Origin of the sequence: Actinomadura chokoriensis (genome assembly GCF_039529475.1) — a bacterium.
Taxonomy (GTDB): Bacteria; Actinomycetota; Actinomycetes; order Streptosporangiales; family Streptosporangiaceae; genus Spirillospora; species Spirillospora bangladeshensis.
This window is the reverse complement of sequence record NZ_BAAAMW010000007.1, coordinates 220,887-332,143: the sequence shown is the minus strand read 5'-3', so window position 1 is coordinate 332,143 and position 111,257 is coordinate 220,887. Positions and strand designations below refer to the sequence as shown.

106 protein-coding genes and 2 pseudogenes (2 of these 108 cut by a window edge) are annotated in these 111,257 nt (G+C 75.1%); 58 read left to right on the top strand and 50 right to left on the bottom strand.

Annotated features, from left to right (window positions below):
- The 5 genes from prcA to ABFX46_RS18560 form a co-directional block, all read left to right on the top strand.
- Positions 1 to 152, top strand: the final stretch of a protein-coding gene (gene prcA / locus ABFX46_RS18580) for a proteasome subunit alpha (RefSeq protein ID WP_346043718.1). Its footprint begins 613 nt before the window's first position; the window shows 152 of its 765 coding nt (coding positions 614-765); the start codon falls outside the window, past its left edge; its stop codon occupies positions 150 to 152.
- Between the two features lie 166 nt (positions 153 to 318).
- Complete coding sequence (gene pafA / locus ABFX46_RS18575; protein ID WP_346043656.1) at positions 319 to 1,677, top strand: Pup--protein ligase; 1,359 nt, start codon at positions 319 to 321, stop codon at positions 1,675 to 1,677.
- 134 nt (positions 1,678 to 1,811) lie between these two features.
- Positions 1,812 to 2,750 (top strand): FKBP-type peptidyl-prolyl cis-trans isomerase, encoded by a 939-nt coding sequence (locus ABFX46_RS18570; RefSeq protein WP_346043654.1) that lies wholly within the window; start codon positions 1,812 to 1,814, stop codon positions 2,748 to 2,750.
- A 45-nt stretch (positions 2,751 to 2,795) separates the two neighbouring features.
- Positions 2,796 to 3,443: a helix-turn-helix transcriptional regulator gene (locus ABFX46_RS18565; protein ID WP_346043652.1), complete on the top strand. Its 648-nt coding sequence runs from the start codon at positions 2,796 to 2,798 to the stop codon at positions 3,441 to 3,443.
- A gap of 33 nt (positions 3,444 to 3,476) precedes the next feature.
- The gene (locus ABFX46_RS18560) at positions 3,477 to 3,995 is read left to right on the top strand and encodes a DUF3291 domain-containing protein (protein WP_346043650.1); all 519 of its coding nucleotides are present in this window, start codon (positions 3,477 to 3,479) and stop codon (positions 3,993 to 3,995) included.
- On the opposite strand, the gene ABFX46_RS18555 is transcribed toward ABFX46_RS18560, so the two are convergent.
- Positions 3,992 to 5,074, bottom strand: a complete 1,083-nt coding sequence (locus ABFX46_RS18555; RefSeq protein ID WP_346043648.1) for a DUF3866 family protein — start codon at positions 5,072 to 5,074, stop codon at positions 3,992 to 3,994. The genes ABFX46_RS18560 and ABFX46_RS18555 overlap by 4 nt on opposite strands.
- Before the next feature lie 90 nt (positions 5,075 to 5,164).
- On the opposite strand from ABFX46_RS18555, the gene ABFX46_RS18550 reads away from it, so the two are divergent.
- From ABFX46_RS18550 to ABFX46_RS18525, 6 genes are all read left to right on the top strand, one after another.
- Positions 5,165 to 6,175, top strand: a complete 1,011-nt coding sequence (locus ABFX46_RS18550) for a helix-turn-helix transcriptional regulator (protein ID WP_346043647.1) — start codon at positions 5,165 to 5,167, stop codon at positions 6,173 to 6,175.
- A complete protein-coding gene (locus tag ABFX46_RS18545) occupies positions 6,172 to 7,164 on the top strand; it encodes a helix-turn-helix transcriptional regulator (protein ID WP_346043645.1) in 993 nt (330 codons plus the stop codon). The genes ABFX46_RS18550 and ABFX46_RS18545 overlap by 4 nt, the downstream gene beginning before the upstream one ends.
- 73 nt (positions 7,165 to 7,237) lie before the next feature.
- The gene (locus ABFX46_RS18540) at positions 7,238 to 7,456 is read left to right on the top strand and encodes a hypothetical protein (RefSeq protein ID WP_346043716.1); all 219 of its coding nucleotides are present in this window, start codon (positions 7,238 to 7,240) and stop codon (positions 7,454 to 7,456) included.
- 26 nt (positions 7,457 to 7,482) lie between these two features.
- Entirely contained in the window at positions 7,483 to 7,860 is a 378-nt protein-coding gene (gene tatA / locus ABFX46_RS18535; RefSeq protein WP_346043644.1) for a Sec-independent protein translocase subunit TatA, read from the top strand.
- Positions 7,861 to 7,911: 51 nt separating this feature from the next.
- Positions 7,912 to 8,775 (top strand): twin-arginine translocase subunit TatC, encoded by an 864-nt coding sequence (gene tatC, locus ABFX46_RS18530; RefSeq protein WP_346043642.1) that lies wholly within the window; start codon positions 7,912 to 7,914, stop codon positions 8,773 to 8,775.
- Between the two features lie 45 nt (positions 8,776 to 8,820).
- Positions 8,821 to 11,589: a DEAD/DEAH box helicase gene (locus ABFX46_RS18525; protein ID WP_346043640.1), complete on the top strand. Its 2,769-nt coding sequence runs from the start codon at positions 8,821 to 8,823 to the stop codon at positions 11,587 to 11,589.
- Between the two features lie 130 nt (positions 11,590 to 11,719).
- Here ABFX46_RS18525 and ABFX46_RS18520 read toward each other — a convergent pair whose 3' ends face one another.
- On the bottom strand, positions 11,720 to 12,574 hold the full coding sequence (locus tag ABFX46_RS18520; RefSeq protein ID WP_346043638.1) for an oxygenase MpaB family protein: 855 nt from the start codon (positions 12,572 to 12,574) through the stop codon (positions 11,720 to 11,722).
- 103 nt (positions 12,575 to 12,677) lie between these two features.
- The gene (locus tag ABFX46_RS18515; protein WP_346043637.1) at positions 12,678 to 13,550 is read right to left on the bottom strand and encodes an aldo/keto reductase; all 873 of its coding nucleotides are present in this window, start codon (positions 13,548 to 13,550) and stop codon (positions 12,678 to 12,680) included.
- A gap of 139 nt (positions 13,551 to 13,689) precedes the next feature.
- Between ABFX46_RS18515 and ABFX46_RS18510 the strand changes: the two genes are divergently transcribed.
- The 5 genes from ABFX46_RS18510 (at position 13,690) to ABFX46_RS18490 (ending at position 19,450) form a co-directional block, all read left to right on the top strand.
- Entirely contained in the window at positions 13,690 to 14,676 is a 987-nt protein-coding gene (locus ABFX46_RS18510) for an ABC transporter ATP-binding protein (protein WP_346043635.1), read from the top strand.
- The gene (locus tag ABFX46_RS18505; protein WP_346043633.1) at positions 14,673 to 15,512 is read left to right on the top strand and encodes an ABC transporter permease; all 840 of its coding nucleotides are present in this window, start codon (positions 14,673 to 14,675) and stop codon (positions 15,510 to 15,512) included. Before ABFX46_RS18510 ends, ABFX46_RS18505 begins: the two co-directional genes overlap by 4 nt.
- Positions 15,513 to 15,664: 152 nt before the next feature.
- On the top strand, positions 15,665 to 16,294 hold the full coding sequence (locus ABFX46_RS18500; RefSeq protein WP_346043632.1) for a TetR/AcrR family transcriptional regulator: 630 nt from the start codon (positions 15,665 to 15,667) through the stop codon (positions 16,292 to 16,294).
- Complete coding sequence (locus tag ABFX46_RS18495; RefSeq protein ID WP_346043630.1) at positions 16,275 to 17,060, top strand: ABC transporter ATP-binding protein; 786 nt, start codon at positions 16,275 to 16,277, stop codon at positions 17,058 to 17,060. The genes ABFX46_RS18500 and ABFX46_RS18495 overlap by 20 nt, the downstream gene beginning before the upstream one ends.
- Complete coding sequence (locus ABFX46_RS18490; RefSeq protein ID WP_346043628.1) at positions 17,057 to 19,450, top strand: FtsX-like permease family protein; 2,394 nt, start codon at positions 17,057 to 17,059, stop codon at positions 19,448 to 19,450. Before ABFX46_RS18495 ends, ABFX46_RS18490 begins: the two co-directional genes overlap by 4 nt.
- Before the next feature lie 70 nt (positions 19,451 to 19,520).
- Here the strand turns inward: ABFX46_RS18490 and ABFX46_RS18485 are convergent, their stop codons facing one another.
- Together ABFX46_RS18485 and ABFX46_RS18480 are read right to left on the bottom strand one after the other, a co-directional pair.
- Positions 19,521 to 20,255, bottom strand: a complete 735-nt coding sequence (locus tag ABFX46_RS18485) for an SRPBCC family protein (RefSeq protein ID WP_346043626.1) — start codon at positions 20,253 to 20,255, stop codon at positions 19,521 to 19,523.
- 18 nt (positions 20,256 to 20,273) lie between these two features.
- A complete protein-coding gene (locus ABFX46_RS18480; RefSeq protein WP_346043624.1) occupies positions 20,274 to 20,909 on the bottom strand; it encodes an ArsR/SmtB family transcription factor in 636 nt (211 codons plus the stop codon).
- Positions 20,910 to 21,004: 95 nt separating this feature from the next.
- Here ABFX46_RS18480 and ABFX46_RS18475 point away from each other — a divergent pair, with 95 nt between their 5' ends.
- From ABFX46_RS18475 to ABFX46_RS18460, 4 genes are all read left to right on the top strand, one after another.
- Positions 21,005 to 22,789 carry a glycoside hydrolase family 15 protein gene (locus tag ABFX46_RS18475; RefSeq protein ID WP_346043623.1) on the top strand — a complete coding sequence of 595 codons (1,785 nt, stop codon included), beginning with the start codon at positions 21,005 to 21,007 and terminating at the stop codon, positions 22,787 to 22,789.
- 28 nt (positions 22,790 to 22,817) lie between these two features.
- Entirely contained in the window at positions 22,818 to 25,874 is a 3,057-nt protein-coding gene (locus ABFX46_RS18470; protein WP_346043621.1) for an FAD-binding and (Fe-S)-binding domain-containing protein, read from the top strand.
- Positions 25,875 to 25,938: 64 nt separating this feature from the next.
- Positions 25,939 to 26,418, top strand: a complete 480-nt coding sequence (locus ABFX46_RS18465; RefSeq protein ID WP_346043619.1) for a MarR family winged helix-turn-helix transcriptional regulator — start codon at positions 25,939 to 25,941, stop codon at positions 26,416 to 26,418.
- Positions 26,419 to 26,511: 93 nt separating this feature from the next.
- The gene (locus ABFX46_RS18460) at positions 26,512 to 27,234 is read left to right on the top strand and encodes a DUF4142 domain-containing protein (RefSeq protein ID WP_346043618.1); all 723 of its coding nucleotides are present in this window, start codon (positions 26,512 to 26,514) and stop codon (positions 27,232 to 27,234) included.
- Between the two features lie 32 nt (positions 27,235 to 27,266).
- On the opposite strand, the gene ABFX46_RS18455 is transcribed toward ABFX46_RS18460, so the two are convergent.
- A complete protein-coding gene (locus ABFX46_RS18455) occupies positions 27,267 to 28,136 on the bottom strand; it encodes an NAD-dependent protein deacetylase (RefSeq protein ID WP_428831272.1) in 870 nt (289 codons plus the stop codon).
- A 191-nt stretch (positions 28,137 to 28,327) separates the two neighbouring features.
- Here ABFX46_RS18455 and ABFX46_RS18450 point away from each other — a divergent pair, with 191 nt between their 5' ends.
- The gene (locus ABFX46_RS18450; protein ID WP_346043616.1) at positions 28,328 to 29,626 is read left to right on the top strand and encodes a beta-ketoacyl-[acyl-carrier-protein] synthase family protein; all 1,299 of its coding nucleotides are present in this window, start codon (positions 28,328 to 28,330) and stop codon (positions 29,624 to 29,626) included.
- 6 nt (positions 29,627 to 29,632) lie between these two features.
- Here ABFX46_RS18450 and ABFX46_RS18445 read toward each other — a convergent pair whose 3' ends face one another.
- Positions 29,633 to 29,995, bottom strand: a complete 363-nt coding sequence (locus ABFX46_RS18445; protein WP_346043614.1) for a hypothetical protein — start codon at positions 29,993 to 29,995, stop codon at positions 29,633 to 29,635.
- A gap of 14 nt (positions 29,996 to 30,009) precedes the next feature.
- Entirely contained in the window at positions 30,010 to 31,023 is a 1,014-nt protein-coding gene (pgfA, locus tag ABFX46_RS18440) for a cell envelope lipid trafficking protein PgfA (RefSeq protein WP_346043612.1), read from the bottom strand.
- A gap of 166 nt (positions 31,024 to 31,189) precedes the next feature.
- Here pgfA and nirB point away from each other — a divergent pair, with 166 nt between their 5' ends.
- The 6 genes from nirB to ABFX46_RS18410 all read left to right on the top strand — a co-directional run bounded on the left by nirB (position 31,190) and on the right by ABFX46_RS18410 (position 37,458).
- Positions 31,190 to 33,703: a nitrite reductase large subunit NirB gene (nirB, locus tag ABFX46_RS18435; protein ID WP_346043611.1), complete on the top strand. Its 2,514-nt coding sequence runs from the start codon at positions 31,190 to 31,192 to the stop codon at positions 33,701 to 33,703.
- The gene (locus ABFX46_RS18430; RefSeq protein ID WP_346043609.1) at positions 33,700 to 35,166 is read left to right on the top strand and encodes an FAD-dependent oxidoreductase; all 1,467 of its coding nucleotides are present in this window, start codon (positions 33,700 to 33,702) and stop codon (positions 35,164 to 35,166) included. Before nirB ends, ABFX46_RS18430 begins: the two co-directional genes overlap by 4 nt.
- Positions 35,167 to 35,211: 45 nt before the next feature.
- On the top strand, positions 35,212 to 36,069 hold the full coding sequence (locus ABFX46_RS18425; RefSeq protein ID WP_346043608.1) for an amidohydrolase family protein: 858 nt from the start codon (positions 35,212 to 35,214) through the stop codon (positions 36,067 to 36,069).
- 50 nt (positions 36,070 to 36,119) lie between these two features.
- Complete coding sequence (locus ABFX46_RS18420) at positions 36,120 to 36,413, top strand: DUF2470 domain-containing protein (RefSeq protein ID WP_346043606.1); 294 nt, start codon at positions 36,120 to 36,122, stop codon at positions 36,411 to 36,413.
- A 55-nt stretch (positions 36,414 to 36,468) separates the two neighbouring features.
- On the top strand, positions 36,469 to 37,137 hold the full coding sequence (locus ABFX46_RS18415; protein WP_346043604.1) for a biliverdin-producing heme oxygenase: 669 nt from the start codon (positions 36,469 to 36,471) through the stop codon (positions 37,135 to 37,137).
- Positions 37,138 to 37,272: 135 nt separating this feature from the next.
- The gene (locus tag ABFX46_RS18410; protein ID WP_346043602.1) at positions 37,273 to 37,458 is read left to right on the top strand and encodes a hypothetical protein; all 186 of its coding nucleotides are present in this window, start codon (positions 37,273 to 37,275) and stop codon (positions 37,456 to 37,458) included.
- Here the strand turns inward: ABFX46_RS18410 and ABFX46_RS18405 are convergent, their stop codons facing one another.
- The 3 genes from ABFX46_RS18405 to ABFX46_RS18395 form a co-directional block, all read right to left on the bottom strand.
- Positions 37,459 to 38,877 (bottom strand): RNB domain-containing ribonuclease, encoded by a 1,419-nt coding sequence (locus ABFX46_RS18405; RefSeq protein WP_346043601.1) that lies wholly within the window; start codon positions 38,875 to 38,877, stop codon positions 37,459 to 37,461.
- Positions 38,878 to 38,919: 42 nt separating this feature from the next.
- Entirely contained in the window at positions 38,920 to 39,684 is a 765-nt protein-coding gene (locus tag ABFX46_RS18400) for a Crp/Fnr family transcriptional regulator (protein ID WP_346043599.1), read from the bottom strand.
- A 216-nt stretch (positions 39,685 to 39,900) separates the two neighbouring features.
- Positions 39,901 to 40,821, bottom strand: a complete 921-nt coding sequence (locus ABFX46_RS18395; protein ID WP_346043597.1) for a 5'-3' exonuclease — start codon at positions 40,819 to 40,821, stop codon at positions 39,901 to 39,903.
- 99 nt (positions 40,822 to 40,920) lie between these two features.
- Here ABFX46_RS18395 and ABFX46_RS18390 point away from each other — a divergent pair, with 99 nt between their 5' ends.
- From ABFX46_RS18390 to ABFX46_RS18370, 5 genes are all read left to right on the top strand, one after another.
- Positions 40,921 to 42,030: a M24 family metallopeptidase gene (locus ABFX46_RS18390; RefSeq protein ID WP_346043596.1), complete on the top strand. Its 1,110-nt coding sequence runs from the start codon at positions 40,921 to 40,923 to the stop codon at positions 42,028 to 42,030.
- A 283-nt stretch (positions 42,031 to 42,313) separates the two neighbouring features.
- The gene (locus ABFX46_RS18385; protein WP_346043594.1) at positions 42,314 to 43,543 is read left to right on the top strand and encodes an ABC transporter ATP-binding protein; all 1,230 of its coding nucleotides are present in this window, start codon (positions 42,314 to 42,316) and stop codon (positions 43,541 to 43,543) included.
- Positions 43,540 to 44,862, top strand: coding sequence for an ABC transporter substrate-binding protein (locus tag ABFX46_RS18380; RefSeq protein WP_163059530.1), 1,323 nt, complete (start codon positions 43,540 to 43,542; stop codon positions 44,860 to 44,862). Before ABFX46_RS18385 ends, ABFX46_RS18380 begins: the two co-directional genes overlap by 4 nt.
- Before the next feature lie 37 nt (positions 44,863 to 44,899).
- Positions 44,900 to 46,288 carry a carbohydrate ABC transporter permease gene (locus tag ABFX46_RS18375; RefSeq protein WP_346043592.1) on the top strand — a complete coding sequence of 463 codons (1,389 nt, stop codon included), beginning with the start codon at positions 44,900 to 44,902 and terminating at the stop codon, positions 46,286 to 46,288.
- Positions 46,285 to 47,220 (top strand): carbohydrate ABC transporter permease, encoded by a 936-nt coding sequence (locus ABFX46_RS18370; RefSeq protein ID WP_346043590.1) that lies wholly within the window; start codon positions 46,285 to 46,287, stop codon positions 47,218 to 47,220. The genes ABFX46_RS18375 and ABFX46_RS18370 overlap by 4 nt, the downstream gene beginning before the upstream one ends.
- Before the next feature lie 81 nt (positions 47,221 to 47,301).
- On the opposite strand, the gene ABFX46_RS18365 is transcribed toward ABFX46_RS18370, so the two are convergent.
- Positions 47,302 to 48,540, bottom strand: a complete 1,239-nt coding sequence (locus tag ABFX46_RS18365; RefSeq protein ID WP_346043588.1) for an ABC transporter ATP-binding protein — start codon at positions 48,538 to 48,540, stop codon at positions 47,302 to 47,304.
- A gap of 146 nt (positions 48,541 to 48,686) precedes the next feature.
- Here ABFX46_RS18365 and ABFX46_RS18360 point away from each other — a divergent pair, with 146 nt between their 5' ends.
- Both ABFX46_RS18360 and ABFX46_RS18355 read left to right on the top strand, forming a co-directional pair.
- Positions 48,687 to 49,703, top strand: a complete 1,017-nt coding sequence (locus ABFX46_RS18360) for a LacI family DNA-binding transcriptional regulator (protein ID WP_346043587.1) — start codon at positions 48,687 to 48,689, stop codon at positions 49,701 to 49,703.
- 98 nt (positions 49,704 to 49,801) lie between these two features.
- Positions 49,802 to 50,242, top strand: coding sequence for an Lrp/AsnC family transcriptional regulator (locus ABFX46_RS18355; protein WP_346043585.1), 441 nt, complete (start codon positions 49,802 to 49,804; stop codon positions 50,240 to 50,242).
- Here ABFX46_RS18355 and ABFX46_RS18350 read toward each other — a convergent pair.
- The 12 genes from ABFX46_RS18350 to ABFX46_RS18295 form a co-directional block, all read right to left on the bottom strand.
- Positions 50,239 to 51,147, bottom strand: a complete 909-nt coding sequence (locus ABFX46_RS18350) for a TIGR03619 family F420-dependent LLM class oxidoreductase (protein ID WP_346043583.1) — start codon at positions 51,145 to 51,147, stop codon at positions 50,239 to 50,241. The two genes, ABFX46_RS18355 and ABFX46_RS18350, sit on opposite strands and share 4 nt — an antisense overlap.
- A gap of 118 nt (positions 51,148 to 51,265) precedes the next feature.
- Positions 51,266 to 52,267 (bottom strand): N-acetylglucosamine kinase, encoded by a 1,002-nt coding sequence (locus tag ABFX46_RS18345; protein ID WP_346043581.1) that lies wholly within the window; start codon positions 52,265 to 52,267, stop codon positions 51,266 to 51,268.
- Entirely contained in the window at positions 52,267 to 53,538 is a 1,272-nt protein-coding gene (locus ABFX46_RS18340; protein ID WP_346043579.1) for a family 4 glycosyl hydrolase, read from the bottom strand. Before ABFX46_RS18340 ends, ABFX46_RS18345 begins: the two co-directional genes overlap by 1 nt.
- Entirely contained in the window at positions 53,535 to 54,365 is an 831-nt protein-coding gene (locus ABFX46_RS18335; protein ID WP_346043577.1) for a carbohydrate ABC transporter permease, read from the bottom strand. The genes ABFX46_RS18340 and ABFX46_RS18335 overlap by 4 nt, the downstream gene beginning before the upstream one ends.
- Positions 54,362 to 55,339 carry a carbohydrate ABC transporter permease gene (locus tag ABFX46_RS18330; protein WP_346043575.1) on the bottom strand — a complete coding sequence of 326 codons (978 nt, stop codon included), beginning with the start codon at positions 55,337 to 55,339 and terminating at the stop codon, positions 54,362 to 54,364. Before ABFX46_RS18330 ends, ABFX46_RS18335 begins: the two co-directional genes overlap by 4 nt.
- Positions 55,340 to 55,342: 3 nt before the next feature.
- The gene (locus ABFX46_RS18325) at positions 55,343 to 56,665 is read right to left on the bottom strand and encodes an ABC transporter substrate-binding protein (protein ID WP_346043574.1); all 1,323 of its coding nucleotides are present in this window, start codon (positions 56,663 to 56,665) and stop codon (positions 55,343 to 55,345) included.
- 48 nt (positions 56,666 to 56,713) lie between these two features.
- Positions 56,714 to 57,946: an ROK family transcriptional regulator gene (locus tag ABFX46_RS18320; RefSeq protein ID WP_346043572.1), complete on the bottom strand. Its 1,233-nt coding sequence runs from the start codon at positions 57,944 to 57,946 to the stop codon at positions 56,714 to 56,716.
- Between the two features lie 122 nt (positions 57,947 to 58,068).
- Entirely contained in the window at positions 58,069 to 58,608 is a 540-nt protein-coding gene (locus ABFX46_RS18315) for an FHA domain-containing protein (RefSeq protein WP_346043570.1), read from the bottom strand.
- A 124-nt stretch (positions 58,609 to 58,732) separates the two neighbouring features.
- Complete coding sequence (locus ABFX46_RS18310) at positions 58,733 to 59,938, bottom strand: acyl-CoA dehydrogenase family protein (RefSeq protein ID WP_346043569.1); 1,206 nt, start codon at positions 59,936 to 59,938, stop codon at positions 58,733 to 58,735.
- A 98-nt stretch (positions 59,939 to 60,036) separates the two neighbouring features.
- Positions 60,037 to 61,107, bottom strand: coding sequence for a DUF3616 domain-containing protein (locus ABFX46_RS18305; RefSeq protein ID WP_346043567.1), 1,071 nt, complete (start codon positions 61,105 to 61,107; stop codon positions 60,037 to 60,039).
- A 61-nt stretch (positions 61,108 to 61,168) separates the two neighbouring features.
- Complete coding sequence (locus tag ABFX46_RS18300) at positions 61,169 to 62,323, bottom strand: cytochrome P450 (protein WP_346043565.1); 1,155 nt, start codon at positions 62,321 to 62,323, stop codon at positions 61,169 to 61,171.
- A gap of 75 nt (positions 62,324 to 62,398) precedes the next feature.
- Complete coding sequence (locus ABFX46_RS18295; RefSeq protein ID WP_346043564.1) at positions 62,399 to 63,790, bottom strand: KamA family radical SAM protein; 1,392 nt, start codon at positions 63,788 to 63,790, stop codon at positions 62,399 to 62,401.
- A gap of 142 nt (positions 63,791 to 63,932) precedes the next feature.
- Between ABFX46_RS18295 and kdd the strand changes: the two genes are divergently transcribed.
- Together kdd and ABFX46_RS18285 are read left to right on the top strand one after the other, a co-directional pair.
- On the top strand, positions 63,933 to 64,988 hold the full coding sequence (gene kdd / locus ABFX46_RS18290) for an L-erythro-3,5-diaminohexanoate dehydrogenase (RefSeq protein ID WP_346043562.1): 1,056 nt from the start codon (positions 63,933 to 63,935) through the stop codon (positions 64,986 to 64,988).
- Positions 64,989 to 65,040: 52 nt separating this feature from the next.
- Positions 65,041 to 66,372 (top strand): DUF2252 domain-containing protein, encoded by a 1,332-nt coding sequence (locus tag ABFX46_RS18285; protein WP_346043561.1) that lies wholly within the window; start codon positions 65,041 to 65,043, stop codon positions 66,370 to 66,372.
- 35 nt (positions 66,373 to 66,407) lie between these two features.
- Here ABFX46_RS18285 and ABFX46_RS18280 read toward each other — a convergent pair whose 3' ends face one another.
- The gene (locus ABFX46_RS18280; RefSeq protein ID WP_346043559.1) at positions 66,408 to 68,000 is read right to left on the bottom strand and encodes a SpoIIE family protein phosphatase; all 1,593 of its coding nucleotides are present in this window, start codon (positions 67,998 to 68,000) and stop codon (positions 66,408 to 66,410) included.
- Between the two features lie 97 nt (positions 68,001 to 68,097).
- Here ABFX46_RS18280 and ABFX46_RS18275 point away from each other — a divergent pair, with 97 nt between their 5' ends.
- Positions 68,098 to 68,898 carry an SAM-dependent methyltransferase gene (locus ABFX46_RS18275; protein WP_346043557.1) on the top strand — a complete coding sequence of 267 codons (801 nt, stop codon included), beginning with the start codon at positions 68,098 to 68,100 and terminating at the stop codon, positions 68,896 to 68,898.
- A gap of 113 nt (positions 68,899 to 69,011) precedes the next feature.
- Here the strand turns inward: ABFX46_RS18275 and ABFX46_RS18270 are convergent, their stop codons facing one another.
- Complete coding sequence (locus tag ABFX46_RS18270; RefSeq protein ID WP_346043556.1) at positions 69,012 to 69,569, bottom strand: hypothetical protein; 558 nt, start codon at positions 69,567 to 69,569, stop codon at positions 69,012 to 69,014.
- Positions 69,570 to 69,571: 2 nt separating this feature from the next.
- Entirely contained in the window at positions 69,572 to 70,336 is a 765-nt protein-coding gene (locus ABFX46_RS18265) for a bestrophin-like domain (RefSeq protein ID WP_346043555.1), read from the bottom strand.
- A 273-nt stretch (positions 70,337 to 70,609) separates the two neighbouring features.
- On the opposite strand from ABFX46_RS18265, the gene kamD reads away from it, so the two are divergent.
- From kamD to ABFX46_RS18235, 6 genes are all read left to right on the top strand, one after another.
- Positions 70,610 to 72,229, top strand: a complete 1,620-nt coding sequence (kamD, locus tag ABFX46_RS18260; RefSeq protein WP_346043554.1) for a lysine 5,6-aminomutase subunit alpha — start codon at positions 70,610 to 70,612, stop codon at positions 72,227 to 72,229.
- Positions 72,226 to 73,080, top strand: a complete 855-nt coding sequence (kamE, locus tag ABFX46_RS18255) for a lysine 5,6-aminomutase subunit beta (RefSeq protein WP_346043553.1) — start codon at positions 72,226 to 72,228, stop codon at positions 73,078 to 73,080. Before kamD ends, kamE begins: the two co-directional genes overlap by 4 nt.
- Positions 73,073 to 73,483: a 3-aminobutyryl-CoA ammonia lyase gene (gene kal, locus ABFX46_RS18250; protein WP_346043551.1), complete on the top strand. Its 411-nt coding sequence runs from the start codon at positions 73,073 to 73,075 to the stop codon at positions 73,481 to 73,483. Before kamE ends, kal begins: the two co-directional genes overlap by 8 nt.
- Before the next feature lie 530 nt (positions 73,484 to 74,013).
- Positions 74,014 to 75,705, top strand: coding sequence for an apolipoprotein N-acyltransferase (gene lnt / locus ABFX46_RS18245; protein WP_346043549.1), 1,692 nt, complete (start codon positions 74,014 to 74,016; stop codon positions 75,703 to 75,705).
- 5 nt (positions 75,706 to 75,710) lie between these two features.
- Positions 75,711 to 76,457 carry a polyprenol monophosphomannose synthase gene (locus ABFX46_RS18240; RefSeq protein ID WP_346043547.1) on the top strand — a complete coding sequence of 249 codons (747 nt, stop codon included), beginning with the start codon at positions 75,711 to 75,713 and terminating at the stop codon, positions 76,455 to 76,457.
- Positions 76,458 to 76,559: 102 nt separating this feature from the next.
- Positions 76,560 to 77,087, top strand: coding sequence for an FxsA family protein (locus tag ABFX46_RS18235; protein ID WP_346043545.1), 528 nt, complete (start codon positions 76,560 to 76,562; stop codon positions 77,085 to 77,087).
- A gap of 43 nt (positions 77,088 to 77,130) precedes the next feature.
- Here ABFX46_RS18235 and ABFX46_RS18230 read toward each other — a convergent pair whose 3' ends face one another.
- Genes ABFX46_RS18230 through ABFX46_RS18220 form a run of 3 tightly spaced genes read right to left on the bottom strand, consistent with a single transcriptional unit; the run spans position 77,131 to position 80,293 of the window.
- On the bottom strand, positions 77,131 to 77,916 hold the full coding sequence (locus tag ABFX46_RS18230; RefSeq protein ID WP_346043543.1) for an ABC transporter permease subunit: 786 nt from the start codon (positions 77,914 to 77,916) through the stop codon (positions 77,131 to 77,133).
- Entirely contained in the window at positions 77,913 to 79,367 is a 1,455-nt protein-coding gene (locus ABFX46_RS18225; RefSeq protein WP_346043542.1) for a DUF1349 domain-containing protein, read from the bottom strand. Before ABFX46_RS18225 ends, ABFX46_RS18230 begins: the two co-directional genes overlap by 4 nt.
- Positions 79,364 to 80,293 carry an ABC transporter ATP-binding protein gene (locus ABFX46_RS18220; RefSeq protein WP_346043540.1) on the bottom strand — a complete coding sequence of 310 codons (930 nt, stop codon included), beginning with the start codon at positions 80,291 to 80,293 and terminating at the stop codon, positions 79,364 to 79,366. Before ABFX46_RS18220 ends, ABFX46_RS18225 begins: the two co-directional genes overlap by 4 nt.
- A 135-nt stretch (positions 80,294 to 80,428) precedes the next feature.
- Between ABFX46_RS18220 and ABFX46_RS18215 the strand changes: the two genes are divergently transcribed.
- The gene (locus tag ABFX46_RS18215; protein WP_346043538.1) at positions 80,429 to 81,427 is read left to right on the top strand and encodes a sensor histidine kinase; all 999 of its coding nucleotides are present in this window, start codon (positions 80,429 to 80,431) and stop codon (positions 81,425 to 81,427) included.
- On the top strand, positions 81,424 to 82,086 hold the full coding sequence (locus ABFX46_RS18210) for a response regulator (protein ID WP_346043537.1): 663 nt from the start codon (positions 81,424 to 81,426) through the stop codon (positions 82,084 to 82,086). The genes ABFX46_RS18215 and ABFX46_RS18210 overlap by 4 nt, the downstream gene beginning before the upstream one ends.
- A 69-nt stretch (positions 82,087 to 82,155) precedes the next feature.
- Here ABFX46_RS18210 and ABFX46_RS18205 read toward each other — a convergent pair whose 3' ends face one another.
- The 3 genes from ABFX46_RS18205 to ABFX46_RS18195 all read right to left on the bottom strand — a co-directional run bounded on the left by ABFX46_RS18205 (position 82,156) and on the right by ABFX46_RS18195 (position 83,886).
- On the bottom strand, positions 82,156 to 82,500 hold the full coding sequence (locus ABFX46_RS18205) for an RNA polymerase-binding protein RbpA (protein ID WP_067638127.1): 345 nt from the start codon (positions 82,498 to 82,500) through the stop codon (positions 82,156 to 82,158).
- Between the two features lie 145 nt (positions 82,501 to 82,645).
- Complete coding sequence (locus ABFX46_RS18200) at positions 82,646 to 83,248, bottom strand: ATP-dependent Clp protease proteolytic subunit (RefSeq protein ID WP_346043535.1); 603 nt, start codon at positions 83,246 to 83,248, stop codon at positions 82,646 to 82,648.
- The gene (locus ABFX46_RS18195) at positions 83,245 to 83,886 is read right to left on the bottom strand and encodes a ClpP family protease (protein WP_346043533.1); all 642 of its coding nucleotides are present in this window, start codon (positions 83,884 to 83,886) and stop codon (positions 83,245 to 83,247) included. The genes ABFX46_RS18200 and ABFX46_RS18195 overlap by 4 nt, the downstream gene beginning before the upstream one ends.
- Before the next feature lie 94 nt (positions 83,887 to 83,980).
- On the opposite strand from ABFX46_RS18195, the gene ABFX46_RS18190 reads away from it, so the two are divergent.
- Complete coding sequence (locus ABFX46_RS18190) at positions 83,981 to 84,268, top strand: type II toxin-antitoxin system Phd/YefM family antitoxin (protein WP_346043531.1); 288 nt, start codon at positions 83,981 to 83,983, stop codon at positions 84,266 to 84,268.
- A 105-nt stretch (positions 84,269 to 84,373) separates the two neighbouring features.
- On the opposite strand, the gene ABFX46_RS18185 is transcribed toward ABFX46_RS18190, so the two are convergent.
- The 3 genes from ABFX46_RS18185 to ABFX46_RS18175 are packed head-to-tail and all read right to left on the bottom strand — an operon-like array spanning position 84,374 to position 86,581.
- Complete coding sequence (locus ABFX46_RS18185) at positions 84,374 to 85,438, bottom strand: dipeptidase (protein WP_346043530.1); 1,065 nt, start codon at positions 85,436 to 85,438, stop codon at positions 84,374 to 84,376.
- A 35-nt stretch (positions 85,439 to 85,473) separates the two neighbouring features.
- On the bottom strand, positions 85,474 to 85,773 hold the full coding sequence (locus ABFX46_RS18180; protein WP_346043528.1) for a hypothetical protein: 300 nt from the start codon (positions 85,771 to 85,773) through the stop codon (positions 85,474 to 85,476).
- 10 nt (positions 85,774 to 85,783) lie between these two features.
- A complete protein-coding gene (locus ABFX46_RS18175) occupies positions 85,784 to 86,581 on the bottom strand; it encodes a glycerophosphodiester phosphodiesterase family protein (RefSeq protein ID WP_346043526.1) in 798 nt (265 codons plus the stop codon).
- Between the two features lie 104 nt (positions 86,582 to 86,685).
- Between ABFX46_RS18175 and ABFX46_RS18170 the strand changes: the two genes are divergently transcribed.
- The gene (locus ABFX46_RS18170) at positions 86,686 to 86,907 is read left to right on the top strand and encodes an EF-hand domain-containing protein (RefSeq protein ID WP_346043524.1); all 222 of its coding nucleotides are present in this window, start codon (positions 86,686 to 86,688) and stop codon (positions 86,905 to 86,907) included.
- Between the two features lie 6 nt (positions 86,908 to 86,913).
- Here the strand turns inward: ABFX46_RS18170 and ABFX46_RS18165 are convergent, their stop codons facing one another.
- The 8 genes from ABFX46_RS18165 to ABFX46_RS18130 form a co-directional block, all read right to left on the bottom strand.
- Positions 86,914 to 88,752 (bottom strand): MFS transporter, encoded by a 1,839-nt coding sequence (locus ABFX46_RS18165; protein WP_346043523.1) that lies wholly within the window; start codon positions 88,750 to 88,752, stop codon positions 86,914 to 86,916.
- A gap of 152 nt (positions 88,753 to 88,904) precedes the next feature.
- A complete protein-coding gene (locus tag ABFX46_RS18160) occupies positions 88,905 to 89,711 on the bottom strand; it encodes a rod shape-determining protein (protein WP_346043522.1) in 807 nt (268 codons plus the stop codon).
- Entirely contained in the window at positions 89,708 to 90,025 is a 318-nt protein-coding gene (locus ABFX46_RS18155; RefSeq protein WP_346043520.1) for a TraR/DksA family transcriptional regulator, read from the bottom strand. The genes ABFX46_RS18160 and ABFX46_RS18155 overlap by 4 nt, the downstream gene beginning before the upstream one ends.
- Positions 90,026 to 90,178: 153 nt before the next feature.
- Positions 90,179 to 90,748 (bottom strand): TrmH family RNA methyltransferase, encoded by a 570-nt coding sequence (locus ABFX46_RS18150; RefSeq protein WP_163064270.1) that lies wholly within the window; start codon positions 90,746 to 90,748, stop codon positions 90,179 to 90,181.
- Positions 90,745 to 91,359 (bottom strand): class I SAM-dependent methyltransferase, encoded by a 615-nt coding sequence (locus tag ABFX46_RS18145; protein WP_346043519.1) that lies wholly within the window; start codon positions 91,357 to 91,359, stop codon positions 90,745 to 90,747. Before ABFX46_RS18145 ends, ABFX46_RS18150 begins: the two co-directional genes overlap by 4 nt.
- An 87-nt stretch (positions 91,360 to 91,446) precedes the next feature.
- On the bottom strand, positions 91,447 to 92,394 hold the full coding sequence (locus tag ABFX46_RS18140) for a VWA domain-containing protein (protein WP_346043518.1): 948 nt from the start codon (positions 92,392 to 92,394) through the stop codon (positions 91,447 to 91,449).
- Positions 92,391 to 93,497 carry a DUF58 domain-containing protein gene (locus tag ABFX46_RS18135; RefSeq protein ID WP_346043517.1) on the bottom strand — a complete coding sequence of 369 codons (1,107 nt, stop codon included), beginning with the start codon at positions 93,495 to 93,497 and terminating at the stop codon, positions 92,391 to 92,393. Before ABFX46_RS18135 ends, ABFX46_RS18140 begins: the two co-directional genes overlap by 4 nt.
- The gene (locus ABFX46_RS18130) at positions 93,494 to 94,510 is read right to left on the bottom strand and encodes an AAA family ATPase (RefSeq protein ID WP_346043515.1); all 1,017 of its coding nucleotides are present in this window, start codon (positions 94,508 to 94,510) and stop codon (positions 93,494 to 93,496) included. Before ABFX46_RS18130 ends, ABFX46_RS18135 begins: the two co-directional genes overlap by 4 nt.
- A gap of 228 nt (positions 94,511 to 94,738) precedes the next feature.
- On the opposite strand from ABFX46_RS18130, the gene ABFX46_RS18125 reads away from it, so the two are divergent.
- Both ABFX46_RS18125 and ABFX46_RS18120 read left to right on the top strand, forming a co-directional pair.
- Positions 94,739 to 95,566 carry a hypothetical protein gene (locus ABFX46_RS18125; RefSeq protein WP_346043513.1) on the top strand — a complete coding sequence of 276 codons (828 nt, stop codon included), beginning with the start codon at positions 94,739 to 94,741 and terminating at the stop codon, positions 95,564 to 95,566.
- Between the two features lie 137 nt (positions 95,567 to 95,703).
- Positions 95,704 to 97,353, top strand: a complete 1,650-nt coding sequence (locus ABFX46_RS18120; RefSeq protein ID WP_346043512.1) for a DUF885 domain-containing protein — start codon at positions 95,704 to 95,706, stop codon at positions 97,351 to 97,353.
- Positions 97,354 to 97,366: 13 nt separating this feature from the next.
- Here the strand turns inward: ABFX46_RS18120 and ABFX46_RS18115 are convergent, their stop codons facing one another.
- From ABFX46_RS18115 to ABFX46_RS18105, 3 genes are all read right to left on the bottom strand, one after another.
- A complete protein-coding gene (locus ABFX46_RS18115) occupies positions 97,367 to 97,693 on the bottom strand; it encodes a hypothetical protein (RefSeq protein ID WP_346043510.1) in 327 nt (108 codons plus the stop codon).
- Between the two features lie 127 nt (positions 97,694 to 97,820).
- Positions 97,821 to 98,765: an alpha/beta hydrolase gene (locus tag ABFX46_RS18110; protein ID WP_346043508.1), complete on the bottom strand. Its 945-nt coding sequence runs from the start codon at positions 98,763 to 98,765 to the stop codon at positions 97,821 to 97,823.
- Between the two features lie 46 nt (positions 98,766 to 98,811).
- On the bottom strand, positions 98,812 to 99,954 hold the full coding sequence (locus ABFX46_RS18105) for an FAD-dependent monooxygenase (protein WP_346043506.1): 1,143 nt from the start codon (positions 99,952 to 99,954) through the stop codon (positions 98,812 to 98,814).
- A 72-nt stretch (positions 99,955 to 100,026) separates the two neighbouring features.
- Between ABFX46_RS18105 and ABFX46_RS18100 the strand changes: the two genes are divergently transcribed.
- Positions 100,027 to 100,608 (top strand): TetR/AcrR family transcriptional regulator, encoded by a 582-nt coding sequence (locus ABFX46_RS18100; protein ID WP_346043505.1) that lies wholly within the window; start codon positions 100,027 to 100,029, stop codon positions 100,606 to 100,608.
- 198 nt (positions 100,609 to 100,806) lie between these two features.
- The gene (locus ABFX46_RS18095; RefSeq protein WP_346043503.1) at positions 100,807 to 101,373 is read left to right on the top strand and encodes an RNA ligase 1 family protein; all 567 of its coding nucleotides are present in this window, start codon (positions 100,807 to 100,809) and stop codon (positions 101,371 to 101,373) included.
- A 65-nt stretch (positions 101,374 to 101,438) separates the two neighbouring features.
- On the opposite strand, the gene ABFX46_RS18090 is transcribed toward ABFX46_RS18095, so the two are convergent.
- Positions 101,439 to 102,206 (bottom strand): TetR/AcrR family transcriptional regulator, encoded by a 768-nt coding sequence (locus ABFX46_RS18090; protein WP_346043501.1) that lies wholly within the window; start codon positions 102,204 to 102,206, stop codon positions 101,439 to 101,441.
- Between the two features lie 99 nt (positions 102,207 to 102,305).
- Between ABFX46_RS18090 and ABFX46_RS18085 the strand changes: the two genes are divergently transcribed.
- Complete coding sequence (locus ABFX46_RS18085; protein WP_346043499.1) at positions 102,306 to 103,310, top strand: ATP-binding cassette domain-containing protein; 1,005 nt, start codon at positions 102,306 to 102,308, stop codon at positions 103,308 to 103,310.
- Positions 103,307 to 104,140, top strand: coding sequence for an ABC transporter permease (locus ABFX46_RS18080; protein ID WP_346043497.1), 834 nt, complete (start codon positions 103,307 to 103,309; stop codon positions 104,138 to 104,140). Before ABFX46_RS18085 ends, ABFX46_RS18080 begins: the two co-directional genes overlap by 4 nt.
- 45 nt (positions 104,141 to 104,185) lie before the next feature.
- Here ABFX46_RS18080 and ABFX46_RS18075 read toward each other — a convergent pair.
- Together ABFX46_RS18075 and rsgA are read right to left on the bottom strand one after the other, a co-directional pair.
- A pseudogene (locus ABFX46_RS18075) lies at positions 104,186 to 104,780 on the bottom strand (GNAT family N-acetyltransferase).
- A 5-nt stretch (positions 104,781 to 104,785) separates the two neighbouring features.
- Positions 104,786 to 105,892 carry a ribosome small subunit-dependent GTPase A gene (rsgA, locus tag ABFX46_RS18070; RefSeq protein WP_346043495.1) on the bottom strand — a complete coding sequence of 369 codons (1,107 nt, stop codon included), beginning with the start codon at positions 105,890 to 105,892 and terminating at the stop codon, positions 104,786 to 104,788.
- Between the two features lie 368 nt (positions 105,893 to 106,260).
- Between rsgA and ABFX46_RS18065 the strand changes: the two genes are divergently transcribed.
- From ABFX46_RS18065 to ABFX46_RS18045, 5 genes and pseudogenes are all read left to right on the top strand, one after another.
- Positions 106,261 to 107,637: a hypothetical protein gene (locus tag ABFX46_RS18065; protein WP_346043493.1), complete on the top strand. Its 1,377-nt coding sequence runs from the start codon at positions 106,261 to 106,263 to the stop codon at positions 107,635 to 107,637.
- A gap of 85 nt (positions 107,638 to 107,722) precedes the next feature.
- Positions 107,723 to 108,481, top strand: a complete 759-nt coding sequence (locus ABFX46_RS18060) for a response regulator transcription factor (protein ID WP_346043491.1) — start codon at positions 107,723 to 107,725, stop codon at positions 108,479 to 108,481.
- Entirely contained in the window at positions 108,478 to 109,959 is a 1,482-nt protein-coding gene (locus ABFX46_RS18055) for a sensor histidine kinase (protein WP_346043489.1), read from the top strand. Before ABFX46_RS18060 ends, ABFX46_RS18055 begins: the two co-directional genes overlap by 4 nt.
- A 63-nt stretch (positions 109,960 to 110,022) precedes the next feature.
- Positions 110,023 to 110,547, top strand: a pseudogene (locus ABFX46_RS18050) (glycosyltransferase); the annotation flags it as partial.
- Positions 110,548 to 110,854: 307 nt separating this feature from the next.
- Positions 110,855 to 111,257: the 5' portion of a GtrA family protein gene (locus ABFX46_RS18045; RefSeq protein ID WP_346043714.1), read on the top strand. Its footprint extends 62 nt past the window's final position; only the first 403 of its 465 coding nucleotides appear in the window; its start codon is at positions 110,855 to 110,857; the stop codon falls past the right edge of the window.

Sequence of the window (111,257 nt, the reverse complement as noted above, 5' to 3'; positions counted from 1 at the left end):
GCAACCGGGAGCACCGGCTGTTCAAGCGGCTGACGGCGGCGCGGATCGCGGATCTGCTGTCGGCGGCCGACGGCACCGCGGCGCCGGCTTCGGGGCCGGGTGCCGCGTCCGAGGGCTCCGCGGGTGCGGCGCCGGAGGCGGACGAGGACTGAGGCGCGGGCCGGTGCCGTGCGGGCGCCGGCCGGATGCGGGCCCGCCGGGGCGGGGCGGCTGCGGCCGCCTCCGCCGCGGCGGGCCCGTCGCGTGCGCGGGGGTCCGCGGGAAACGGTGGGGTCGAGAGACTGCCAAGTCGGGGCCCGGCCGCATAGGGTCTGGGTTGTGGACAGGCGCATCTTCGGGCTTGAGAACGAGTACGGCGTCACGTGTACGTTCCGCGGGCAGCGGCGGCTGTCACCGGACGAGGTGGCGCGCTATCTGTTCCGGAGGGTGGTGTCGTGGGGTCGTAGCAGCAACGTGTTCCTGCGCAACGGGGCGCGGCTCTATCTGGACGTGGGGAGTCACCCGGAGTACGCGACACCGGAGTGCGACTCGGTCGTCGACCTGGTGACGCATGACAAGGCGGGCGAGCGGATCCTGGAGGGTCTGCTGGTGGACGCCGAGCGGCGGCTCCGCGAGGAGGGCATCGCCGGCGACATCTATCTGTTCAAGAACAACACCGACTCGGCGGGCAACTCCTACGGCTGCCACGAGAACTACCTGGTGGGCCGGCACGGCGAGTTCGGCCGGCTGGCGGACGTGCTGATCCCGTACCTGGTCACGCGGCAGATCATCTGCGGCGCCGGCAAGGTGCTGCAGACGCCGCGCGGCGCGGTGTACTGCGTGTCGCAGCGGGCGGAGCACATCTGGGAGGGCGTGTCCTCGGCGACGACGCGGTCGCGCCCCATCATCAACACGCGGGACGAGCCGCACGCGGACGCCGAGCGGTTCCGGCGGCTGCACGTGATCGTCGGCGACTCGAACATGAGCGAGACCACGATGCTGCTGAAGGTCGGGGCGACCGACCTGGTGCTGCGGATGATCGAGGCCGGGGTGGTGATGCGCGACCTGACGCTGGAGAACCCGATCCGGGCGATCCGCGAGGTGAGCCACGACATGACGGGCCGGCGGAAGGTGCGGCTGGCCAACGGCCGCGAGGCGAGTTCGCTGGAGATCCAGAAGGAGTACTTCGGGAAGGCGCGCGACTTCGTGGACGCGCGCGGCGGCGACGCCACGGCGGAGCGGGTGCTGGAGCTGTGGGAGCGGACGCTGCGCGCCGTGGAGACGGGCGACCTGGACCTCGTCTCGCGCGAGATCGACTGGGTGACGAAGTACAAGCTCATCGAGCGGTACCGGCGGAAGTACGACCTGCCGCTGTCGTCGCCGCGGGTGGCGCAGCTGGACCTGACGTACCACGACGTCCACCGCGACCGGGGGCTGTACTACCTGCTGGAGAAGCGCGGCTCGGTCGACCGGGTGACCCGCGACCTGGACATCTTCGAGGCCAAGTCGGTGCCGCCGCAGACGACGCGGGCGCGGCTGCGCGGCGAGTTCATCCGGAAGGCGCAGGAGAAGCGGCGCGACTTCACGGTGGACTGGGTGCACCTGAAGCTGAACGACCAGGCGCAGCGGACGGTGCTGTGCAAGGACCCGTTCCGCTCGGTCGACGAGCGGGTCGACAAGCTGATCGCGGGCATGTAGCGGGGCCTCCGGCGGCGCGTGCCGCGGCGGCGGCCGCGACACGCGCGCCGGGCGCTACCGGCTGGTCACGCGCGGGGTAGGGTGAGCGCGCAGTAGCGGTCGTCACCCCTCGGCACCCCTCGGAGGACCCCCGTATGCGCCGCCGTTTCCGGTCGTTGTCCCTGGCCGTCGTGCTCGCCGCGCCGCTGGCGCTGTCGGCGGGGTGCTGGTGGGGCGGCGACGGCGTGGACGTGACGGTGCGGGGCGACTTCGGGAAGGTCCCGGAGGTGAAGTTCCCGAAGGGCGAGCCGGGTGACTCGCTGGCGGTGGAGACCCTCAAGGAGGGCAAGGGCGCGGCGGCCCGCAAGGGCGATCTGGTGGTGGCCGACTATGTGGGCTACCGCTGGAGCAAGGACGGGCGGAAGCTGCTGGCGAGCAGCTATGTGAAGGGGCAGCCGGGCGCGTTCCCGACCGGGCAGCTCGTGCCGGGGCTGGTGAAGGCGTTCGAGGGCGCGCGGGCGGGGTCGCGCGTGGTGGCGCGGATCCCCCCGGAGGACGGTTTCGGCACCGACGGCGATCCGAAGCACCAGGTGGGGGCGGACGACACGCTGGTGTACGTGCTGGACGTGCGGGCCGTGTACTCCAGGACGGCGGGCCCGCACGGGAAGCGGCAGGCGCCGCTGAACGACCCGCGGCTGCCGGCGGTGGCGGAGGCCCCGGCGGGCAGGGCCCCGGTGGTGACGGTGCCGCGGTCGGCGCCGCCGGCGAAGCTGCAGGTGCGGGCGCTGGTGCAGGGGGACGGCCCGGCGGTGCGCAAGGGGCAGCTGCTGGTGCTGCAGTACGCGGGGTACTTCTGGCGGAACGGGCAGGTCTTCGACGAGTCGTGGTCGAAGGCGGGCCCGCGCGCGGTGCCGATCGGGACCGGCCAGGTGATGAAGGGCTGGGACGAGGGCCTCGTCGGCCAGCGGGTGGGCAGCCGGATGCTGCTGGTGGTCCCGCCGTCGCTGGGCTACGGGAAGAAGGGGCTGGCGCAGGCCGGCATCAAGGGGGACGACACGCTCGTGTTCGTGGTCGACCTGCTCGGCGTGAACTGATCGCCGCGTTCTAAGCGGCACCCCCGTTGTTCTTAGAATGGCGGGGTGGAGGACATCGACGCGATCGCGCTGCTGCAGGATCCGGTGCGGCGGCGGCTGTACGAGTACGTGGCCGCGCGCGGCCGCGAGGTGGGGCGCAACGAGGCGGCGGAGGCGGCGGGCGTCGCGCGGACCCTCGCCGCGTTCCATCTGGACAAGCTGGTGGACGCGGGGCTCCTGGAGGCGGGCAGCCGGCGGCTGACGGGCCGGTCGGGGCCGGGTGCGGGGCGTCCGGCGAAGGTGTACCGGCGGTCGGCGGTGGAGCGGGCCGTGTCGGTGCCGGGGCGCGACTACCGGACGGCGGCGGGCCTGCTGGCCGAGGCGGCCGAGTCGGCGGGCCTGGACATGGAGCTGCAGGACGCGGCGCGCCGCCGCGGGCGAGCGCTGCGGGAGCGGCCCGGCGGCATCGGGGAGCTGGCGGAGGTGCTCGCCGAGCGCGGCTACGAGCCGGTCCGGGACGAGGAGGCCGGCGTCCTGCGCATGCGCAACTGCCCCTTCCACGCGGTGGCGGAGCAGTTCCCGCCGCTGGTGTGCGGGATGAACCTGGCGCTGCTGGAGGGGCTGACGGAGGGGTCGGCGGTGCGGGTGCGGATGGATCCGCGTCCGGGCTGGTGCTGCGTGGCGGCCGAACCTTCTAAAAACAACCAGGATTGACATAGAAGCGCGTCCCGTGGTGGGCTGGGGATCATGACCGAAGACGCCCGGTACCACCTCGCCCAGTTCAACGTCGCCACGCTCCGCCACCCCCTCGACGACCCGCGCACGGCGGACTTCGTCGCGCTCCTGGATCCGGTGAACGCGCTCGCCGACGCGGCGCCGGGCTTCGTGTGGCGGCTGGTGGAGGAGGGCCGGCCCGACGCCACCGGCATGCGCCCCGCCGGCGCGGACGTGATCGTCAACTACTCGGTGTGGGAGTCCGCGGAGGCGCTGTGGGACTTCGTCTACCGCAGCGCGCACCTCGGGACGATGCGGCGCCGCCGCGAGTGGTTCGACCGGCACGCGGAGGCGCACCTCGTCATGTGGTGGATCCCGGCGGGCCACGTCCCGACGGTGGAGGAGGCCCTGGATCGCCTCGCGCTGCTGCGCGCCGAGGGCCCGTCCCCGCGCGCGTTCACGTTCAGTTCGGCCTACACGGCCGAGGAGGCCGCCGCGGGGGAGACCGCCGGGGAGACCGCCGGCGCCGGGTCGGCGGCCCTGCGGAGCTAGCCGAGCAGCCCGGCGGTGTGGCGGCCGGCGGCCGCGGCGGTGAGGAAGTAGGCGAGGTCCGCGTCGAGGCGGCGGCCCATCGTGGACAGCCGGACCCCCCAGTCCTTCTCGGCGGCCCGCAGCGTCTCGTGCAGGCCGTCGACGGGGACGGGGACGAGCCGGTGCCGGTCGCCGAGCGGCGCGGCCTCGGCGGCGACGCGGGCGCCGAAGGGGCCGCCGAGCTCGGGGACGGGGATGTCGGCGGCGGCGAGCGCGACGCGGCCGTAGGCGGTGAGGCAGTGGTGGGAGACGCCGATGTGGCGCTCCCGCCGGTCGCCCTCGCTGACGCGCAGCGACCCGACGGGCCGCCCCCCGAGGACGGACGCCGCGTTCACGCCCTCCCCGGCCGCGACGCCGGAGAACCCCCACGCCGTCCCGGTCCCGAGGTTGCCGGGCCCCTGGGCGAGGATGACGGCGTCCGCGCCGAGGACGAGCCGCGCGGCCAGCAGCCCGGTGTGGACGGTGACGGCTTCGAGGTCGCCCCCGAACGCCTGCCCGACGGTGACGGTGGCGGCGAGGGCCCCGGCCTCCCTGAGCCGGGCGATGGACATGGAGAACCAGGACGGCAGCGCCCCGCCGTCCTGCATGACGTACACGACGCGGGCTGAGGGCCGGGCGGCCAGCAGCGCGGCCAGGATCGGCGGCAGCGCGGAGTGCAGGTCGGCGACGATGACGGGCATGCCGCCGAGCGAGTCGGCGTCGCGGAGCAGGTCGTGGTGGGGGGAGCCCTGCTCGTCGGCGCCGAGGACGGTGGCCTGCAGGGGCGTGTAGCGGGCCTTGACGAGGTGGCCCGGGCCGGCGGGGTCGGGAGGGAGCCGGTCGGGCACCGCGACGACCATCGCGTAGCCGCCCGTGCCGAGGCCCATCGCCAAGGCCGTAGTGTTGAGCAGGACGGTATCGCCCGGTTCGGGCCGTCCCACCAGGGCGGGATAGGCCAGCGCGCGGTGCGTGCCGTCGCCCCCGATCGAGACGTTCAGCTCGACCGCTCCCGGCCATTCGCGGCGGATGTCCTCAACTGTGCCTTTGCGCCATCGGATCACACCGGGAAACGGTAGCGTCCTGCACGACGGCTCGCGGGGACGACCGGCCCACCCGGGCGGGGGCTCACGGAGGAACGAGGTGGTGGCGGAGTGTCGCGGCGCAAGACCGAGCGCCTGCTGAATCTGGTGGTCTGCCTGCTCGCGACCCGGCGCTATCTGACGGCCGAGCAGATCCGCCGGGCGGTGCCCGGCTACCCGGACTCCGACGAGGCGTTCAAGCGCATGTTCGAGCGGGACAAGGAGGAGCTGCGCGAGCTCGGCGTCCCGCTGGAGGTGGGCAGCGACCTGCAGGGCGGCGGCGGTGAGGAGATCGGGTACCGGATCCCGCCGCAGGCCTACGAGCTGCCCGACATCCACCTGACGCCGGACGAGGCCGCGGTGCTGGGCCTCGCGGCGCGGGTATGGCAGCGGGCGAGCATGGCCGAGGCCGCGTCGGGGGCGCTGCTGAAGCTGCGCGCGGCGGGCGTGGAGACCGACGCGGCCCCCGCGGTGGGGATCGAGCCGCGGGTGAACACCCACGAGCCGGCGTTCGCCGCGCTGTGGGAGGCGGTGCGGGACGGCCGCCCGGTGGCGTTCGACTACCAGGGCATCGGGCGCACGTCGGTGGCGCGCCGGCACCTGGAGCCGTGGGGCGTGGTGAGCCGCCGCGGCCGCTGGTACGTGGTCGGGTTCGACCGCGACCGCGACGAGCAGCGGGTGTTCCGGCTGAGCCGCGTCGTCGGGGACGTCGCCGCCGACGGCCCGGCCGGGTCGGTGACGGTCCCGGACGGGGTGGACGTGCGGCGCATCGCGTTCGACTGGGGCGACCCGGTGAGCGAGCCGCGGCCGGCGACGGTGCGGCTGCGGCGCGGCGCCGCACAGGGCCCGCGGCGGTGGGCCCGCGACGTCCGCCCGGCCGAGGACGCGGGGTGGGACGGCGAGTGGGACGAGGCGGTCCTGACGTTCCGCGAGGCGGACCGGTTCGCGCCCTACCTGGCGCGGTTCGCCGACGACGTGGTGGTGCTCGACCCGCCGGATCTGCGGGAGGCGGTGATCCAGCACCTGAAGTCGGTGCTGGCGTCCACCGGCGGGCGGCCGGAGGAAGCGGGGGAGGCCCGATGAGCGGCAAGGCGGGGGCGACGACGTCCACCGACCGGCTGGGGCGGCTGCTGGCGCTCGTCCCGTACGTGGTGAACCGCGACTCGGTGCTGCTCGGCGAGGCCGCGGCGGCGTTCGGGGTGACCGAGAAGCAGCTGATCGACGACCTGAACCTGCTGTGGTGCGTGGAGCTGCGGGCGCCCGACCCGTACTGCCCGATCGACCTGTCCTACGAGGGCGGGGAGATCACGGTCGCGGAGGCGGAGTCGATCGCCCGGCCGCTGCGGCTGAAGGTGGACGAGGCGTCGGCGCTGCTGGTGGCGCTGCGGATGCTGGCGGGGATCCCCGACCTGGACGACCGCGACGCCCTCAGCCGGGTGATCGCGAAGCTGGAGAGCGCGGCGGGGGAGGCCGCGGCGGTGTCCAGCAAGGTCGCGGTGGAGGTGGACGCCTACGGCGGGACCGCCGACCCGGCCCGCACCGCGGTCGGCGTGCTGCGCGACGCCATCGCCGCGGGGCGCCGCGTGCACCTGACGTACTACGTGCCCGCGCGCGACGAGAACACCGAGCGGGACGTCGACCCGATGCGGCTGCTGGTCGTGGAGGGCAACACCTACCTGGAGGGGTGGTGCCGGCGGGCGGAGGCGGTGCGGCTGTTCAAGCTGGACCGGATCGCCGACCTGTCGGTGCTGGACGTCCCCGCGCAGGTGCCGGACGAGGCCGAGCCGATCGACGTGGACGCGGGCCTGTTCCGGCCGTCGCCGCAGGACGAGGCGGTGGCGCTGGAGCTGACGCCGCGCGGCCGGTGGGTGGCCGACTACTACCCGTGCGAGAGCGTGGAGGAGCTGGGGGAGGGGCGGCTGCGGGTCGTCCTGCGGACCCCGGACGCGCGCTGGATCCGGGGCCTGGCGCTGCGGCTCGGCGACCAGGGCCGCGTGGTGGCGCCCGAGGGCGTCGCCGCCGCGGTGCGGGAGGACGCGGCGCGGGCGCTGGCCCGCTACGGCATGGGCTGAGGGCGCGACCCGGCGGCGCGGGCCGGCGCGAGGGTGGGGCGCGGTGCCGCGGATCGGATAACGTGGCCGGGTGATGTGGGTCGCGGTGTCGGTGTCGCTGGGCTTCGCCGGCCTGGCCGTGCTCGCTTGGTGCGCCTTCAAGGTGTGGCTCGGCGTGCGGCGTTTCGGTCGTGAACTGGAGCGCACCAGGCGGAGGCTGGAGCCGAAACAGTCGGCGCTGCGCGATGAACTCTCCCGTACCGAGGACGCCCGTTCGTCACAAACGCCCGGTGAGGGCGTACGATCGGCCTGAGTGACATTCTGCTGAAGAGGACTGCCATGCCGAACATCGGGACTCCCGAACTGCTCATCATCCTGCTGGTCGTCGTGCTGATCTTCGGCTCGGCGAAGCTGCCGCAGCTCGCCCGGTCGCTGGGCAAGTCGGCGCGGATCCTCAAGGCCGAGACCAAGGGGCTGCGCGAGGACGACGACGACGCGCCCGCGGACCGGCCCGCGCAGGCGGCCGCCCCGGCGCAGGCCTCGGCGCAGCCGGAGGACCCGCGGGAGCGCGCGGCGCGGCTGCGCGAGGAGGCGGCGCGGCTGGACCGCGAGGCGGCGGCCGGCGAGGCCGGGCAGCGCCCGCGCGGCGCGATCGGGTCCGGTGAGCCGATCCAGGGCGTGCCGGTGTCGGACCCGGGCAAGCTCCGCCAGGGCTGAGCGGCCCGGCCGCCGACGATTCCCGCCGACCCCCGAGCCCGAATGCCGACGATGAAGCTGAGCAGGCACGACGCCGCCCCCGACGGCCGCATGCCCCTCATGGACCACCTCCGTGAGCTGCGGAACCGGTTGATCAAGGCGATCCTGGCCTTCGTGGTCGGCGCGATCGTCGGCTGGCTGCTGTTCGACCCCGTGTGGGACTTCCTGAAGCAGCCGTACTGCTCGCTGCCGCAGTCCCATGTGATCGACAAGGACCAGTGCTCCCTGTTCGTCAACGGGATCTTCTCCTCGTTCTTCCTGAAGCTGAAGATCGCCTGCATCATCGGCGCGGTGATCTCCGCCCCGGTGTGGCTGTACCAGCTGTGGGCGTTCGTCGCGCCGGGCCTGTACAGCCGCGAGCGGCGCTGGACGTATGTGTTCCTGGGCGCCGCGGTCCCGCTGTTCTTCGTCGGCACGGCGCTGGCCTACGTGACCGTCGACAAGGGCCTGGCGATCTTCCTCGGGTTCGTCGCCGACGACGTCAAACCGCTGATCACGGTCGACAGCTACCTCGGCTACGTGCTGACGATGCTGCTGGTGTTCGGGCTGACGTTCGAGCTCCCGCTGTTCGTGGTCGTCCTGAACCTGGCCGGGGTGCTCAGCTCCAAGCGGATCCGCCGCTTCCAGCGCATGATCCTTTTCGGCATCTTCGTGTTCTCGGCGGTCGCCACGCCGAGCGCCGACCCGTTCACGATGCTGGCGCTGGCGCTGCCGACCGTGCTGCTGTTCGAGGTCGCGGCGCTGCTGGCGTTCCTCAACGACCGCCGCCGTGCGCGCCGCCCCGACCCCTATGAGGGCCTGTCGGACGACGAGGCGTCCCCGCTCGACCTGGACGCGATCGACGCCGAGCTGGAGAAGGGCGACGCGGCCCGCTGACCGCGAATTGGGTATCGGGCCGGTCGAAACCGTAGGCTCGAAGGCATGACCACCCCCGACACGGCGTCGGCCGACCAGACTCCTGCCCAGCGGTACGCCGCCTACCGCAGGCGCACCGCCGGGAACGGCCCGGCCCTGCTGGACTTCCGCACCCTGTACGACTTCGAGCTGGACGCGTTCCAGCTGGAGGCGTGCCGGGCGCTGGAGGACGGCAGCGGCGTCCTGGTCGCCGCGCCCACCGGATCCGGGAAGACGGTGGTGGGGGAGTTCGCCGTCCACCTCGCCCTCACCGGCGGCGCCAAGTGCTTCTACACCACGCCGATCAAGGCGCTGTCGAACCAGAAGTACGCCGACCTCGTCCGCCGCTACGGGCCGGAGAAGGTGGGGCTGCTCACCGGCGACAACAGCGTGAACGGCGAGGCGCCGATCGTCGTGATGACGACCGAGGTGCTGCGGAACATGCTGTACGCGGGGTCGCAGACCCTCGCGGGCCTGGCGTTCGTGGTGATGGACGAGGTCCACTACCTCGCCGACCGGTTCCGCGGCGCGGTCTGGGAGGAGGTGATCATCCACGTCCCCGACTCGGTGCGGATCGTGGCGCTGTCGGCGACGGTGTCCAACGCCGAGGAGTTCGGCGAGTGGCTGCACGAGGTCCGCGGCGACACCGCCGTGATCGTGGACGAGCACCGCCCCGTCCCGCTGTTCCAGCACATGCTCGTCGGCACCCGCCTGTACGACCTGTTCGTCGACACCGGCAAGGGCAAGGACCGGCAGGCCCGGCTGAACCCGCAGCTGACCCGGATGGCGGTGGAGGAGGTCCGGCGCGCCAAGGTCAACCAGGGCCGCCGCACCGGCCGCCGCCGGGCGCCGCGCCCGCAGCGGTTCCGGCCCCCGGCCCGCCCGGACGTGATCGAGCGGCTGGAGCGCGCCGGGCTGCTCCCGGCGATCACGTTCATCTTCTCCCGCGCCGGCTGCGACGCGGCCGTCCTGCAGTGCCTGCACGCGGGGGTCCGGCTGACGTCCAAGGAGGAGTCGGAGGAGATCCGCGCGCACGCCGAGCTGCGCACCGCCGACATCGCGCCGGAGGACCTGCGGATCCTCGGGTTCGGCGACTTCCTGGAGGCGCTGCAGCGCGGCGTCGCCGCGCACCACGCCGGGATGCTGCCGACGTTCAAGGAGATCGTCGAGGAGCTGTTCACCCGCGGGCTGATCAAGGCGGTGTTCGCGACGGAGACGCTCGCGCTCGGCATCAACATGCCGGCCCGCACCGTGGTGATCGAGAAGCTCGACAAGTGGAACGGCGAGGCGCACGTCGACCTGACCCCCGGCGAGTACACGCAGCTGACGGGCCGCGCGGGACGGCGCGGCATCGACGTGGAGGGGCACGCCGTCGTGGTGTGGGGCCCGAGCGTGGAGCCGGCGTCGGTCGCCGGGCTCGCCGGCACCCGCACCTACCCGCTGAACTCCAGCTTCCGGCCGTCGTACAACATGGCGGTGAACCTGGTCGGCGCCGTCGGCGTCGAGCGGGCCCGGACGCTGCTGGAGGAGTCGTTCGCGCAGTTCCAGGCCGACCGGGCCGTGGTCGGGCTGGCCCGGCAGGTCCGCAAGAACGAGGAGGCGCTGGAGGGGTACGCCGAGGCGGCGCAGTGCCACCTCGGCGACTTCATGGAGTACGCGGCGATGCGGCGGCGGCTGTCGGAGCGGGAGGCGGAGCTGTCCCGGGAGCGGTCGTCGGCGCGCCGCGCGGAGGCCGCGAAGTCGCTGGAGCGGCTGCGGCCCGGCGACGTGGTGATCGTGCCGTCGGGGCGCCGCTCCGGGCTCGCCGTCGTCCTCGACCCGGGGGTGGGGCGGCGCTCGGACGGGCCGGCGCCGCTGGTGCTGACGGTCAACCGGTCGGTGCAGCGGCTGTCGATCCAGGACTTCCCGCGCGCCGTGGAGCCGGTCGACCGGATCCGGATCCCGAAGTCGTTCAGCCCCCGCAACCCGCAGGACCGCCGCGACCTGGCGTCCACGCTGCGCAACCGGGTGCCCGACGACGTCCGCGAGCGCAAGCGGTCCCGCGCCGACTCCGCCGCGGCCGAGGACGCCGAGATCACCCGGCTGCGCGCCGACCTGCGCCGCCACCCGGTGCACGGCTGCGACAAGCGCGAGGACCACGCCCGCTGGGCCGAGCGGTACCACCGCCTGGACCGGGAGACCGAGCAGCTGCGCCGCCGCGTCGAGGGCCGCTCCCAGGTGATCGCCCGCACCTTCGACCGGGTGTGCGCCGTCCTGCAGCAGCTCGGGTACCTCGACGGCGACTCCGTCACCGACGAGGGCCGCCGCCTCGGCCGCATCTACAACGAGCTCGACCTGCTGACCGCGGAGAGCCTGCGCGAGGGGCTGTGGGAGAAGCTCGGCCACGCCGAGCTGGCCGCGTGCGTGTCGGCGCTGGTGTACGAGTCGCGGCAGCCCGACGACGCGGCCCCGCCCCGCACCCCGGCCGGCGCCGCGCAGGACGCGCTCGCCGCGATGGTGCGGCTGTGGGGGGAGCTGGAGGCGGTCGAGCACGACAACCGGGTGTCGTTCCTGCGGGAGCCCGACCTCGGGTTCGCGTGGACGGCCTACCGGTGGGCGAAGGGCGACGACCTCGACGAGGTGCTGCTGGAGAGCGACCTGACCGCCGGCGACTTCGTCCGCGCGGTGAAGCAGCTGCTGGACCTGCTCGGCCAGGTCGCCGACGCGGCCCCGCCGAACAGCCACATCCGCAAGACCGCGCGCCGCGCGATGGACGCGATGCGCCGAGGCGTCGTCGCCTACAGCTCCGTAGGCTGACCGCCCCGCCATCACGAACGCCGACCGGCCCGCCCTTTTCGTTGATCTGCGGCGTGTTGTTGTTATGAGCGCGCTGAAAACAACAACACGCCGCAGATCAACGCATCCGGGGGCGGGGCGGCGGGGTGGGTCAGGGGTGGTCGGTGCGGCGGCGGGCGCGGCGCGCGGACAGGGTGCGGTCGACGCGGTGGGTCGCCAGCCGGACGAGGAGCGGCTGCGGCGGGCGCCGCAGGAACCGGGGCGTCACGCGGTGGCCGGCCGACGCGCTCCACAGCAGCAGCCCGGCGGCGCGGCGGCGGCCCGGCGTCCACTTCAGCCCGTACTCCTCGCGCAGTCGCTCGGGCAGCAGCGCGGCGGTGATCAGCCGGAACACGGCGAGGGCGGGGAACAGCGCGCGCAGCTTGCGCGGCCACAGGACGGCGTTCGCGACCTCGCGGCCCGCGTCGGTGACCTCCAGCCCGGCGAGGGTCTCGTCCATGTAGGCGCGGAACGCGGCCAGGTCGGGCGGCTGCGCCTCCAGCGGGCAGCCGAGGACCTCGGCGACGATGCGGGCCTGCCGGTAGTACTCCTCGGGGTCGGTGTCGCGGGGCCGCATCAGCGTCTCGTGGATGTACAGGGCCGAGTCGATGAGCGTGGCGTTGACCCACATCTGCAGGTCCGGGTCGTTGCCGGAGTAGCCCTCGCCGCGGACCATCGTGTGGATGCCGCGGACCTTCGCGGCGATCCGCGCGACCTGCTCCGGCGTCCCGAACGTGGTGACGAGGAGGAAGTCCAGGGTGCCGAACAGGCGGGCGAGGGGGCGGTCGGCGAAGTCGCTGTGCTCGGCGACGCCGCGGGCCACGCCCGGGTGGGCGAGCTGCATCAGCAGCGCCCGCCCGGCGGCGAGGCCGACGAGCGGCTCGGCGGCCAGCGTGCGCAGGACGTCGCGGTCGGCGAGCCGCTCCGCCGGCCGGTCGGGTGCGGGGATCGGGGGTGTGGCGGGCAAGGCGGGCCTCCCGGCGGTCGGATCCTCGCCCCCATCCTCGCGCAACTATTGACGGACGGTCAATAAGCCTTGGCCGCCCCCCGCGCGGCGGCGTCCGCGCGGGTCAGGAGCCGACGGCGGTCAGCGCGGCGACCTGCTCGGCGCTCAGCTCGACCCCGGCCGCGGCCGTGTTCTCCTCCAGATGCGCGACCGTGGACGTGCCCGGGATCGGCAGCACGACCGGGGAGCGCGCCAGCAGCCACGCCAGGCTGACCTGGGCGGGGGTGGCGCCCGTCGCGGCGGCGATCTCGTCGACCGGGCCGCCCGGCCGCGCCAGCTTGCCCGCCTTGATCGGGAACCAGGGGATGAAGCCGATGCCCTCGGCCGCGCAGTGGTCCAGGACGTCCTCGTAGTTGCGGTCGGCCAGGTTGTAGCGGTTCTGCACGGTGGCGATCGCGGTGACCCGGCGGGCCTCCTCGATCTCCTTCACCCCGACCTCCGACAGGCCGATCGAGGCGATCTTCCCCTCGTCGCGCAGGGCGGCCAGCTCCCCGACCTGGTCGGCGAGCGGGACCTGCGGGTCGACCCGGTGCAGCTGGAACAGCCCGATCCGCTCCACGCCGAGGCGCCGCAGCGCCATCTCGACCTGCTGGCGCAGGTAGGCGGGGCGGCCGAGCATGTGCCACGCGTCCGGCCCGGTCCGCACGAACCCGGCCTTGGTCCCGATCAGCAGCCCCTCCGGGTAGGGGTGCAGCGCCTCCCGGATGATCTCCTCGCTGACGAAGGGGCCGTAGGAGTCGGCGGTGTCGATGAAGTCCACGCCGAGCTCCACGGCGCGGCGCAGCACCCGGACCGCCTCCGCGCGGTCGCGGGGCGGGCCCCAGGTTCCCGGGCCGGTCAGCCGCATCGCGCCGTAGCCGAGGCGGTGGACGGTGTGCTCGCCGATGGTGAAGGTGCCGGAGGCGTGTGCCGGGAGGGCCGCTGAGGTGTCGGACATGCCGGCGATCCTACCGAGCGGGCCGTCCCCTACCCAGGTCGGAGGTGCCTCCTCAGCGGGGAGGAGCGGGGCACCGCGCCGGGCGCGCTAGTGTGATCACGATCACGGAGAACACGCCGACCGGCCCCGGGAAGTGCGCATGATCGAGGCGGAGAACCTCAGCAAACGCTACGGCGACAAGACCGCGGTGGACGACCTGTCGTTCACCGTCCTGCCCGGCCGGGTGACCGGGTTCCTCGGCCCGAACGGGGCCGGGAAGTCGACCACGATGCGGCTGCTGCTCGGCCTGGACCGGCCCGACCGCGGCGACGCCCGCATCCACGGCCGCCATTACCGCGACCTGACCGCCCCGCTGCGCGTCGTCGGCGCGCTGCTGGAGGCGCGGGCCGTGCACACCGGCCGGAGCGCCTACAACCACCTGCTGTGCCTGGCGCAGACGCAGGGCATCGGCAAGAAGCGCGTCGACGAGGTCGTCGACCTGGTCGGGCTCACCGGCCCCGCCCGCAAGCGGGCCGGCGGGTTCTCCCTCGGCATGGGCCAGCGGCTCGGCATCGCCGCCGCCCTGCTCGGCGACCCCTCGGTGCTGATCCTGGACGAGCCCGTCAACGGCCTCGACCCCGAGGGCATCGTGTGGATCCGCACCCTCATGCAGCGGCTCGCCGCCGAGGGCCGGACGGTGTTCGTCTCCAGCCATCTGATGAACGAGATGGCCGTCACCGCCGAGCACCTCATCGTCATCGGCCGCGGCCGGCTGATCGCCGACTGCTCCACCGAGGAGTTCATCGAGCGCAGCACCGAGAAGACGGTCACGGTGCGCAGTCCCGAGGCCGAGCGGCTGGCGGGCGTCGTCTCCGCCGAGGGCGGCAAGGTCGCCCCGGGCGGCGACGGCCTGATCACCGTCACCCACATGGAGGCGCCCCGGGTCGGCGAGCTGGCCGCCGCGGCGGGGATCGTCCTGCACGAGCTGACCCCGAGCCGCGGCTCCCTGGAGGCGGCGTTCATGGAACTGACCCGCGACAGCGTCGAGTACGGCACGGCCGCCGGCGCCGCGCCCGGCGCGGTCCCGGACGCCGTGCCCGGAGCCCTGCCCGGGCCCGTCCCGAGCCAGGAGGGGGACCCCCGATGACCGCGCCCACCACCGCCGCCGGGCCCGCCGCCGGCCCGCCCGAGTTCGCCCGCCCCGGCTTCGCCCGGCTGCTGCTGTCGGAGTGGACGAAGATCCGCACGGTCCGCTCCACGCTGTGGTCGCTGATCCTGCTGGTCGTCCTCGACCTCGGCTTCACCGCCCTGTTCGTCGGCCTGACGGTGTCGCAGTGGGACAACACCGACCCCGGCGACCGCGCGCAGGTCGCCGCCGACCCGGTCAGCTTCATCCTCGGCAGCGGGTTCTTCCTCAGCCAGCTGACCGTCTGCGTCCTCGGCGTGCTGGTGATCGCCTCGGAGTACTCCACCGGCATGATCCGCGCCAGCCTGCTCGCCGTGCCGCGCCGGCTGCCGATGCTGTGGGCCAAGGCCCTGGTGTTCGGGCTGGTCGTGCTGGTCCTCGGCGTCGCGGTGTCCTTCGCCTCGTTCTTCATCGGCGCGAGCCTCGTCGGCGACCGGATGGAGGTCTCCCTCGGCGACCCGGGCGTGCTGCGCGCGGTCATCGGCGGCGGCCTCTACCTGGCGATGCTCGGGCTGTTCGCGCTCGCGATCGGCGCGATCGTGCGGCACACCGCCGGCGGCATCACCGGCGTCATCGGGTTCGTGCTGGTGCTGGCGCCGCTCGCCATGCTGCTGCCCGGCAGCATCGGCGACCACGTCCACGCCTACCTGCCGTCCGAGGCGGGCACCCTGATCGCCAAGGCCCACCAGGGGCCGGACGACCTGCTGTCGCCCTGGCAGGGCTACGGCGTGTTCGCCCTCTGGACGGTCGCGCTCCTCGCCCTCGCCGCGTTCCTGCTCAAACGCCGGGACGCCTGAGCGACACCCGCCCCACGTCCCCGTGCCGGATCCCGGCACGGGGACGTTCGCGTTTCCGCACCCCTCCCACCTGCACTGTTGCAGGGTGCAAAGGTCGAGGCGTACTGTATTGGTCAGTTGCTTAAAGCAAGTGACCAAGAGGCGGGGGAGCGATGGCGGACGGCGCGGTGCCGACCCGGATCCGGCTGCTGGAGGCGGCCGTCGCGGTGATGGCCGAGGGCGGCTGGGCGGCGGTGACGTCGCGGGCGGTGGCCGAGCGGGCGCGGGCCAACAACGCGCTCGTGCACTACTACTTCGGGTCGGTGGACGCCCTGCGGCGGGCCGCGGTCATGCACGCGGTCGAGAAGGAGCTGGAAGGCCCCGTGGAGGCGATCCTGCGCGCCGGCGACGCCCTCACCGGCGTCGCCGACGCCGTCCGCGAGCTCGTGGACCGCGGCCCCGGCACCGCCGGGCAGCGGGTGATGGTCGAGGCGATGACGCACGGCCTCCGCGACGCCGAGCTGCGCGCCGAGACCGAGCGGCAGATCCGGATGTTCCGCGACCTGCTCGCCGCCCGCCTCGCCGAGAACCAGGCGGCGGGGCTGCTGCGCCCCGACGCCGACCCGCGCGGCCTGGCGGTGGTGTTCGCCGCCCTGCTGGACGGGCTGCTCATGCACGTGCTGATCGACCCGGGCACCGAGGCCGGCGACGCGACGGCGGGGCTGGCCGCCCTGCTGCGCCCGGCCGGCCCCCCGCCCGGGCAGGCAGGCGAAGGAGACGGCGATGACGAGACACGGCGGTGAGCGGGCGTCCGCCCGCCTGGACGACCCGGCACCGGACCCGCGCGGCGCGGGAGACGGCGTCCCGGCGGCGGTCCTGCTGCGCGGGGCCGGCAAGACCTACGGGACCGGGCACGCCCGGGTCCACGCGCTGCGCGGGGTGGACCTGGAGGTGCCGCGGGGCGAGTTCGTCGTCCTGCTCGGCCCGTCCGGGTCCGGCAAGACGACCCTGCTCAACCTGATCGGCGGGATCGAGCCCGCCACCGAGGGCGAGGTGACCGCCGGCGGCCGCGACATCTCCGGGCTCGGCGAGGACGCCCGCACCGCCTACCGGCGCGACACCGTCGGGTTCGTGTTCCAGTTCTTCAACCTCGTCCCGTCGCTGACCGCGCTGGAGAACGTCCGGCTGGTCGCGGAGCTGACCGGCCGCGGCGACCGGGAGCGGTCGCGGGCGGCGCTGGCCGCCGTCGGGCTCGCCGAGCGCGGCGGCCACTTCCCGGCGCAGCTGTCGGGCGGCGAGCAGCAGCGGGTCGCGATCGCCCGCGCCATCGCCAAGGACCCGGCGCTGCTGCTGTGCGACGAGCCGACCGGCGCCCTCGACCTGGAGACCGGCCGCGGCGTCCTGCGCGTCCTGCAGGACCTCAACCGCGAGGGCCGGACGGTCCTGGTCGTCACCCACAACGCCGCGATCGCCGCCATCGCGCACCGCGTGGTGCGGATGCGGTCCGGCCGGGTCGTCGAGGTCACCGTGAACCCCGCTCCCGCGGACGCCGACGAGGTGACCTGGTGAGCGGCAGGGTGAGCGGCAGGGGGAGCGTCCTCAACGTCAAGCTCCGCCGCGATCTGCGGCGCCGCCCCGCGCAGCTGGTGTCGGTGGTGGTGCTCGTGATGCTCGGCGTCGCGCTGTTCGGCGCGTCCTACGACGCCTACAAGAACCTCGACTCCGGCTACCAGGCGCTGTTCCACCAGTACCGGTTCGCGGACCTGACCCTGACCGGCGGCGACACCGCCGCGATCGCGAAGGAGGCGGCGGCGCGACCCGGGGTGGAGGCCGTCGCCGTCCGCACCGTCGCGGACGTGCCGCTGCGCATGCCGGGCGGCGCGACCCTCGTCGGCCGCGTCGTCGGGCTGCCCGCGGGGGCGCAGCCCGGCGTGAACCGGGTGAAGGTCCTCGACGGCGCCTACCTCGACCCGTCCGCGCCGCAGGGCGTCCTCGCCGAGAAGCACCTCGCCGACCACGCGAAGCTGGAGCCGGGCGACGGGGTGTCGGTGTGGGACGGCCACGCGTGGCGGACGCTCTCGGTGCGCGGCACCGCGTCCTCGCCCGAGTACCTGTGGCCCGCGCCCAGCCGCCAGAACGTGCTGCCCGCGCCCGGCTCGTTCGGCGTCCTGTTCGTCCCCGAACCGCTCGCCCGGCAGGTCGCCGGGGCGGCGGCGCCGAACCAGGCCGCCGTCTACTACACCGCCGGAGGGCGCGAGCACGCCGCCGGCCTGGACGCGGCCCTCACCTCCGCCGCCCGCCGGCACGGCGCCGGCGCCGCGATCACCCGGGCCGAGCAGCCCTCCAACGCCACCCTCGCCGAGGACATCAAGGGCTTCTCCGAGCTGGCCGTGATGTTCCCGCTGCTGTTCCTCGCCGCCGCGGGCGTCGCCGTCTACGTCGTGCTGACCCGCCGCGTCGCCCGCGACCGCGTCGTCATCGGCACGCTGCGCGCCTCCGGGTTCGGCCGCCGCACCCTCGTCGTCCACTACCTGATGACGGGGATCGCGGTCGGGCTCGCCGGGTCGGTGCTCGGCGTCGCCGCCGGGCTGCTGCTCGCCGGCAGCGTGACGCGGCTGTACGGGGAGGCGATCGGGCTGCCGGAGACGCTGGTGTCGGTGCGCGCGTCGACCGTGCTCGCCGGGCTGGCGTTCGGGGTCGTCGCCGGGGCGCTCGCCGCGCTCGCGCCCGCCGTGTCGGCGGCCCGCGTCCCGCCCGCCGAGGCGATGCGCGGCACCGTCCCGGCGACCGGGGGAGCGGGGCCGCTCGCCCGGCTGGAGCGCGCGGTGCCCGCCGCCGGACGGCTCCCCGCCGGGGCGTGGCTGGTGCTGCGCGGCCCCACCCGCCAGTTCCGCCGGACCCTTTACACCATGGCGGGCGTCGTCCTCGCCCTCGTGCTGATCCTGGTGTCCTGGGGGATGCTCGACTCCTCGCAGGCCACCGTGTCCCGGCAGTTCGACCGGATCCAGCGGCAGGACGCCGAGCTGGCCCTCGGGCGCCCGCTCGCCGGCTCCGAGCTCACGGCGCTGGCGGCGACCGGCGGCGTGCGGGCGGCCGAGCCGTCCGCGCACGTGCCCGTCACGATCACCGCCGGGGGCAGGGGCTACTCCACCACCGTCGTCGGGCTCCCCGCCGGGACCCGGATGCACCGGTTCCTCACCCCCGGCGGCGGCGAGCGGGCCCTCCCCGAGCGCGGCGCGCTGGTCGGCGCCGCCCTGCGCGAGCGGCTCGGCGTGGACGTCGGCGACCGCGTCGGCCTGCGCCTCGCCGGGGGCCGCACCGCCACCACGACGATCGCCGGGTTCGTGGACGAGCCGCTCGGCACCTACGCCTACGCCACCCTCGGGCAGGTCGCCGCGTGGGCGCCGGACACCCAGCCGGACACCGTGCTCGTCACGTTCGACCCCGGCGCCGACCGCGCCGCCGTCGAGCACGCCCTCGCCGCCCACCCCGGCGTCGTCGCCTACACCGACGCGCGGGCGGTGAAGAAGACGATGGACGAGTACATGAACCTGTTCTACGTGTTCGTGGCGATCATGCTCGCGTTCGGCGGGCTGCTGGCGTTCACCGTCCTGTTCGCCACCCTGTCGGTGAACCTCGCCGAGCGCGGCACCGAACTGGCCACCCTGCGCGCCGCCGGCGTCGGCCGGCGCCGCCTCGGCCGCCTCGTCACCGCCGAGAACCTCCTCGTGGTGGCGGCGGGCGCGATCCCCGGCCTGGTCCTCGGGCGGCTGGCCACCGGCGCGTTCCTCGGCGCGTTCAACAGCGACCTGATGTCCTTCCACACCGAGATCAGGCCCGCCACGTTCGCCTGGTCGGCGCTCGCCGTCATCGCCGTCGCGTGGCTGGCGCAGCGGCCCGGCCTGCGCGGCCTCGCCCGCATGAACCTCGCCACCCTCGTCCGGGAGCGCGCGGGCTGAGCCCCCGCACGGAGCCCCCCGCACGGAGGCGCCCGCACGGGGGTCCCGTGCGGGCGCCGCGCTCCGCGGGTCAGGCGTAGACGCCGTCCAGCCACTCCTGCCAGGCCTCGCGCGCCCGCTCGGCGGACGCGGCGGCGTCCGGCGCGAACCGGTGCAGCGCGATCCCGACCGGCCCGCCCCACGCGTCCCGGCCGAAGATCCGGTACATCGCGTCGCCGGTGCGCAGCCCCGCGAAGTGCTCGGTGCGGTAGTCGAGCACCGCGTCGGCCGGGCCGGTGCCGGGCAGGTCCACCCGGACCGTGTCGCCCTCGGTGGCGCCGTCCAGCCCGAGCGCCTTCACGGCCGCCGCGAACGAGCCCTTCCGCATGGACGCCTCGGGGCCCTGGACGTCGGAGTGGACGGCCCGGCGCCCGGTGAAGTGCGCCAGGTACTGGCGCAGCGTGTGCAGGTAGAAGTCGGTGTGCCGGCTCGCGCCGTCGTACTGGTCGTCCCAGTCGCCGGTGAAGATGCCGCTGTGCACGTACCGGACCCAGGCGCCGCCCTCGCGCGGCTCGATCAGGTGGTCCAGGACGTTCAGCGTCTGCGGCATGCCGCCGAGGCCGTCCGGGTCCTCGGCGCGGCTGGTCAGCCGGTGCGGCGGGTCCCAGGCGGTGACGACGCCGATGCCGCCGGCCGCGCCGCCCTCGCGCGGCTCGAACTCCATCGGCCACAGCCACGCGGCGGTGCCGGTGGTGACGGCCTCCCACACCTGCTCGGGGGAGGCCTCGGTCTCGTATTCGCGGACGATCTCGAATTCCCTGCCCATGGTTCCTCTCCTCGCCTCTCAGCCGTCGATCTGCCCTTGGGCGTCCGGTCGGCCGGCCGGCGGCGCCGCGGGCCCGCTCTTCAGGGACGGGTGGACGGCGATGACGACGCGGTGCGCCCGCCCGCCCGCCGCCGACCCGTCGTGGTACTTGCGGACGAGCGCGCCCACCCCGGCGGTCAGCTCCTCGACGAACGCGGCCCGGTCCGCCGCCGAGGCGAACACGACCTCCCCGTCGAGCGCGTAGGTGGCGAGCCGCTTGTCGGCCCGCGCCGCCCCGGTGATCAGCGCCCCCACGTCACGGACCAGCCGCGCCGCGAGCGCCAGCAGCCAGCGCGCCGACAGCGTGTCGCGGTGCCGGTCGGGGTCGGGCTGCAGCGTCGCCAGCGCCAGCGGGGAGATGACGTAGGACGCCGCCGTCGCCCGCATCAGCCGCTCGGTCATGTTGCCCTTGCGGCGCTCGCCGACCAGCTCGACGAGGCCGTGGCGCTCCAGCGTCCGCAGGTGGTAGTTGACCTTCTGCCGGGGCAGCCCCACCCGCGCGGCGAGGGCCGCGGCCGACATCGGCTCGCCCAGCTCGGCCAGCAGCCGCGCCCGCATGGGGTCCAGGGAGGCGGCCGCCGCCTCCGCGTCCTCGATCACCGTCACGTCCAGCATGCCCCCATGATGGCTACCGACAAATAGATTTGTCAAGACAGAACTTATTATCGGGGGGCTCGGATCATCGGCCGGTCCGCGGGTACTGGGACGGCATGGCGACCGACCCGGGAACCCCGTCCGCCACGCCGAAGGCCCTGCGCGACTACGCCTTCGTCGCCGACGGCGAGCGCGGCGTGCTCGTCGGCCCGCACGGCGAGTACGCCTGGATGTGCTTCCCGCACTGGGAGTCGCCCCCCGCCTTCGCGAGCCTGCTCGGCGGGCCGGGCGGCTACCTCGTCCGTCCCGTCTGCGAGCGGTTCGTCTGGGGCGGCTACTACGAGGACCGCGGGCTCATCTGGCACAGCCGGTGGGTGACGGGCGGCGGATCCATCGTCGAGTGCCGCGAGGCGCTCGCCCGCCCCGCCCGGCGCGACCGCGCCGTCCTGCTGCGCCGCTGCCGGGCGGTGCGCGGCCGCGCCCGGCTGCGCGCCCTGCTGGACGTGCGCGCCGGCGGCGCGCGGATGCGCGGCGCGCACCACCACGACCCCGACTGGACGGCCCGCAGCGGCGGCGCCCGGATCCGCTGGCGCGGCGCCGACGAGGCCGTCGTGCGGGAGGGCCCGGACGGCGGCGCCCTCCTCGCCGCGACCTTCGACCTCGGCGAGGGCGAATCCCGCGACCTGGTGCTGGAGCTCGCCGAGGAGGGCGCCGCCGAACCGGGGCCGGCGCTGGACGCCGACGCCCTCTGGGAGGCCACCGAGCACGACTGGCGGAAGGCCGTCCCCTCCTGCGACGACACCATCGCGCCCCGCGACGCCCGGCTGTCCTACGCGGTGCTGACCGGGCTGACCAGCCGGGCGGGCGGGATGGCCGCCGCGGCGACCACCTCGCTGCCCGAACGCGCCGACGAGGGCCGCAACTTCGACTACCGCTACGCCTGGATCCGCGACCAGTGCCTCGCCGGCCAGGCCGTGGCCGCGCACGGCGGCCCGCCGGAGCTGCTGCGCGGCGCCGCCGGCTTCGCGACCGCCCGCATCCTGGCCGACCGCGGCCGGCTCCGGCCCGCCTACACCGTCGCCGGCGACCCCGTGCCGGAGCAGCGGGACGGCGCCCTGCCCGGCTACCCAGGCGCCCGCGTCGTCACCGGCAACCGGGCGAGCGGGCAGTGGCAGCTCGACGCCCTCGGCGAGTCGCTGCTGCTGCTCGCCACCGCCGCCGAGCACGACCGCGCCGAGCCCGCCGCCCGCGAGGCCGCCCGCGTCGCCGCCGACGTGATCGGCCGCCGCTGGGGCGACCCCGGCGCCGGCATCTGGGAGACCGAGGACCGGCTCTGGACCCACTCCCGGCTGATCTGCGTCGCCGGGCTCCGGCGGGCCGCCCGCGTCCTCGGCGGCCCCGCCGAGTCCGCCTCCTGGAACTCCCTCGCCGACGCCGTCCTCGCCGAGACCGCCCGGACGGCGCTCACCGGCGGCGGCCGGTGGAAGCGCGCCGCCGACGACGACCGCGTCGACGCCGCGCTGCTCATCCCGCCGCTGCGCGGCGCCCTGCCCGCCGACGACCCGCGCAGCGTCGCGACGCTCGAGGCCGTCCGCGCCGAACTCGTCCAGGAGGGCTTCGTCTACCGGTACCGGGTCGGCGGCGAGCCCCTCGGCGTCGCCGAGGGGTCCTTCACCCTGTGCGGGTTCTTCCTCGCCCTCGCCGAGCACCGGCGGGGCGAGACCGCCCGCGCGCTCGGCACCTTCGAGCGGACCCGGTCCGGCAGCGCGACCAGCGGGCTGTTCTCCGAGGAGTACGACGTGCGGCAGCGGCAGCTGCGCGGCAACATCCCGCAGGCGTTCGTGCACGCCCAGCTGCTGGAGGCCGCGAGCCGCCTCGCCGGCGCGCCCGCACCGTATTGAGAGCCCATCCGCGGGTATGCGTTCGGTCATGGCGATTTCGGCTGACGACACCAGGCAGGGCGGAAGGCGGACCGGGCAGGGGCGGGACGAGCGGGAGGCGCTGCGCCGCGCGCTCGCCGCGCGGGTGGACGGCGAGGTCCGGTTCGACCCCGGATCGCGCGCCGCCTACGCGCACGACTCGTCCAACTACCAGCAGCCCCCCATCGGGGTGGTGGTGCCGCGCGGCGTCGAGGCCGGCGCCGAGGCCGTCCGCGTCTGCGCCGAGCACGGCGTCCCGGTCCTGTCGCGCGGCGGCGGGACGAGCCTCGCCGGGCAGTGCGTCAACACCGCCGTCGTGATCGACTGGTCGAAGTACTGCCGGAGCCTGGTCTCCCTCGACGCCGGCGCGCGCCGCGCCGTCGTGGAGCCCGGCGCGTGCCTGGACGACCTGAACGAGGAGCTGTCCGGGCACGGACTCATGGTCGGGCCGAAACCGTCCACGCACGACACCTGCACGATCGGCGGGATGATCGGCAACAACTCGTGCGGCGCGTCCGCGCAGGCGTACGGGAAGATGGTCGACTCCGTCGTCCGGCTGGAGGTGCTCACCTACGACGGCGTGCGCATGTGGGTGGGGGAGACCTCCGACGAGGAGTACGAGCGGATCCTCGCCGGCGGCGGGCGCCGCGCGGAGATCTACCGGGCGCTGCGCGCGCTGCGCGACGACGGCATGGAGCTGATCCGCACCCGCTACCCCGACATCCCGCGCCGCGTGTCCGGCTACAACCTCGACTCGCTGCTGCCGGAGAAGAACTTCGACGTCGCGCGCGCCCTCGTCGGGTCGGAGTCCACGCTCGTCACCGTCCTGCACGCCGAGATCGAGCTCGTCCCCGTGCCCGCGTACCAGTCGCTCGCCGTCCTCGGCTACGACGACATCCCGGACGCGGGCGACGCCGTGCAGCGCATCCTGCCGTTCAAGCCCCTCGCCCTGGAGGGCATGGACGAGCGGCTCCTCGACCTCGCCAAGCAGCACCACCTCGCCGGGCCGCGCGTCGTCCGGGACATGCCGGACGGCGCCGGCTGGCTCATGATCCGGTTCGGCGGCGACAGCAAGGACGAGGCCGACGGGCGCGCCCGCGCGCTCATCGCGCACATGGAGAACGGGCCGAACCCGCCGCGGCACACCTTCGTCCGCGACCCGGACGAGGAGGAGCTGCTCTGGCAGGTCCGCGAGGCCGGGCTCGGCGCCACCGCCTACCCGCCCGGCCGCCCCGACACCCACGAGGGCTGGGAGGACGCCGCCGTCCCGCCCGAGCGGCTCGGCGACTACCTGCGCGACTTCCGCGCCCTCATCCGCGAGTTCGGCTACGGGCCGGTCTCCCTCTACGGGCACTTCGGGCAGGGCTGCGTGCACACCCGCATCCCGTTCGACCTGGAGGACGAGAGCGGCGCCGGGAACTACCGCCGGTTCATCGAGCGCGCCGCCCGCATGGTCGCCGACTACGGCGGGTCGCTGTCGGGCGAGCACGGCGACGGCCAGTCCCGCGCGGAGCTGCTGCCGATCATGTTCGGGGACGAGGTGATCCGGCTGTTCGAGCGGTTCAAGGCGGTCTTCGACCCGGGGAACCGGATGAACCCCGGCAAGATCGTCCACCCGTACCGGCTGGACGACGACCTCGACCACCTCGCCTACGACCCGGCCGAGCCGCGGACGCACTTCGCCTTCCCCGACGACCACCACCGGTTCACCCACGCCGCCGCCCGCTGCGTCGGCATCGGCAAGTGCCGCGCGTCCTCCGGCGGCGTCATGTGCCCGAGCTACCGGGCGACGGGGGAGGAGGAGCACTCCACCCGCGGCCGCGCCCGCATCCTGATGGAGATGATGCGGGGGATGCCCGGCGGCGAGGGGCGGGGCGACGGCGTGCCGGACCCGTCGGTGCCGGGGCCGGGCGGCGCCGCCGTCATCACCGACGGGTGGCGGTCCAAGGACGTCCACGACGCCCTCGACCTGTGCCTGGCCTGCAAGGGCTGCCGCAGCGACTGCCCCGTCAACGTGGACATGGCCACCTACAAGGCCGAGTTCCTCGCCCACCACTACAAGGGCCGCGTCCGCCCGGCCGCGCACTACACGATGGGCTGGCTGCCGCTGTGGGCGCGGCTCGCCGCGTTCGCGCCCGGCGCCGCCAACACCGCCCTGCACCTGCCCGGCCTGAGCGGCGCCGCCAAGCGGATCGGCGGCATCGCCCCCCAGCGCGACATCCCCGAGTTCGCGCCCGAGCGGTTCACCGACTGGTTCAAGCGCCGCCCGGCGCCGGAGAGGACGGGCGACCGGCGGGTCGTGCTGTGGCCCGACACGTTCACCAACAACTTCCACCCCCGCATCGGCAGGGCCGCGGTGCGCGTCCTGGAGGCGTCCGGGTACCGGGTCGAGGTCCCGCCCGTCGCGCTGTGCTGCGGGCTGACGTGGATCTCCACCGGACAGCTCGGCACCGCCGCCCGCGTGCTGCGCCGCACCGTCCGCGCGCTCGCGCCCCGGCTGCGCGAGGGCGTCCCGGTCATCGGGCTGGAGCCGTCCTGCACCGCCGTGTTCCGCGCCGACGCGCCCGAGCTGATGGAGCGCGACGCCGCGGCGGACGACGTCAAGCGGCTCCGCGACCAGACCCGCACGCTGGCCGAGCTGCTCGACGAGCGCCAGCAGGAGGCCGGCGGCGCCTCGCCCCTCGCGGCGCACGACACCGTCGCCGGGCTCGGCACCCCGAAGGTCCGGGCGATCGCGCAGCCGCACTGCCACCAGCACGCCGTCATGGGGTTCGGCGCCGACGAGCGCGTCCTGTCCCGCGCGGGCGTGGACGTGGAGACCCTCGACGTCGGCTGCTGCGGACTCGCCGGCGACTTCGGGTTCGAACACGGCCACTACGAGGACTCCACCAAGATCGCCGAGCAGGGCGTGTGGCCCGCCGTCGAGGCCGCCGGGCCCGGCACGGCCGTGCTCGCCGACGGCTTCTCCTGCCGCACGCAGATCGAGGCGGGGACCTCCGCCCGGCCCCGCCACCTCGCCGAACTGCTCGCCGACCTCCTGCCCGGCGGCGCGGACGGGCGGCGGTGAGCGCGGGCCGCGGCGCTCCGGGCCGCGTTGGCGCGCCCGGGGCGCGGCCCTGTAGAAAGTCGTCATGAGCGAGCACGGGGACGCGGGCGTCGACGAGGTCACCTCGGCGATGCTGACCGCGTCCCGGCTGCTCGTGGCGATCTCCGTGCGGTCGCTGGCGGCGGTCGAGGGCGCCGTGACGCTGCCGCAGTTCCGGCTGCTGGTCGTGCTGTCGTCGCAGGGGCCGTCCAAGCTCGTGACGCTCGCCGGGCTGCTGGAGGTCAACCCCTCCACCGCCATGCGGATGGTCGACCGGCTCGCCGCCGCCGGCCTCGTCAGCCGCCGGGCCAGCCCCGAGAGCGGCCGGGAGGTCCGCATCCAGGTGACCGCCGCCGGGCGGCGCATCGTCGACGACGTCACCGCCCGCCGCCGCGCCGAGATCGCCGGCGTCGTCTCCCGCATGCCCGCCGGGCAGCGGCGGGCGCTCGTCGCCGCCCTGCGCGCCTTCACCGAGGCGGGCGGCGAACCCCCGGCCACCACCCTCGCCCAGCTCGGCTGGACCTGACCCCGCCCGCGCCGAACCGCGTCGAACCGCGCCGCCGCGACGCCCGTACTGCGGACGTAACGCCCTTCACCCCGACCGAGAGGCGGTGCCCGGATGCCCCGACCCAGACCGGCCGCCGTTCCCGCGCTGGCCGCATCCGCGCTGGCCGCGGGCCTGCTGCTGGGCGCCTGCCAGCCGGCCGGGCGGCAGGCCGCCGACGGCGCCGCGGTCGCGCCCTCGCCCGCCGACGAGGCGGCCGCCCAGTCGACCGTCACCACCGACTGGGGCCCGCTCGGCCCCGCCGACCGCGACGTGATGGTCCAGCTCCGGCAGGCCGCGCTGTGGGAGATCCCCGTCGCCCGCCAGGCGCAGCGCGGCGCCGCCCGGCCCGCGACGCGCCGCGCGCTCGCCGAGGTCGCCCGCCGGCACACCCGGCTCGACCTGCTGAACCGGCGGTGCGCCGGGCGGCTCGACGTCGCGCTGCCCGCCGGGCCCAGCCCCGAGCAGCAGAGCTGGATGTCGGAGATCACCGGCAAGTCCGGCAACGACTACGACCGGACCGCCGTCGCGCGGATGCGGATGGCGCAGGGCCTGCTGCTCGCCGAGCTCGGCGCCGTCCGCGCCAGCACGCGCAACACGCTCGTGCGGCGGTTCGCCGAGCAGGCGCAGCCGCTCGTCACCGAGCAGCTGCGGCAGCTGGAGACCACCGGCTTCGTCACCGGCGACACGCTGCCCGACCCGCCCGCGGTCACCGGGCCGCCGCCGCCCGCGCCGCCCGGCGCGCGGGTCTCCCCGGCGCCCGCCGCGACGTCGCTGCTGTCCGGCGGGGGACGGTGACGGCCTACCGGTGACGGCCTACCGGTGGCGGACTACCGCCCCAGCTCGTCCACCAGCGCGGTGAGGGTCGGGCCGAGCGGCGCGTCCAGCGCCAGCAGGGCGTGCTCGTCGCCGCGCGTCGCGCCCCGGTTCACGATCGCCACCGGGACGCCGTGCCGCGCCGCGTGCCGGACGAACCGGTACCCCGACAGCACCGTCAGCGACGACCCGAGCACCAGCAGCGCGCCCGCGCCCTCGGTGAGCGCGTAGCACTCGCGCACCCGGGCGGGCGGCACGTTCTCCCCGAAGAAGATCACGTCGGGCTTGAGCACGCCGCCGCACCGCTCGCAGCCCACGACCCGGAAGGCGTCGATCACCGCGTCGGGGATCACCGCGTCGCCGTCGGGGTTGATCGCGTCCGCGCGCGCCTCGAAGCCGGGGTTCGCGGCGCGCAGCCGCGCGTCCAGCCGCCTGCGCGGCGTCCGGTCCCCGCACGCCAGGCACACCACCCGGTCCAGCGCGCCGTGCAGCTCGATCACGCCGTCCGCGCCGGCGGCCTGCTGCAGCCCGTCGACGTTCTGCGTGATGATCCCGGCGAGCAGGCCGCGCCGCTGCAGCTCCGCCACCGCGCGGTGCCCCGCGTTCGGGCGCGCCGCCGCGATGTGCCGCCAGCCGAGGTGGCTGCGCGCCCAGTACCGGCGCCGCGCCGCCTCGCTCCCGGTGAACGCCTGGTAGGTCATCGGGTCCGCGCGCCGGCGGCGGCCCGTCTCCCCGCGGTAGTCCGGGATGCCCGACTCGGTGGACAGTCCGGCGCCGCTCAGCACCACCACGTCGCCGTCCGCGACGAGATCGGCCAGCAGCGGCAGCCCGTCCGCCCGCGCCTCGATCTCTACCGCCGCCGTGCTCTCCACTACCCGCGTCACCTCTCCATGGTGCACGACCGCCACCGGTGCCCGGACGAAACGCCCGGCGGCGGTGTGGCGCGTGTCACCGCGGTGACAAAAACCGCCCGGAGAATGTGCACGGGCTGGCAAGTTCCGACGATCTCCGCCGCGCTAACTTTCCGGAGCCCGCGCCTCCTCAGCGGGATCCCCCCATACCGCGAGGTGAGCGGATGACCGCTGAGCACCGTGCCCCCGAAGACCGTGCGAGAGACTTCCGGGCCGACGGGACGCCCCGGGTCGTGGTGACCGGGTTCGGCGTGAAGAGCCCGGCGGGCGGCACGCCCGCGGAGGTCTTCGCGACCGTCCTCGCCGGCAAGTCGCAGGCCGTGCACGTCCCCGAGCTGCTGGAGGCCGGGACCGCGGTGTCGTTCGGCTGCCCCGCCCAGCCGCTGGACGAGGACCGCTACTTCACCCGGCCCGAACGGCGGCGCCTCGACCGGATGACCAAGCTCGGCGTCGCCGCGGCCGACGACGCGGTCGCCGACGCCGGGCCCGGCTACGGCGGCGCCCCCGACCGGCGCGGCGTCTACGTGGGGACGGCCGCCGCCGGGCTCGCCTCGACCGTCGCGCTCGGCGGCCACGAGCACGCCGGGACGCTGGACCGGGTGCCGGTCCCCGCCGTCCCGAGGATCATGCCGAACGCGACCGCCGCGAACGTGTCGATCCGGCACGGCTGCGAGGGCCCCTGCCTCACCTTCTCCACCGGCTGCGCCAGCGGCGCCACCGCGATCGGCGAGGCCGTCCTCGCCATCCGCGCCGGGCGGATCGACGCGGCCGTCGCCGGCGGCGTCGACGCGATCCTCACCCCGTTCGCGATGGCCGCGTTCGCCCGCATCGGCACGCTCGCCCGCCGCGACCCGACCCCGCACACCGCGGGCCGCCCGTTCGACGCCGACCGCGACGGGTTCGTGGTCGGCGAGGCCGCCGCGTTCCTGGCGCTGGAGCGCGCCGACCACGCCGCCGCGCGCGGCGCCCGCGTGTACGGGGAGGTCGCCGGCTACGGCTGCGCCGCCGACGCGGCGCACCTGGTCCAGCCCCGTCCGGACGGCGGGGTCGCCGCGCGCTGCATGGCCGCCGCGCTCGCCGACGCCGGGCTCGGCGCCGACCGCATCGGGCACATCAGCGCGCACGCGACCGGCACCCGCGGCAACGACGGCGCCGAGGCGCTGGCGATCGGCCGCTGCTTCGGCCGCCGCACCCCGCCGGTCACCGCGACCAAGGGCGTCACCGGGCACGTCCTCGGCGCGGGCGGCGCGCTGCAGGCGATGGTCGCGCTGCTCGGCGCGGCGGAGGGGCTCGTCCCGCCCACCGCGAACTTCACCGCCCCCGACGCCGACACCGCGCTGCTCGACGTCGTGCACGGCGAGCCGCGGACGATCGCGCCGGCCGCGCCCGCCCTGTCGAACTCGTTCGGGTTCGGCGGGCACGACGCGACGCTCGTGCTCGCCCCGCCCGGGCGGGGCGCCTGAGCGGGGTCAGCGGCCCGGGTTCTCCAGCTGGAAGAAGTTGCTCTGCGAGCCGTCCTTCTTGTGCTCCTGGTACAGGAAGTTCAGCTCGCGCTCGTCGAACGTGGCGAACCAGTCGTCCCAGGAGATGTGCTCCAGGTTCTCCCCGCCGTAGCCGGGGAAGTCGAACAGCAGCCGGCCCGGCCGGCCGCCGTAGTCGCTGCCCGGCACGGTGGACGGCTCGGCGCCGCGCTCGTCCGCCCACTGGCGGATCACCTCGTGGTCGGTGGTGACCAGGCTGCGGCCCTGCCGCTCCTCGTGCTCGCCCGGCGAGGTGACCTCCTGCTCGTAGCGGTGCTCACCCTGGACGGGACGGTGCTGCGACTCGCCCATCGCGATTACCCCCTTCACGCGGACGGTTCTGGCCTTTCGCCCGTCCTACCCGCCCGTCCGGGGGTTAACGGGCCGCCGGGCGCCGGCCCGCCCGGGGCGCCGCCGCGCCGGCCGCCGTTCACGGTGAGCAGCGCACCCGCCGCGATCAGCAGCAGCCCGGTGCCGCCGCACACCAGCGGCAGGACGGTCTTCAGGATCCGGATCTTCGCGGCGCCGTCGTCGGACCTCGCCCGCAGGGCGTGCCGCGACTCGGGCGTCATCCGCAGCGTGAAGTCGGCCACCACGAGCCGCCCCGGCCCCCGCCTGGGACGCAGCTCCGACAGCACCCGCTGCCGCTGGTCGACCGGCGCGCCCGTCCGCGGGTCGATCCAGTACGTGCCCTCGGCCCGGTAGTAGCGGTCCACCGGCACGGCGGGGGCGTCCTCGCCGCGGCCGAGCAGCGCGCCCGGCACGGCGGGCAGTTCCCCGGCGACCCTGGTCTCCGGTATGCGCACGACGAAGCGGTAGGTGAGCGTCCCGCCGACCCGCTCCTCACCGTCGAACACCGCCGGCCAGGTGCGCAGGGTCGCGGTGTCGAACAGCTCCAGCCCCTTCTTGCGGGGCTGGACCGGCCAGAACAGGCCCACCCCCGACTGGCGGACGGCGGTGTCGCCGTCGATCGCCGCGCCGCAGCAGTCGCGCAGCCGGCCGGTGCGCCGGTCGAACGCGTACCGCTGCTTCTGCAGTTCGATCGTCGTCCCGCGCCCCACGTCCTGGACGACGGTCGTGGAGTCCCACACCGCGACGCCGCCGTGGGCGGAGCCGGGGTCGCCGCGGACGGTGTTGGTCGCCACGACCGTCGCGCCCGTGCGCGGCGCCGCCGCCGCGGCGTCGAAGTAGGCCGCGTTGTCGGCCCGCAGCCGGGTCACCTGGTAGACGTCCGCCGGCGCGCCGATCAGCATGGGCGCCACGTAGAAGCGGACGAGGACGCCGGCGGCCAGCAGGAACGCGCCGAGCCCGATGAGGGACGCACCGATGATCCGTCGCATGGCGGCCTCCGGCCCGCGGCCGGGCCGCGGACTACGCCTGGTCTTCCATCCACTGGAGTGTCCCCCAGCGCCGTCCGGAAGGAAACGGCGGCGGTGAGGTCCAGTTAACGCGCGGGTGACGCGGGTGATCCATCCGGGAAATACGGACCGCCGAGCATCGGGGTTCATGGGAGCCGACAGCAGACCGGAGAAGCGGCTGGTCGTGGCCGGGCACGGGCCGGCCGCGCACCGCCTCGTGGAGGCCCTGCGCGAGCGCGACGCCGCCGGGGCCTGGAGCGTCACCGTGATCGGGGAGGAGACCCGCGCCGCCTACGACCGGGTGGCGCTGACGACCCACCTGGAGGGCGCCGACCTCGCCTACCCGGCGCACGGCGGCGAGGTCGCCGTCCGCCTCGGCGAGCGCGTCACGGGCATCGACCGCGGCGCCCGCACCGTCACCACCTCGGCCGGGAGCCGCGTCCCCTACGACGCGCTCGTCCTGGCCACCGGGTCGGCGCCGTTCGTGCCGCCGGTGGAGGGCGCGGACCTGCCCGGCGTGTTCGTGTACCGGACCATCGACGACCTGGACGCGATCCGCGAGTACGCGGACGGCAGGGCCACCGGCGCGGTCGTCGGGGGCGGCCTGCTCGGCCTGGAGGCGGCCCGCGCCCTGCAGGGCCTCGGGCTGCGCGCCGGCGTGGTGGAGGTCGCGCCGTGGCTGATGCCGCGCCAGCTCGACGAGGGCGGCGGCGCGATGCTGCGCCGCCACATCGAGGGACTCGGCCTGAGCGTGCGCACGGGCGTCCCCATCCGCGCCCTGGAGGCCGGGGACGGCGGGGCCGTCCGGCGCGTCCTGCTCGACGACGGCACGGCGCTCGACGCGGAGGTCGTGGTGTTCTCCGCGGGCATCCGGCCGCGCGACGAGCTGGCCCGCGGCTGCGGCCTGCCGGTGGGGGAGCGCGGCGGCGTCGCGGTGGACCGGGCCTGCCGCACCGAGGACCCCGCCATCTGGGCGATCGGCGAGTGCGCCCTCGTGGGCGGCCCGGACGGCGGCGCCGTGTACGGGCTGGTCGGGCCGTGCTTCTCCATGGCCGAGGTCGTCGCCGACCGGCTCCTGTCGGACGCGAGCACCGCCGTGTTCGAGGGCGCCGACATGTCCACGAAGCTCAAGCTGATGGGCGTGGACGTCGCCAGCTTCGGCGACCCGTTCGCGGGCCCGGAGCGGGGCGCCCTCGGCGTCACCTACACCGATCCCGTCGCCGGCGTCTACAAGAGGCTCGTCGTCAGCGACGACGCGCAGACCCTCCTCGGCGGCGTCCTCGTCGGCGACGCCGAGTCCTACGGCACGCTGCGCGCCCTCGTCGGCGGGAGCCTGCCGGGCGCGCCCGAGCAGATGCTGTTCGGCGGGACCGAGACCGCCGGCGGCGACCTGCCGGGCGCGGCCGTCATCTGCTCCTGCAACAACGTCACCGCCGAGGGCATCCGCCGCGCGATCTCCGAGCACTCCCTGACCGACGTCCCCGGCGTCAAGGAGTGCACCCGCGCCGGGACGAGCTGCGGCAGCTGCGTCCCCCTGGTCAAGCGCATCCTGGACGCCGAGCTGACCGCCGCCGGGATCGAGGTGAGCCGGGCGATCTGCGAGCACTTCGACTACAGCCGCGCCGAGCTGTTCGACATCGTCCGCGCCGGGCGGGTCACCAGCTTCACCCGGCTCGTGGAGGAGCACGGGACGGGCCGCGGCTGCGACATCTGCAAGCCCGCCGTCGCCTCCATCCTGGCCAGCCTCGGCAACGGGCACATCCTGGAGGGCGAGCAGGCCGCCCTGCAGGACACCAACGACCACTTCCTCGCCAACCTGCAGAAGAACGGCACCTACTCGGTGGTGCCGCGCGTCCCCGGCGGCGAGATCACCCCCGACAAGCTCATCGTGATCGGCGAGGTCGCCCGCGACTTCGGCCTCTACACCAAGATCACCGGTGGGCAGCGGATCGACCTGTTCGGCGCCCGCGTCGAGCAGCTCCCGGAGATCTGGCGGCGGCTCGTCGACGCCGGGTTCGAGTCCGGCCACGCCTACGGCAAGGCGCTGCGGACGGTGAAGTCGTGCGTCGGGTCGACCTGGTGCCGCTACGGCGTCCAGGACTCGGCGGCCATGGCGATCCGCCTGGAGCTGCGGTACCGGGGGCTGCGCGCCCCGCACAAGCTGAAGTCGGCCGTGTCCGGCTGCGCCCGCGAGTGCGCCGAGGCGCAGAGCAAGGACTTCGGCGTCATCGCCACCGAGAACGGCTGGAACCTCTACCTCGCCGGGAACGGCGGCATGCGGCCCCGGCACGCCGACCTGTTCGCCACCGACCTCTCCGACGACGAGCTGATCCGCTGCATCGACCGGTTCCTGATGTTCTACATCCGCACCGCCGACCGGCTGCAGCGCACCGCGAGCTGGCTGGAGTCCCTCGACGGCGGCCTGGACTACCTCCGCGAGGTCATCGTGGACGACCGGCTCGGCATCTGCGCCGACCTGGACGCCGCCATGGAGCGGCACGTCGCGTCCTACTCCGACGAATGGCGCGGCACCCTCGACGACCCCGAGCGGCTCCGCCGGTTCGTCTCCTTCGTCAACGCCCCGCGCACTCCCGACCCGAGCATCGGGTTCGCGGTCGAGCGCGACCAGATCAAGCCGCTCCCGCTGGAGGTGAGGAGATGAGCCGCGGAGCCGGAGTCGTGGTCGTCGGGAACGGCATGGCCGGGTCCCGGTTCGTCAGCGAGCTGCGCGCCCGCGACACCGCGACCCCCGTCACCGTGTTCGGCGCGGAGACCCAGCGGCCCTACAACCGGGTGCTGCTGTCGAACGTCCTCGCCGGGGTGACGCGGCCCGACCACATCAGCCTCGTCGACGCCGCCTGGTACGCCTCCCACGGTGTGGACGCCCGCCTCGGCGTCGAGGTCACCCGCGTCGACCGGGCCGGGAGGACCGTGCACGCCTCCGACGGGACGGTGACGCCGTACGCGACGCTCGTCCTCGCGACGGGCAGCACCGCGTTCATCCCGCCGATGCCGGGCCTGCGCGGCGGCCTGCCCGAGGGCGCCCTGGTGTTCCGCACCCTGGACGACTGCCGCCGCATCACCGAGCTGGCCGCTGCGGCGCGCCGCGCGGTGGTCGTCGGCGGCGGCCTCCTCGGCATCGAGGCGGCGCGCGGGCTGGCGGGCCGCGGCCTGGACGTGACCGTCCTGCACCTGGCCGGGCACCTCATGGAGCGCCAGCTCGACCCGGCCGCCGGGAGGGTGCTGGCCCGCACCCTCGCCGCGCTCGGCATCGGGACGCGCCTGCAGGCCGACGTCACCGCCCTGCGCACCGAGGGCGGCGCCGTCACCGGCGTCGAACTGGCCCGGCCCGGGGGCGGGACGGAGGTCGTCGGCGCCGACCTCGTCATCCTGTCCTGCGGCGTGCGCCCCGAGGTGTCGCTGGCCCGGGACGCGGGCCTCGCGATCGGCCGCGCCGTGATCGTCGACGACGAGCTGCGGTCGGTCACCGACCCGTCCGTCCGCGCCATCGGCGAGTGCTCCGAGCACCGCGACGAGGTGTACGGGCTGGTCGCGCCCGCCTGGGAGCAGGCCGGCGTGCTCGCCGGGCTGCTCGCCGGCACCGACCCCGCCGCCCGCTTCACCGGCGCCCGCCAGATCACCCGGCTCAAGGCCGCCGGGATCGAGCTGGCCTCGATGGGGGAGACGCACTTCGGCGACGACGACGAGGACGTGGAGGTCGTCCGGTTCACCGACGCCGCGCGCGGCACCTACAAGAAGGCGGTGATCCGGGAGGGGCGGCTGATCGGCGCGATCCTGCTCGGCGAGACCTCCGCCGCCGGGACGCTCACCCGGCTCTACGACCACGCCGCGCCGCTGCCCGCCGAGCGGCTCGGCCTCCTCTTCCCGGGCATGGGCCGGGCGGCGGAGGCCGAGTCGCCGGTGCGGATGCCGGACGCCGCCACCGTCTGCCAGTGCAACAACGTCAGCAAGGGGGAGATCCGCGCCTGCTGGCAGGCCGGCGCCCGCACCGCCGCCGGCGTCGCCCGTGAGACCCGCGCCGGCACCGGCTGCGGCGGCTGCCGCGGCACCGTCGAGGGCATCCTGGCCTGGCTGGACGGCCAGGACTCCGCCGACGTCGCGTGAACCCGCCTCCCCGGGCGGCCGGGGGCGGTGGGTAGGCTCCGCCCCATGCTCGACGGACGGCCGCTGATCGACGCGCACGTGCACACCGCCCGGCTGCCGACGCTGCCCCCGGCATGGCGGCAGTGGGCCGAGGAGTTCGGCGCGTCCCACCCCTGGCAGGACCTCTACGACGCCGACGGGGCCCTCGTCCCCGAGCGGGTCGACGCCTACTTCGACGGCGAGGGCGTCGACATCGCGCTGCTGCTGTGCGAGTACAGCCCGAGGACGACCGGCGTCCAGCCCATCGAGGACCTGCAGCCGCTCCTCAAGCACAACCCGCGCCGCTTCAAGCCGATCGCCAACGTCAACCCGCACCTGCACTACCCGATCGGCGCCGAGGTCGCGCGGCAGCTGGAGTTCGGCGCCGCCGCCCTGAAACTGCACCCCGTGCACGGCGGGTTCGGCGTCGCCGACCCCGAGCTGTACCCGGCCTACGAGGTGTGCCGCGACGCGGGCGTGCCCGTCGTCGTGCACTGCGGCACGAGCTCGTTCCCCGGCTCGGTGAACCGGTACGCCGACCCGACGCCCATCGACGACGTCCTGCGGCTGTTCCCCGGCCTGAGGTTCGTCCTCGCGCACGGCGGGCGCGGCTGGTGGTACGACGCCGCCGCGTTCCTCGCGCTGTCGCGCGAGGAGGTGTGGATCGAGCTGTCCGGGCTGCCGCCGCGCCGGCTCCCCGAGTACTACGCACGGCACGACCTGCGCCGCCTCGCCCGCAAGTTCATCTTCGGCACCGACTGGCCCGGCGTGCCGGGCGTCGCCCGCAACGCCCGCGCCGTCGCCGGGCTCGGGCTGGACGAGGAGACGCTCTCCCTCGTGCTCGGCGGCAACGCCCTCCGGGTCTACAAGGGCCTGGCCCTCTGACCTGGCCCTCGCCCGTTTCGTCCTTGTACCTGCAGGAAAGGACTGTTCCCATGACCGACCCGGGTCCGTTCACCGAGGACGTCGTGCGGCAGATCATGCGGCACATGAACGACGACCACGCCGCCGACTGCCTCACCATCTGCCGGGCGCTCGGCGGCCGGCCCGGCGCGACCGCCGCCCGGATGACCGGCCTGGACGCCGCCGGGATCGCGTTCGCCGTCACCGACGGCGGTGTGGAGCACGACGTCCGGATCCCGTTCGGCGAGCGGCTCACCGAGCGGCCGCAGGTGCGGCGCGAGGTCGTCCGGATGACCGAGGAGGCCCGCGCCGCGCTCAGCGGCTGACCGGCCGCCCGCCGGGACTGGATGTTCCCGACGCCGTGTCGGTAAAGTAGCCGACATGGCGTCGGAGAACGAGGCTTCGGACGGGGCCTTCTCAGCGCGGCTGCGCGCCGCGACGTGGGACGACCACGGCGACAACGAGGGCTCGGCCTATATGACCGCGCTGGTCGAGGGCCGCCTCGGGCGCGAGGAGTACGCGGTCCTGATCGCGCAGCTGCATCCGGTCTACGACCTGCTGGAGGAGGCCGCCGACCGGATGGCGGCCGATCCCGTCGCCGGCCGCTTCGACCTGGCCGGGCTGCGCCGCCGCGACGCGCTGGAGGCCGACCTCGGCTACTTCTACGGGCCCCGCTGGCCCGCCCGGATCGAGCCGAACGCCGCCACCGCCCGGTACTGCGACCGGCTCCGCGAGGTCTGCTTCGACTGGCCCGCAGGCTTCGTGGCCCACCACTACACCCGCTACCTCGGCGACCTGTCCGGCGGCCAGTACATCGGCCGCCAGGTCCGGCGGGCCTTCGGCCTGTCCGCCGGGGACGACGGCGCCGCCTTCTACCGGTTCCCGGGCAAGCCCAAGGACTACAAGGACCGCTACCGCGTGCTGCTCGACAGCGCGCCGTGGGACGCCGCCGAGCAGGCCCGCGTCATCGGCGAGGTGAAGGCCGCCTACCGGCTCAACGCCGCCGTCACCGCCGAACTCGGCGAGCACGTCCGTCCCAGCGCGGCCTGACACGCCCGACCCTCCTCCGGGCCGATTTTCGGGCAGGCCGTAAAAGGGGACCCGGTTTGCCGTGCGGCGACGCGGAGATCCGGTAGGCAGCCGAGGGGCCCGCCGCGGGCCCCCGACCCCCACCGGAGGCCCGACATGCTCGCGATCGTCGCCGCGGTCGTCTTCGCCCTCGCCCTGCTGTTCGACCTGGCCGACGTGGCCTCGGACGCCATCAACAACGGGACGCTGACTGTCCTCGGCCTGCTGCTGATCTCGCTGCACTTCGCCGGCGTCGGCACCAGCACCAACTGGCGGCCCCGCCGCTACAGCCGCCGCCGCTGATCACGCGGTGCGGGAGAAGCGGACTCGGCGCCGCGCCGGGTCCGCCTCCTCCAGCCGCACCTTGACCTGCTCGCCGAGCGGCAGGTCCGCGCCCTCGCAGCGGCCGAACACCGGCGGCGCCACCAGCTGGACGCGCCCGCCGGTCCGGTCGCCGTTGACGTCCACCACCACCGCGTCGAAGACGTCCCCGACGTGGTCGCGCAGCAGCAGCGCCTCGACCAGGTCCACGCAGGCGTGGTCGACGTCGGCGGCGCGGCGCAGCGCGCGCTGCATCACCTCCGGCAGCCCCGGCAGCGCCTCGCGCGCCCACCCCGGCACGGGGCGGCCGGCCGCCAGGGCCAGGCACACCTCGGTGGCGTACCGGTCCGCGAGCCGCCGGATCGGCGCGGTCACGTGCGCGTACGGGGCGGCGACGGCGGCGTGCTCCGGCTGCTCCGGCCGCGCCCCGTCGAACGCCGTGTAGCCGGCCCCGCGCATCAGCCCCGCCGCGTCGTGCAGGAACGCGGCGTGCCGGGGCAGGGCCGGGTCGAGCGCGCGGACGATGTCGCCGTAGGAGGCGTCCGCCGGCCAGGCGACGCCGAGCGCGCGGGCCGCGAGCCGCAGCCGCGCCTCCGCCTCGGCGGGCGCGGGCGGCATCGTGCGCAGCAGCCCGACCCCGCCGTCCAGCATCAGCCGCGCCGCCGCCCGCCCGGTCAGCAGCGAGATCTGCGCGTTCCACGCCTCGGTCGCGAGGTCGCCGCGCAGCTTCAGCGCCCAGCCGCCGTTCGCGTGCACGACCTCCTGCTCGGGCAGCGGCAGGCTGACCCCGCCGCGCGCCGCCTCCGCCGCGATGAGCCGCTCCCCGATCTCGCCGAGCAGCGCGATCCGCGGGTCGGCGCCGTCGTGGCGCGCGGTGGCGTAGTCGAGGCGGGCGCGGCTGCGGACGAGGGCGCGCCGCACGTCCACGCCGGTGATCCGCCCGGTGTCGTCGACGTCGATCGTCCACGCGACGGCCGGGCGGTCGCGGCCCGGCAGCAGGCTCGCGGTGCCCTCCGACAGCGGGCGCGGGTGCAGCGGGGAGCTGGCGTCCGGCAGGTAGAGGGTGACGCCGCGGGCGCGGGCCTCGGCGTCGAGCGCGCCGCCGGGCCGCACGAACCCGGCCACGTCCGCGATCGCGTACCGGACCCGGTGCCCGGCCCCGCGCCGCTCCAGGTGCATCGCCTGGTCCAGGTCCATCGAGCCCGGCGGGTCGAGGGTGAAGAACGGGACGCCGCGCAGGTCGGCGCGGCCGTCGCCGAGCGCCGGGGGCGTCGCGGCCTCGGCGAGGACGGCGGGCGGGAACGGGCCGGGCACCGAGTACTCGGCGCGGATCCGGTCGAGCCCCGCGCGGACCTCGGCGTCGGCCCGGGCGGTACGCAGTCGCAGCGGTCGGCGCGGCACAGAACCGAGCGTACGGGACGAAACCCCCGAAGTGATCGGAATCTACAATGTAAAGGCGTCGGGCGGTCCGGCCCCGCCCGGCCGCTCGCCCGGGGTCTCCGCGAACGCCCGCAGCCCCGCCGGGTCCAGCACGGTCAGCCGGCGGCGGCCGGTGCGCACCAGCCCCTCGTCCCGCAGCACGGCCAGGGCCCGCGCGACCGTCTCCCGGGAGGCGTCCATCCAGCTGCCGAGCTCCTCCTGCGACAGCGGCGGACCGATCGGGACCTCGCCGCCGGGGCCCGCCGGGACGTGCCGGGCCGACATGTCCGCGAGCCCCGCGAGCAGGATCGCCAGCCGCCGCGCGCCCTGCGCCGACACGTGCGCGCGCAGCCGCCGGTCCGCGTCGTCCAGGCGCCGCACGAACGTGCCGCTGACCAGCATCCACACCCGCGGGTGCGCGTCCAGGAAGGCGGTGAAGCGCGCCGCCGGCACCAGCAGCGCCCGCAGCTCGTCGAGCGCCTGCACGGTCGCCGACCGCTCCCGCCGGCCGAGCACCGCGCTCTCGCACACCAGGTCGCCCGGGCCCCGCACGGCCAGCACCACCGAGTGCCCGTCCGCGCTGGAGGCGACGACCTTCGCCCAGCCCGACTCGATGACGATGATGTGGTCGGAGTCGTCGCCCTGGTAGCACAGCGGCGCCCGCGGCCGGTACGTCCGCGCCCGTCCCGCGTCGCGCAGGGCCGTGCGCTCCGGGCCGTCCAGCGCGTGCCAGAACCCCTCGCCGGGACCCGCGGCGGGGCCGCCGCGGGTCGTGGTCCGCTCGCTCACCGCACGTCCGTTCCGGTCCGGGACCGCGTGAACCGGCACCCGCGGCGCATGGGGGGAGTGGGGCGGTGAGGCCCAGTGCCGCGGGTACCGGTCGTCTGCACGCGTCTCTGCACACCTCCAGGAGAACCCGTCACCGCCTCGGATGCTGCCCGCCGGGGAACGCCCTGTCTGCGTCTTATGACACTTTTGGCGAAAATTGCAGTGAAATCGCGATGCTCACCGCGCGAGGGCGTTCAGGAGGCGGTTGACGGGGCCGCCGAGGTTCCAGGTGTCGGCCAGCTCGACGAGGGCCGCGGCGTCGCGCGGCCGCGCGGGCAGCCGGTCGTCGAGCCCCGCCAGCTCCGGCGCGTCGATGTCGGTGACCACCCGCACCACCGTCTCGGCGGCGGCCAGGTACTCGCGCGCCGCCTCCATCCGCCGGCGGGCGCCCGCCGGGAAGCCCTCGTCGGTGCCCGCCTCCAGCGCCGCGAGGATGCCCTCGACCGACCCGAACCGGGTGACGAGCGCGGCGGCCGTCTTGTCGCCGACGCCGGGCACCCCGGGCAGGCCGTCGCTCGGGTCGCCGCGCAGCGTCGCGTAGTCGCCGTAGCCGCGGCCCGGGATGCCGTACTTGGCCGCGACCTCCTTCTCGCCCATGATCTGCAGGTTGCGGATGCCGCGCGCGGTGTAGAGGACGGCGACCGGGCCGCGGTCGTCGACGAGCTGGAACAGGTCGCGGTCGCCGGTGACGATGTCGACCGGCCCGGCGGCGGCGCCGCGCACCGCGAGCGTCCCGATCACGTCGTCGGCCTCGTAGCCGGGGACGCCGGCCCGCGCCAGCCCGACCGCGTCCAGCACCGCGTCGATCACCGGGAGCTGCGCCTCCAGCGCGTCCGGGGTCTGGTCGCCGCCGTCCTCGGCCACCCGGTGCGCCTTGTAGGACGGCAGCGCCGCCACCCGGAACGCGGGCCGCCAGTCGGCGTCCATGCAGCAGACCAGGCGGTCCGGCGCGCGGTCGGCGACGAGCCGCGCGATCATGTCGATGAGCCCGCGCACGGCGTTCACCGGCGTCCCGTCGGGGGCCGTCACCGACTCGGGCACCCCGTAGAAGGCGCGGAAGTACAGCGACGGCGTGTCCAGCAGCATCAACCCGCTCATGGGGAGACATGCTGCCACGCGGGTCCGACGCCGCGCGGCACCGCCGCTCCTGGGATCCTGGTACCGGCCATCGGAGAGGACTCGAGAATGGAGACGGGTGTGACAACGGAGTTGTATCCGCCGGAGCGCATCGGGCGGGTGCGGGAGGCGGCGGCCGGGGCGGGCCTCGGCGCGGTGCTGCTGACGCCCGGCCCGGACCTGCGCTACGTCACCGGCTACGACGCGCTGCCGCTGGAGCGGCTCACCTGCCTGGCGGTCCCCGCCGAGGGGGAGCCGTTCCTGGTCGTCCCGCGGCTGGAGCTGCCCGCCGCGCGGGAGTCCCCGGCGGGGGCGCTCGGCATCGAGCTGGTGCCCTGGGACGAGACCGACGACCCGTTCGCGCTCACCGCCGCCCGGCTCCCGTCCGGCATCGCCAGGGTCGGCGTCGCCGACCGGATGTGGGCGGCCATGGCGCTGCGGTTCCGCGCCGCGCTGCCCGGCGCCGAGCAGGTCGCGGCCGGGTCGGTGCTGCGCGAGCTGCGGATGCGCAAGTCGGCCGCGGAGGTCGCGGCGCTGCGCGAGGCGGGCGCGGCGATCGACCGCGTGCACCGCCTCGTGCCGGGCTTCCTCAAGGCCGGCCGCACCGAGCGGGAGGTCGGCCGCGACATCGCCGACGCGATCATCGCCGAGGGCCACGCCCGCGTCGACTTCGTCATCGTCGGGTCCGGCCCGAACGGCGCGAACCCGCACGCCGAGCTGTCGGACCGCGTCATCTCGCCGGGCGAGCCCGTCGTGGTCGACATCGGCGGGACGATGCCGAGCGGCTACTGCTCGGACTCCACCCGCAACTACTGCGTGGGGGAGGCGCCCGCCGAGTACCGCGCCTACTACGCGGTGCTGGAGGAGGCGCAGCGCGCGTCCTGCGAGGCCGTGCGGCCGGGCGCCGCGCCCGAGGCGGTGGACGCCGCCGGCCGCGGCGTCATCGCCGCGGCCGGGTACGGCGAGCACTTCTTCCACCGCACCGGGCACGGCATCGGGCTGGAGTCGCACGAGGACCCCTACATCGTCGCCGGCAACCGCGAGCCGCTGGAGGCGGGGATGGCGTTCTCCATCGAGCCGGGCATCTACCCCGGCCCGCACGGCGCCCGCATCGAGGACATCGTCGTGTGCACCGAGGACGGCTACGAGCCCATGAACGTCACCGAGCGCGGCCTGGTGACCGTGGACTGACCGCCCGCGGGGAACGGCGCGCGTGAGGGTGCGGACGAATTTCCGTCCGCACCCTCACGCCATTCCGGACAGGGCATAACAGGGGCGGAAACGGCTGGGTAACGATCTCTGCACCAAATGTGTCAGCGGGCACTGCGCTATTGCGGTCGGGGTAGTCCGCCATGTACCACCTAGATGCATTGTTACGCGGGGGTAAACCGGTTTCTTCCGCACGGCGGTGATCCGCCCTGCCGGGACGAGCCCGCGCCCTCCCCGAGCCGTGCCGTGCAGAAGAGGAGACGCCGTGGCAGAGGTCGACCTGACCAGCGTCGGGAAGGTCTATCCCGACGGCACGCGGGCCGTGACCGATCTGAACCTCCACATCGCCGACGGCGAGTTCCTCGTCCTCGTCGGCCCCTCCGGCTGCGGGAAGACGACCGCGCTGCGGATGGTCGCCGGCCTGGAGGACATCTCCGAGGGCGAGGTCACCATCGGAGGCCGGGTCGTCAACCGGGTCCCGGCCCGCGACCGCGACGTCGCGATGGTGTTCCAGAGCTACGCCCTGTACCCGCACCTGTCGGTGCGCGACAACATCGGCTTCGGGCTGTCGCTGCGCAAGATGCCGAAGGCCGAGATCCGGGAGAAGGTCGACCGCGCCGCGGAGATCCTCGGCCTCACCGACCACCTGTCCCGCAAGCCCCGCAACCTGTCGGGCGGGCAGCGGCAGCGCGTCGCGATGGGCCGCGCGATCGTCCGGGAGCCGCAGGCGTTCCTGATGGACGAGCCGCTGTCCAACCTCGACGCCAAGCTCCGCGTCCAGATGCGCGCCGAGATCGCCCGCATCCAGCGCGACCTCGGCGTCACCACGATCTACGTCACCCACGACCAGACCGAGGCGATGACGCTCGGCGACCGGGTCGCGGTGATGAAGAAGGGCGAACTGCAGCAGGTCGCGCCGCCGCAGGAGCTCTACGACCGGCCGGCCAACCTGTTCGTCGCCGGATTCATCGGCTCACCGGCCATGAACCTGATCCAGGGCGCGCTGTCCGGGGACGCGGCGAACCCGCGCCTGGAGATCGGCGGCCAGACCCTGGCGCTGCCGGCCGAGGTGCTGACCGAGCGCCCGGCCCTGGCGTCCCGCCTCGGGAGCGACGTCGTCGTCGGCATCCGCCCCGAGGACATGGAGGACTCCGAGCTCGTGGAGACGCCCGAGGGGTCCGGGCTGGACTCCACCGCCGACCTCGTGGAGGCGATGGGCTCGGACGTGCTGGTCCATTTCGCGATCGAGGCGTCCCAGGTCGTCACCGAGGACACCAAGGAACTCGCCCGCGACGCGGGGACCGATGTGCTGGGGCACCTGGAGAGCCCCCGCACGGACCTGGTCGCGCGGTTCAGCCCGCGCACCCGCGTGAAGGTGGGCGACCCGGTGACGATCCGCGTCGACACCGGCCGCCTGCACTTCTTCGATATCGAGTCCGGCGCGGCGATCTGGGGATCGGACGCCGCCGGTCCGCTCAGGGAGGATGAAGAATGAGGGTCAGCAGGCTGATGGGAGCCGCCGTCGCGGCGGGACTGCTCCTGTCCTCGGCCGCCGCGTGCGGCGGCGACGACGACGGCGGGAGCGACGGCTCCACCCCGGCCGGCGGGGGTGCGCTGAAGGGCACCACGATCGAGGTCGCGGCCAAGTGGACGGGCCAGGAGGAGACCAACTTCCGCAAGGTGCTGCAGGCGTTCGAGCAGAAGACCGGGGCGAAGGTCAACTACGCCTCCACCGGTGAGAACACCGACGCCTACCTCGGCCCCCGCATCGAGGCCGGCAACCCGCCGGACGTGGCGATCCTGCCGCAGCCCGGCCTCATGCAGCAGTACGCCGCCAAGGGGTCGCTGAAGCCGCTCGCCGACGACGTCGTCGCCGAGGTCGGCAAGAACTACTCGCCGTACTGGAAGGAGCTCGGCTCCGCCGACGGCAAGGCCTACGGCGTGATCGCCAAGGCCGCCTACAAGTCGATCCTGTGGTACCGGCCGCAGGCGTTCGACGAGGCCGGCGTGCAGCCGCCCGCGGCCTGGGCCGACCTGGTCAAGACCGCCGGCACGCTGCAGGACGCGGGCACCACCCCGTTCACCCTCGCCGCCGGCCCGCAGGACTCCTGGACGCTGACCGACTGGTTCGAGAACGTCTACCTGTCGCAGGCGGGCCCGGAGAACTACGACAAGCTCGCCAAGCACGAGATCAAGTGGACCGACCCGACCGTCGGCAAGGCGCTGGAGACCCTCGCCGAGGTCTGGGGCAAGCCCGACTTCCTGAACGGCGGCGTCGCCACCGCGACCAAGACCAAGTTCGACGAGTCGGTCACCCAGGTCTTCGGCCAGCAGAAGGCCGCGATGGTGTACGGCGGCGACTTCGCCGCCGCGAACATCTCCACCACCAAGTCCAAGGTCGGCACGGACGCCAAGGTGTTCGCGTTCCCGAAGGCCGGCGACACCGCCCCGGCGATCCTCGGCGGCGACGTCGCGGTCGCGATGAAGGACGGCAAGGGCGCGCAGGAGCTGATGAAGTTCCTCGCCTCCCCGGAGGCCGGCAAGGTCTGGGCCGGGCTCGGCGGCTACCTGACGCCGAACAAGAACGTCCCGCCGGACGCCTACTCCGACCCGATCGCCAAGCAGCTCATCACCCAGCTGCAGCAGTCGGGCGACGCCGCCCGCTACGACATGTCCGACCTGGCGCCCGCCGCATTCGGCGCGACGCCCGGCAAGGGCGAGTGGGAGGCGCTGCGCCAGTTCGTGATGAAGCCGACCGACGTCAAGGGCGCGCAGGCCAAGCTCGAGGCCGAGGCCGCCAAGGCGTACAAGTAGGGCGTAGGAGTAGGGCCGACAAGTAGGGAATCCCTGGATGAAGGCTCGGAATGAGGAGGTGCCGCCGGCCGCGACGGCCGGCGGCGCCGCCGCCGTCGACGTGCCGGCCGCGCGGCGGCCCGGCGCCCGCCGGGGACGCGAGCGGCTGACCCCGCCGTCCTGGCTGGCCATGACGTTCCTGCTGCCGGCGCTGCTGCTGCTCGGCTTCCTGGTCGTCTACCCCATCGTCTACTCGGTGATCCGCAGTTTCTTCGACGCCTCGGGCGACGGGTTCGTCGGCGTCGACAACTACACCGGGATCTTCAAGGGGCACAACAACCTCGTCGCGGTGCGCAACACCGCCATCTGGGTCGTGGTGGCACCGACCGTGACCACCATCATCGGCCTGGTGTTCGCCGTCCTCACCGAGCGGATCCGGTGGTCGACGGCGTTCAAGCTCGTCGTGTTCATGCCGATGGCGATCTCGTTCCTCGCCTCCGGCGTGATCTTCCGGCTGGTGTACCAGATGGACCCCGACAAGGGCGTCGCGAACGCGGCGATGGTCGCGATCCACGACACCTTCGCGCAGGGCACCACCTACCCGGGCGCCGGGCCCCGCAGCGGCGGCGACCCCCTCGTCCGCGAGGACGCCGGCGCCGTCGTCACCGCCAGGCCCTACCAGGCGGGGCAGAGCGCGCTCGTCCCGCTGCTGAAGGTCAAGCAGGAGTACCTGCCCAAGGACGCGAAGCCGGCCGCGCAGCCGCCGGCGGCCGAGCCCGGCCAGCTGACCGGGACGGTCTGGTTCGACTTCACCCGGGGCGGCGGCGGGCAGCAGAACGCGCCCAACGCCGGCGAGGTGGGGCTGCCCGGCATCAAGGTCGAGGCCGTCAAGGACGGCAAGGTCGTCGCCAAGGCCACCACGGAGGCCGACGGCACCTTCACGATGGCGAAGGTCCCGGACGGCGCGTACACGATCCGGCTGCCCAAGGACAACTTCACCGCCGCCTACCGGGGCGCGGAATGGCTCGGGAGCACGCTGATCACGCCCGCGATCATCGGGTCGTACCTGTGGGTGTGGTCCGGGTTCGCGATGGTGCTGATCGCCGCCGGGCTCGCCGCGATCCCGCGGGACGCGCTGGAGGCGGCCCGGGTGGACGGCGCCACCGAATGGCAGGTGTTCCGGCGGGTGACGATCCCGCTGCTCGCGCCCGTCCTGATGGTGGTGCTGGTGACGCTGGTCATCAACGTCATGAAGGTCTTCGACCTCGTCTACATCATCGGCGGCGGCGACCCGAACGCCAACGTGCTGGCCCTGCAGATGTGGACGGTGTCGTTCGGCGGCGGCAACGACCAGGGCGCCGGCAGTGCCATCGCGGTGCTGCTGTTCGTCCTGGTGCTGCCCGCCATGCTGTTCAACATCCGGCGACTGCGGCAGGAGCGCAAATGAGCACCGCGGAGAGGACCGGGCAGGCGCCGCCGGCCGAGGCCGGCGGCGGCGCGGCGGGCGCGCCGCGCCGGGGCCTGGCCGCGCGGATCGTCGGCAGGACCGGCGGCGGCGCCGCGCAGGCGCTGCTGGTGCTGGTCGCGCTGTTCTGGCTCGTGCCGACGCTCGGGCTGCTGGTGGCGTCGCTGCGCTCCAACGAGGACAACAACGCCGGCGGCTGGTGGGAGGTGTTCACCAAGCCGACCCAGCTGACCGCCGAGTCCTACAGCTCGCTGCTGGACAAGGGCGACTTCGTCGACTCGTTCTGGAACACCGTGCTGATCACCGTCCCGGCGACCGTGCTGGTGGTGGTGATCGCGTCGCTGGCCGCCTACGCGTTCGCGTGGATGGAGTTCCCCGGCCGCGACTGGCTGTTCATCCTGGTGGTGGCGCTGCTGGTGGTGCCGGTCCAGGTCGCGCTGATCCCGGTCGCCAAGCTGTACGGGGCCATCGAGTTCGGCGGGTTCCAGATGTTCGGCTCGGTCACCGGCGTGGTGCTGTTCCACGTCGCGTTCGGGCTGCCGTTCGCCATCTTCCTGCTCCGCAACTTCTTCGCGGCGATCCCCCGGGACCTGCTGGAGGCGGCGCGGATGGACGGCGGCTCGGAGTGGACGATCTTCCGCCGGGTGATCTTCCCGCTGGGCGGCCCGGCGATCGCCTCGCTCGGCATCTTCCAGTTCCTGTGGGTGTGGAACGACCTGCTGGTCGCGCTGGTGTTCGCCGACACCGAGTCGCAGCCGATGACCAAGTGGCTGCAGTCCCAGATGCGGCAGTTCACCGGCAACATCGACATCCTCGCGCCGGGCGCGTTCCTGTCGCTGATCGTCCCGCTGATCGTGTTCTTCGCGTTCCAGCGCTACTTCGTGCAGGGCGTCCTCGCGGGCTCGGTGAAGTAGCCGCTCGCGGCGGACCCGCAGGAACGGCGAAGCCCCCCGGCCCGCGCGGGCCGGGGGGCTTCGCCGTTCCTGCGCCGGGTGCTACTTGCGCAGGCTCGCGGCGCCGTGCCGGGCCGCGGCGTCCGGGTGGCCGATGGCCAGGCCGCTGGAGGGGTCGAAGAAGTGCAGCCGGCGGGTGTCGACGGCGAGCTGCACGTTCTGGCCCGGGCGGACGTGCGAGCGGGAGTTGACCCGGGCCGTCCACAGCGCCTTGTTGTCCACCAGCGGGATCGCCATGTCGCCGTCGCCCTCGGCGTCCTCGGCGAGGTCGGCGGTGTCCTTGTGCTCGACCGGCGGGGCGTCGATCGTGAAGATCACGTTGATCTCGCTGCCCAGCTCCTCGGTGACGCTGCTGCGGACCGCCATCGGCGCCCACTCGGGCTTGGCGTGCGCGGCGTCCTCGAAGTCCGACGGGCGGATGCCGAGGATGACCTTGCGGCCGAGGTAGTCCTGCAGGCCGGGCTTGTCGCCGAGCGTCGCGGCCGGCACCGGCAGCGTGTACCCGGCGAAGGAGACCAGCGGGCCGCCCTCGCCGGCGGTCAGGTCGGCGAGGACGAAGTTCATCGCGGGCGACCCGATGAACCCGGCGACGAACAGGTTGACGGGGTTGTCGAACAGCCGCTGCGGGGTGTCGACCTGCTGCAGCACGCCGTCGCGCAGCACGCACACCCGCGACCCGAGCGTCATGGCCTCGACCTGGTCGTGGGTGACGTACACGGTGGTGACGCCGAGCCGCTCGTGCAGCTGGCTGAGCGAGGCGCGCATGGACACGCGGAGCTTGGCGTCGAGGTTGGACAGCGGCTCGTCCATCAGGAACGCCTGCGGCTCCCGGACGATCGCGCGGCCCATCGCGACGCGCTGCCGCTGCCCGCCCGACAGCGCGGCGGGCTTGCGGGACAGGTACTGCTCCAGGCCGAGCATCTTGGCGGCCTCGCGGACCTTGGCCTTGATCTCCGCCTTCGGCGTGCCGCGCAGCTTCAGGCCGAACGCGAGGTTCTGCTCGACCGTCATGTGCGGGTAGAGGGCGTAGTTCTGGAAGACCATCGCGATGTCGCGGTCCTTGGGCGCCAGGTCGTTGACGACCTGGTCGCCGATGGAGATCTTGCCGCCGCTGATCTCCTCCAGCCCGGCGATCATCCGCAGCGCGGTGGACTTGCCGCAGCCGGACGGGCCGACCAGGACCATGAACTCGCCGTCCCGGATCTCCAGGTCGAGCCCGTCCACGGCCTTGACGCCGCCGCTGTACACCTTGTCGACCCGGTCCAGCACGATCTTGGCCATCGGAACCCCTTCATGGAAACGTTTCCATTACCCCCTGCCGAGCAGGGGTTTCTTAGCACTGAATGGAGTAAACATCATGGAATCGTTTCCATGGGAGCGCTCTGCCGGATAAGATCATCGAAATCGGGCGAAACGGGAGGTCGCGGGTGGAACGGCGGGCGGCGACGATCAAGGACGTGGCCGGCGCGGCGGGCGTCGGCATCGCCACCGTGTCCCGGGTGTTCTCCGGTGGCTCGGTGAGCGCGGCCACCCGCGAGCGGGTGCTGGCCGCCGCCCGCGAGCTGGACTACCGCCCGAGCGCCCTCGGCCGCGGCCTCAAGCTGCGCCGCAGCGGCGGCATCGGGCTGATCGTCCCGGACGTCACCGACCCGTTCCGCGCCGAGCTGGTCGCGGGCGTGCTGGCCTGCGCGCGCAGCCTCGGCGAGCACGTCATCGTCGACGCCGCGCACGGCGACCCGGCGCGCGAGGCCGAGATCGTGGAGCGGCTCGTCGAGCAGCGGGTGGACGGCGTCATCGCGGTGCCCGCCGGGGACGCGGCCGACTGGCGGGCCGCCGCCCGGGTGTGCTCCAGCGTCGTGTTCGCCGACCGGGTGCTGCCCGGCCTGCCGGACGTCCCGGCCGTGCTCGCCGACGACGCGGGCGGCGTGCGGGCCCTCACCGAGTACCTCGCCGGGCTCGGGCACCGGCGCATCGCCTTCCTCGGCGGCGCCCCCGGCGCCCCCGCCGGGGTGCGCGAGCGCGCCTTCCGCGGCGCCCTCGCCCAGCTCGGCATCCCCCTGGAGGAGGACCTGGTCGTCGCCGCCCGCCCGTCCCGCGACGCCGCCTACGCCGCCGCGGCCGGGCTGCTGCAGCGCCGCTCCGACGTCACCGCGGTCCTCGCCGCCGGGCACCTGCTCGGGGAGGCGGCCGTGCTGGTCGCCCGCGAGCTGGACCTGCGCGTCCCCGCCGACGTGTCGATCGCGATGATGGACGACGTGGCGTGGGCGGAGCTGTGCGACCCGCCGCTGACCGCCGTCGCCCGCTCCGGCCACGACATCGGCTACCGCGCCTGCGAGCTGCTGCTGCGCGAGCCCGCCCGGCGGGGCCGCGGCGGGCCGGTGCTGCTGCCGACCGAGCTGGTCGTGCGGGGCAGCTGCGGCCCGCTGCGCCCGTCCCGCCGCTGACCCGTGCGGCCGGCCCGGCGGGCCGAAACCGCAGGATCACTCCCGATCCGTGATCAATGGGGGCGCACGCACGGCCCCCGGCGCGCTAGATTTCCCGCGTGGAGGAGATCGATCGTCAGATCATGGCGCTGCTCGCCGACGACGGGCGGATGAGTTTCACCGACCTGGCCAAGGAGACGGGCCTGTCGGTGTCGGCCGTGCACCAGCGGGTCCGGCGGCTGCAGAAGCGCGGCGCGATCACGGGGTTCGCGGCCCAGCTCGACAGCCGGCAGATCGGGCTGCCGCTGACCGCGTTCGTGTCGATCAAGCCGATCGATCCGGCCGCGCCCGACGACGCCCCGGACCGGCTCGCGCACCTGCAGGCGATCGAGGCGTGCCACTCGGTCGCCGGCGACGAGAGCTACATCCTCAAGGTGCGGGTCGCGTCCCCGAACGAGCTGGAGGACCTCCTCCAGAAGATCCGCGCCGCCGCCAACGTCGCGACCCGGACCACGGTCGTGCTCAGCACCCCCTGGGAGTCGCGCCGCCCGCCGCTCTAACGCGGCGCGAAGGCGTCCAGGGCCGCCATGGCGCGGTCCATGGACGCGTCCGGGTCGGCGTCCGGACCGGTGATCTCGCGGTCGAAGTTCAGGTCGACGAACGCCTCGGTGACGCCCTGCCCGGCGAGCGCGTCCAGGTCACCGCGGATCTGCTCGAACGACCCGGTGAGCGGGCGCCGCTCCGCCCCGCCCGCGCCCGCGGGGCGGATCCGCACGGCGGCCCGGCACGCGAACCGCAGCGCGGACGCGTCCCGGCCGGCCCGCTCGGCGGCCTCCCGCACGACGCCGATCGACCGGCCGATCGCGGTGGGGTCGGCGCGGCTGGAGCTGACCCAGCCGCCCGCGAGCCGCCCGGCGCGCCGCAGCGCGCCCTCGGACGCGCCGCCCAGCAGCACCGGCAGCGGGGACTGCACCGGCGGCGGCTCCATCACCACCGGGGGGAAGTCGTAGAACTCCCCGTGGAACTCGGCCGCGCCGCCGCTCCACAGGGCCCGCAGCACGGCGAGGAACTCCTCCGCGCGGGCGCCGCGCCGCTCCATCGGCGCGCCGGCGGCGGCGAACTCCTCGGGCATCCAGCCGAGCCCGAGCCCGAGGTCGAGCCGCCCGCCGCTGACGCGGTCGAGGGTGGCGGCCTGCTTGGCGAGGACGGCCGGCGCGTAGAACGGCAGGTTGACGACGGCGACGCCGAGCCTGATCCGCTCGGTCCGCCCGGCGAGGTAGGCGAGCGTGACCAGCGGGTCGGGGACGCCCCGGTACGTGCGGTCGTCCGAGCCGGCCGGGTTGAGCACGCGCTGCAGCGTCCACACCGCGTGGTACCCGAGCTCCTCGGCCCGCCGCGCGACCGCCGCCTGGTTCTCCGGCGTCGCCCAGCCCCCCGACCCCGGAACGGCGAACCCGATCAGCATCCCTCTGCCCTCCCCAGCCGAACCTTACAACGTCAAGGCCCCGTCCCCGCCCCAACACTTCGTTGACCTGCGGCGTGTTGTTGTTATGAGCCCGTTGAAAACAACAACACGCCGCAGGTCAACGTGTTGCGCGGTGGCGGAAGGCGGCGCGGAGGGTCGCGTGCGCGGGCGGGGGAGCCGACACGTGGTCGAGGGCGAGGAGCGCGGCGCCCAGCAGCGGGGGGTCTTCGGGGACGAGGAGGCGGGCGCGGGGAGCCAGGGCCTGGTAGCGGTCGGCGATGGCGTCCATCAGCAGGGGGCGGCGGGCGGCCAGCACCCCGCCGCCGAGGACGACGTCGGCGGGGGCGTCCAGCAGGTCCAGGCGGCGCAGCGCGACCGAGCCGAGGACCGCGACCTCCTCGGCGAGGCGGGACACGACCCGGCGGGCCACCGCGTCGCCGGCCTCGGCGGTGTCGAGCAGGACGGGCGCGAGCCCGGTCAGCCGGCCCTCGCCGAACTCGCCGAGGTGGATGCCGAGGCCGACGTCGATCGCGCGGTCCACGCCGAAGTGCGCGGCGACCGCCGGGGTCAGCGCGGTCTCCGGCCCCCGGCCGTCCTCGCCGCGCACGGCGTGCCACAGCGCGGCCCGGCCGAGCGCGGCGCCGCCGCCCCAGTCGCCGGTGTGGTCGCCGAGGGACGGGAACCGGGCGGTGCGGCCGTCCGGGGCGACGCCCGCGCAGTTGATCCCGGCCCCGCACACCACGGCGACGCCCCAGCCCTCGGTGGCGGCCGTGCGCAGCAGCGCGAACGTGTCGTTGCCGACGGTCACGCTCGGCGCGGCGCCGCGCGCGAGCAGCAGCTTCTCCAGCCGCTCCTCCTCGTCCGGCAGGTCGACGTTGGCCATGGAGGCGGCGAGGTGCACGACGCCGCCGGGGCGGGCGCCGGCGGCGCGGAGCGCGGCGGCGATCGCCTCCGCCAGCGCGTCCAGCGCGGCGTCGAACCCGGCCTCCTGCGGGCGGAACCCGCCGCCGCGCGCGGTGGCGAGCAGCTCCCCGGCGGCGGTGAGGACGGCGGCGTCGGTCTTGCTGTTGCCGCCGTCCACGGCGACGAGCACGTCCGCGCCCTCCAGGTTCCGGGCCATCAGGCGGCCCACGGCAGGTGGGCGCGGTTGGCGGCGACGAGGTCGCGGGCCAGGCGGTCGGCGGTGTCGCGCTGCCCGATGAGCGGGTGCGCGAGCAGCGCGGCGGCGACCCGGCCGACGCCGCCGCGCAGCGCCGCGTCCAGGGCCAGCTCCTCGTAGGCGGCGACGTGCGCGATCAGCCCGGCGTACAGCGGCTCGACGGGCGGGACGGGCAGCGGCACGGCGCCGGACGCGGTGATCCGCGCCGGCGCCTCGATGACGGCGCGGTCGTCCAGGAACGGCAGCGTCCCGCGGTTGCGGACGTTGACCACCTGCGCGTCGCCGCGTCCCGCGAGCAGCGACGCGGCGAGCTGGACGGCGGCCTCGGAGTAGAAGGCGCCGCCGCGCTCGTCCAGCCGGGCGGGCTTGGTGTCCAGGGCCGGGTCGGCGTACAGGGCGAGGAGGTCGCGCTCGAGCGCGGCGACCTCCTCCGCCCGCGTCGCCGCGCCGCGCTGCTCCGCGACCACGCGGTCGTGGTCGTAGTAGTAGCGCAGGTAGTAGGACGGGACGGCGCCGAGCGTCCGCAGGAACGCGGCGGGCAGCCCGGCGGCCGCGGCGAGCTCGCCGACGTGCCGGTCCAGTAGCTCCGGCAGGACCTCCCGGCCGTCCAGCCGCACCGACCGCACCCAGGTGAGGTGGTTGAGCCCGGCGTGGCCGAGGGCGATGCGCTCGGGCGGGACGTCCAGCAGCGCGGCGGCGCGGCGCTGGACCCCGATGGCGACGTTGCACAGCCCGACCGCGCGGTGCCCGGCGTCCAGCAGGGCGCGGGTGACGATGCCGACCGGGTTGGTGAAGTCGATGATCCAGGCGCCGGGGGAGCGGGCGGCGACCCGCCCGGCGATGTCGAGCACGACCGGGACGGTGCGCAGCGCCTTGGCGAGGCCGCCCGCGCCGGTGGTCTCCTGCCCGACGCAGCCGCACTCCAGCGGCAGCGTCTCGTCCACCCGGCGGGCCGCCTGGCCGCCGACCCGCAGCTGCAGCAGCACGATCGACGCCTCCGCGACCGCCGCGTCGAGGTCGCCGGGGGCGGCGAGCTCCGCGGCGACGACCCGGGCGGGGTGGCCGGCGCGCGCGAGCATCCGCCGGGCGAGCCCGCCGACCAGTTCGAGCCGCCGCGCGTCGGGGTCGGCGAGCACCAGCTCCGACACCGGCAGCACCGCCCGCGCCCGCGCGAGCCCGTCGACCAGTTCGGGGGTGTAGGTGGACCCGCCCCCGATGACCGTCAGCTTCAACCCTTCACTCCCGTCAACGTCACACCCTGGATGAACACGCGCTGGGCGAGGAAGAACACCACCAGCACCGGCACGATCGTCAGCAGTGTCGCCGCCATGGTGAGGTTCCACTCCACGTGGTGGGCGGCGCGGAACGTGGCGACGCCGATGGCGAGCGTCCAGTGGTCGGGGTCGGCGTACACCAGCGGCCGGAAGTAGTCGTTCCAGCAGTAGAAGAACTGGAACAGCGCCACGGCGGCGAGGGCCGGCTTCGCCATCGGCAGCACGACCCGCAGCATCGTGCGCAGCTCCCCGCAGCCGTCCACCCGGGCCGCGTCGGCGTACTCGCGGGGGATCGTCACGAGGAACTGGCGCAGCAGGAAGATGGAGAACGCGTCCCCGAACAGCTGCGGGATGATCAGCGGCCACAGCGTCCCGGTGAGGCCGAACCGCGCCCACACGATGTAGAGCGGCACCATGGTGACCTGCGGCGGCAGCATCATCGCCGCGATCACCACGACGAACGCGGCGTTGCGGCCCCGGAAGCGGAACCGGGCCAGCGCGTACGCCACCGGGACGCTCGACACCAGCATGAACAGCGTGGACAGGCCCGCGTAGACGGTGCTGTTGACCGTCCAGCGGACCATGTCGCCGCTGAACACGTCCGCGAAGTTGGCGAAGTGCCAGCCGCGCGGCCACAGGTCGCCGCTGAGCGCCTGCCGGTCGGTCATCACGGCGGTCAGCAGCATGAACGCCAGCGGCGCGAGGAACATCAGGGCGAGCGCGACGGCGGTGGCGTGCACCGCGACCCACAGCAGCGCCCGCCGCGTCCGGCCTCCGGGCGTCATGCCGCCTCCTCTCCGGCGAACGCGCGGAACCGGCGGAGCAGGAACAGCGTGAACAGCATCGCGGTGGCGAACATGACGAGCGCGAGCACGCACGCGTACCCCATGTTGAACTGCCGGAACCCCTGGTCGTAGAGCCACTGCGGGAACGTGAGCGTGGACCCGTCGGGGTAGCCGGGCGAGTACTGGGTGCCGGGCAGGTCGGCGCGGCCGGAGGCGACCTTCCCGGCGACCATCGGCTGGGTGAAGTACTGCAGCGTCTCGATGACCCCGGTGACGGCGGAGAACGCCAGGACCGGCGACACGGTCGGCAGCGTGACGTGCCGGAACCGCGACCACGCGCCCGCGCCGTCGATCGCGGCGGCCTCGTACAGGGACGCGGGGACGTTCAGCAGCGCCGCGAGCATGATGATCATGACGTCGCCGACCGCCCACAGCGCGAGGAGGGCGAGCCCCGGCTTGGCCCAGGCGGCGTCGTTGAAGAAGTCGGGCAGCGCGAACCCGAGCCGCTCGGCGATCGCCGGGAACGGCCCGGTGCCGGGGTTCAGCAGGAACACGAATGCGACCGTGGCCGACACCGGCGGGATCAGGTACGGCAGGTAGAAGACCGACCGCAGCACGCCCCCGCCCCGGTTGATCCTGGTGAGGATCTGCGCGACGCCGAGGCCGAACAGCACCCGCAGCGGGACGAGCACGGCCACCAGCCACAGCGTGTTCCGCATCGCCGTCCACGCGTCGCGGTCGTGCAGCAGGTAGGCGTAGTTGTCCAGGCCGGCGGACTCCAGCGTGAACAGGTTGTAGCGGGTGAAGGAGAAGTAGACGGTGGCGGCGAGCGGGTAGGCGAAGAACAGCCCGAACCCGGCCAGCCAGGGGGACAGGAACGCCAGGACGCGGAGCCGCCGGCGGCGGCGCGCCCGCGCCGCCGCCGTCCCGGTCCGCGCCCGGGGGAGGGGCAGGCGCAGTGAGCCGGGGGCCACGGGTCAGCCCCCGGCGAGCTTCAGGGAGTCGTCGACCTCGCCGTCGAGCTTGGCGAGCGCGCCGGGCAGGTCGTCCACCTTGCCGGGCTCCCACTCGTCCTGGACGAACTTCTGGAACCGCACGATGTAGTCGTTGCCGTTCGGCGTCGGCGGCGTCGTGGTGCTGTTCGGGTTCTTGAACACGTCGAGGAACGTGCGGAACTGCGGCGGCAGCGCCAGCTTCGGCGACGACAGCGCCGGGATCGTGGACGGCACGTTGCCGAGCGCGTTGGCGAACGTCACGAGCGCGCCGGTGTCGGTGGTCAGGTAGCGGACGAACTCCCAGGCCGCCCGCGCGTGCTCGGCGCCGCGGGGGATCCCGATGACGGTGCCGGTGACGAACCCGCCGCCGTACGACGACGCCCTGGCGTCGGCGACCGGGATGGGCGCGGTGCCGTAGTCGAGGCCGGGCGCCTCCTCCTGGATGAACTTGGTGCGCCACTCGCCGTCGACGGCCATCGCCGCCTTCCCCTTCTCGAAGGGGTTGGACGACTCGAACTCCTGGCCCATCGAGCGCAGGAACTTCTTGACGTTGCCGTAGCCGTACCAGTCGATGAGGCTCTTGTTCCACTTCAGGTAGGCGGTGAAGGCGGGGTCGGCGGCGAAGTTGGCCTTGCCGTCGCCGGTCAGCCACGTCACGCCGAACTGCGGGGCGAGGTGCTGGGCCTGGTGCTCGTAGTACTGGACGGACGGCATGAACCCGGCGACCTTGATGGTGCCGTCGGCGTCGCGGACGGTGAGCTTCTTGGCCAGCGCGGTCAGCTCGCTCATCGTCTTCGGCGGCTGCTCGCCCTTCATGAGCCTCGTGTTGTAGTAGAGCCCGTAGGCGTCGGCGAGCAGCGGCATCGCGCACCGCACGCCCTTGTACTCGGTGTACTTGCGCACCGCCTGCGGGAACTGGTCCATGTCGAGCTTCGACTCGGCGATGTAGGGCGCGAGGTTCTGCCAGGCGCCGCTCTGGCACCACTGCCCGACGCTGTCGGTGGTGAACGACGACACCACGTCGGGCGGGTTCCCGCCGCGGATCGCGTTGGTGATGCGCTCGTCGGTCTGGCCCTTGACGAGCTTGACGGTGATGTTGGGGTGGGCCTTGTTGAAGCCGGCGACGGCGTCCTGGAACGCCTTCACCTCGTGCGGCGCGCTCCAGCCGTGCCAGACCTCGATCGTCTGCTTCTCGCCGGCCTCCGGGCCGCCGCCGGACGGGCCGCCGCCGGCCGTGCAGCCCGCGGCGAGGACGAGCCCGGCGGCGGCGAGGGCGGCCGCGAGGCGTGGTGTGGTGGTGGGCACTGGGTCCTCCTTGGGGGTGGGGGAGGGCGTGCGGGCGTGCGGAACGGGTCAGGGGACGGTGGTGGAGAAGACCTCGTCGCGGGTCTCCCCGAGTGCCTGCTGGAGCGCCCCGGCCAGGACGGGGTTGCCCTCGACGGTGCTGAGCCGCACCTCGGGACGGGGGATCGTCAGGCTGTGCAGGTGCCGTTGCACGCGCGCGCGGAGCGGCTCCCCGCCCGCGCGCAGGACGTCGCCGGTCAGGACGACGAGCGCGGGGTCGATGACGGCCACGACGGTGGCGAGGGTGGCGCCGAGCCGGGTCGCCAGCTCGGTGAGGGCCCGCTCGGCGCGCGCGCCCGCGTCGGTGGCGGTGCGCCGGCCGGCGCGCTCGACGTCGGCGGCGGCGCGGCCGAGGGCGGTGGCGGCGTCGCGGCCCCGGAAGCCGTGCTCGCGCATCAGCCTCAGCACCGCGGCGCCGCCGGTGAGGCTGTGCACGCCGCCGGTGTGGGTGCGGCGGACGTCCCGCATCAGCGGTGCGCCCACCGCGGGCATGTAGCCGATCTCGCCCGCGCCGCCCGTCGCGCCCCGGTGCAGGGCGCCGTCCAGCACGACCGCCATGCCGACGCCGTCGGCGACCCACAGCAGCACGAAGTCGCGGGCGCCCCCCGCCTCGGGGGCGGCCTGCCCGCCGGCCCGCTCGGCCAGCGCGGCGAGGTTGACGTCGTTCTCGATCGCGACCGGCACGCCGAGCCCGCCGGAGAGCGTCGCCACCAGGTCGGGGATGTGCCAGCCCGGGATGTGCGCGGCGTAGCCGAGCCGCCCGGTGGCGGGGTCGACGGCGCCCTGGATGCCGATGACGGCGCGGGCGAGCCGGGCGCGGGCGAGCCCGGCCGCGGCGGCGGCGCCGTCGAGCGCCTCGGCCATCCGGGCGACGGCGTCCACGCCGGTGCGCGCGGGGGTGGGCAGGGTGTGCTCGCCGACGACCGTCCCGGCGAGGTCGGCGACGCTGGCCCGGATCCGCGCGGGGGTGACGTCGGCGCCGGCGACGTGGGCGGCGGCGCCGTTGATCCGGTACAGCTCGGCGGTGCGTCCGGGCAGGCCCTCCCGGATCCCGTCGCGGACGACGAGGCCGGCCTGCTCCAGCCGGGCGAGGAGCTGGGAGGCGGTCGGCTTGGAGATGCCGGTGAGGTCGGAGATCTGCGGCCGGGTCAGCGGCCCGCGCGCGAGCAGGGCCTCCAGCGCCGCGCGGTCGTTGATGGCCCGCAGCAGGCTCGGCGTCCCCGGGACGGGGCTGGTGGACACGGCGGCGCCTCCGAGTTAAGAAGGTTTCCTAACTTGGAGGAGAAAGTAAGGACTCTTAACGAATACGTCAAGACCCCGGCCGGACCCGGACCGGCGCCGGGCGCCGCGAACGGGGGAGCGCGCTAGGGGGCGGCGGCGATGAAGCGGGAGTTGCCGAAGCCGACCTCGTCGCCGGGCCGCAGCCGGACCGGGCCGGTCAGCCGCCACCCGTTCACCCGGGTGCCGTTCATCGACCCGAGGTCGGAGATCATCCAGGTCTCGCCGGCCCGGTAGATCTCGGCGTGGAAGCGGGAGACGGTCAGGTCGGTGAGGATGAACTGGCAGGCCGGGGCGCGGCCGACGACGATCCGCTTCAGGTCGGCCGGCGGCAGCATGAACCGGGGCAGCCGCGGCGCCCGCCAGGCCGCCTCGATCCGCGCCGTCACCTGCGACACCGACGACACGAGCCCGGTCAGCCGGTCGAGCACGCGGTTCTGCGGCGGCAGGTCGTGCACGATGCCGGCCAGCTCCGCCTGGCTGCGCGCGTGCAGCACCTGGTCCACACGGCGCTCGAACGTGTCGTTCGACATCCGGCCCTCGGCCACGCGGTCGCTGAGGACGCGCAGTGCCCGGTCCCGCTCCGTGTCGGACGCTCTCACCGGGAATGAGGGCTGACCGTCCATGGCTGTGAGTATCCAGTCCCCGACGTCGGCTGTCCAGAAAAGGCCTTCGGCGGGGGCCGGGCGATCGCCCTCACCCGCCCCCCACCTCTTCGACGGCCCGCCCGCCGCGAAAGTTCGCGGCGGGTCAGCGGGACAGCAGATCGCGCGCGATGTGCGTCACCTGGATCTCGTCGGTGCCCGCGTAGATCTGGAACGACTTGGCGTCGCGGGCGAGCTGCTCGACGCGGTACTCGCTCATGTAGCCGTTGCCGCCGAACAGCTGCACCGCCTCCTGCGCGACCTCGCTGGCGGCCTGCGCCGCGTACAGCTTCATCGCCGAGGCCTCGGCGAGCGTCGGGGCGCGGCCGGCGCGCTGCATCTCGATGTGCCGGAACACCAGGTTCTGGACGTTGAGCCGCGCGACCTCCATCTTGGCCAGCTTCAGCTGGATGAGCTGGAAGTCGCCGATCCGCTGCCCCCACAGCTCGCGGGTCTTGGCGTACTCGACCGACAGCTTCAGGCACTCCTCGATGACGCCGAGCGCCATCGCCGCGACGCCGGCGCGCTCGGTGACGAAGTTCTGCTTGGCCGACTCCTTGCCGCCCTGCGAGCCGGACGACAGGAGCCGGTCGGCGCCGGCGCGGACGTCGTTGAGGAACAGCTCGCCGGTGGGGGAGGAGTGCAGGCCCATCTTGCGCAGCGGCTTGCTCTGCTCCAGGCCGTCCATGCCGCGGTCGAGGACGAACGTGAGGATCTCGCGGTCGCGCGCGTCCCGCCCGTCGTCGAGCTTGCAGTAGAAGACGATCGTGTCGGCGTAGGGGCCGTTGGTGATGAAGGTCTTGCTGCCGTTGATGACGTACTCGTCGCCGACCTTCTTCGCGGTGGCCTGCATGCCGCCGAAGGCGTCCGACCCGGAGTTGGGCTCGGTGATCGCCCAGGCGCCGACCTTCTCCATGGTCAGCAGCGGCAGCGCCCAGCGCTCCTTCTGCTCGGGCGTGCCGCGCTTCATGATCGTCCCGGCGGCGAGGCCGAGGCCGACGCCCATCGCCGACACCAGGCCGGGCGCGACCTTGCACAGCTCGATGACCGGGATCATGGTCATCGCCGCGCTCCCGCCGCCGGGGCGCTCCCCGCCCTCCGCGGCGGCGCCCTCCTTCTCCTTGGCGATGCGGGACTGGAAGGACGAGCGGGCCATCTCGTCCATCCCGAACGTCTTGTACAGGCCGCGCAGCAGGTCGTACGGCGGAAGCTCCCCCGACTCCAGGACGTCCAGGTTCGGCCGGACCTCGGCGTCGATCCAGCCGCGCACCGCGTCCCGGATCATCAGGTCTTCGTCGGACCACTCGATCATGCTCTGCCCTGCCCCTTCGCGTGCTGCCGGTTGCCGGGGCCCATCCAAGCAGAATGTGGAAGCAAGCGCTTATTCGGGTACCGCCGGCCGGGACCGGCTCAGCCGAGGTCCACGACGTCGGCGAGGACGCCGCCGGCGCCGGTCAGCCGGTCCGGGGCCGGGCTGTCGTAGACGACCAGCAGGCGGGTGCCGGGCTCGTCCAGCACCGCGATGCCCTCGGCGTGGTCGTCGCCGTCGCCGTAGGGCAGGTCGCCCAGCGTCTCCAGCTCCTCGGCGGGGACGATCCCTGGGGCGTCCAGGCGCGCCGCGCCCCGCCACCGGACGACGCGCACCGGGCCGTCCAGGTCCATGCTCGGTCCGGTGAGGACGAGCAGGTCGTCGCCGTGCGGGCACAGGTCCCGGATGCCGAGGCCGCCGAGGTCGAGGAAGTGCGTGCGGTAGCGGTCCCCGCCGTCGCCGACCGGCAGCAGCCGCAGCCGGCGCGGGTCGTCCGGGTCGGTGTCCGGGCGGACCTCCACCAGCACCGCCCAGCCGCGCAGCACCGGGCCGCGCAGGCCGATGTAGAGCCGGTCGCCGTGCGCGGCGATGCCCTCGATGTCGATGCCGTTGTCCTTGCTCGGGATGGACAGGAACGGCGCGAGGTGCGGGTCGTCCGCCAGCAGGTCGGTGATGGAGTCCTTGTCCAGGCCGAGGACGGCGGCGGTGCGGCCGTCGCCGGCCTTCCGGACGACGGTGGGCAGCCCGTCCTCACCGGCGGCCAGGGGGAGGCGGGCGAGGATGAAGCGGTTGTCCTCGCGGACGACGGTGGCGAGCCGCTTGCGCGCCTTCGCTCCGCTCTGCCCCGGCTTGATCTTCTTGCGCTTCAGGCTGTGCGAGCCGATCGCCCACAGCCAGCCGTTGGCGCGCGCGAGGCCCTCGATGTCGGCCTCCTCGCCGGGGCCGGCGGGCAGCGGGACGAGGTCGGCGAGCGCGACCGTGGTCTGCCCCTCGTAGCCGGTGACGCGGCCGTCCCCGTCCAGCGCGGCGGTGAGGCGCTCGATGGTGGCCGTCTCATCACCCGCCACCCACAGGCAGCGGCCGTCCTGGCGCACGGCGGACAGGTTGGTGTGCGTGCCGGCTTCCCGGCTCTGCAGGCCGAAGCGCAACTCGATGCGGCGTTCCACGATCATGGCGACATATTCCCATATCCGGCGCGCCCTTTTCGGGTTCGCACGGGGCCTGAACTGGCCTTTACCGGTCCCACGTGACGTCCAGGCGCGGCGGTTTGCGGAACACCAGCCCGTGCGGGCGGGCCGGGCGGTCCGGGTCGAGGCGGAGCCCCGGGAGCCGGTCGAGCAGCGCGGTGAGGGCCGTCCGGGTCTCCAGCCGGGCCAGATGGGCGCCGAAGCAGAAGTGCGGGCCGTGCGCGAACGCCAGGTGCTCGGCGGCGTTGCGCCGCCGCACGTCGAAGCGGTCGGGGTCGGGGAAGACCGCCGGGTCGCGGTTGGCGCCGGCGATCGACACCCGCACCAGGTCGCCGGCGCGGACGTCCGCGCCGCCGAGCGCGGTGTCGCGGACGGCGTACCGGTCGACGACCGACGCCGAGGGCTCCAGCCGCAGCGACTCCTCGATCGCCGCCGGCAGCAGGGCCGGCTCGTCCCGGACGAGCCGCAGCTGGTCGGGGTGCCCGAGCAGGTGCAGCGCCGCGTTGGCGATCATGCCCTCGGTGGTGTCGATGCCGCCGAACATCAGGATCGCGGAGTTCGCGACGACCTCCGGCGTGGTCAGCCGGGCCTCGTCCCGGGCGGCCTCGGCCAGCAGCGAGCCGGGGCGGGACGCGGCGATCGCCTCCTCGACCGCCGCGGTGAGCAGCCGGTACGCCTCGTCCGCGGCGGCCGGGGCGGTGCCGCCCGCGGTGATCGCCGACACCGCGTCGACGAACGCCCCGTACCAGGACCGGACGGTCGCGGCGTCCACGCCGTCCAGGCCGAGCGCCTCGGCGACGACCGCGACGGCGAGCGGCCCGGCCAGCTCGCCGCGCAGCTCGGCACGCCCGGCGGGGGCGAGCCCGGCCACCAGCCGGGCGGCCTCGGCCTCGACGAACGCGGTGAACCGCTCCCGGGTCCGCGCCGGGCGGAACGGGCGCGCGAACGGGTCGCGGTGCCGGGTGTGGGCGGCGCCGTCCAGCGACAGCATGCTCGGCCCGACGACCTGCGCGGTGGAGAAGCGCGGGTCGTCGACGGTGAAGGCGCCGGGGTCGCGCAGCACGCGCAGCGCCAGCTCGCGGGAGGTGACCAGCCAGCCGCCCAGCTCGGGGAGCAGGGCGGCCGGGGCGCGCTCGCGCAGCCGCGCGAGGTGCGGGTGCGGGTCGTCTTCCAGGTCGGCGGCGGTCAGCTCGGAGATCACCCCGCCAAGGATATTCCGCCAAGGATATTCCGCCCCATTCCGGATCTACAGCGTAAAGGCGCCGGGCGGGTCGCGTCACGCGGCGCCGGAGCGCTCCCGCCACCAGTTCCGGCCCTCCTCCGGCAGCGTGTAGATCGGGTCGTGGTACTCGTACCGCCGGGTCAGCGCGTCCGGGTCGGACAGCTCCAGGCCGGTGCGGTAGTTCTTCGTCCAGTAGGAGATGCCGCGCTCGCGGTCGTAGTCGGCGAGCTGGTGCACCCACCGCTTGCCGACGTAGGGGACGTCGCAGACGATGCGCGGGGTGGCGAACCCGGGCAGGTAGCCCATGATCGCGTGCTGCAGCTCCTGCGCCTCCCAGACCGCGAGCCGCCAGTGCTCGCTGTTCGGGATCATGTCGCACATGTACAGGTAGTACGGCATGATCCCGGCCTCGTCGAGCAGCGCGAACGACAGGTCGAGCAGCGCGTCCGGGGTGTCGTTGACGCCGCGCAGCAGCACGCCCTGGTTGCGGACGTCGCGGATGCCGGTGTCGAGCATCGCGCGGGCGGCCTTCGCGACGAGCGGGGTCACCGACTGGGCCGCGTTGACGTGGGTGTGGATCGCGATCTGCGCGCCGCGCCGGTGCGCCTTGGCCGCGAGGCGCTCCATGCCGGCGCGGACGTCGTCCTGCAGCCAGTGCTGCGGCAGGCCCATGAGCGCCTTGCTGGCCAGCCGGACGTCGCGGATGTTGTCGATGTCCAGCAGCGCGTCGACGAACGCCTCCAGCCGCGCCCACGGCATGTTGGCGACGTCGCCGCCGGAGACGACCACGTCGCGGACGCCCGGGGTGCGGCGCAGGTAGTCCAGCATGGCGCCGAGCCGGTCCGGCGGCTTGATGGTGAACTTGTGCTTGTCGACGTTCGGGGTGGAGTTGCCGACCAGGTCCATGCGGGTGCAGTGGCCGCAGTACTGCGGGCAGGTGGGCAGGAGCTCGGCCAGCACCTTGGTGGGGTAGCGGTGGGTGAGGCCCTCGACGGCCCACATCTCGGCCTCGTGCAGCGAGTCGCGGGAGGCGTGCGGGTGGGACGGCCAGTCGGTGCGCCGGTCGCTGAAGACCGGCAGCATGTAGCGCCGCACGGGGTCGGCGTGGAAGGCGGCGGTGGACGAGGAGTCCATCGTGTTGAGCATCTGCGGCGGCACCAGCATCGACATCGTGGCCCGCTCGGCCTGGTCGCGCTCCAGGTCGGCGTAGAACGACTCGTCCAGCCGGTCGCCCATGACCTGGCGGAGCTGCCGCAGGTTCTTCACGCAGTGGGCGCGCTGCCACTGCGCCGACTCCCATTCCTCCCGCGTGACGCCGCGCCATCCGGGCAGGCGCCGCCAGTCGGGCTCCTCCAGGGGCCGGCGCCGGTAGGCGTACGGCTGGCGTGCGGTCCTGTCGGACGCATCGCCGGATACGGCCGCGTCCGGGTGCAGGGCAGTGGTCATCGTCGACCGCCTCCTCGCCTCACATTGATCGCGCAAAACTCTTGTATGGGCCCGACGTTACGGGAAGACTTTCGATGAAACCAGTGGTGCCCTGAACATCTTGCGCTACACCAGGTGATTTCGGCAGAGAGGCGGGACGGCGATGACGGTGCGGACGGGGACGGCGGGGCCGGGCACGGCGGTGGGGCTGCACCGGGTGCTGGAGCCGGCGGGGGTGCTGCCGCAGGCCGCCCACCGGCTGGACACCGACCCGGCGATCCGGCCCGACGAGGTCCGGATCGGCGTCGAGCGCCTCAACCTGGACGCCGCGTCCTACCGGCAGCTGCACACCGCGCACGGCGGCGACCCGGACGCGATCCGCGCCGAGGTGCTGCGGATCATCGGCGAGCGCGGCAAGATGCACAACCCCGTCACCGGGTCGGGCGGCATGCTCGTCGGCGTCGTGGAGGAGGCCGGGCCGGAGTCGCCGCTCGGCCTGAAGCCCGGCGACCGCGTCGCCACGCTCGTCTCCCTCACCCTCACCCCGCTGGCGGTCACCGACGGGCTCGCCGGCTGGGACGGGCGGTCGGAGCAGGTCCCGGCGCGCGGGCACGCGATCCTGTTCGCCCGCTCCATCGCCGCCGTCCTGCCCGCCGACCTGCCGGTGCCGCTGGCCCTCGCCGTCATGGACGTGTGCGGCGCGCCCGCCCTCACCGCCCGTGTCGTCGCCGCGAAGGCCGCCCCGTCGGTCGCGGTGCTGGGCGCCGCCGGCAAGTCCGGCTCCCTGTCGCTCGCCGCGGCCCGCCGCGCCGGCGCGTCCCGCGTGATCGGGCTCGTCCCCACCGCGCGGGAGGAGGAGCGCCTCACCGCGTCCGGCCTGGCCGACGCCGTCGTCCGCGCCGACGCCCGGGACCCCGTCGCGGTCGCCGCCGCGATCGGCGAGCCGGTCGACGTCACCGTCGTGTGCGTCGACGTGCCGGGCTGCGAGCACGGCGCGATCCTCGCCACCGCACCCGGCGGCACCGTCGTGTTCTTCTCGATGGCGACCTCGTTCCCGGCCGCCGCGCTCGGCGCCGAGGGCCTCGCCGCCGACGTCACGATGCTCATCGGCAACGGCTACGTCCCCGGGCACGCCGAGACCGCCCTTGACCTGGTCCGGACGGAACCGGCCGTGCGTGCGCTGTTCACCTCCCGGACGGGTCCGGATTCGGCAGAATGATCGGGAACGCCCCGGCAGCGGCGGGGCTCACCCGATCATCGAGGGAGAGAGAATGGCGAGCATCACCGAGGAACTGCGCGAGCGGGACCCGAAGCAGCGCCGCGCGCAGATCGTCGACGTCCTGGTCGACGCGTTCTCGGACCTGATGGAGCGCAGCCCCGCCGAGTTCCGCCGCCGCTTCCGCAAGATGGCCTCCGACCCGTTCGCGTTCTACCGGGGCAGCGCCTGCCTGTTCTACGCCGACATCGCCGGTGACGACGACCCGTGGGCCGACGAGCGGACGTCCCGCGTGTGGATCCAGGGCGACCTGCACGCGCAGAACTTCGGCACCTACATGAACGACGACGGCGTGTTCGTCTTCGACGTCAACGACTACGACGAGGCCTACGTCGGCCACTTCACCTGGGACGTCAAACGGCTCGTGGCGAGCCTGGCGCTGCTGGCCTGGCAGAAGGCGATCTCCGACGCCGACATCCGCCGGCTCATCGAGACCTACGTGCGCGCCTACGTCGACCAGGTCCGGCACTTCGCCGCGCACGAGGGCGACGAGAAGTTCGCGCTGACCCTCGACAACACCGACGGCTACGTCCGGGACGTCCTCGTCGCCGCGATGGGCGGCACCCGCATCGGGCTGCTGGAGGGCATGACGGTCGTGGAGGGCCCCGACCGCCGCTTCCGGGACCGCCCCGGCGTCCGCCGCCTGGACGACGCGGAACGCGCCGCCGTCGAGGCCGCCTACCGGGAGTACCTGGACACCATCCCGCGCGAGAAGCGGTTCGGGAGCCTCACCTACCAGGTGAAGGACATCGTGGGCGCGTCCGGATTCGGCATCGGCTCGGCCGGGCTGTCGGCCTACAACATCCTGGTGGAGGGCAACACCCAGGCCCTGGAGAACGACGTCATCCTGTCGATGAAGCAGGGCAACGTCGCCGCGCCCAGCCGCGTCGTGGACGACGCCCGCATACGGGAGTACTTCCAGCACCACGGGCACCGCACCGCCGTGTCCCGCCGGGCGCTGCAGGCCAACAGCGACCCCTGGCTCGGCCACACCAAGATCGACGGCGTCGGCTACGTCGTCCAGGAGCTGTCCCCCTACGAGGAGGACCTCGACTGGGGCGGCCTCACCGAGCCGGAGGACATGCTGTCGGTCCTGGACGACCTCGGCCGCGCCACCGCCAAGGTGCACTGCGTGTCCGACACCGACTCCGACCACACCCTGGTCGGCTTCCAGGTCGAGGACGCCATCCACGCGGCGATCGGACCGGACGAGTCGGCGTTCGTCGAGGCGATGGTCGCGTTCGGCACCCAGTACGCCGAGATCGTCCGCGACGACCACGCCTACTTCGTGGACGCGTTCCGCAACCACGAGATCCCCGGCCTGTAGCCCGCCCGTCGGCCCGGCCCGCCCGTTCCGGCCGCTCAGCCGGCGGGGCGGACCAGGAGCAGCGCGATGTCGTCGTGGCCCTGCTGGTCGGACAGCAGGGCCAGGACGCCGTCGGCGGTGTCCTCCAGCGAGCCGGCCTGCGAGGCCACCAGCGCCGACGCCAGCCGGGCGATGCCCTCGTCGATGTTGCGCATCCGGCTCTCCACCAGCCCGTCGGTGTAGAAGGCGAGGGTGGCGCCCGGCGGGATCTGCGCGGCGGCCTGCTCGTAGGCGGCCGGGTGCGCCGGGTCGGACACCCCGAGCGGCAGCCCGTGCGGGAACGCGAACCGCCGCGCCGTGCCGTCCGGGAGGGCGAGCAGCGGCGGCGGATGCCCGGCGCACGCCAGCTCGCAGCGCAGCGTCGCCGGGTCGCAGACCATGCACAGGCAGGTCGCGAACTGGGCGGCGTCCAGGTCCTGGGCGATGGAGTCGAGCCGCCGGAGCACCTCGGCGGGCGGGAACTCGCAGCTGGCGAGGGTGTGCGCGGCGACCCGCAGCTGCCCCATCGCCGCGGCGGCGGTGACGCCGTGCCCGACCGAGTCGCCGATCACCACCGCGACCTTGTCGCCCGGCAGCGGCACCACGTCGTACCAGTCGCCGCCGACGCCGCTGCGGGCCGGCAGGTAGCGGTGCGCGATCTCCAGGCCGGCCGGCGCGGCGACCCCGGCGGGCAGCAGCCCGGCCTTCAGCGCGGTCGCGGTGCGGTGCTCGCGCCGGTACAGGCAGGCGTTGTCGACGCACGTCGCGGCGCGGCCGGCGAGCTCGGCGGCCAGCGCCGTGTCGGCGGCGGCGAACGGCAGCCGGCCGCGCTTGCGGCTGAACACCGCGAACCCCAGCGCCCGGCCGCGCGCCCACAGCGGCACCGCCAGCAGCGACACGTGGTCGAGGAGCCCGTCCAGGACGCGGCCGGTGTGCCGGGCGAGGGTCTCCTGGACGGCGTCGCCGCCGAACTCGGTCATCTCGCCGGTGGTGAGGCACCGGGCGTACGGCGTGGACGGCGGGTAGACGATGACCTCGTTGACGGGGAACTCGCGGGACCATTCGCCGGGGTCGTCCTCGGCGAACGCGACCGCGAGGCGCCGCACGACCGCCGAGCCGTCGGCCTCCGCGGCGGGCAGGTCGTCGTCGGCGAGGAGCCGCTCCAGGACGTAGATGGCGCCGGCGTCGGCGAACCGGGGGACGGTGACGGCGACGATCTCGCGGGCGGTGCGGTGCAGGTCGAGGGTGGAGCCGATGCGGCGGCCCGCCTCGTTCAAGAGCTCCAGGCCGCCCGCCCACGGCGGGGACACCGTCAGCGCGACGGCGGTGGCGCCGTCCTCGCACGCCATGGGGTCGCAGGCGACGGACACGCCGGCCCCGGCGAGCGGCAGCACGCCGGCCCAGGAGCGGCCGGATGCGGCCGTCTTCAGCGCGGCGGCGAGCGGCTCGGCCGCGCCCGGCCGGCCGAGCAGGGCGGGCAGGGCCGCGCCGACCGCCGTTCCGGCGTCGTGGCCGAACAGGCGCGCGGCGCCCTCGCTCCACCCGGTGATCCGGCCGTCCGGGGTGAGCAGGACGGTCGCCGGCCCGGGCCGTGCGGGATGGTCGGACATCGGTCCTCTCTGTCCCGTTCGCGGGGGACCCCCGGGGCGCCGCGCGTTACGCTGAGTCCGCCCCGCACGGCACCCCTCGGTCTAAGGGAGACGATGCATGGACTCCGAGTGGATCCCACCCGAGGTCGACAGTCGAAGGCCTAGCGTCGCACGGGTGTACGACTTTCTGCTCGGCGGAGCGCACAATTTCGCCTCCGATCGTGATCTGGCGACCGGGCTGCTGCGGGTCGAGCCGCAGGCGCGGGAGCTGGCGCGGGCGAACCGGGCGTTCCTGCGCCGCGCCGTCAGGACGCTCGCCGCGGCGGGCGTCGCGCAGTTCGTCGACATCGGCTCGGGCATCCCGACGCAGGGCAACGTGCACGAGGTCGCGCAGAGCGTGAACCCGGACGCGCGGGTGGTGTACGTCGACAACGACGACGTCGCCGTCGCGCACAGCCGCAGCATCCTGGCGGGCGACGAGCGGACCGCGATCCTGCGGGCCGACATGCGCAGCCCCGGCGACATCCTGGCCGCGCCGGAGCTGGCCAAGCTCGTCGACCTGTCCGAACCGGTGGCGTTCCTGCTGGTCGCGGCGCTGCACCTGGTCAAGCCCGAGGAGGACCCGGCGGGCATCGTCGCGGCGCTGCGCGACGCCGCCGCGCCCGGCAGCCACCTGGTGGTCTCGCACCTGACCCGGGACGCGCAGCCGGGCAAGACCGCCGCCATCGGCAAGCTCTACGACCGGGCGACCTCCCCGGCGGTCGCCCGGTCGCACGCCGAGATCCTCGCGTTCTTCGACGGCTGGGAGATGCTCGACCCCGGCCTGGTGTACGTGCCGCTGTGGCGCCCCGACGAGGGCGACGCCGTCGACGACCCCGAGCGCTTCCTCGTCCTCGGCGGCGTCGCCCGCCTCCCCTGAGCCACGTGCCCTGGGCCAGGTGCCCTGAGGCGCCCGCCCCGAGCCGCCTTGCCTGAGCCGCCTTGCCTGAGCCGCTTTCCCGGTTCCCGTCTTTCTCGATCGAGGACGCGGGGTCAGCGGGCGAACGCGATGGCGGTGCCGGCGCTGATCACGACCGCGAGGACGACGAGCACCAGCGAGGTGCTCAGCGGGTTGCGGCGCCGCTCCGGCGCCTTCACCGCGCGCGGTGCCGTGTGCGCCGGCGCCGGGGACGCCTTCGCGGGCTTCTCCTTCGGAGGCGGCGGCGGTGGCGGGGGAGCCGGGCGGGTCCGCGGCGGGGGCGGCGGGACCCGTGCCGCCACCGGCTCGGGTCTGGGCGGCGCCGGCGCCGGGGCCGGGGTGTGGACGGCCGGTGGCGCCGGTTCGGGCGGCTCCGGGGTCTCGGGCGGCGGCGGCTCCGGCGGCGGGGGAGCCGGGGTCTGCGGCGGTGGCGGCGGCGGTGCGGGCGCGGGCGGCTCGCAGGGGGAGCCGCCCTGGCCGGCGCCGGGGCCGATCTCGATGTCGATGCACACGCTGATCACGGGGTGCGGGGTCGGGTCGGCGAGCGCGCAGGCCGGGAAGGCGAGTGCGCCCGCGACCGCGGCGGGCAGCACGGCCGGCAGCGCGGCGGCGCGGAACGCGAGCGGGTGCATGGTCAGCCGCCCGCCCCGATGCTCTGCAACTGCGCCTGCAGGTGGGTGAACGCCTCCGGGTCGACCGCGAGGGCGCCGCTGAACACGTGCGAGATGTCGAAGGTCAGGTAGGTCCCGGCGGCCAGCAGCGCCGCCATGATCGACAGCGGGACGAGCGTCGCGCCGCGCGGGCGGGCGCCCGACAGGAACGGCAGCAGCAGGACGGCGATGCCGGTCAGGACGGTCACGGCCAGCAGCCCGGCGGGCGGTGTCGTGCGGGCGTCCGCGGCGCGCTGGTTGCGGGCGGTGGAGATCTCGCCGAGGTGGTCGAGGACGGCGGTGCGGGCGTCCTTCAGCTCGTCGGTGCCGGCCTTGACGCCGATCACGTAGCGGCGCAGGTCGTCGAGGTCGCGCTGGCCGGCGGTGCTGAGGCGGCCGTGCCGCATGAGCCGCCACTCGGGGCCGCGGACGAGGGCGACGTAGCGGCCCAGCTCCGCCTGGACGTGCCGCGCGTCCGGCGGCGGGAGCCGGCTCGCCGCCCAGTACGCCTCCGAGACCGCCTGGCTCTCGGCGTAGGTGTTGGAGCGCGCGGCGTCGGCGGTCGTCCACGGCACGACGATGGCGATGGCGAACGCCAGCAGGAACAGCGCCGACAGCATCGCCCCGGTGTGGGCGGTGGTGGGGCCGTCGGGGTCGGGGTCGTCCACGCCCTTCCAGCGCCGGACGAGCCGGCTCGCCAGCAGTACCACCCCGATCGCGCAGGCCGCGGCCGCACAGTAGACGATCATGCCCCTCCCGGCTCCCGTCCGTCATCACGTGGGGTGAGTATATTTTCACGGAACGTTGCTACTGGCGGGTTTCGCGATGACCGTCACCTGCGGGTGACATGACCGCCCGGCCAGGGAAGGTGATCGGTGCGGGGACGGGAGTCCGGCGAGTTCTGGTGCTAGTTCTTGTGAAATACGGTGTTCATGCCGGAAGATCTCCCGTAGAGAACCCGGTGTGAAGGATGATTGTTCGGACCCGGCCTGAGAGGGGCGGCTGCGTGAGGGGAGACGGCAATGGCGCCGCAGGGAAAGCTGGACCTCGACCCGGAGGTGGTGCGCACCGCCCGGCGGCTCGCCGCCCGGGCCGCCGAGCCGATCATCGGCATGGCCCGCTCCCATACGACCGTCTCGGTTGAGCGGGCGCTGCTGCGCCTGGCGGGCCTCACCGGCGCCGACGACGAGGGGCGCCCCTGGGCGAACCACCTCGCCGACGCCGTCCGCGCCCAGGTCGGCCTCGAGCACGGCCTCGCGCTCCCGGTCTGGGACGCGCTGCTGACCGGCCCGCACGCCACCCTCGGCGACCTCGCGCAGGCGGCCGCGCGCGGCCGGGTGTCGTTCCGGCTCCCGTCCGGCACCGACGCCGACCACGCCCGCAAGGCGGCCGGCGAGGCCGCGCGCGGCGGCATGGCCCGCATCGACCGGCGCCGCGCCGAGCGCGACCGGCTGATGGCCGAGCTGCCGACCCCCGACGCGGCCGACCCGCCGCGCCCGCTGGTCTACCTGATCGTCGCGACCGGCGACATCTACGAGGACGTCCCGCAGGCGCAGGCCGCCGCGCGCGAGGGCGCCGACGTCGTCGCGGTGATCCGCTCCACCGGCCAGTCGCTGCTGGACTTCGTCCCCGAGGGCGCCACCCGCGAGGGCTACGCCGGCACCTACGCCACCCGCGAGAACTTCCGGCTGATGCGCGCCGCGCTGGACGACGTCTCCCGCGAACTCGGCCGCTACGTGCGGCTGACCAACTACGCGTCCGGGCTGTGCATGCCGGAGATCGCGACGCTCGCCGGGCTGGAGCGCCTGGACATGATGCTGAACGACTGCATGTACGGGATCATCTTCCGCGACATCAACCCGCGCCGGACGTTCATCGACCAGCGCTTCTCCCGGCAGATCCACGCCCGCGCCGGCATCGTCATCAACACCGGCGAGGACAACTACCTCACCACCGCCGACGCGGTCGACGCCGCGCACACCGTGGTCGTCAGCCAGCTGCTGAACGAGCGGTTCGGGCACGAGGCGGGCCTCACCGACGCCCAGCTCGGCCTCGGGCACGCCTTCGAGATCAACCCGGCGATCCCCGAGTCGTTCCGGCTGGAGCTCGCGCACGCCCAGCTCGTCCGCGAGCTGTTCCCCGGCGCGCCGCTGAAGTACATGCCGCCGACCAAGCACATGACCGGCAACATCTTCGCCGGCTACCTGCTGGACGCCTTCTTCAACCTCGCCGGCGTGATGACCGGCCAGTCGATCATCCTGATCGGGATGATGACCGAGGGCATCCACACCCCGTGGCTGTCGGACCGCGACCTGGCGCTGGAGAACGTCCGCTACGTCCGCGACGCGTGCGGGAACCTCGCCGAGGACTTCATGCCCCGCCCGGACGGGATGCTCGTCCAGCGCGCCAAGCAGGTCCTGTCGGAGTCGGTCGACCTGCTGGGCCGGATCGCCGACGACGGGCTGCTGGAGGCGATCGCCGAGGGCACGTTCGGCGTCACCCGCCGCCCGCCCGACGGCGGCAAGGGCCTGGACGGCGTCGTCCCGCGCGCCGACGGCTACTTCAACCCCGCGATCGAGATCCTCGACACCGAGGACCCGCACGCCGCCCACGCCGACGCCGAGCAGGAGGTGCCCGCATGACGGTCGAGAGCGCCGGAACCGGCACGCAGACCCCGCCGGGGACCCCGGCCGAACCCGCCGACACCCGGCAGGTCATCCGCCCCTACGGCGACACGACCGGCGACGGGATGGTGCAGATGTCGTTCACGCTGCCCGTCCCCGCCGGCAAGCGCGCCGACGCCGCCGCCCTGCAGCTCGCCGGGAAGATGGGGCTGGACCCCGCCAGCGTCGTGCACGCCAAGCCCATGGGGCCCGACTTCACCTTCTTCATCGTGTACGGGAAGGTGCGGCACCTGATCGACTACGCGTCCATCCCCGTCCCGGAGGAGCGCGCGTACCCGCTGCTGACCTCGCAGGAGGTCAACCTGGCGATCCGCGAGGGGCTGAACCGGCGGCTGGTCGTCGTCGGCGCCTGCATCGGCACCGACGCGCACACCGTCGGCATCGACGCGATCCTGAACGTCAAGGGGTTCGCGGGGGAGAAGGGCCTGGAGTACTACCGGGAGATCCAGGTCGTGAACATGGGCGCCCAGGTCACCGTCGAGGAGCTGGTAGAGCGCGCCAAGGCCGAGAACGCCGACGCCGTCCTGGTCTCCCAGGTCGTCACCCAGCGCAACGCCCACCTGCACAACACCAAGCAGATGGCCGCCGCGTTCCACGGCGAGTACCCGACCGCCGTCGCCGGCGGGGTGGGCCGCCCGCTGCTGGTGGTCGGCGGCCCCCGGTTCGACACCGTCACCGAGGCCGACCTCGGCGTCGACCGGATCTTCGGCAAGGGCACCACGCCCGCCGAGGTCGCCAGCTACCTCGTCCACGCCCTGCTGCCCGACCGCCCGCACCCCGGCACCGAGGGAGAGACCGACGATGAGTGATCCGCGCGAGGGGACGGCCGTCACCCACCGCCGCTACGTCCCCTACTCCCACGCCCACTACGCGGGCGACCTGGTGGACGGCGCCTACGTCCTCGGGCTGTTCGGGGACGCGGCGACCGAGCTGTGCATCCGCACCGACGGCGACGAGGGCCTGTTCGCCTCCTACACCGACGTCCAGTTCCGGGCGCCGGTCAAGGCCGGGGACGTCCTGGAGACCACCGCCGTCCTGGTCCGCGCCGGCACCCGCAGCCGCGCGATGGCGTTCGAGGCCCGCGTGGTGTGCCGGGGCCGGCCCGACAGGGGGGAGTCGGCCGCCGAGGTGCTCGCGGAGCCGATCGTCGCGGTCACCGCGACCGGCACCGTGGTCGTCGCCGCGCCGGGCGGCCGACCGCACGGCCACTGAAACCGCCACGCCATGATCGCCGATCTTCGGGGCCGATTTCCCGGGTCGGTGATCATGGCGTTGACCTGCGGTGACAGGGTGTCACCGCAGAACATGGCGCGGTTGACACCGGGCCGTGAGCCGGTAGTTTTGCTGCAGTCCAGCACGGGACTCACCGATCGGCCGCCCGAGGCGCCGCCGGGCACCGCAGCACGACGGGGACGGGGATCACGCGAGTGGTCGGCAACGTGCCCGCCTCAACCAGTGCGGTGCGCCGGGAGCGGACCCGGACGGAGCCGCCCGATCGCGCGGGGGGTTGGACCCGGGAAGGGCCCGGACATCCAGTAGAAAACGGAGCCTCGCTCTCACCGCCTGTGAGACGACTCCGGCCCGACGGATGTCGCGGGCCCTCTTCCGTGTCCGCGCGCCCGCCCGCGCCCTCTCCCGAGCCCCCTCCGCCCGCGCACGGGCCGCGCGCACGGGCCGTGGTCGCCGCGGGCGCCCGCGCCCGGTAGCGTTCCGGGGAGGGAACGAGCGAACGAGGTGGGGACGTGGCCCAGGAGACCCTCCCGGACCGGTCGCCGGCCCGGGGCCCCGGCGGGGGCCCGGACGGCGCACCCGGCGGCGGGGAGCCGAGCGGCCGGCTGAGCCGGCTCGGCGCCGGCCTGCGCCGCGGCGGCCGCGCGGGCTGGCCCCGCACCCTGCTGGCCGCGGCCGCCGGGCTCACCCTGTGGCTCGCGTTCCCGCCGATCGACCTCACCTTCCTCGCGCCCGCCGGCGTCGCGCTGCTGACGCTCGTGCTGCGCGGGCAGCGGCCCCGCACCGGCGCCTGGCTGGCGTTCGTCGCCGGCGCCGCGTTCTTCATCCCCGTCCTGGAGGGCATCTCCCGGATCGGCCCGGACGGCTGGATCATCCTCAGCCTCGTCCAGGCCGCCTACTTCCTGCCGATGGGCGCCGGGATCGCCGTCGCCTCCCGGCTGCCCGGCTGGCCGGTCTGGACGGCCGCGCTGTGGGTCGCCGAGGAGGCGGTCCGCGGCCGCGTCCCCTTCGGCGGGTTCCCGTGGGCGCGGCTGGCGTTCAGCCAGACCGCCACGCCGCTGACCCCGTACGCGTCCTACGGCGGCGCGCCGCTGGTGACGTTCCTGACCGCGCTGCTCGGCGGGCTGCTCGCCTACGCCGCCGTCGCGGCCCACCGCGCCCACCGCGCCCACCGTGCCCGCCGTGATGCCCGGGCGTCCGAACCCGGCCGCGACGGGGCCCCCGGCCCGCGCCGCCTGCTCCTGCCGGCCGCGGGCGCCCTCGCGCTGGTCGCCGCCGTCACGGGCGGCGGGCTGCTGATCCCCACCCCGGCCTCCGGCCGGCCCGTCACGGTCGCCGTGATCCAGGGCAACGTGCCGCGCCTCGGCCTGGACTTCCTCGGCCAGCGCAAGGCCGTCCTGAACAACCACGTCAAGGCCACCCACGAGCTGGCCGCGCAGGTCCGCGCCGGCAAGGTCGCCAAGCCCGCGCTGGTGGTGTGGCCCGAGAACGCCAGCGACCTCGACCCCTACGAGGAGCCGGACGCCTACAACGCCATCGACGGCGCCGTGAAGGACGTCGGCGTCCCCGTCCTGGTCGGCGCCCTCACCGACACCCCCGACGGGGAGAAGGTCGAGAACCGCGGCATCGTCTGGGACCCGGAGTCCGGCCCCGGCGACTACTACGTCAAGCGGCACCCGGTTCCGTTCGGGGAGTACCTGCCGTTCCGCGACGTCCTGACCAAGCTGATCACCCGGTTCGAGCGGATCCCGCGCGACTTCGCCAAGGGCACCCGCTCGGGCGTGATGCGGCTCGGGCCGGTGGACGTCGGCGACGTGATCTGCTTCGAGGTGGCCTACGACAAGGAGGTCCGCGACGTGGCGCGCGGGGACGTCCTGGTCGTGCAGACCAACAACGCCACCTACGGCCGCACCAGCCTGCCCCCGCAGCAGATCGCGATGTCCCGGCTGCGCGCGGTCGAACATGGTCGTACGATCTTGGTTGCGGCGACCAGCGGGATCAGCGCCATCGTCGCGCCGGACGGCCGGATGCTCGCGGAGTCCCGCGAGTTCGTCCCCGACATCCAGGTCCGGACCGTCCCGGCGCGCACCGCGCGGACGCTGTCGGACCGCCTCGGGGAGGCGCCGGAGTGGGCGCTCGCGGCGCTCGCGCTCGGCGCGGTCCTCGCGGGGGCATGGACAGCCAGGAAGAACGAGGGGAATTGACACCGATGGAGATCCCAGCCGACCTCGGCCGGGTGCTCGTGATCATCCCGACCTACAACGAGCGGGACAACATCGAGCGCATCACCGCCCGGGTGCGCAAGGCCGTCCCGTCGGTGGACGTCCTGGTGGTCGACGACGCCAGCCCCGACGGCACCGGCGACCTCGCCGACGCGATGGCCGAGAAGGACGACCAGCTCAAGGTCCTGCACCGCGAGGGCAAGGACGGGCTCGGCCCGGCTTACATCGCCGGGTTCCGCTGGGCCGCCGAGCACGGCTACGACGTCATGGTCGAGATGGACGCCGACGGCTCCCACCAGCCGGAGGAGCTGCCGCGGCTGCTGGCCGCGCTGGAGGACGCCGACCTGGTCATCGGCGCCCGCTGGGTGCCCGGGGGCAAGGTCCGCAACTGGCCCAAGCGGCGCGAGGCGCTGTCGCGCGGCGCCAACACCTACGCCCGGCTGATGCTCGGCATCCCGCTGCACGACGCCACCGCCGGGTACCGGGCGTTCCGCGCCGCGACGCTGGCGAAGATCGGGCTGGAGGAGGTCGACTCGCGCGGCTACTGCTTCCAGATCGACCTGGCGCTGCGCGCGCTGCGGCAGGGCCTGCGGGTCGTGGAGGTGCCGATCACCTTCGTCGAGCGCGAGCACGGCACCAGCAAGATGAGCCGGGACGTGATGGCCGAGGCGGCGCTGCGCATCACCCAGTGGGGCATGGCCGACCGCGTCGGCAAGATCCGCCCGCCCCGCTGAGGGGCACCGGCGCCGGCGGACACCGGGGCCCGCGGGGAAACGAACGGGCCCGTCCCGGCGTTGTACAGGGGAGAGCTCGTGCGACGACCCGAAAATGGAGCCATGCTGCCGCTGCTGATCCTCCTGGCGTTCCTGGCCGTGCCCGCCCTGGAGATCTTCGTGCTGATCCTGGTCGGCGGGGCGATCGGCGTTTGGCCCGTGATCGGGCTGCTGGCCGCCGAGACCGTGCTCGGGGCGTGGCTCGTCCGGCGGGAGGGCCGCCGCGCGTTCGGTGCGCTCCACGACACCGTCCGCACCGGCGTCCTGCAGGACCGCGAACTCGGCGACGCCGCGCTGGTGATGGCCGGCGGGATGCTGCTGCTGTTCCCCGGCTTCGTCACCGACGCGGTCGGGCTGGTGCTCGTGCTGCCGTTCACCCGGCCCCTCGTCCGGCGGGCGCTGTCGGCGTTCGCCGCGCGGCGGCTGCGGGCCGCCGAGGAGCGGGCCGCGACCGTGTTCCCGCCCGGCCCCGGCGCCGGGTTCGACCCGTTCGGCCGGGGTCCCGGCCCCGAGCGCGTGGAGACCCCGCCGGGACCGGTGGTCCGCGGCGAGGTCATCCGCGAGGACGACGACACGGCGTCGCGCGCCTGAGCGGCACCCCTGACGGCGCCCCTGAGCGGGCGCGCCCGGGCGGCTAGGCGTCCCGGGCGGCGAGCAGGGCGCCGCCCGCCAGCAGCGCGGCCGCCGCGTACCCGGCGAGGACGCCGAGGCCCTGCCACGGCCCGATCGGCAGCAGGTCCAGGTTCCGCGTCGCCTGCACGGCGAGGCCGGCCGGCATCGGCGCCGCCTTCTCCAGCCGGTCCTGCCAGGCGGGGTTCGCCGCGAGCCGGGTGACCACCGGGACGATCCACAGCAGCGCCAGCACCGCCGTGATCGCCGCCGCCTGCTCCCGCAGCGCCGTCCCCACCCCGAGCGCCAGCAGCGCCACCAGTACCAGGTACAGCACGGTGCCGGCCGCGGCGCGCGCCGTCGGGCCGTCCAGCGGGGACAGCGGCGGGTAGCCGTTCGCGGCCGTGAACCCGCCGCCGGGCAGCAGGCCCCGCCCGGCCGCCAGCGACGCCAGCACCCCGGCCGTCCCGGCGGCGGCGACGGCCCCCGCGACGACGGCGGCCTTGGCGGCCAGCACCGCGGCCCGGCGGGGGACGGCGGCCAGCGTCGCCGCGATCGTCCCGGTGGCGTACTCGCCGCCGACCGCCAGCACGCCGAGCACGACGGCGGGGACCTGGCCGATCTGGACGCCCGACAGCGCCAGCTTCGGCGTGTCCTCCAGGCAGCCGGCGGGGCTCGGGCAGTGCGCGGTGTCGACGGAGCCGGTCACGGCGGCGCCCACGGCGGCCGTGAGGCCCGCCAGGGCCGCGAGGACCCACCAGGTGCTCGGCAGCGTCCGCAGCTTCGTCCACTCGGCGTGCAGGGCCTTCACGCGTCCCTCTTCCGGATCAGCCAGGCCGCCAGCGCCAGCGCGGCCGCCGTGTAGGCGCACAGGACCCCGAACCCGGCCCACGGGGCGATGGCCTGGTCGAACCGCGGGACGGTCCGCTGGACCGCGAACCCGGCGGCCGGGGTGAGGCGCTCCAGCCACCGCGCCGCCGACAGCGGCAGCCCGGTCGCGACGATCTGCGGGACGAGCAGGAGCAGCAGCACGATCGTGATCGCGGGCGCGCTGCGCCGCACGATCACCGCGACGGACAGGGAGAGCACCGCGACGACACCGAGCAGCGCGCCCGTGCCGAGGACCGCGCGCAGCACCGCGCCGTCCGACAGCGGCGGCGGCGCCATGCCGTGCGAGCGGAGCACCGGCCCGGCCAGCAGCACCGCGCCGAACGCCGCCGCGAGCCCGGCCGCCAGCGACGCCGCCCCCACGACGGCCGCCTTGGCCGCGAGGACGCGGCCGCGGCGCGGGGAGGCCGCGAACGTCGTGCGCAGCATCCCGCGGCGGAACTCGGCCGTCATGGACAGCACCGCGAGCGCGACGATGGCCGCCTGCCCGATCAGCACGCCGGTCAGCGTGGTCCGGGTGATGTCGTCGGCGAACTCGTCGGGGCCGATGTCGCCGGTGCCCTTCAGCGTGAACGTCCCGGCGGACTCGGTGCGGCCGTCGGCGCCCGGGTCGGAGGCCGGCCCGCCCGGTGCTCCCCGGTCGCGCCAGGACGCGCCCGGCGCCGCCGGGGAGACCGACACGTGGTCGAACGTCGCGCGGGTCGCGCCGGGGCTGCCGGAGACGCTCTCGCCGCCGAACTGCCGCTGCACCCGCACCTGGTCGGGCGCGGCCGCGAACATGCCCGCCAGGGCCTGCTCCGGCAGCCCCTCCAGGCGGACCGACCCGACGCGGTGCCAGGCCCGGCCGTCGGGGGAGTCGTAGCCGGTCACGGTCGTGCCGGTGCGGGCCAGCTTCAGCCAGCGCGGCGTGGCCGCCGCCCCGCCGCCCTGCCCGCCGCTCTCGTAGCCGGTCTGCAGCCGCACGCCGTGGCCCGGCGTCACCATCAGCGCCGCGTAGGGGGTGCCGTGCCGCGCGCTGCCCCGGATCATCAGCCCGGCCTTCGCCCACGCGCCGCCGCCGTCCTGGGACGCGACCCGGGCGACGATCGAGCCGTCGCCCGCGAGGGGCAGGTAGGTGTAGTGCCCGAGATCGAACACGGCCGACGCCCGCGGGGGCGCGGCCTGCCCGCCCGAGCCCGTGGAGTCGGTGCCCGCCGCCGCCAGCAGCGCCACCAGCACCGTGAGCAGGACCGACGCGAGCAGCGTCAGCATCCACCGGGGGACGGTGCGCAGCTTGGTCCACTCGGCCAGCAGCAGCCGCCCGAACCCGTCCCGCGCCCGCGCCCGGACGCGGCTGCGGTACGGCGTCCCCGCGGGGGGAGCGGGGGCGGTCACCGGGCCCCCCGCCCGGTCACGGCCTGGAACTCCACCGCGTCCCTGGTCAGCTCCATGTAGGCCTCCTCCAGCGTCGCCCGGTGCGCGGAGATCCCGCTGAACGCCACCCCGGCGCCGGTCAGCAGCGCGATGATCCGCTCGGACGGCAGGCCCGCGACCGTCACCGCGTCCGGCCCGGTCGCGGTGGCCGTGGCGCCCGCGCGGGCCAGCACCGTCATGGCCTCCTGCCGCTCGGCGGTGCGCAGCTCGACCCGCCCGCCGGACGCGGCGGCCAGGAGGTCGGCGACGCTGGTGTCGGCGATCAGCCGGCCCCGCCCGATCACCACCAGGCGGTCGGCGCCGCCCTCCAGCTCGCTCATCAGGTGGCTGGACACCAGCACCGCACGGCCCTCGGCGGCCAGCGAGCGCAGCAGCCCCCGGATCCAGGTGATGCCCTCGGGGTCCAGGCCGTTGACCGGCTCGTCGAACATCAGCACCGGCGGGTCGCCGAGCAGCGCCGCCGCGATCCCGAGCCGCTGCCGCATGCCGAGCGAGAACCCGCCGGCCCGCCGCCGCGCCGCGCTCGCCAGCCCGGCCAGCTCGATCACCTCGTCGACCCGCCGGGCGGGCAGCCCGCCCGCGTGCGCGAGCCAGCGCAGGTGGTCGCGGGCCCGCCGCGCCGGATGCACCGCCGCGGCGTCCAGCATCGCGCCGAGCCGGCACAGCGGCGTCTTCAGCGACCGGTAGGGTTTCCCGCCGACCAGCGCCGTCCCGGCGTCGGGCCGGTCCAGGCCCATGATCATCCGCATGGTGGTGGACTTGCCGGCGCCGTTCGGGCCGACGAACCCGGTGACCTGCCCGGGCCCGGCGGTGAACGACAGGTCGTCCACCGCGACCGCCGCCCCGTACCGCTTGCGCAGGCCCCGCACTTCGATGGTTGCCTCCATGCTCCGGGAGGCTACGGACCGGCCCGCAGCCGCGTCGTCACGCCGGGGAGGCGTCTTCGCGGGGCCGGGCCGGGGGACGCGGGTCCCTCCCGGGAGGGACGCGGCCGGGCCGCCGGACCCGCCACAATGGCGTTCGTGGCGGAGATCGGCGGGCGGTCGCGGTGGCCGGCGGCGGGCGCCTGCCTGGCCGCGGCCGGCGCCGCCGAGGCCGTCGTGCGCGCGCACGGGTCCCCCGCCGCGCTGTCCCTGGCGATCGCGGTGGACGTGTGCGCGACGCTGCCGCTCGCCCTGGCCCGCGACCGGATCACCGGCGCCGCCGCGACGATCACGGTCGCGGCCGCCGCGGCGTGCGTCCTGCACCGCGGTGCCGCCGTCGCCGCGCTGGTGGCGCTCGGCACCGTCTGGGCGGTGCTGGTCCGGCGGCGGATCCTGCGCCGGCGCGCCGAGGCCGCCGCGGACGCCGCGTCCCGCCGCGCGTTCGAGAGCACGCTGCTGGAGCACACCGCGCGGGGCGAGCGGGCCCGCATCGCCCGCGAGCTGCACGACGTCGTCGCCCACCACATCTCGATGATCTCCGTGCAGGCCGAGACGGCGCGGCTCGCCGTCCCGGGCATGCCCGCCGAGGGCGCCGAGCGGCTGCTGGCCATCGGCGACACCGCCCGCACCGCGCTCACCGAGATGCGGCGGCTGCTCGGCGTGCTGCGCGAGGACGCCGGCGCCGAGCCGACCCGCCGCCCCCAGCCCGGCCTGCAGCAGCTCCTGGACCTGGTCGACGAGTCCCGCGGGTCGGGCGCCGCCGGGGTCCGGCTGATCGTCCGCGGGGACGTCGCCGCCCTCGACCCCGGGCTGGAGCTCGCCGCCTACCGGATCGCGCAGGAGGCCCTCACCAACGCGCGCCGGCACGCCCCCGGCGCCGCCGTCGACGTGGAGCTCGACTACGCGCCCGACGCGCTGCGGGTCACCGTCCGCGACAACGGCCCCGGCCCCGGTCCGGGGGCCGGCCCGGGGACCGCCGGGCACGGGCTGCTCGGGATGCGCGAACGCGCCGCCGCCGTCGGCGGCGACCTGCGCACCGGGCCCGGACCGGTCGGCGGGTTCCTGGTCGAGGCGACGCTGCCGCTGGAGGCGCCGTGACGGTCCGCGTGGTGGTCGCCGACGACCAGGAGGTCGTCCGCGCCGGGTTCGGGGCGCTGCTCGGCACCCAGCCGGACCTGGCCGTCGTGGCGACGGCGTCCGACGGCGCCGAGACCGTCGCGGTCTGCCGCGCGCACCGGCCCGACGTCGTGCTGATGGACGTGCGGATGCCCGTCATGGACGGCATCGAGGCCACCCGCCGCGTCACCGCCGAACCGGACCCGCCGCGCGTGCTCATGCTGACCACGTTCGACCTGGACGAGCACGTCTACGACGCCCTCGTCGCGGGCGCCAGCGGGTTCCTGCTCAAGGACGTCACCGCCGAGCGGCTGTTCGACGCCGTCCGGGTCGTGGCCGCGGGGGAGGCGCTGCTGGCCCCGGCCGTGACCCGCCGCCTGATCGGCGAGTTCGCGCGGCTGCGTCCCCGCCCGCCCGGCAGCGGGGCCCTCGCCGGCCTCACCCCGCGCGAGACCGAGGTGCTCCGCCTGGTCGCCGGGGGACTGGCCAACGCCGAGATCGCCGCCCGCCTCGTCGTGGGGGAGGAGACGGTGAAGACCCACGTCAGCCGGATCCTGCGCAAGCTCGGCCTCCGCGACCGCGTCCAGGCCGTGGTCGCCGCCTACGAGAGCGGCCTCGTCCGGCCCCGCACGGGCCGCTGACGGCGTCCGGGCATGGGACGGGCCCGCACCGTCGCCGGTGCGGGCCCGTGAAAAGATTCCCTCGTTCGCTTATGCGGACTTACGGCGTCCCGCCCGCAGAATCTCCAGGCGCTCGGCGAGGACCTCCTCCAGGTCCTCGACGGTCCTGCGCTCCATGAGCATGTCCCAGTGGGTCCGCGGCGGCTTCCCCTTCTTCGTTTGCGGCAGCTCCCCGTCGACCCGCAGGGCCGTGGCGCCGCAGTTGCGGCATTCCCACGTCATCGGCACCTCGGCCTCGGCGGCGAGCGTCACGGTGAACCGGTGGCCCTTCGTGCAGGTATAGTCCACCTCTTGGCGAGGGGCCAGATCGGTGTTGCGATCATTCTCGTAGCTCGTCGCTCCGAGTCGGGTGCCGCGAAGTGCGCGCTCGGCCATCGTCACGTGCCTCCCAGACGGCTTGCGGTCTTGCCCTGACCAACGCTGAATACCCCGACAAGATTCCCTCGCCCGGGGTGATCCAACCCTGCAGTTTCCGGCCGCCCGGGGCCGCGGCCGCGGAACCTGCGGCTCCGCCCGCCGGTCAGCGCGAGGTGAGCACCGCGTCGACCAGCCCGTACTCCTTGGCCTCCGCGGCGGTGAAGTACCGCTCGCGGTCCAGGTCGCGCCGCACCGTCGCGGCGCTGCGGCCGGTCGCCTCGGCCAGGATCGTCTCGGTCTGCTCCCGCAGCCGCAGCACCTCCCGCGCCTGGATGTCCAGGTCGGTGGCGTAGCCGCGGGACACCTCGATCTCCGGCTCGTGCAGCAGGATCCGCGCGCCGCGCAGCGCCTGCCGGCGGCCCGGCGACCCGGCGGCCAGCAGCACCGCCGCCGCCGACCCGGCCTGCCCCACGCACGTCGTCTCGACCTCGGGCCGGACGTAGCGCATCGTGTCGCAGATCGCCAGCATCGCCGTCAGCGACCCGCCCGGCGAGTTGATGTAGAGCGCGATGGGCCGGTCGGGGTCCATGCCCTCCAGCGCCAGCATCTGCGCGGTGACGTCGTTGGCGCTGGTGTCGTCCACCGGCGCCCCGAGGAAGACGATGCGGTCCTCGAAGAGCCTGTTGTAGGGGTTGGTGTCCTTGCGGCCGTAGGTCGTCTGCTCCTCGTACTCGGGGACGAGGTAGCGCCGTTCCGCACGTGTCATGTGCCCACCCGGTCGGTGCTGTCGATGACGTGGTCGACGAAGCCGTAGTCGCGGGCCTCCTCGGCGGTGAACCACGCGTCGCGGTCCCCGTCGGCCTCGATCTGCTCCAGCGGCTGCCCGGTGTGGAACGCGGTGCGCTCGGCCAGGGTCCGCTTGAGGTAGAGCGACTGCTCCGCCTGGATCTTGATGTCGGACGCGGTGCCGCCGATCCCGCCGTGCGGCTGGTGCATCATCACCCGCGCGTGCCGCAGCGCGAACCGCTTGCCCCGCGTCCCCGCGCACAGCAGCGTCTGTCCCATGGAGGCCGCCATGCCCATCGCGACCGTGGATATGTCGTTCGGGACGAACTGCATCATGTCGTAGATCGCCATGCCGGCGTCCACGACCCCGCCGGGCGAGTTGATGTAGATCGTGATGTCGCGCCGCGCGTCCTGCGCAGCGAGGAGCAGCAGCTGCGCGTTCACCCGGTTGGCGACCCGGTCGTCGATCTCGCTGCCGAGGAACACGATCCGCTGCGCGAGCAGCCGCTCGAACAGCTGCGCGTCCGCGAGCTGCGGCACCTCCGCCACCGCGGCCCGCGACCTCCCCGTGAACGTCTCCACTCGCCCGGACCGGTCCTCTGCCGCCTGCCTGCGCATCGAGTCCTCCTCCACATCGCTGGATACAGAATGTACATTCTGTACAGAGCGCAGGCGAGTTCGGTCCGGCGACGTTCGCTATAGGATGAAAAGCGTGGAAATCGCGGTGACGCAGGCCCGGAAGATCTTCGCGGAGCTTCTGAACCGGGTCGTCTACGGCGGCGAGGAGGTCGTCCTCACGCGCCACGGCAAGACCGTGGCCGGCATCGTCTCGGCGGACGACCTGGAGCTGCTGCGCCAGGTCCGGTCCGCCCGGCTCGACCTGACCCGGGCCGACCGCCCCACCGCGGACGAGGGCCCGCGCGGCATCCCCGAGGAATCGCCGCTCAGCGTCGCGGCCCAGTACCGCGCCCCCGGCACCCGCCCCGGCTTCAGCCGCTGATTCGGGCCTCCGGCTGAACTGCAGACGTGCCTGCGTCGCGGGCGTCACCAGGAGCGGCGCCGACCGGCGGGTCGGCGGTCCGCTGTGCCCGGCGGGACGGCGGTGTCAGGCGGGGCGGCCGAGCTCCTTGCGGAAGAGATGGTGGACGTTCTCGCCGAGGATCTTGCGGATGTCGGGCTCGGTGTGGCCGCGGCGGAGCAGGGCCTCGGTGACCAGGGGCAGGCCGCGCGGGCCGTCGAGGCCGGGGACGGCGGCGCCGACGTCGAAACCCGCCAGCGCGCTCATGTCCTCGCAGCAGGGCGGGGTGAGCTCGCGGCTGACCTCGCGGACGAAGTCGGGGCCGAGGCCGACGTGGTCGATCCCCGCGACGGAGGCCACGTGCTCGATGTGGTCGACGAGGCGGTCGACGGTGTAGCCCTCGGGATCGGCGGCGAGGAAGCCCGCGACGAAGTTGACGCACACCACGCCGCCGGTCGCGGCGATGCCGCGGAGCTGGTCGTCGGTGAGGTTGCGGTGGTGGTCGCGCAGGGCCCGGGCCGAGGAGTGGGTGGCGATGACCGGGCGGGTGGCGAGTTCCAGGACGTGGGCGACGCCGGTGGCCCCGAGGTGGGAGATGTCGAAGACCACGCCGAGCCGCTCCAGTTCCGCGACCGCCTCGACGCCGGCGGCCGTGAGGCGGCTGCCGGCGGCGTCCTCGCCGCTGCCGTCGGCCAGCGGGGTGCGGCCCCAGTGCGCGATCGAGGCCACCCGCATGCCCAGCCGGTGCAGGGTGGAGAACAGTTCCACGTTCGCGTCGAGGCCGGGGGCGCTCTCCAGGGCCAGCACCAGGGCGATCTTCCCGTCCGCGAGCGCCCGGTCGATGTCCTCGCCGTTCCGGCACAGGGCGACCTCGCCGGCGTTGCCCTCGGCGAGCACGTGGGCGGCCTCGACCATCCGGAGGGTCTCGCGCAGCGCCCCCTCCGGCCGGAACCGGTCGTCGATGAAGACGGGGAGGACCTGCAGGTCCACGCCTCCATCGCGGAGCTGGGGGAGCCAGCGCTCCCGGAAGAACCCGGCCCACTGCGCGGGCGGGCGCGCCGCCACGGCCATCAGCAGATCGTTGTGGGTGTCGGCGACGACGGCGCGGCGGTGGAGGTCGGCGGACATCTCGATCCCTTCTGTGCCGGACATGCGCAGCCTAGGGCCGCGGAACTCGTCGGTGGGCACTATGACGCCCATGCGCCGGGGTGATCCGGCGACGGGGACGACCAGCTCGGGGCGCAGCCCTCGGCGATCACGGGGCGTCCGGAGACCAGGGCGCGCAGGTCGTCCAGCGCCCAGGCGAATCGGGCGGGGAGGCCGGCGAGGGGCTCGGCGGCCATGGCCTGCGGGGTGGTGTCCACCCACGCGGTTTCGGGGTCGGGGCCGCCGGGCGGCTCGCCGAGGCGGACGCGGCGGGCGGTCCGGCGGTCGTCGTGGGCGCGGGCGAGCGTGCCGGACGGGTCCGAGGCGTCGTCCGCGGCCACGCGGGCCTCCTCAGGCGGTGGCATGGGGCCACAGTCCGCGGGCGGACATGATGCGGCGGAGGGTCAGGAGCTCGTCGGTCATGATGCCGTCGATGCCGATGTCCAGGAGGCGCTTCATCGCGGCGGGGTCGTTGACCGTCCAGGCGTGGACCTGCAGGCCGAGGCGGTGGGCGTGGTCGATGAACGCCTCGGTGACGAACGGGACGGGCCCGAGGCCGTAGGGGACCTGGGCGCAGGCGACCCCGGTCGAGGCGAGCCGGACCAGCTTGGCCGCGGGCCCGCCGTAGGAGCGGGCGCGCAGCGCCATCAGGCCGCGGGGGCCGAGGGCGGTGCAGACGTCGCGGTCGGTGAACAGCGGCAGCCGGGCGCGCATCTGGGCCAGGCGGCGGGTGGAGAACGAGGTGATGCACACCCGGTTCCAGGCGTTGGTGCGGTGCAGCGTCGCGGCGAGCGGGCCGATGACGTGGGCGTCCTTCAGGTCGATGTTGACGCGGGCGTCCGGGAAGGAGCCGAGGACGTCCTCAAGGCGGGGGATGGGCTCGGTGCCGGCGATGCGGGCCTTGGAGACCTCGGCGTAGGGGAGCCGGGAGACGGCGCCGGTGCGGTCGGTGACGCGGTCCAGCGTGCGGTCGTGGAAGGCGACCACGACGCCGTCGGCGGTGGCGTGGGCGTCGGTCTCCAGGTAGCGGTAGCCGAGGTCGGTGGCGCGCTGGAAGGCCGCCATGGAGTTCTCCGGTCGCCCCGCGCCACCGCGGTGGGCGAAGGGGATCGGGCCTGGATGGTCGAGGAACTCATGCGAGTGGCGCACCCGTCCGATTATGGCGGACCGGACGATCAAGCCTGACCTTACTGTGTAAAGGCCGTCGGCGTGATGCTACGGTCGCCCCGCCATCGATCAACGAAGGAGCAGCCATGACGAGCGTGGACGACTACAGGGCGACGTTCGAGCTGGTGGACGTCGACGGCGACGGCTACATCTCGACGGCCGAGCTGAAGAACCTGATGGGCAAGCTCGGCCAGGACATCACCTCCACCCGGGCGGTGGAGGTGGTCGTGGCCGCCGACGCCAACGGGGACGGCAAGATCTCCCTGGAGGAGTTCACCGCGCTGATGGAGGGGGCCGCCCGCTCCTGACCGGGCTCAGGCCGGCCGGCGCCGGATCTTGAGGGCGTTGTCGACGCGGGTCATCGTGGTCCCGTCCGGGGCGGTCTGGAGGCGTTCGTTCTCGGCGCTGAGCAGCACGTCCCAGGCGCCGTCCGGGAGGCCGAGGGACGCCAGGACCTCGTCGGCGGTGGGCAGGTGGAGGTGCGGGTGGGCGTCGGGGTCCCAGGGCGGCGGCCCGGCGTGCCCGGCGACGAGCAGGACGCCGCCGGGGGCGACGGCCGCGGCGGCCTCCCGCAGGATGGCCTCGCGCGGCATCGCCGGGTCGAGCGAGTGCAGGAACATGGCGGTGACCAGGTCGTAGGCCCCGCCGGGGAAGGACTCGGCGAGGTCGTGCCGCTGCCAGTCGACGCGGTCGGCGACGCCCGCGTCCGCAGCATGGCGCGCGGCGCGCTCGAGGGCGGTGCGGGAGATGTCGGTGCCGGTGACGCGCCAGCCCCGCCGCGCGAGCCAGATGGCGTCGGCGCCCTCGCCGCAGCCGAGGTCCAGGGCGGTGCCCGGCTCCAGGCCGGTGGCCTCCTTGACGAGGACGGCGTTGGGGTCGCCGCTCCAGACGCGGTCGTGCTCGGCGTAGCGGGCTTCCCAGAAGTCTGCGTTGCTCATGGTCTCGTCCATGCCCCGATGATGCGCTGAGGGTTCTCGTTCCGGCGAATCGCGTTGCCGTTCCGGCAAAAGCCGCAGTGCCGCGGCGGCGGCGACGGCGGGGGCCGCGGCGAGGGCGTAGCTGAGCGGCAGGGGCAGCGCGTCCAGGAGGACGCCGGTCGCGGCCGTCCCGCCGGCGGTGCCGAGGTTCAGCGCGGTGTTGACCCAGGCCGCCGCGCGGGTGCGGGCGGCGGGCGGCGCGGTCGCGTCGGCGATCAGGTAGGCGGTGGCGAGGGTCGGGCCGATGAACAGCCCGGCCGCGCACGCCGCCGCGGTCAGCGCGAGGACGGACGGCGCGAGGCCCGCGGCGGCCAGCGCGATCCCGAGCGGGCACAGGAGGGCGGCGAGGCGGGCGCGTCCCGGCGCGGAGCGGCTCAGCGCGCCGTAGGCGAGGCCGCCGAGGGTGCTGCCGACCGCGAGCGCGGCCTCCACCCAGGCGACCGCGGCGGGCTGCTGGTGGTGCCGGGTGAACGCGACGGCCAGCAGGCCGGCCGAGCCGATCACCACGCCGGTGGCCGCCGCGGCGGCGGACGGTGCGAGCGGGACGGCGCGCACGCGCGGCCCCCGGCGGCGCGCGGGCGGCCCGGGCCCCACCGCCGGGGAGGTGACCAGGCCGGCGGTCCCGGCGATGACGAGGACGGCGCTCAGCGCGATCCCGAGGGACGGTGAGGCGACCGCGGTCAGCAGCCCGGCCAGCAGCGGGCCGACGACGAAGACCAGTTCCTCGCAGACGGTGTCGAGGCTGTAGGCGCGCCGCAGCAGCGGACCGTCCGGCACGAGGACGTTCCACAGGGTCCGCATGACCACGCCCAGCGGCGGCATGGCGGCGCCGGCCGTGGCGGTGAGCGCGGCCAGCAGCGGGAACGGGGCGCCGGGACGCCAGGTGAGGGCGGCCAGCGCGGCGAGGGTGAGGGAGTAGGCGGCGGCCATCGGCGGCAGGGCGCGGCGCGGCCCGTACCGGTCGATGAGCCCGGCGCGCAGCGGCGACAGGACCGAGACGGTGAGGCCGAGCAGCGCCAGGAGCGCGCCGGCGCGGGCGTAGGAGCCGGTGGCGGCGGTGAACGCCAGCGTCAGGGACAGGAAGACCGTCCCGTAGGACAGGCGTCCGAGCAGCGCGAGGGCGAAGGTGCGGAAGGCGTGCGGCGCGCGCAGGACGGCCGCGTACGACGGTGTCACGGGGGTGTTCCTCGGAGAAGCCCGCGGGGGGCGGCTAACGGGGGGCGCCGGAGGCCGCCGCGGTCCGCGGCGGCGGGGCGTTCTACCCGTAGATGAGGAACTGCACGGGACGTATCGTAGCGTGCCGGTCGCCTGCGCTGTCGCCGGGCCGGTCAGGCGCGGGTGAGGCGCCAGGCGTCGGGGGAGCGGCAGGCGTGGGCGAGGCCGCGGATGGTGGCGCGGGCCGGGTCGCGCGCGATGGTGATGGTGAGGCTGATCTCGGCGGTGAGGCGGCCCGGCAGGGACGGCAGCCGGGCGCCGCCGCCGGTGAGCAGGAGGCCGCCGTCGCGGGCGGTGCGGCGCAGCGGGGCGGGCAGGTCGGCCAGCAGGTGCTGGACGCCGGCGGCGAGCCGCTCGCGGACGTGCTCGGGCAGCCGGGGCGCCTGGTGGCCGGCCTGCCGGTCGGGGACGTACTGGATGGACCGCGCGGAGTGGACGCGGCCGCGCATGACGACGGCCATCTCGACGATGCCGGCGCCGATGTCGAGGATGAGCCGGGGCCGCGGGTCGCCGACGGCGATGCCGGCGCCGATGACGGCGGCGAGCGGGGCCTCCATGGTCCGCACGGGGCAGCCGGCGGCCGCGCGGACGGCGTTCGCCGCGCGGCCGAGCTGGATGCCGCTGGCGGCGGACGGCACCGCGAGCAGGACGTGCCGCAGGCGCAGGCCGGGGTCGGCCTCCATGAGCGTCAGGCGGGTCAGCCGGGTGCAGGCCCCGGCGTCGGCGACCATGCCGTGCTCGATGGGGCGGGCCGGGACCGCGCGGGCGCGGCGGCGCCCGGTGGTGATCTGGACGGGGCCGCCGACCGTGGACGGGCGGTCGACGATCACGTCCAGGGCGGGCACGCTCGCGCGGATGCGGCTGCTGCCGAGGTCGAGGGCGGCGCGCGGGCCGTCCGGCGGCGCCGTGGCCGTGGTCACCGTCGTCGCTGCTGGCAGTTCACGCAGCGGCGGGCGTACGGGATGATCTCCAGGCGGCCTTCGGGGATGGGCTTGCGGCAGTCCTCGCACAGGCCGTAGGTGCCGTCGCCGAGGCGGGCGAGGGCGGCGTCGATCTCCTCCAGGTTCCCCTGCAGCGTGCCGCGGCGGGCCATGACGGCCTCGTCGGGGGCGCTCTCGCCGGCGAGGAGCTCCAGTTCCGCGATGTGGGTACGGCGCTCCTTTTCGAGCAGCTCGCGGGCCTGCGAGGCCGCCGCGCCGCCGGGCGCGCCGTTGACCGCGCTGTTGACCGTCATCGCCATGGGCTCCCTTGAAAAGGTGGGTGTCGGGGGTCGCCGGGGAAAGTACGCGGCGAACTTCCACCATGCGGCAAGGGGGCGTGAACGGCCATGGGTGCTGGCACCCATTTCCGGTGGGTGCGGGGGTGCAGGCGCGGGCGGGGCCGGGGGCTAGGCGCTCCATTCGCGGCGGCGGGCCTCGGCGAGGGCGATGGCGGTGGCGACGGCGACGTTGAGGGAGCCGACGCGCCCGATCTGGGGGATGTAGGCGACGGCGTCGGCCGCGGCGAGGAGCGCGGGGGAGCAGCCGTGGTCCTCGCCGCCGACGGCGAGGCAGACGTCGCCGTCCAGGGGCGCGTCGTGGAGGGGGACGGCGTCGGCGGTGAGTTCGACGGCGACGAGGCGCAGGCCCTCCTTGCGGACGGCGGCGGCGGCCTCGGCGGGGGTCCCGGCGTGCTCCCAGGGGACGAGGCGGTCGGTGCCGAGGGCGGTCTTGGCGACGCCGCGGTGGGTGGGGGGCGTGGCGTTGCCGGCGAGCCAGAGGTGCTCGACGCCGAACACGGCGGCGCTGCGGATGATCGAGCCCATGTTGAACGGCTGGGTGACCGATTCGACGAGCAGGCCGAGGCGGGCGTCGGTGCGGCGGCGCCAGTCGCGGTTGAGGCGCTTGACGTCGGTGCCGCGCAGCTGCCGGCGGCCGGGCGCGGTCTCGGGCGTGCTCTTGGGGTCGCGGGTGCTCATCGGGCGGGGCCTTCCGTGCGGGACGAGACGCGCAGGACGCGGTAGGCGGACCGGGAGGCGATCCGCTCGGTGGGGAAGCCCCGGCCGGCGAGCCACCGCTGGAGGGAGTCGGAGCCGAGGTGCTTCTGGACGACGAGGTGGGCGAGGGCGCCGGGGGCGAGGCGGGGGAGCCAGGCGAGGAGGAGGTCGTGCAGGGCGGCCTTGCCGATGCGGATCGGGGGGTTCGACCAGATCGCGGCGAACCGCAGCGCGGGGTCGATCTCATCCGCCAGACTGAACCTTACATTGTCAAGGCCGGCGGCTTTGGCGTTGCCCTCTGCCATTTCCAAAGCACGCCGATTAACGTCAACGCCCCAAACCATCGACGAAGGGGAACGCTTCGCGAGGGTGAGGGCGATGGGCCCGTACCCGCAGCCGAGGTCGAGGAGGTCGCCCTCCTGCGGGGGCCGCGGGACCGTCTCCAGCAGGACGCGGGTGCCGGGGTCGACGCGGTCGGGGGAGAACACGCCGCTGTCGGTGTCGAGCCGCAGGTGCAGGTCCGGCAGGACGAGGTCGACGGTGCGGCGCCGGCTCGCGGCCCCGGGCCGCTCGGCGAAGTAGTGATCCCCCACGTCCGCCGACGCTATCAGTGCGGGCGCGGCGGAAAGACCGGTCCCGGGGTGCCCGCGTCCAGGGGCGGCCCGGGGGGGCGGCCGGGGTCAGGGCAGCCGGGAGAACCAGGCGAGCGAGACGCCGCCGGCGGCGAACGCGAAGAGCAGCGCGATCCCGATGTAGCGGGCGGCGACGTCGCGGTGCTCGATCTTGAACCCGAGGGACGTCCCGATGTTGCCGTAGACGTCGTCGAGCTGCCCGGCGTCGGCGGCCTCGTAGGCCTTGCCCTGGGTGCTGTCGGCGAGGGTCTTCAGCGTCTCCTTGTTGACCGAGACGCTGGTGGTCTCGCCCTCGATGTCGACGGTGCCGTACGGGGTGCCGAACGCGATGGTGGAGACGGGGATGTGGGCGACGCGGCTGGCGTCGATGGCCTCCTGGACCGAGCGGCCGGTGGTGTTGTCGCCGTCCGACAGCAGGACGATGTGGGCGGGCGGCGGGTCCTGCCGGGCGTCGGCGTCGAAGGACCGGACGGCCTGCAGGGAGGTGAAGACGGCTTCGCCGATCGCGGTCCGCTTGGCGAGGGCGAGCTGGTCGAGGGAGGCGATGGCGGCCTCCCGGTCGGCGGACGGCGCGGCGACGAGGTTGGCGTTGCCGGCGAACGCGACGACGCCGACGTTGAAGCGGGCGGGCAGGTCGCCGATGAACTTCTTGGCGGCGGCCTTGGCGGCGTCGAACCGGCTGGGCGAGACGTCCCGGGCCATCATGGACAGCGACACGTCCACGGCGACCATGATGGTGGCGCGGTCGCGGGGCACCTTGACCGAGGACGCGGGCCGCGCGAACCCGACCATCATCAAGGTGATCATGGCGAGGAACAGCACGGCGGCGACGTGCCGGCGCCAGCCGGGCCGCCTGGGCGCGACCTGCGACAGCAGGGCGAGGTTGGTGAAGCGGACGGCGTACCGCTGCCGGCGCAGCTGCATGAGCAGGTAGGCGGCGGCCAGCAGCGGCAGGAGGCCGAGGAGCCAGAGTCGTTCGGGTGACAGAAAGGTCATGGGCGCACTCCCGCGGTGGTCTCTGACCGTCCCCCAGCCCCCGCCCGCCGCCTTTCGGCGGACGGGCTGCGCTCGACGGACCTGCCGGCGGCGCGGCGCTGGCGGAGGGCGAAGCGTGCGACGTCGGCGATCCAGTCGCGGTCGGTGCGCAGGACCAGGTGGTGGGCGCCGCAGCGGCGCAGGGCGGCCCGGGTGCGCTCGCGCTGGTCGGCGGCCGCGGCGGCGTACCGTTCGCGGACGCGGCGGCTGAGCACGATCTCGTGGACGGCTCCGGTCTCCGGATCGGCCATCTCGACGAGTCCGACGTCGGGGAGGTCGAGTTCGCGGGGGTCGATGATCTCGATGGCGAGGACCTGGTGGCGGGCGGCGAGGCGGCGCAGCGGGCGCTCCCAGTCGGGCCGGCCGTGCGCGCCCCGGTCCGCGGCCGGCGCGGGGTCGCCGCCGTCGGGGGCGAGGAAGTCGGAGATGATCACGCGGAGGCCGCGGCGGGTCTGGCCGCGGTCCAGGGAGGTGATGGCGGCGGCGAGGTCGCGGGGCGTGGCGGCGGTGCGGGCGGTGTCGGCGCGGTGGGCGCCGTCGTGCACGGACTGGGCGTCCAGGACGGCCTGGAGGAGGGCGTACATGGCGGCTTTGCCGGTGCGGGCGGGCCAGCGGCGCATGCCGTCGGCGTGCAGGAGGTAGGCGCCGGCACGGTCGCCGAGGCGGACGGTGAGGAATCCGATGGCGGCGAGGGCGGCGACGGCGAGGTCCCGTTTGATCATGGTCTCGGTGCCGAAGTCCATGCTGGGGGTGAGGTCGACCAGGGCCCAGGCCTCGAGTTCGTGGTCGGCGATGAGGTCGCGGACGTGGGGGGTGGTGGTGCGGGCGGTGACGGCCCAGTCCATGTGCCGGACGTCGTCCTCGCCGGGCTGGTAGAGGCGGGCTTCGGCGAGTTCGGTGCCGGGGCCGGGGATGAGGCCGAGGTGCTCGCCGTTGAGGAGCCCGTCGAGGCGGCGGGTGACCTGGAGTTCCAGGCGCCGGAGGGTGCGCTCGGGGGCGAGGTGGGCGAGTTTGCCGCTGTGCCGCCGCCGTCCCGTGCCGGGCCCGGTGGTGCGCCCGGTCATGCGGTCGTCACCGCCGCCGCTCCGTGGTTCCAGACCACGCGGGGCGGGGGGACTGCGGTGATGATCTGGGCGATGACGTCGCCGGGGTCGATGCCGTCGGCGATGGAGTCGAAGGTGAGGACGAGGCGGTGGGCCATGACGTCGCGGGCGACGGCGCGGACGTCGTCGGGCAGGACGTAGTCGCGTCCCGACAGCAGGGCGAGGGCGCGGGCGGCGGAGGCCAGGCCGAGGGTGGCGCGGGGGCTGGCGCCGATCTCGATGACGCCGCGCAGGTCGGGGAGGCGGTACTGGTCGGGTTCGCGGGTGGCCATGACGAGCCGGACGATGTAGTCGGCGATGAGTTCGTGGACGGAGACCTCTTCGGCGGCGCGCTGGAGGCCGGCGAGGCGGTCGGTGTCGAGGATGCGGGCGGCTTCGGGCGGGTCGACGCTCATCCGCTGGAGGATCTGGAGTTCCTCGTGGGCGGCGGGGTGGTGGACGTCGATCTTCATGAGGAAGCGGTCGCGCTGGGCTTCGGGGAGGGGGTAGACGCCTTCGGACTCGATGGGGTTCTGGGTGGCGAGGACGATGAAGGGCCGGGGCAGGGGGTAGGTGTTGCCGCCCAGGGAGACCTGGCGTTCGGCCATGACCTCCAGGAGGGCGGACTGGACTTTGGCGGGGGCGCGGTTGATCTCGTCGGCGAGGACGAAGTTGACGAAGACGGGGCCGAGTTCGACGTCGAACTGCTCGGTGGAGGGGTGGTAGATGCGGGTGCCGACGATGTCGGAGGGGACGAGGTCGGGGGTGAACTGGAGGCGGGCGAAGGTGCCGCCGACGACTTCGGCGAGGGTGGAGACGGCGAGGGTCTTGGCGACGCCGGGGACGCCTTCGATGAGGCAGTGGCCGCGGGCGAGGAGCGCGACGATCATGCGTTCGACCATGTGGTCCTGGCCGACGATGACCTTCTTGACCTCGGCGAGGGTGTTCTGCAGGAGTGCCGCGGCCTCGTCGACGTCGGTGGCGGCGATGGTCATGGTGGGCGTCCCCTCGCTGTGCCTGGTGTCCGTGCGGTCCCTGCCGTCCCCGGCCGGTCGCCCGGGGGCTTGTCGGTGGTGTGCCGGGGTGGTGTGCCGGGTGGGTGCGTTACGACCCTACGCGATCACTTGTACCCGTTCGTTCGGGATACGTGCGCGCGGGTGAAGATCGGTTCAGCGGGGTGAGGGGGCCGGTCGGGGCGGGGCGGGGTTGTTAGTGTTGCGGCCATGTCGAGGCCGTTGCCGCCGGGTGACCCCCTTCAGCTGGGGCCGTTCCGTCTGTCGGCGCGTTTGTCGGAGTCCGCCGCCGGGATCGTGTTCCTGGGGGTGGACGGTGAGGGGCGGCGCGCGAGTGTGGCGGTGCTGAACCGGGGTGCGGCGGGGGATGCGGCGGCGCGGGGCCGGTTCCGGGCGGCGATCAACGCGGCGGTGCCGGCGGCGGGTGCGGTGCCGGGCCGGGGGCCGGTGGAGGCGCCGGGTGCCGGGTCGGGCGGCGGGCGGGCGGCGGCGCCGGTGGTGGCGGCGCAGCCGGACGGTCCGGCGCCGTGGGTGGCGACGCTGTACGAGGCCGACCGGGTGGGTGCGGAGCGGTTCTTGGAGCCGGTGGTGTTCCAGGGGTCGGGCCGGTCGTGGTGGGGCGGGCGGCGGCGCGGGCCGCAGTTCCAGCCGTACTGGCTGGGGTCGGGGGAGCCGGCGCTGGAGGGTCCGCGGCGTCCGGAGCCGCCGGTGCCGGGTGCGGGGCCGGTGGGGGAGCGTCCGCCGGACCGGAACCTGGTGGCGGCGACGGTGGGGCTGGCGGCGGCGCTGCTGGTGCTGGCGCTGCTGATGGCGGTGCTGTTCGCGTGCCAGCCGGTGGTGAAGGAGCCGCCGCCTCCGCCGCCGGAGCCGACGCCGTCGTTCCCGCAGCCGTCGCAGCCGTCGTCTCCGTCGCAGCCGTCGTCTCCGTCGTCGCCGTCTCCTTCCCCGTCGCCGGCGCCGACGTCTCCGGGTCCGTCCTCGCCGGGTCCGTCGCCGTCTCCGTCGGGGACCGGCGGCGACGATGGCGCGCCGCTGTGAGGCGGCTGGGGCGGGTGTCGGGTGCGGTGCCGGTGGGGTTGTGGGTGCGGCCGGCGGTGGGGGCCCGCTGAGCGGGGTTCGGTGTTTTGGCACATTTCCATGATCACTTTTGCGGGTGGGGGTCGTAGCCTGGGGCGATGACCGCACTGGATGACCTTGCCGGCCGGTACGCGGACGAGTTCGCCGCGCTGGATCCGTGCCTGGCGGCGCTGATGGGGATCGCGGGGCAGGAGGCCCGGCTGACCGACTACGGGCCGGAGGGGGTGGCGGCGCGGGCGGAGTTGGCGCGGCGGACGCTGGCGGAGCTGGGCGGGGTGCCGGTCGGGGGCGGGGACGCGGAGCGGGTCGCGGCGGCGGTGATGCGCGAGCGGCTCGAGGTCGAGGTGGCTTTGGACGAGGCGGGGGTGCGGGAGGGGGCTCTGGACACCATCGACGGGCCGGTGCAGCGGCTGCGGATGGCGGTGGAGCTGCTGGACCGGGGTGCGGAGACCGACTGGGAGGCGGTGCTGGGGCGGGTGGGGGCGCTGCCGGGGGCGCTGGCGGGGTTGCGGGTGTCGTTGGAGCGGGCGTGCGGGCGGGGGCGGGTGGCGGCGCGGCGGCAGGTCGTCCGCAATGCGCGGGAGTGTGCGGAGTTCCCGGCGTTCCTGGCGGGGCTGGCGGCGCGGTACGGGGAGGGGCCGCTGGGTGCGGGGCTGGCGGGTGCGGTGCGGGCGGCGTCGGCGGCGCTGGTGGAGTTCGGGGAGTTCCTGTCGGGGACGCTGGCGGCGCGGGCGCCGGAGCGGGACGCGCTGGGCGCGGACCGGTACCGGCTGGGGGTGCGGGAGTTCCTGGGGACGGAGCTGGATCTGGAGGAGACGTACGCGTGGGGGTGGGAGGAGCTGGCGCGGATCGAGGCGGAGATGGCGGTGGTGGCGGGGGAGATCGCGCCGGGTGAGCCGCTGCCGGCGGTGATGGCGGCGCTGGACGCCGATCCGGCGTACCGGGTGGTGGGCGCGGAGGCGTTCCGGGGGTGGATCCAGGAGCTGGCGGACCGGGCGATCGCGGATCTGGACGGGGCGCATTTCGACATTCCGGAGCCGCTGCGGCGGATCGAGTGCCGGATCCCGCCGGTGGAGTCGGGGATCTACTATGTGGCGCCGGCGGAGGACCTGTCGCGTCCGGGGACGGTGTGGTGGACGGTGCGGGACCCGTCCGCGGAGATCGTGACGTGGACGGTGCCGACGACGATGTTCCACGAGGGGGTGCCGGGCCATCATCTGCAGCTGGGGGTGACGGCGCTGAATCCGCGGCTGAACCGGTTCCAGCGGTTGGCGAGCGAGCTGCATCCGGGGCACTGCGAGGGGTGGGGGCTGTACGCGGAGCGGTTGATGGACGAGCTGGGGCACTACCGGGATCCGGCGCACCGGCTGGGGATGCTGGCGGGCGGGCAGCGGTTCCGGGCGGCGCGGGTGATCTTGGACATCGGGTTGCATCTGGAGCTGCCGATCCCGGCGGGTGCGGGGTTCCATGAGGGGGAGCGGTGGACGCCGGAGCTGGGGGTGGAGTTCCTGCGGTCGCGCAAGGGCCCGGACACCGATGCGGCGGTGGTGTTCGAGATCGACCGGTATCTGGGGCGTCCGGGGCAGGCGATCGCCTACAAGCTGGGGGAGAAGGTGTGGCTGGAGGCGCGGGAGGCGGCGCGGCGCCGTGCCGGGGCGGCGTTCGATCTGAAGGAGTTCCACCGGCGGGCGCTGGATCTGGGGCCGATGGGGCTGGACCGGCTGCGGGCCGAGCTCGCGGGCGCTTGAGCCGGGGGCCGGTTCAGACGGGTTCGGCCGGGTTGAGGCCGGACGCGGACGTGTGGAGGGTGGTGGCGCCGGTCTCGCGGAGCCAGCGGCGGGTTCCGGCGGCGTCCCGGTCGTCCTCGTCGGTCCGGTCGGTCCGGTCGTCCTCGTCGGTCCGGTCGGTCCGGTCGGGCTGGTCGGTGGCGGTGTCGTCGGTGATGCGGGCGATGTGGCAGGCTTCCTCGTCGCCGTGGTCGAGGACGTGCTTGACGTAGTGCGGTGGCCACCGCAGCAGGATGCGGCGGCCGCAGGAGGGGCAGGCCCACTCCTCCAGCCCGGACCCCGCGGTCCGGACCCTCCCCATTTCGTGTGTTCTGTGCAAAGCGGTGGCCCCCTCGACCGTCGGTGTGTTCCGGCAAATCGGCCTCTGACCTCTGATTTCCGGCGTCGGGGGCGTTAAACGGCCCGGGCAAGCGGCTTTAAGACCGGTGTCAAGAGCGCCCGGGGCGGTCCGGGGCGGCGGTGAGGGCGCGGTGGACGGCGGCGCCGATCTCGGCGACGGCCTCGGCGGGGCGGCGCGCGAACGCGCCCCAGCCGAGGAACCCGTGGTCCAGGCCGGTCCCGGTGATGCGGGTGACGGGGACGCCGGCGGCGCGGAGCCGGTCGGCGTGGCGTTCGGCCTGGGGCCGCAGCCGGTCGTGCTCGGCGGTCGCGATGATCGCGGGCGGCAGCCCGGCGGGGTCGGGGTCCAGCAGCGGGGAGACGTCGGGGCGGGTGCGGTCGGTGCCGCGCAGGTAGGCGCGCAGGGCGCGGTCGACGCCGGAGCGGGGGAGTTCCAGGCCGTCGGGGTCGGGCGGCGGCGGCGGGACCTCGCGCAGGTCGAGGGCCGGGTACAGCAGCACCTGCAGGGCGGGCCGGTCGGGTCCGGGGGCGCGCAGGATCCCGGCGGCCGCGGCGGCGATCTGCCCGCCGGCGCTGTCGCCGGCCACGCCGATCCGGGCGGGGTCGGCGTCCAGGGAGGCGGCGTTGTGGGCGGTCCAGCGGACGGCGGCGACGGCGTCGTCCAGCGCGGCGGGGAAGGGGTCCTCGGGCGGGCGCCGGTAGCCGACCGACAGCCACGCGACGCCGCTGGCGAGGGCGAGGGCCCGCACGACGGGGTCGTAGGAGTCGACGTCGCCGAGCACCCAGCCGCCGCCGTGGAAGTAGACCAGCAGCGGCGCGGGCCCGTCCCAGGCGGGCCGGTACAGCCGGGCGGGCAGCGGCCCGGCGGGGCCGTCCACCCGCAGGTCGCGGACGGTGTCGACGGGTGGGCGCGGGGAGCGGGCGAGGTCGGCGGCGTGGTCGCGGCGCGCGTCCTCGACCGTCCCGCCGCCGCCTCCGGGCGCGGCGAGGCGGCGCCGCAGGAACGCCAGGTACTCCGGATCACGCCCCGTCACACCCCCGAGCCTACGGCCCCCGCCCGGTGGGGCGCGGGGCGGCGGGTCAGGCGGGCGGGTGCCAGCGGAAGAGGGCGTCGGCCTGGCGGAGGACGGCGGTGGGGCCGAGGAGGCCGGCCAGGCGCATCGCGGTGTCGCGGGCGGCGGCGGGGACGCGGCCGGACAGGGCGGTGAGGGCGGCGACGCGGTGGGAGCGGCGCATGACCGCGGTGGTGCGGGGCAGCCGCGCGGCGGTGTAGGCGCTCAGGGGGGCGCCGGTCGCGGCGGTGTGGGCGAGGACGACGGCGTCCTCGATGGCCTGGCAGGCGCCCTGGCCGAGGTTGGGGGTCATGGGGTGGGCGGCGTCGCCGAGCAGCGCGATCCTGCCCTGGTGGAGGGCGGGCAGGGGGCGGGGCAGGTCGTGGACGTCGTTGCGCAGGAGCGCGCCGGGGGAGACGGCGTCCAGGAGGGCGGGGACGGGGTGGTGCCAGCCGCCGAACAGGCGCCGCAGTTCGGCGCGCTCGTCGTCGGCGCGGGCGCCTTCGGGGGCGCGGGCGGTGGCGTAGAAGTAGGTGCGGCCGCCGGCGAGGGGGACGGTGCCGAAGACCCGGCCGCGGCCCCAGGTCTCGCCGGGCGCGGCGTCGGGGAAGGGCGCGGTGACCAGGCCGCGCCAGGCGGTCATGCCGGTGTAGCGGACGGGCGGGTGGCCGGGGAACAGGGCGGTGCGGACGGCGGAGCGGATCCCGTCGGCGGCGACGACCAGGTCGGCGTGCAGGTCGGTGCGGCGGCCGCGGGCGTCGGTGGTGGTGAGGGCGCCGCCGGGGGCCGCGTCGGTGGCGGTGGAGCCGAGGTGGACGATGCCGTCGGGGAGCCGGGAGGTGAGGACCTCGACGAGGTCGGCGCGGTGGAGGGCGACGACGGGGTCGCCGTAGCGGGCGTGGGCGGCCTCGGCGGAGGTGCGGCTGAGCCAGGTCCCGTCGGGGCGGCGGATGCCGCCGGTTCCGGTCATGGCGGCGAGGCGGCGGACGGCGTCGCCGGCGCCGATGGTGTCCAGGGCGCGCAGGGCGTTGGGGCCGAGTGCCAGGCCGGACCCGGCGGGGTCCAGGGACGCGGCGCGTTCGTGCAGGTCCACGGTCCAGCCGCGGCGGTGCAGGGCCGCGGCGGCGGTGAGGCCGCCGATGCCGGCGCCGATGACGATCGCGTGCGGCATGCTTCCACCCTTCGCTGACTACAGATGTAGTGCCGATACTACGCCTGTAGTGCCGGCGGGTAGGATCCGGGGGTGAGCTCACCGCGCGCCCGGCTCGTCGCCGACACCGCCATCGCCCTGCTGGCCGACCGCGGCATGCGGGGCCTGACCCACCGCGCCGTCGACGAGGCCGCCGGGCTGCCGCCCGGGTCGGCGTCCAACCTCGCCCGCACCCGCGCGGCGCTGCTGGAGCTGGCCCTGGCGCGCCTCACCGAGCTGGAGGAGGGCCGCTTCACCGGCGTGGACGCCCCGCCCGGCCTGTCCCGCGGCGCGCTGGCGGCGCGGCTGGCCGGCGTGCTGCGCCTGCAGCTGACCGCCGGCCGCGCCCACACCCTGGCCCGCTACGAGCTGGCGCTGGAGGCGACCCGGCGGCCGGAGCTGCGCGCCGTCTACGACGCAGCCGGGCGCCGGTTCCGGGACGCGGCCCGCGCGCTGATGGCCGCGGCCGGGTCCCCCGACCCCGCCGCGCACGCGCACGGCCTGGTCGCGCTCGCCGAGGGCCTGATGTTCGACGCGATCGCCGGCGCCGGCCCCGAACCGTCCCCCGAGCGGCTGCGCGCCGCCGTCGCGGCCTACCTGGCCGGCGTCCTGCCCCCCGAAGGGCCGCACCGGTAGCCCTGCCGCGCCTCGGGCGGCGGGGGAAAACCCGTTGCGGCGCGCGGCGCGGCCGGGGACCCTGATCACGGCGGGCGCACCGCCCCCGGGCGCCGGTCCCGGGATCGCACCCCGCCGGCGCCACCGGTCCCGTCCCCGCGTCACCCTGGGGACGGGATCCCGCCGCTCTCACCCCGCCGCTGTCACCGGGAGGACGCCATGCGCAAGATCCCCACCGTGTTCGTCCGCGACTGGGACGGCGACCCCCGGTACGTCACCCGCGAACCCGACCCGGACTGCGCGTGGGTGTTCGCCGGCGAGGGCCGCGCCACCCGCAAGTACGACGGCACCTGCGTCCGCTTCGACGGGGACCGGTGGCTCGCCCGCCGCGAGGTCAGGCCCGGCCGCGATGCCCCGCCCGGGTTCACCGCCCTGTCCACCGACCCGGCCACCGGCAAGACGATCGGATGGGAGCCGGCCGAGCAGTCGGCGTTCTGGCGGCACCTGCGGCCCGCCATCGAGGCCGGCGCCCACGAGCCCGGCACCTACGAGCTCATCGGCCCGAAGATCAACGGGAACCCCGAGGGAGCCGACCGGCACCTGCTGGTCCGGCACGGCGCCGACGACCTCGGCGAGGTCCCCCTCGACCACGACGGACTGGCCGCCTGGCTGCGCGCCCGCCCCTACGAGGGCATCGTCTGGCACGCCCCCGACGGCCGCATGGCCAAGCTCAAGCGCCGCGACTTCCCGCCCGCCCGACCGGGGGAGACGCCGGCACCGAGCTGACCGCCGGGGCCCGCCGCGCCGACCCGCGCCGACCCGCGCCGACCCGCGCCGGGCCCCACTGGCGGCTACGCGGGCGGCGGGTCGGATGGCGGCGGGTCGGATGGCGGGGCGCCGAGGGCGGGCAGGGCGCGGCCGATGCAGTCCAGGACGCGGTCCAGCCCGTAGCGGAACTGCTCCTCCTCGGACATGTGCGGCAGCCGGGCGTCCAGCACGATCCGCTCGAACATCGGGTAGCGGCCCGTGCCGAGCAGCTCGCGGACGTGGCCGGCGTTCTCCATCATCCAGCGCTCCGGCGTCATCCCGCTCTGCCGCGCCTCCCGCGACCACTCGATCTCGCCGCGCACCACCCGCTCGACGTAGCCGTTCAGCATGTCCAGCAGGACGAAGATCTCGTCGATCGGGATCCCGACGTCCAGGGCGCCGAACGCGAACTCCAGCAGCCGCAGCCGGTTGGGGCCGAACGTGGCGCGCGGGCGCCACAGGGCCGCCAGCCACGGGTGCGCCCGCCACACCCGCCGGGTGTTCTCGGCGACCAGGGTCAGGTCGGCGCGCCAGTCGCCGCTCGGCCGCTCGGGGACGCCGGTCTCCAGCAGGACGTGGTCGACCATCAGCTCGACCAGGTCGTCGCGGGAGGGGACGTAGCGGTACAGCGACATCGCGCCGGTGCCGAGGTCGGCGGCGATGCGGCGCATCGACGCGGCCTCCAGCCCCTCGGCGTCGGCGATGCGGACCGCCGCCTCGGTGATCTGGGCGCGGCTGTAGGCGGGCCGCGGGCCGCGGCCCTGCCGCTCGGGCACCGTCCAGATGCTCGCGTGCTCCCCGCCCTGTGCCACCGGACCTCCTGTTCGACGCCGTCTTCGGCATCCTAGTTGCGTACGACGTACCCAGTTGTCTACCGTGGGATGCGTACACCGTACCCAGAGGGGGAAGTCGTGCCCGACGAACCGATCGTGCTGGCCGAGGCGCTGCGCAAGCGCTACGGCACCACCCAAGCCCTGGACGGCCTCGACCTCGCCGTCCCCGCCGGCACCGTCTGCGGGGTCCTCGGCCCCAACGGCGCCGGCAAGACCACCGCCGTGCGGATCCTGGCGACGCTCGCCGACGCCGACTCCGGGCACGCCCGCATCGCCGGCCACGACGTCGCCCGGCGGCCCGACCGGGTGCGCGCCCGCATCGGCCTGGCCGGCCAGTACGCCGCCGTCGACGAGAAGCTCACCGGACGCGGCAACCTGCGCATGTTCGGCCGCCTGTACCACCTGCCCCGCCGCGAGGCCCGCCGCCGCGCCGACGAGCTGCTGGAGCGGTTCGGGCTCGCCGACGCCGCCGACCGGCAGGTCGCCGGCTACTCCGGCGGGATGCGCCGCCGCCTCGACCTGATCACCAGCCTGATCCTGCGCCCGCAGGTGCTGTTCCTGGACGAGCCCACCACCGGCCTGGACCCCCGCAGCCGCGGCGAGATCTGGGACACCGTCCGCGACCTGGTCGCCGAGGGCACCACCGTCCTGCTCACCACCCAGTACCTGGACGAGGCCGACCACCTCGCCGACGACATCGCCGTCATCGACCACGGCCGCGTCATCGCCACCGGCACCCCCGACCGGCTCAAGGCCTCCATCGGCGACCGCCTCGACGTCGTCCTGGACGACCCCGCCGGAGCCGGCGCCGCCGCCGACGTCCTGCAGCGCCTCACCGGCGCCTATCCGGCCCTGGACGGCGACCGGCTCTCGGTCGCGCTGCCCGCCGGATCCGTCCGGCTCGCCGACGTCGTCCGCGAACTCGACCGCGCCGGCGTCGCCGCCGCCGACGCCGGCCTGCGCCGCCCCACCCTCGACGAGGTGTTCCTGCGCCTCACCGGAACTCCCCCGACCGACACCGGCAGCGACACCGGAACCGGCGGGACCGCCGGCGCCGCCCGGGAGAAGGAGACCGTCCGATGACCGCCCTCAGCGCGCCCGCCACCCGCGCCGGGCGGCTGCGCTGGACCCTCGCCGACGGCCTCGTCCTCATCGGCCGCGAACTGTCGCGCATCCGGCAGGAACCCGGCGAACTCGTCGCCGCGCTCGTCTTCCCCGCCGTCATGGTCGTGCTGTTCGGCTACGTGTTCGGCAGCGCCATCTCCGTCCCCGGCGGCGGCGACTACCGCGAATACCTCATGCCCGGCCTGTTCGCCATGGTCACCTTCACCGCCACCATGGCCGTCGCCCTGCGGGTCGCCACCGACGCCTCCCGCGGCGTCATGGACCGGTTCCGCTCCATGCCGATGGCCCGCTCCGCCGTCCCCTTCGGGCAGACCGGCGCCGAGATCCTCAACGGCGTCCTCGGCATGGCCATCATGGCCGCCGCCGGGCTGGCCGTCGGCTGGCGCGCCCGCAACGGCGTCTGGCCCACCGTCGAGGCGTTCGCGCTGCTGGCCCTCATGCGGTACGCGCTCAGCTGGGCCGGCTGCTACCTCGGCCTCGTCGTCAAGAACGAGCAGACCGCCGACCAGCTCCTCCCGCTGGTGTTCCCGGTCACCATGCTGTCCAACTCCTTCGTCCCCACCGACGGCATGCCCAAGGTCCTGCAGGTCATCGCCGACTGGAACCCCGTCAGCGCCCTCACCGCCGCCTGCCGCGACCTGTTCGGCAACCCCGGCGCCCCCGCAGGCGGCGCCGACCCGGCCTGGCCCGTCGCCCACCCCGTCGCCGCCACCCTCGGCTGGTCCCTGCTGCTGCTCGCGGTGTTCGTGCCGCTGTCGGTGCGCACCTACCGGCGCCGCGGCCGGTGACCCCGCGGCCCGCGACCGGAGAACCGGCCGCGGGCCGCGGGACCCTCACACCCCGAACGGGGCCGGATAGGCGACCGTCCCGGACGGCACCGGACCCGGACCGTCCAGCACCAGCGCCATCAGCGCCTCGTCCGGCCACCTCGAACGACGCCCCGCCGCCCAGCGACGACGCGCGCGCGAACCCGAACCGCGGGTAGTAGTCCGGATGCCCGAGCACCACCACCAGCCGCTCGCCCCCGGCCGCCGCGCGCCGCGCCGCAGCGCCGAGCACCGCGCGGACGGCCGCGCCGCCCCCGCCCCGCCGCTGCAGCCCCGGCAGCACCGCCACCGGCGCCAGCGCCAGCGCGGCCGCGCCGCCGACCCGGCACCGCGTCACCAGCGCATACGCGGCGATCCGCCCGGCCGGAACCTCGCCGCCCGGGTCCCCGGCGCGCTCCGAGGACGCCGCCGGGCCGACCACTGGGCCGACCACCGGGTCAGCCGCCGGATCGACCGCCGAGGCGACCATCGACAGGCCCGGGATCCACGCCGGGTCGCGGCGCAGCGCGTCCACCAGATCGGCCTCGGCGGCCGTCGGGAACGCCGCCTCCACCACCGCGCGGACGGCGCCGGCGTCGCCGGGCGCCTCCGGCCGCACCATCCACCTCATCGGTCCCGCCCCCGCTCCCGGTACATGCGCCGCTGCGCCTTGCGGATCGACTTCCACCGGTCCTCCCGTTCGGCGCGCAGCCGCGCGTCGGTCCGCGACGCCGCCCACTCGCTCTCGCGCAGCAGCCTGCGGTAGCCGTCGAGGCGGCGGGCCGGCAGCGTCCCGCCCTCGACCGCCGCCAGCACGGCGCAGCCCGGCTCGGACACGTGCGCGCAGTCACCGAACCGGCACCCCGCCGCCAGCTCGGCGATGTCGGCGAACGCGCGCTCCAGCCCCTCGGACGCCTCGACCAGGCCGACCGCGCGCAGCCCCGGCGTGTCGATCAGGACACCGCCGCCCGGCAGCGGCAGCAGCTCCCGCCGCACCGTGGTGTGGCGGCCCTTGCCGTCGGTGTCGCGGACCGCGCCCGTCGCCAGGACCTCCGCGCCCAGCAGCGCGTTGCCGAGCGTGGACTTGCCCGCGCCCGACGGCCCGACCAGCACCACCGTCCCCGACAGGACGGCCCGGACGGCGTCGACGCCGTCACCGGTCACGGCGCTGCACGCCACGACCTCCACGCCCGGCGCCGCGGCGGCGGCCTCGGCCTCCGCCGCGGCGATGGCGGGGGACCGGTCGGCCTTGGTCAGCACGACCACCGGCCGCGCGCCGCTCTCCCAGGCCAGTGCGACCAGCCGCTCGATCCGCCCCGGCGCGGGACGGGCCGCCGGCGGCACCACGATCGCGACCGTGTCGACGTTGGCGGCCAGGACCTGGCCGCGCGAATCGCGCGACGCCGACGCCCGCACGATCGCGGTGCGGCGCGGCAGCAGCGCCGCCACCGCCGGGCGCCCGTCCGGGCCGTCCGGGCGCAGCGCCGCCCAGTCGCCCGTGCACGGCGCCGCCACCGGACCGGTCAGCGGACCGGCCAGCGGATCAGGGGACGCGGCACTCGTGGACGCCCGGGCCGGGCCGTCCTCGGTGACCACGTCGCACAGGCCGCGGTCGACCGCGGCCACGCGCGCGGGCACCAGCCCCGCCGCGCGATGAGAAGTGAACTGCTCTTCCAGGGCCTCGTCCCAGCCGTAGGCGGCCAGGGGGGACGGGCCCGCGAATGCGGAAGACAATGCTGTGGAACCCTCACGTGAAAAGGGGCCCCGGCGTACGCGATGCCGCGGCGGCCGCGCGGTGCGCGGCCGGGCGAGTGACAGCCCTGCGGGATCAGCTCAGCCGGCGGCCCGGGAAATGGGAACGGGCCGAATGCTGCGGGCAGCAGCCACCTGGGCGACGGCCATGCATCCCCACCTCCTCACGTTTCGCCCGTGACGTTACCCGACCCCGCCGCCGCACGCCACCGATTAACCCGCGCCGACCCGCGCCGGCCGGCCGGCGCCCGCCGCGGACTGGGGCGGACTGGGGCGGCCGCCGGTGACCGGCACCGGCCGTCGCCAGTTATGGTGATTTGGGGGGGCGGATCGCGATGAGGGGCGTGGCCGTGGACGACAGAGACCAGCACGACGGCGACCGGACCGGGACCGACCGGAATGAGCCCGACCGGACCGGGACCGGCCGGAGGGAACCCGGCCGGGACGAGCCGGGGCTCGCCGAGCGGGCCCGGCGCGCCGACCGGGTCGCCGCCGAGCGGCTGGAGGAGATCTGGGACGGGCTGGCCCCGGCCGCCGAGGCCGCCGCGCGGCTGGCCGCGCACGCCGGGGAACCGGTCCGGATCGCCGCCCGCGACGCCGCCGCGCTCGCCGCCGACCGCATCCTGGAGCAGGTGGCGGGCACGCCCGCGATGAAGGCGATCGAGCGGGCCGCCCGCGACGCCGCCGTCCGCGCGGCGCTCGCCGCCGCCGAGCGGGCCGTCGCCGAGGCGCGCGCCGCCGCGGCCGCCAACCCCGCGACCGCGGGCGCGCTGGAGGCCGCCACCGCCGCGATGACCCTCGCCGAGCAGCTCGCCGCGCAGGCCGCCCGGCACCCCATGGCCGCCGCCGCGCGCCGCCTGGCCGCCGACAGCCCCCTCGCCCGCGCCGCCACCGCCACCGCGCTCGACGTCGCCGGGCGCACCGCGTCCTCGCCCGTCGTGCAGGCCGCCACCCGGACGGTCGTGGACGCCGCGATCGACACCGTCGCCGACGCGGCCGTCGACGCCGCCATGACCGCCGGGCGGGACGTCGTCGCCCGCGTCGTCCGCGAGACCGCCGAGCAGGCCGCCCGCGACGCCGCCGCGGCCCTGCGCGACACCGCCCGCGAGAGCGGCCTGACCGCCGAGCTGGCGCCGCTGGCCGGGCTCGCCTCCCGCGCCGCCGGATCGGACACCGCCCGCTCCGCCGGGGACCTGGTCGCCGCCGCGGCGGGCAGCGCGTTCGCCCGCACCGCCCGCGACCTGGCCGTGCGGGCCGCGTCCCGCGCCTTCACCGTCGCGATGGAGGCTGCGCTGCGCGAGCTGCTGCGCGACGCCCTCAAACTCGCCATGAAGGAGCGGCTGCGCGGCATGATCCTGGACGTCTCCCGCGACGTCGTCATCGACGTCGCCAAGACCACCTGGACCACCGCGACCCGCCCCGCCGCCGCCACCAAGACGACCGCCACGACCAGGACGACCGTCAAGGCCACGGTCGTCGAGACCGGCGCGCGAGACGCGGACCCGTGGGCGCGGGCCGCCGCCGACACCGCCGGCACCGCCGAAGGGGAGGTCGAGGCGACCGTGGAGGTCACCGTCGAAACGCCCGCGCCCGGCGACGCACCAGACGATGAGCCCCGGGAGGCGGCCGGCGACGCGGCCGTCGACGCGGCCGGGGACGGGCAGGGCGGGGACCCGTGGGCGCGGGCCACCGCCCGCGGCGCCGCCGAGGCCCCGCCGGAGCCGTGAACCGGCCCTCAGAAGATCCTGAGAGAACCATGAGAAACCCCGGCCGGTGCGCGGGCCGCCCACCGGCGCTGTTTACGGTGAGTGCATGGAGTCCGACACCCGGGGGGCCGAACCCGCGCGGATACTGGTCGTCGACGACGAACCCGCCGTCCGCGAATCGCTGACCAGCAGCCTGGAGTTCGAGGGATACCGCGTCGAGGACGCCGCCGACGGCGTCCTGGCCCTCCGGCAGGTCGAACGCCGGCCCCCCGACCTGGTCGTCCTGGACGTCCTCATGCCGCGGATGGACGGCCTGACCACCTGCCGGCGGCTGCGCGCCCTCGGCGCCACCATGCCGGTGCTGATGCTCACCGCCCGCGACATGGTCGGCGACCGCGTCACCGGCCTGGACGCCGGCGCCGACGACTACCTCGCCAAGCCGTTCGAGCTGGACGAGCTCCTCGCCCGCGTCCGCGCCCTGCTGCGCCGCGCCGCCATGAACGCCGCCATGAACGCCGCGGCCGCCGGCGCCCCCGGCGGCGCCCCCGGTGACGGCGGCGTGCTCGCCTTCGACGACCTGCGCATGGACACCCTCACCCGCGAGGTCACCCGCGCCGGGACGCCCGTCGAACTGACCCGCACCGAGTACATGCTGCTGGAGATGTTCCTCGCCCACCCCCGGCAGGTCCTCACCCGCGAGCAGATCCTGGAGACGGTGTGGGGGTTCGACTTCGAACCGGCCTCCAACTCCCTGGACGTGTACGTGATGTACCTGCGGCGCAAGACCGAGGCGGGCGGGCTGCCGCGGCTCGTGCACACCGTCCGCGGCGTCGGGTACGTGCTGCGCACGGCGGCGTCCCCATGAACGGCCGGGGGGCGACCCGCGCCCCCGCGACCCGCCCCCCGGTGACGCGGCGGCTCACGCTGCGCGCCCGGATGGCGCTGCTGACCGCCGCCGCCGTCGCGCTCGCCGTCGCCGCCTGCGCCACCGCCGGGTGGCTGCTCACCCGCAACCAGCTGTACCAGGAGCTCGACCGGCGGCTGGCCGCCACCTCCGGCGGCCCGCCCGGCGGGCCCGAGCACGACCGGCCGTTCCGCGGCACCGCCCTGCGGATCGAGGAGGCCCTCCTCCGCTGCTCGCAGGACCCCGCCGGCGGCGCCAACCTCCCGCCCGGCCCCTACGAGATGACGCAGGTCGTCACCGCCTCCGGGCGGCGCTGCACCCTGCCCGGCGCCGGCGCGCTGGAGGTCACCGCCGCCGACGTCGAGGTCGCCCGCGGCGAACGCGGCCACGTCTACCACGACGGCACCGGCGTCACCGCCTCCGGCGCCGCCGACCACGTCCGCGTCCTCACCCGCCCCTTCCGCGCGCAGGACGGCACCACCGCCGCGGTGTCCTACGCCATCTCCCTCGACGAGGTCGAAGGGCCCCTGGACAACCTCGCGCTGCTGCTCACCGCCGTCACCGCCCTCGGCGTGCTGGTGTCGGCCGCCGCCGGCCTGGCGATCGCGCGGGCGTCGCTGCGTCCGGTGGACGAGCTGACCGGCGCCGTCGAGCACATCGCCCGCACCGAGGACCTCGCCACCCGCATCCCCGAGGAGGGCACCGACGAGATCGCCCGGCTCAGCCGCTCCTTCAACGCCATGACCGGCGCGCTGGCCGCCTCCCGGGAACGGCAGCGGCAGCTCATCGCCGACGCCGGGCACGAGCTGCGCACCCCCCTCACCAGCCTGCGCACCAACATCGACCTGCTGCTGCGCGCCGAGGCCACCGGCCGGGACCTGCCGGCCGCCGCCCGCCGCAACCTGCTCACCAGCGTCAAGGCGCAGATGCGGGAGCTGTCCAGCCTCGTCGGGGACCTGCTGGAACTCGCCCGCCCCGACGAGGCCCGGCCGGTCCGCGCGGCCGTCGCGCTGCACGACGTCGTCGCCCGCGCCGTGGAGCGCGCCCGGCTGCGCGGCCCCGGCCTCACCGTCGACGCCGAGACCGCCCCCTGGTACGTGCTCGGCGACCCCGCCTCCCTGGAACGCGCCGTCGTCAACCTCCTCGACAACGCCGTGAAGTTCAGCCCGCCCGGCGGCACCGTCACCGTCCGCCTCACCGGCGGGGAGCTCACCGTGCGGGACCGCGGCCCCGGCATCCCCGGCGAGGACCTCCCGCACGTGTTCGAGCGGTTCTGGCGGTCCCCGTCCGCGCGGAGCCTGCCCGGCTCCGGGCTCGGGCTGTCCATCGTCGCCCGCGTCGTCGCCGAGTCCGGCGGGGACGTCGCGCTGGAGCCCACGCCCGGCGGCGGCACCCTCGCCCGCGTCCGCCTGCCCGGGACCCCGGCCCCCCGCGACTGATTCTCATGCCGCGTTCATCGGCGCCTCACCGGCTTCCCACGGCGCCCGGCGAACCTCGGTCGCATGAATCACCTCATCACCGAACGGGGCACGCCCGCCGCGCCGCCGCCGTCGCCCCCGGGCCGCGGGGGACGGGGCCGGCTGGTCGAGGTGGTCGTCCCCGTCCACAACGAGGAACGCGTCCTGGCCGCGAGTGTGGAGCGGCTGCACGCCTACCTGGCCGCGACGTTCCCCTACCCGTTCCGCGTCACCGTCGCCGACAACGCCAGCACCGACCGCACCTGGCCGATCGCCGGGGAGCTGGCGGCGCGGCTCCCGCACGTGCGGGCCGTCCGGCTGGAGGACAAGGGGCGCGGGCGGGCGCTGCGGCACGTGTGGAGCGGCAGCGACGCCGACGTCGTCGCCTACATGGACGTCGACCTGTCCACCGACCTGGACGCGTTCCTGCCGCTGGTCGCCCCGCTGATCTCCGGGCACAGCGACCTGGCCATCGGGTCCCGCCTCACCCGCGGGTCCGCCGTCGTGCGCGGGCCGCGCCGCGAGGTCGTCTCCCGCTGCTACAACCTGCTGCTGCGCACCGCGCTGGCCGCCCGGTTCACCGACGCCCAGTGCGGGTTCAAGGCCGCCCGCACCGAGATCGTGCAGGCGCTGCTGCCGCAGGTCGAGGACGAGGCGTGGTTCTTCGACACCGAGCTGCTGCTGCTGGCCGAACGCACCGGGCTGCGCATCCACGAGGTCCCCGTCGACTGGGTCGACGACCCCGACTCCCGCGTCGACGTGCTGCGCACCGCCCGCGACGACCTGCGCGGCATGGCCCGCGTCGGCCGCCGCATGCTCACCGGCGCGTTCCGCGCCCCCGTCGGCCGGGCCGCACGCGGCGGTGCTCCCGGCGGGGATGCGGCGGCAGCTGCCCGCGTTCGCCGCCGTCGGCGCCGTCAGCACCCTCGCGCAGCTCGTCCTGTTCGTGCTGCTGCGCACGGCCATGGGGCCGCTGTGGGCGAACGCGGTGTCGCTGACCATCACCACCATCGGCAACACCGCCGCCAACCGCCGCTTCACCTTCGGCGTCACCGGGAGCCGCCGCGCCCTGCGCCACCAGCTCGAAGGCGGCGCCGCGTTCCTGCTCGGCCTGGCCCTGTCCACCGGCGGCCTGGCGGTGCTGCACGCCGCCGCGCCCGGCGCGTCCCGCGCCGTGGAGATCGCCGCGCTCGCCGCCGCCAACGCCGCCGCCACCCTGGCCCGGTTCCTGCTGATGCGCGCCTGGATCTTCCACCCGCGCCGCCTCGGCCGGCCGGCCG

Bases quoted from the DNA above. Each gene is read 5' to 3' on its own strand.
- tatC (WP_346043642.1), top strand. From the start codon at position 7,912: ATGAAGCTGAGCAGGCACGACGCCGCCCCCGACGGCCGCATGCCCCTC.
- ABFX46_RS18125 (WP_346043513.1), top strand. From the start codon at position 94,739: ATGTCGAGGCCGTTGCCGCCGGGTGACCCCCTTCAGCTGGGGCCGTTC.
- ABFX46_RS18150 (WP_163064270.1), bottom strand. From the start codon at position 90,748: ATGAGCACCCGCGACCCCAAGAGCACGCCCGAGACCGCGCCCGGCCGC.
- ABFX46_RS18280 (WP_346043559.1), bottom strand. From the start codon at position 68,000: ATGTCCGACCATCCCGCACGGCCCGGGCCGGCGACCGTCCTGCTCACC.
- ABFX46_RS18560 (WP_346043650.1), top strand. From the start codon at position 3,477: ATGACCGAAGACGCCCGGTACCACCTCGCCCAGTTCAACGTCGCCACG.
- ABFX46_RS18365 (WP_346043588.1), bottom strand. From the start codon at position 48,540: ATGGCCAAGATCGTGCTGGACCGGGTCGACAAGGTGTACAGCGGCGGC.
- ABFX46_RS18380 (WP_163059530.1), top strand. From the start codon at position 43,540: ATGAGGGTCAGCAGGCTGATGGGAGCCGCCGTCGCGGCGGGACTGCTC.
- ABFX46_RS18220 (WP_346043540.1), bottom strand. From the start codon at position 80,293: ATGGAGGCAACCATCGAAGTGCGGGGCCTGCGCAAGCGGTACGGGGCG.
- ABFX46_RS18335 (WP_346043577.1), bottom strand. From the start codon at position 54,365: ATGACGCCCGGAGGCCGGACGCGGCGGGCGCTGCTGTGGGTCGCGGTG.
- ABFX46_RS18505 (WP_346043633.1), top strand. From the start codon at position 14,673: ATGACCGCGCCCACCACCGCCGCCGGGCCCGCCGCCGGCCCGCCCGAG.
- ABFX46_RS18410 (WP_346043602.1), top strand. From the start codon at position 37,273: ATGCTCGCGATCGTCGCCGCGGTCGTCTTCGCCCTCGCCCTGCTGTTC.
- ABFX46_RS18370 (WP_346043590.1), top strand. From the start codon at position 46,285: ATGAGCACCGCGGAGAGGACCGGGCAGGCGCCGCCGGCCGAGGCCGGC.
- kamE (WP_346043553.1), top strand. From the start codon at position 72,226: ATGACGGTCGAGAGCGCCGGAACCGGCACGCAGACCCCGCCGGGGACC.
- ABFX46_RS18095 (WP_346043503.1), top strand. From the start codon at position 100,807: ATGCGCAAGATCCCCACCGTGTTCGTCCGCGACTGGGACGGCGACCCC.
- ABFX46_RS18240 (WP_346043547.1), top strand. From the start codon at position 75,711: ATGGAGATCCCAGCCGACCTCGGCCGGGTGCTCGTGATCATCCCGACC.
- ABFX46_RS18060 (WP_346043491.1), top strand. From the start codon at position 107,723: ATGGAGTCCGACACCCGGGGGGCCGAACCCGCGCGGATACTGGTCGTC.
- ABFX46_RS18545 (WP_346043645.1), top strand. From the start codon at position 6,172: ATGAGCGGCAAGGCGGGGGCGACGACGTCCACCGACCGGCTGGGGCGG.
- ABFX46_RS18465 (WP_346043619.1), top strand. From the start codon at position 25,939: ATGAGCGAGCACGGGGACGCGGGCGTCGACGAGGTCACCTCGGCGATG.
- ABFX46_RS18140 (WP_346043518.1), bottom strand. From the start codon at position 92,394: ATGACCTTTCTGTCACCCGAACGACTCTGGCTCCTCGGCCTCCTGCCG.
- ABFX46_RS18275 (WP_346043557.1), top strand. From the start codon at position 68,098: ATGGACTCCGAGTGGATCCCACCCGAGGTCGACAGTCGAAGGCCTAGC.
- ABFX46_RS18235 (WP_346043545.1), top strand. From the start codon at position 76,560: ATGCTGCCGCTGCTGATCCTCCTGGCGTTCCTGGCCGTGCCCGCCCTG.
- nirB (WP_346043611.1), top strand. From the start codon at position 31,190: ATGGGAGCCGACAGCAGACCGGAGAAGCGGCTGGTCGTGGCCGGGCAC.
- ABFX46_RS18315 (WP_346043570.1), bottom strand. From the start codon at position 58,608: ATGGACGGTCAGCCCTCATTCCCGGTGAGAGCGTCCGACACGGAGCGG.
- kal (WP_346043551.1), top strand. From the start codon at position 73,073: ATGAGTGATCCGCGCGAGGGGACGGCCGTCACCCACCGCCGCTACGTC.
- ABFX46_RS18540 (WP_346043716.1), top strand. From the start codon at position 7,238: ATGTGGGTCGCGGTGTCGGTGTCGCTGGGCTTCGCCGGCCTGGCCGTG.
- ABFX46_RS18305 (WP_346043567.1), bottom strand. From the start codon at position 61,107: ATGATCGTGGAACGCCGCATCGAGTTGCGCTTCGGCCTGCAGAGCCGG.
- ABFX46_RS18460 (WP_346043618.1), top strand. From the start codon at position 26,512: ATGCCCCGACCCAGACCGGCCGCCGTTCCCGCGCTGGCCGCATCCGCG.
- ABFX46_RS18265 (WP_346043555.1), bottom strand. From the start codon at position 70,336: ATGATCGTCTACTGTGCGGCCGCGGCCTGCGCGATCGGGGTGGTACTG.
- ABFX46_RS18495 (WP_346043630.1), top strand. From the start codon at position 16,275: ATGACGAGACACGGCGGTGAGCGGGCGTCCGCCCGCCTGGACGACCCG.
- ABFX46_RS18105 (WP_346043506.1), bottom strand. From the start codon at position 99,954: ATGCCGCACGCGATCGTCATCGGCGCCGGCATCGGCGGCCTCACCGCC.
- ABFX46_RS18350 (WP_346043583.1), bottom strand. From the start codon at position 51,147: ATGCTGATCGGGTTCGCCGTTCCGGGGTCGGGGGGCTGGGCGACGCCG.
- ABFX46_RS18395 (WP_346043597.1), bottom strand. From the start codon at position 40,821: ATGAGCGGGTTGATGCTGCTGGACACGCCGTCGCTGTACTTCCGCGCC.
- ABFX46_RS18295 (WP_346043564.1), bottom strand. From the start codon at position 63,790: ATGACCACTGCCCTGCACCCGGACGCGGCCGTATCCGGCGATGCGTCC.
- ABFX46_RS18515 (WP_346043637.1), bottom strand. From the start codon at position 13,550: ATGTCCGACACCTCAGCGGCCCTCCCGGCACACGCCTCCGGCACCTTC.
- ABFX46_RS18200 (WP_346043535.1), bottom strand. From the start codon at position 83,248: ATGACACGTGCGGAACGGCGCTACCTCGTCCCCGAGTACGAGGAGCAG.
- ABFX46_RS18415 (WP_346043604.1), top strand. From the start codon at position 36,469: ATGGCGTCGGAGAACGAGGCTTCGGACGGGGCCTTCTCAGCGCGGCTG.
- tatA (WP_346043644.1), top strand. From the start codon at position 7,483: ATGCCGAACATCGGGACTCCCGAACTGCTCATCATCCTGCTGGTCGTC.
- ABFX46_RS18485 (WP_346043626.1), bottom strand. From the start codon at position 20,255: ATGGGCAGGGAATTCGAGATCGTCCGCGAATACGAGACCGAGGCCTCC.
- ABFX46_RS18450 (WP_346043616.1), top strand. From the start codon at position 28,328: ATGACCGCTGAGCACCGTGCCCCCGAAGACCGTGCGAGAGACTTCCGG.
- ABFX46_RS18130 (WP_346043515.1), bottom strand. From the start codon at position 94,510: ATGACCATCGCCGCCACCGACGTCGACGAGGCCGCGGCACTCCTGCAG.
- kamD (WP_346043554.1), top strand. From the start codon at position 70,610: ATGGCGCCGCAGGGAAAGCTGGACCTCGACCCGGAGGTGGTGCGCACC.
- ABFX46_RS18185 (WP_346043530.1), bottom strand. From the start codon at position 85,438: ATGTCCGGCACAGAAGGGATCGAGATGTCCGCCGACCTCCACCGCCGC.
- pgfA (WP_346043612.1), bottom strand. From the start codon at position 31,023: ATGCGACGGATCATCGGTGCGTCCCTCATCGGGCTCGGCGCGTTCCTG.
- ABFX46_RS18425 (WP_346043608.1), top strand. From the start codon at position 35,212: ATGCTCGACGGACGGCCGCTGATCGACGCGCACGTGCACACCGCCCGG.
- ABFX46_RS18055 (WP_346043489.1), top strand. From the start codon at position 108,478: ATGAACGGCCGGGGGGCGACCCGCGCCCCCGCGACCCGCCCCCCGGTG.
- ABFX46_RS18470 (WP_346043621.1), top strand. From the start codon at position 22,818: ATGGCGATTTCGGCTGACGACACCAGGCAGGGCGGAAGGCGGACCGGG.
- ABFX46_RS18480 (WP_346043624.1), bottom strand. From the start codon at position 20,909: ATGCTGGACGTGACGGTGATCGAGGACGCGGAGGCGGCGGCCGCCTCC.
- ABFX46_RS18310 (WP_346043569.1), bottom strand. From the start codon at position 59,938: ATGATCGAGTGGTCCGACGAAGACCTGATGATCCGGGACGCGGTGCGC.
- ABFX46_RS18445 (WP_346043614.1), bottom strand. From the start codon at position 29,995: ATGGGCGAGTCGCAGCACCGTCCCGTCCAGGGTGAGCACCGCTACGAG.
- kdd (WP_346043562.1), top strand. From the start codon at position 63,933: ATGACGGTGCGGACGGGGACGGCGGGGCCGGGCACGGCGGTGGGGCTG.
- ABFX46_RS18080 (WP_346043497.1), top strand. From the start codon at position 103,307: ATGACCGCCCTCAGCGCGCCCGCCACCCGCGCCGGGCGGCTGCGCTGG.
- ABFX46_RS18155 (WP_346043520.1), bottom strand. From the start codon at position 90,025: ATGACGGTCAACAGCGCGGTCAACGGCGCGCCCGGCGGCGCGGCGGCC.
- ABFX46_RS18420 (WP_346043606.1), top strand. From the start codon at position 36,120: ATGACCGACCCGGGTCCGTTCACCGAGGACGTCGTGCGGCAGATCATG.
- ABFX46_RS18570 (WP_346043654.1), top strand. From the start codon at position 1,812: ATGCGCCGCCGTTTCCGGTCGTTGTCCCTGGCCGTCGTGCTCGCCGCG.
- ABFX46_RS18375 (WP_346043592.1), top strand. From the start codon at position 44,900: ATGAAGGCTCGGAATGAGGAGGTGCCGCCGGCCGCGACGGCCGGCGGC.
- ABFX46_RS18270 (WP_346043556.1), bottom strand. From the start codon at position 69,569: ATGCACCCGCTCGCGTTCCGCGCCGCCGCGCTGCCGGCCGTGCTGCCC.
- ABFX46_RS18500 (WP_346043632.1), top strand. From the start codon at position 15,665: ATGGCGGACGGCGCGGTGCCGACCCGGATCCGGCTGCTGGAGGCGGCC.
- ABFX46_RS18475 (WP_346043623.1), top strand. From the start codon at position 21,005: ATGGCGACCGACCCGGGAACCCCGTCCGCCACGCCGAAGGCCCTGCGC.
- ABFX46_RS18205 (WP_067638127.1), bottom strand. From the start codon at position 82,500: ATGGCCGAGCGCGCACTTCGCGGCACCCGACTCGGAGCGACGAGCTAC.
- ABFX46_RS18345 (WP_346043581.1), bottom strand. From the start codon at position 52,267: ATGGCCCGGAACCTGGAGGGCGCGGACGTGCTCGTCGCCGTGGACGGC.
- ABFX46_RS18285 (WP_346043561.1), top strand. From the start codon at position 65,041: ATGGCGAGCATCACCGAGGAACTGCGCGAGCGGGACCCGAAGCAGCGC.
- ABFX46_RS18525 (WP_346043640.1), top strand. From the start codon at position 8,821: ATGACCACCCCCGACACGGCGTCGGCCGACCAGACTCCTGCCCAGCGG.
- ABFX46_RS18170 (WP_346043524.1), top strand. From the start codon at position 86,686: ATGACGAGCGTGGACGACTACAGGGCGACGTTCGAGCTGGTGGACGTC.
- ABFX46_RS18510 (WP_346043635.1), top strand. From the start codon at position 13,690: ATGATCGAGGCGGAGAACCTCAGCAAACGCTACGGCGACAAGACCGCG.
- ABFX46_RS18115 (WP_346043510.1), bottom strand. From the start codon at position 97,693: ATGGGGAGGGTCCGGACCGCGGGGTCCGGGCTGGAGGAGTGGGCCTGC.
- ABFX46_RS18135 (WP_346043517.1), bottom strand. From the start codon at position 93,497: ATGACCGGGCGCACCACCGGGCCCGGCACGGGACGGCGGCGGCACAGC.
- ABFX46_RS18430 (WP_346043609.1), top strand. From the start codon at position 33,700: ATGAGCCGCGGAGCCGGAGTCGTGGTCGTCGGGAACGGCATGGCCGGG.
- ABFX46_RS18120 (WP_346043512.1), top strand. From the start codon at position 95,704: ATGACCGCACTGGATGACCTTGCCGGCCGGTACGCGGACGAGTTCGCC.
- ABFX46_RS18195 (WP_346043533.1), bottom strand. From the start codon at position 83,886: ATGCGCAGGCAGGCGGCAGAGGACCGGTCCGGGCGAGTGGAGACGTTC.